Source organism: Streptomyces sp. NPDC048516, from assembly GCF_043199875.1.
GTDB lineage: Bacteria > Actinomycetota > Actinomycetes > Streptomycetales > Streptomycetaceae > Streptomyces.
The window spans coordinates 454,814-536,265 of record NZ_JBICWS010000003.1 but is presented as its reverse complement, the minus strand read 5'-3'; the positions used below and the strand labels follow the sequence as shown (position 1 = coordinate 536,265).

General features: G+C 72.2%; 61 protein-coding genes, 2 rRNA genes and 1 other RNA gene (1 of these 64 cut by a window edge). 38 read left to right on the top strand and 26 right to left on the bottom strand.

Features of this window, described 5'->3' with window-relative positions:
- Both ACGFR7_RS09505 and rrf read left to right on the top strand, forming a co-directional pair.
- Positions 1 to 74 (top strand): 23S ribosomal RNA (locus tag ACGFR7_RS09505); the annotation flags it as partial.
- 74 nt (positions 75 to 148) lie between these two features.
- Positions 149 to 265, top strand: a 5S ribosomal RNA gene (gene rrf / locus ACGFR7_RS09500).
- Between the two features lie 418 nt (positions 266 to 683).
- Here rrf and ACGFR7_RS09495 read toward each other — a convergent pair.
- Genes ACGFR7_RS09495 through ACGFR7_RS09475 form a run of 5 tightly spaced genes read right to left on the bottom strand, consistent with a single transcriptional unit; the run spans position 684 to position 6,504 of the window.
- The gene (locus ACGFR7_RS09495) at positions 684 to 1,994 is read right to left on the bottom strand and encodes a DUF58 domain-containing protein (RefSeq protein ID WP_393315325.1); all 1,311 of its coding nucleotides are present in this window, start codon (positions 1,992 to 1,994) and stop codon (positions 684 to 686) included.
- Positions 1,995 to 2,003: 9 nt separating this feature from the next.
- The gene (locus ACGFR7_RS09490; protein ID WP_393315323.1) at positions 2,004 to 2,969 is read right to left on the bottom strand and encodes an AAA family ATPase; all 966 of its coding nucleotides are present in this window, start codon (positions 2,967 to 2,969) and stop codon (positions 2,004 to 2,006) included.
- Positions 2,950 to 4,179 carry a DUF4350 domain-containing protein gene (locus ACGFR7_RS09485; RefSeq protein ID WP_393315320.1) on the bottom strand — a complete coding sequence of 410 codons (1,230 nt, stop codon included), beginning with the start codon at positions 4,177 to 4,179 and terminating at the stop codon, positions 2,950 to 2,952. The genes ACGFR7_RS09490 and ACGFR7_RS09485 overlap by 20 nt, the downstream gene beginning before the upstream one ends.
- A complete protein-coding gene (locus tag ACGFR7_RS09480) occupies positions 4,176 to 4,847 on the bottom strand; it encodes a DUF4129 domain-containing protein (RefSeq protein WP_393315318.1) in 672 nt (223 codons plus the stop codon). The genes ACGFR7_RS09485 and ACGFR7_RS09480 overlap by 4 nt, the downstream gene beginning before the upstream one ends.
- Before the next feature lie 22 nt (positions 4,848 to 4,869).
- The gene (locus tag ACGFR7_RS09475; protein WP_393315315.1) at positions 4,870 to 6,504 is read right to left on the bottom strand and encodes a hypothetical protein; all 1,635 of its coding nucleotides are present in this window, start codon (positions 6,502 to 6,504) and stop codon (positions 4,870 to 4,872) included.
- A gap of 152 nt (positions 6,505 to 6,656) precedes the next feature.
- On the opposite strand from ACGFR7_RS09475, the gene mtnA reads away from it, so the two are divergent.
- The 7 genes from mtnA to ACGFR7_RS09440 all read left to right on the top strand — a co-directional run bounded on the left by mtnA (position 6,657) and on the right by ACGFR7_RS09440 (position 15,629).
- Positions 6,657 to 7,823: an S-methyl-5-thioribose-1-phosphate isomerase gene (gene mtnA / locus ACGFR7_RS09470; protein ID WP_393315312.1), complete on the top strand. Its 1,167-nt coding sequence runs from the start codon at positions 6,657 to 6,659 to the stop codon at positions 7,821 to 7,823.
- Entirely contained in the window at positions 7,820 to 8,497 is a 678-nt protein-coding gene (gene mtrA / locus ACGFR7_RS09465) for a two-component system response regulator MtrA (RefSeq protein WP_088797934.1), read from the top strand. Before mtnA ends, mtrA begins: the two co-directional genes overlap by 4 nt.
- A 64-nt stretch (positions 8,498 to 8,561) precedes the next feature.
- Positions 8,562 to 10,613 carry an MtrAB system histidine kinase MtrB gene (gene mtrB, locus ACGFR7_RS09460; protein ID WP_393315308.1) on the top strand — a complete coding sequence of 684 codons (2,052 nt, stop codon included), beginning with the start codon at positions 8,562 to 8,564 and terminating at the stop codon, positions 10,611 to 10,613.
- Positions 10,603 to 12,486 carry an LpqB family beta-propeller domain-containing protein gene (locus ACGFR7_RS09455; RefSeq protein WP_393315305.1) on the top strand — a complete coding sequence of 628 codons (1,884 nt, stop codon included), beginning with the start codon at positions 10,603 to 10,605 and terminating at the stop codon, positions 12,484 to 12,486. The genes mtrB and ACGFR7_RS09455 overlap by 11 nt, the downstream gene beginning before the upstream one ends.
- Positions 12,487 to 12,925: 439 nt before the next feature.
- Positions 12,926 to 13,654 (top strand): ComF family protein, encoded by a 729-nt coding sequence (locus tag ACGFR7_RS09450; RefSeq protein WP_393315302.1) that lies wholly within the window; start codon positions 12,926 to 12,928, stop codon positions 13,652 to 13,654.
- Between the two features lie 293 nt (positions 13,655 to 13,947).
- Positions 13,948 to 14,637 carry a ribosome hibernation-promoting factor, HPF/YfiA family gene (hpf, locus tag ACGFR7_RS09445; RefSeq protein ID WP_393315299.1) on the top strand — a complete coding sequence of 230 codons (690 nt, stop codon included), beginning with the start codon at positions 13,948 to 13,950 and terminating at the stop codon, positions 14,635 to 14,637.
- Between the two features lie 230 nt (positions 14,638 to 14,867).
- Positions 14,868 to 15,629: a response regulator gene (locus ACGFR7_RS09440; RefSeq protein WP_393315296.1), complete on the top strand. Its 762-nt coding sequence runs from the start codon at positions 14,868 to 14,870 to the stop codon at positions 15,627 to 15,629.
- Between the two features lie 130 nt (positions 15,630 to 15,759).
- Here ACGFR7_RS09440 and ACGFR7_RS09435 read toward each other — a convergent pair whose 3' ends face one another.
- Positions 15,760 to 16,989 (bottom strand): winged helix-turn-helix domain-containing protein, encoded by a 1,230-nt coding sequence (locus ACGFR7_RS09435; protein ID WP_393315293.1) that lies wholly within the window; start codon positions 16,987 to 16,989, stop codon positions 15,760 to 15,762.
- 169 nt (positions 16,990 to 17,158) lie between these two features.
- Positions 17,159 to 17,818, bottom strand: a complete 660-nt coding sequence (locus ACGFR7_RS09430; RefSeq protein WP_393315290.1) for a GNAT family N-acetyltransferase — start codon at positions 17,816 to 17,818, stop codon at positions 17,159 to 17,161.
- 252 nt (positions 17,819 to 18,070) lie between these two features.
- On the opposite strand from ACGFR7_RS09430, the gene secA reads away from it, so the two are divergent.
- On the top strand, positions 18,071 to 20,896 hold the full coding sequence (gene secA, locus ACGFR7_RS09425; RefSeq protein WP_393315287.1) for a preprotein translocase subunit SecA: 2,826 nt from the start codon (positions 18,071 to 18,073) through the stop codon (positions 20,894 to 20,896).
- A 159-nt stretch (positions 20,897 to 21,055) separates the two neighbouring features.
- Here secA and ACGFR7_RS09420 read toward each other — a convergent pair whose 3' ends face one another.
- Positions 21,056 to 21,469, bottom strand: coding sequence for an Rv3235 family protein (locus tag ACGFR7_RS09420; protein ID WP_393315284.1), 414 nt, complete (start codon positions 21,467 to 21,469; stop codon positions 21,056 to 21,058).
- Between the two features lie 415 nt (positions 21,470 to 21,884).
- Between ACGFR7_RS09420 and ACGFR7_RS09415 the strand changes: the two genes are divergently transcribed.
- The 4 genes from ACGFR7_RS09415 to ACGFR7_RS09400 all read left to right on the top strand — a co-directional run bounded on the left by ACGFR7_RS09415 (position 21,885) and on the right by ACGFR7_RS09400 (position 29,015).
- Entirely contained in the window at positions 21,885 to 22,079 is a 195-nt protein-coding gene (locus tag ACGFR7_RS09415) for a hypothetical protein (protein WP_393315281.1), read from the top strand.
- Between the two features lie 262 nt (positions 22,080 to 22,341).
- Complete coding sequence (locus tag ACGFR7_RS09410) at positions 22,342 to 22,848, top strand: DUF6912 family protein (RefSeq protein ID WP_393315278.1); 507 nt, start codon at positions 22,342 to 22,344, stop codon at positions 22,846 to 22,848.
- 92 nt (positions 22,849 to 22,940) lie between these two features.
- Complete coding sequence (locus ACGFR7_RS09405) at positions 22,941 to 23,603, top strand: HAD family hydrolase (protein WP_393315275.1); 663 nt, start codon at positions 22,941 to 22,943, stop codon at positions 23,601 to 23,603.
- A 456-nt stretch (positions 23,604 to 24,059) separates the two neighbouring features.
- Positions 24,060 to 29,015 (top strand): NAD-glutamate dehydrogenase, encoded by a 4,956-nt coding sequence (locus ACGFR7_RS09400; protein ID WP_393315272.1) that lies wholly within the window; start codon positions 24,060 to 24,062, stop codon positions 29,013 to 29,015.
- A gap of 71 nt (positions 29,016 to 29,086) precedes the next feature.
- Here the strand turns inward: ACGFR7_RS09400 and ACGFR7_RS09395 are convergent, their stop codons facing one another.
- On the bottom strand, positions 29,087 to 29,884 hold the full coding sequence (locus ACGFR7_RS09395) for an ABC transporter ATP-binding protein (protein ID WP_393315269.1): 798 nt from the start codon (positions 29,882 to 29,884) through the stop codon (positions 29,087 to 29,089).
- A gap of 31 nt (positions 29,885 to 29,915) precedes the next feature.
- Complete coding sequence (locus ACGFR7_RS09390) at positions 29,916 to 30,851, bottom strand: ABC transporter permease (RefSeq protein WP_393315266.1); 936 nt, start codon at positions 30,849 to 30,851, stop codon at positions 29,916 to 29,918.
- 146 nt (positions 30,852 to 30,997) lie between these two features.
- Between ACGFR7_RS09390 and ACGFR7_RS09385 the strand changes: the two genes are divergently transcribed.
- Entirely contained in the window at positions 30,998 to 31,621 is a 624-nt protein-coding gene (locus ACGFR7_RS09385) for a TetR/AcrR family transcriptional regulator (protein ID WP_393315263.1), read from the top strand.
- A 310-nt stretch (positions 31,622 to 31,931) separates the two neighbouring features.
- Complete coding sequence (locus tag ACGFR7_RS09380; protein ID WP_393315261.1) at positions 31,932 to 34,136, top strand: PIG-L family deacetylase; 2,205 nt, start codon at positions 31,932 to 31,934, stop codon at positions 34,134 to 34,136.
- On the opposite strand, the gene ACGFR7_RS09375 is transcribed toward ACGFR7_RS09380, so the two are convergent.
- The 3 genes from ACGFR7_RS09375 to ACGFR7_RS09365 are packed head-to-tail and all read right to left on the bottom strand — an operon-like array spanning position 34,094 to position 38,567.
- The gene (locus ACGFR7_RS09375) at positions 34,094 to 34,651 is read right to left on the bottom strand and encodes a GtrA family protein (protein ID WP_393315258.1); all 558 of its coding nucleotides are present in this window, start codon (positions 34,649 to 34,651) and stop codon (positions 34,094 to 34,096) included. The two genes, ACGFR7_RS09380 and ACGFR7_RS09375, sit on opposite strands and share 43 nt — an antisense overlap.
- A complete protein-coding gene (locus ACGFR7_RS09370; protein ID WP_393315255.1) occupies positions 34,651 to 35,730 on the bottom strand; it encodes a glycosyltransferase family 2 protein in 1,080 nt (359 codons plus the stop codon). The genes ACGFR7_RS09375 and ACGFR7_RS09370 overlap by 1 nt, the downstream gene beginning before the upstream one ends.
- 59 nt (positions 35,731 to 35,789) lie before the next feature.
- Positions 35,790 to 38,567: a YfhO family protein gene (locus tag ACGFR7_RS09365; protein ID WP_393315252.1), complete on the bottom strand. Its 2,778-nt coding sequence runs from the start codon at positions 38,565 to 38,567 to the stop codon at positions 35,790 to 35,792.
- A 111-nt stretch (positions 38,568 to 38,678) separates the two neighbouring features.
- Between ACGFR7_RS09365 and ACGFR7_RS09360 the strand changes: the two genes are divergently transcribed.
- The 3 genes from ACGFR7_RS09360 to ACGFR7_RS09350 all read left to right on the top strand — a co-directional run bounded on the left by ACGFR7_RS09360 (position 38,679) and on the right by ACGFR7_RS09350 (position 41,586).
- Positions 38,679 to 40,631, top strand: a complete 1,953-nt coding sequence (locus tag ACGFR7_RS09360; RefSeq protein WP_393315249.1) for a glycosyltransferase family 2 protein — start codon at positions 38,679 to 38,681, stop codon at positions 40,629 to 40,631.
- A gap of 146 nt (positions 40,632 to 40,777) precedes the next feature.
- Positions 40,778 to 41,161, top strand: a complete 384-nt coding sequence (locus ACGFR7_RS09355) for a hypothetical protein (RefSeq protein ID WP_393315246.1) — start codon at positions 40,778 to 40,780, stop codon at positions 41,159 to 41,161.
- 146 nt (positions 41,162 to 41,307) lie between these two features.
- Positions 41,308 to 41,586: a DUF1876 domain-containing protein gene (locus ACGFR7_RS09350; RefSeq protein ID WP_393315243.1), complete on the top strand. Its 279-nt coding sequence runs from the start codon at positions 41,308 to 41,310 to the stop codon at positions 41,584 to 41,586.
- A gap of 66 nt (positions 41,587 to 41,652) precedes the next feature.
- On the opposite strand, the gene galE is transcribed toward ACGFR7_RS09350, so the two are convergent.
- The 3 genes from galE to ACGFR7_RS09335 all read right to left on the bottom strand — a co-directional run bounded on the left by galE (position 41,653) and on the right by ACGFR7_RS09335 (position 48,261).
- Positions 41,653 to 42,630 (bottom strand): UDP-glucose 4-epimerase GalE, encoded by a 978-nt coding sequence (galE, locus tag ACGFR7_RS09345; protein WP_393315240.1) that lies wholly within the window; start codon positions 42,628 to 42,630, stop codon positions 41,653 to 41,655.
- Positions 42,631 to 42,682: 52 nt separating this feature from the next.
- Complete coding sequence (locus tag ACGFR7_RS09340) at positions 42,683 to 44,335, bottom strand: glycosyltransferase family 2 protein (protein ID WP_393315384.1); 1,653 nt, start codon at positions 44,333 to 44,335, stop codon at positions 42,683 to 42,685.
- A gap of 263 nt (positions 44,336 to 44,598) precedes the next feature.
- Entirely contained in the window at positions 44,599 to 48,261 is a 3,663-nt protein-coding gene (locus tag ACGFR7_RS09335; RefSeq protein WP_393315237.1) for a CDP-glycerol glycerophosphotransferase family protein, read from the bottom strand.
- Between the two features lie 270 nt (positions 48,262 to 48,531).
- Here ACGFR7_RS09335 and ACGFR7_RS09330 point away from each other — a divergent pair, with 270 nt between their 5' ends.
- Complete coding sequence (locus ACGFR7_RS09330) at positions 48,532 to 49,218, top strand: class I SAM-dependent methyltransferase (protein WP_393315234.1); 687 nt, start codon at positions 48,532 to 48,534, stop codon at positions 49,216 to 49,218.
- Between the two features lie 142 nt (positions 49,219 to 49,360).
- On the opposite strand, the gene ACGFR7_RS09325 is transcribed toward ACGFR7_RS09330, so the two are convergent.
- The 5 genes from ACGFR7_RS09325 to ACGFR7_RS09305 all read right to left on the bottom strand — a co-directional run bounded on the left by ACGFR7_RS09325 (position 49,361) and on the right by ACGFR7_RS09305 (position 58,735).
- Positions 49,361 to 50,314, bottom strand: a complete 954-nt coding sequence (locus ACGFR7_RS09325; RefSeq protein ID WP_393315231.1) for a class I SAM-dependent methyltransferase — start codon at positions 50,312 to 50,314, stop codon at positions 49,361 to 49,363.
- A gap of 525 nt (positions 50,315 to 50,839) precedes the next feature.
- A complete protein-coding gene (locus ACGFR7_RS09320; RefSeq protein ID WP_393315228.1) occupies positions 50,840 to 51,808 on the bottom strand; it encodes a carbohydrate ABC transporter permease in 969 nt (322 codons plus the stop codon).
- Complete coding sequence (locus ACGFR7_RS09315; protein ID WP_393315381.1) at positions 51,805 to 53,058, bottom strand: carbohydrate ABC transporter permease; 1,254 nt, start codon at positions 53,056 to 53,058, stop codon at positions 51,805 to 51,807. The genes ACGFR7_RS09320 and ACGFR7_RS09315 overlap by 4 nt, the downstream gene beginning before the upstream one ends.
- Before the next feature lie 405 nt (positions 53,059 to 53,463).
- Positions 53,464 to 54,849, bottom strand: a complete 1,386-nt coding sequence (locus ACGFR7_RS09310) for an ABC transporter substrate-binding protein (RefSeq protein WP_393315225.1) — start codon at positions 54,847 to 54,849, stop codon at positions 53,464 to 53,466.
- Positions 54,850 to 55,174: 325 nt separating this feature from the next.
- Complete coding sequence (locus tag ACGFR7_RS09305; protein ID WP_393315378.1) at positions 55,175 to 58,735, bottom strand: FHA domain-containing protein; 3,561 nt, start codon at positions 58,733 to 58,735, stop codon at positions 55,175 to 55,177.
- Positions 58,736 to 59,249: 514 nt separating this feature from the next.
- Here ACGFR7_RS09305 and ACGFR7_RS09300 point away from each other — a divergent pair.
- The 4 genes from ACGFR7_RS09300 (at position 59,250) to ACGFR7_RS09285 (ending at position 65,051) form a co-directional block, all read left to right on the top strand.
- Complete coding sequence (locus tag ACGFR7_RS09300) at positions 59,250 to 60,914, top strand: serine/threonine-protein kinase (RefSeq protein WP_393315222.1); 1,665 nt, start codon at positions 59,250 to 59,252, stop codon at positions 60,912 to 60,914.
- 347 nt (positions 60,915 to 61,261) lie between these two features.
- The gene (locus tag ACGFR7_RS09295; protein WP_393315219.1) at positions 61,262 to 62,569 is read left to right on the top strand and encodes a serine/threonine-protein kinase; all 1,308 of its coding nucleotides are present in this window, start codon (positions 61,262 to 61,264) and stop codon (positions 62,567 to 62,569) included.
- A 213-nt stretch (positions 62,570 to 62,782) separates the two neighbouring features.
- Entirely contained in the window at positions 62,783 to 63,889 is a 1,107-nt protein-coding gene (prfB, locus tag ACGFR7_RS09290; RefSeq protein WP_393315216.1) for a peptide chain release factor 2, read from the top strand.
- 322 nt (positions 63,890 to 64,211) lie between these two features.
- A complete protein-coding gene (locus ACGFR7_RS09285; RefSeq protein ID WP_393315213.1) occupies positions 64,212 to 65,051 on the top strand; it encodes a hypothetical protein in 840 nt (279 codons plus the stop codon).
- Positions 65,052 to 65,189: 138 nt separating this feature from the next.
- Here the strand turns inward: ACGFR7_RS09285 and ACGFR7_RS09280 are convergent, their stop codons facing one another.
- Positions 65,190 to 65,384, bottom strand: coding sequence for a hypothetical protein (locus ACGFR7_RS09280; RefSeq protein ID WP_393315210.1), 195 nt, complete (start codon positions 65,382 to 65,384; stop codon positions 65,190 to 65,192).
- A 249-nt stretch (positions 65,385 to 65,633) separates the two neighbouring features.
- Between ACGFR7_RS09280 and ftsE the strand changes: the two genes are divergently transcribed.
- The 5 genes from ftsE to ssrA all read left to right on the top strand — a co-directional run bounded on the left by ftsE (position 65,634) and on the right by ssrA (position 69,566).
- Positions 65,634 to 66,323 carry a cell division ATP-binding protein FtsE gene (gene ftsE, locus ACGFR7_RS09275; RefSeq protein WP_018091242.1) on the top strand — a complete coding sequence of 230 codons (690 nt, stop codon included), beginning with the start codon at positions 65,634 to 65,636 and terminating at the stop codon, positions 66,321 to 66,323.
- 32 nt (positions 66,324 to 66,355) lie between these two features.
- The gene (ftsX, locus tag ACGFR7_RS09270; protein WP_088797900.1) at positions 66,356 to 67,270 is read left to right on the top strand and encodes a permease-like cell division protein FtsX; all 915 of its coding nucleotides are present in this window, start codon (positions 66,356 to 66,358) and stop codon (positions 67,268 to 67,270) included.
- Positions 67,271 to 67,338: 68 nt separating this feature from the next.
- The gene (locus tag ACGFR7_RS09265; RefSeq protein ID WP_393315207.1) at positions 67,339 to 68,556 is read left to right on the top strand and encodes a S41 family peptidase; all 1,218 of its coding nucleotides are present in this window, start codon (positions 67,339 to 67,341) and stop codon (positions 68,554 to 68,556) included.
- Positions 68,557 to 68,574: 18 nt separating this feature from the next.
- A complete protein-coding gene (smpB, locus tag ACGFR7_RS09260) occupies positions 68,575 to 69,072 on the top strand; it encodes an SsrA-binding protein SmpB (RefSeq protein ID WP_393315204.1) in 498 nt (165 codons plus the stop codon).
- A 124-nt stretch (positions 69,073 to 69,196) separates the two neighbouring features.
- Positions 69,197 to 69,566, top strand: a transfer-messenger RNA (tmRNA) gene (gene ssrA, locus ACGFR7_RS09255).
- Here the strand turns inward: ssrA and ACGFR7_RS09250 are convergent.
- Positions 69,565 to 70,938, bottom strand: coding sequence for an MFS transporter (locus tag ACGFR7_RS09250; RefSeq protein WP_393315201.1), 1,374 nt, complete (start codon positions 70,936 to 70,938; stop codon positions 69,565 to 69,567). The two genes, ssrA and ACGFR7_RS09250, sit on opposite strands and share 2 nt — an antisense overlap.
- A gap of 130 nt (positions 70,939 to 71,068) precedes the next feature.
- On the opposite strand from ACGFR7_RS09250, the gene ACGFR7_RS09245 reads away from it, so the two are divergent.
- Together ACGFR7_RS09245 and ACGFR7_RS09240 are read left to right on the top strand one after the other, a co-directional pair.
- A complete protein-coding gene (locus tag ACGFR7_RS09245) occupies positions 71,069 to 72,043 on the top strand; it encodes a LysR family transcriptional regulator (RefSeq protein ID WP_393315198.1) in 975 nt (324 codons plus the stop codon).
- A 112-nt stretch (positions 72,044 to 72,155) separates the two neighbouring features.
- The gene (locus ACGFR7_RS09240) at positions 72,156 to 72,695 is read left to right on the top strand and encodes a DUF4232 domain-containing protein (protein ID WP_393315195.1); all 540 of its coding nucleotides are present in this window, start codon (positions 72,156 to 72,158) and stop codon (positions 72,693 to 72,695) included.
- A gap of 11 nt (positions 72,696 to 72,706) precedes the next feature.
- Here the strand turns inward: ACGFR7_RS09240 and ACGFR7_RS09235 are convergent, their stop codons facing one another.
- Entirely contained in the window at positions 72,707 to 72,967 is a 261-nt protein-coding gene (locus ACGFR7_RS09235) for a DUF397 domain-containing protein (protein WP_393315192.1), read from the bottom strand.
- Positions 72,964 to 73,749: a helix-turn-helix domain-containing protein gene (locus ACGFR7_RS09230; protein WP_393315189.1), complete on the bottom strand. Its 786-nt coding sequence runs from the start codon at positions 73,747 to 73,749 to the stop codon at positions 72,964 to 72,966. Before ACGFR7_RS09230 ends, ACGFR7_RS09235 begins: the two co-directional genes overlap by 4 nt.
- A 153-nt stretch (positions 73,750 to 73,902) precedes the next feature.
- On the opposite strand from ACGFR7_RS09230, the gene ACGFR7_RS09225 reads away from it, so the two are divergent.
- From ACGFR7_RS09225 to ACGFR7_RS09215, 3 genes are all read left to right on the top strand, one after another.
- Positions 73,903 to 74,307: an ATP-binding protein gene (locus ACGFR7_RS09225; protein WP_393315186.1), complete on the top strand. Its 405-nt coding sequence runs from the start codon at positions 73,903 to 73,905 to the stop codon at positions 74,305 to 74,307.
- A gap of 155 nt (positions 74,308 to 74,462) precedes the next feature.
- On the top strand, positions 74,463 to 75,980 hold the full coding sequence (locus tag ACGFR7_RS09220; RefSeq protein WP_393315183.1) for a nitrate/nitrite transporter: 1,518 nt from the start codon (positions 74,463 to 74,465) through the stop codon (positions 75,978 to 75,980).
- Positions 75,981 to 76,238: 258 nt separating this feature from the next.
- A complete protein-coding gene (locus tag ACGFR7_RS09215) occupies positions 76,239 to 77,429 on the top strand; it encodes a uroporphyrinogen-III synthase (protein WP_393315180.1) in 1,191 nt (396 codons plus the stop codon).
- A 103-nt stretch (positions 77,430 to 77,532) separates the two neighbouring features.
- Here ACGFR7_RS09215 and ACGFR7_RS09210 read toward each other — a convergent pair whose 3' ends face one another.
- Positions 77,533 to 78,309, bottom strand: coding sequence for a class I SAM-dependent DNA methyltransferase (locus ACGFR7_RS09210; RefSeq protein WP_393315177.1), 777 nt, complete (start codon positions 78,307 to 78,309; stop codon positions 77,533 to 77,535).
- Positions 78,310 to 78,562: 253 nt separating this feature from the next.
- Here ACGFR7_RS09210 and ACGFR7_RS09205 point away from each other — a divergent pair, with 253 nt between their 5' ends.
- The 4 genes from ACGFR7_RS09205 to ACGFR7_RS09190 form a co-directional block, all read left to right on the top strand.
- Positions 78,563 to 79,234: a CGNR zinc finger domain-containing protein gene (locus tag ACGFR7_RS09205; protein WP_393315174.1), complete on the top strand. Its 672-nt coding sequence runs from the start codon at positions 78,563 to 78,565 to the stop codon at positions 79,232 to 79,234.
- 101 nt (positions 79,235 to 79,335) lie between these two features.
- Positions 79,336 to 79,875, top strand: a complete 540-nt coding sequence (locus ACGFR7_RS09200; protein WP_088797889.1) for a sigma-70 family RNA polymerase sigma factor — start codon at positions 79,336 to 79,338, stop codon at positions 79,873 to 79,875.
- Entirely contained in the window at positions 79,872 to 80,615 is a 744-nt protein-coding gene (locus tag ACGFR7_RS09195) for an anti-sigma factor family protein (protein ID WP_393315170.1), read from the top strand. Before ACGFR7_RS09200 ends, ACGFR7_RS09195 begins: the two co-directional genes overlap by 4 nt.
- Positions 80,616 to 80,835: 220 nt before the next feature.
- Positions 80,836 to 81,452: the 5' portion of a HelD family protein gene (locus ACGFR7_RS09190; protein ID WP_393315167.1), read on the top strand. 2,035 nt of this gene lie beyond the right edge of the window; 617 of the gene's 2,652 nt are visible here — the first part of the coding sequence; its start codon is at positions 80,836 to 80,838; its stop codon lies beyond the right edge, outside the window.

Genomic DNA, 81,452 nt, shown 5'->3' with positions numbered 1-81,452 from the left:
GGTTGATAGGCCAGATATGGAAGCCCGGTAACGGGTGGAGTTGACTGGTACTAATAGGCCGAGGGCTTGTCCTCAGTTGCTCGCGTCCACTGTGTAGGTTCTGAAGTAACGACCTGTGTCATTGCCGGGTTGGTCAACTTCATAGTGTTTCGGTGGTCATTGCGTTAGGGAAACGCCCGGTTACATTCCGAACCCGGAAGCTAAGCCTTTCAGCGCCGATGGTACTGCAGGGGGGACCCTGTGGGAGAGTAGGACGCCGCCGAACAATCTTTCAGCTCCGGTCCCTGAACCTTCGTGGTTCAGGGACCGGAGCTTTTTTGCGTTGGTGGAATGCCTCATTGTTCAGCCCGGGTTTCGACTTCGAGGGCGGGGCATTTTTGCGTGGGGCGGTGGAGCGTTGGGCTCATGGGGTGTGGTCAGGGGAGAGGGACCGCGGGGTGCGGGGCAAGAAAGCTGAGATGGCTGGGTCTCGGCTTTCTGAGGGGCGTCCTTCAGCTTGCTTGCCAGCGTTCTTGAGCGCCGGGGTTCACCCGGAGATGGTGCAGGTTCTCCGCGTGGAGCTGCTGCTCAGCCCAACTGCCCCAACTGCCGGTAGCCACGTATTCACGTAGCGACGTATTTCGTGGTGTGTGTCGGCTTCTGGCCGGGGCCTGCATTCGGCAGGGGCGCTGGGCTGGATGGCTTTACAGGCGGCCGGTGGACTTCAGGGTGAGGTAGGCGTCGGCCAGGTCGGGGGCCAGGCTGGCCGGGGTGGAGTCGATGACGGTGATGCCGTGGTGGCGGAGGCGGTCCGCGGTGCGGCGTCGGGCGGCGTGGGTCTGTTCCGCTGCTGCGGCGGCGTAGACGGCCTGTGGGGTGTGACGGCCGGCGGCCATTTCCTCGATGCGGGGGTCGGCCACGGCCGCGACGATGAGTTCATTGCGTTGGGTGAGACCAGGGAGGACGGGCAGGAGGGCTTCCTCCACGGGGGCTGCGTCCAGGCCGGTGAAGAGCACGATGAGGGACCGTCGCGGAGTGCGGCGGTGGATGGCGGCGGCAAGGCCGCGGGCATCTGCCTCGACGAGTTCGGATTCGAGGGGCGCCAGGGCATCGGTCAAGGCCGGGAGGAGGTCGCGTGCCGCGCGGCCTTGTACGGAGGCGCGTATGCGGCGGTCGTAGGCGAGCAGGTCCACTCGGTCGCCGGCGCGGGCGGCGAGGGCGCCGAGCAGGAGGGCGGCGTCCATGGAAGCGTCGAGGCGGGGAACGTCACCGACTCGGCCCGCGGAGGTACGGCCGGTCTCCAGGACGAGCAGGATGCGCCGGTCCCGCTCGGGGCGCCAGGTGCGGACCGCGAGGTGGTGCCGGCGGGCGGTGGCGCGCCAGTCGATGGAGCGGGTGTCGTCGCCGGGCGTGTAGTCGCGGAGGCTGTCGAACTCGGTACCTTCGCCGCGGGTGAGGATGCTGGTGCGGCCGTCGAGTTCGCGGAGCCGGGCGAGCTTGGCGGGGAGATGCTTGCGGCTGGTGAAGGGGGGCAGGACGCGCAGCGTCCAGGGGACGTGCCGGCTTCCTTGCCGGGCGGCCAGGCCGAGCGGGCCGTAGGAGCGGACCGTGACGCGGACCGCGTGATGGTCACCGCGGCGGGTGGGGCGGAGCGTCGTGGTGAGGCGGCGGCGTTCGGCGGCGGGGATGCGGATGGTGTGGCGGGACTCGGAGGTGTCCGCGCCGGGGCGGAAGGAACTCGGGGGCCAGGCGTCGCGGATCGTGGCGCGCAGGGTGCGGCGGCTCGGGTTGGTGACGGTGAGGTGCGAGGAGGCTTCGCCCGCCAGTCGAACTGCTGTGTCACCGGTTCGGGTGATATGCAGCTTTCGCACTGGCGCGGCGAGCAGGAGATCGCACAAAATTGCTAGCAGCAAGGCGAGTTGGACGAGGAGGACGCCGAGCCAGCTGGGCAGCACGAAGCCGACGAAGAGCGCTCCGAGTGCGGAGATGAGGGCAGTGCGTCCGGTGAGGGCCACGGTGTCGTCTCAGCGGGGGACGGGGAGATGGGCGAGAACGGCGTTGATCACGGAGTCTGCGGTGACTCCTTCCATCTCCGCTTCGGGGCGGAGGTGGACGCGGTGTCGGAGCGTGGGAAGAGCAAGGGCCTTGACGTCGTCAGGGGTCACATAGTCGCGGCCGGTGAGCCAGGCCCAGGCTCGTGACGTGGAGAGCAGGGCGGTGGCGCCTCGGGGGGAGACGCCGAGAGAGAGCGAGGGGGAGTCGCGGGTGGCACGGCAGATATCGACGATATAAGCGGTGACCTCGGGGGAGACGGCGGTCTTGGCGACCGCGGCCCGGGCGGCGTCGAGGTCGGCGATGGAAGCAACGGGGCGCAGTCCCGCGGCGCCGAGGTCGCGAGGGCTGAAGCCGGCCGCATGCCGGGTGAGGATGTCTATCTCGTCGTGGCGGGCAGGCAGCGGCACCGTCAGCTTCAGGAGGAAGCGGTCGAGCTGAGCCTCGGGGAGCGGGTAGGTGCCCTCGTATTCCACCGGGTTCTGCGTGGCCGCCACCAGGAACGGCTCGGGGAGGGGCCGGGCTGCGCCGTCGACGGTCACCTGCCGCTCTTCCATTGCTTCGAGCAGGGATGCCTGGGTCTTGGGAGGCGTGCGGTTGATCTCGTCGGCGAGCAGGAGGTTGGTGAAGACGGGGCCTGGCTGGAAGGAGAACTCGGAGCTGCGGGCGTCGTAGACCAGTGAGCCGGTGACATCGCTCGGCATCAGGTCAGGCGTGAACTGGACGCGCTTGGTGTCGAGTTCGAGAGCTGCCGACAGGGCGCGTACGAGCAGGGTCTTGGCGACGCCGGGGGCGCCCTCGAGAAGCACATGGCCGCGGCAGAGCAGGGCGACGACCAGCCCGGTGACGGCGGGGTCCTGGCCTACGACGGCCTTGGCTATCTCGGTGCGCAGGTCCTCCAGGGAGGTGCGGGCGCTGTCAGCGGTCGGGGTGCTCACGGGGGGCGTGCCTCTCTTGGGAAACGATCGAGGATTCGAGTGCGTCGAGTTGGTCGGCCAGGTGCACCAAGGCTCTGTCGTCCGCGGGAGCCGGGCCGAAGAGCAGGGCATCGAGGCCTGTTTCGGCGCCGGGGGCGGAGGTCAAGTGGGCGTGGAGAGAGGGCAGGAGGACGTCGGCAGTGTGGGCGTGCGCCGAGGCCACTCCGATGAGGGGGGCGAGCCGGGCGCGGGTTGCGGAGCGCAGCACGGCAGCGGCCCGGTCGCGGGCGTTGGCCTGCTCGTAGAGACGGGCGTGGCCCTCGGTGGTCTCGGCGGCCGGGACGGTGACGGGGAGTCGTTCCGCAACCAGGGGGCCGAGTCGACGGGCGCGCCACAGGGCCGCCGGCACGGCGGCGAAGGCGAGTTGGAGCAGGGCCCAGCGCCAGCCGGAAGGGATGAGGTCGAGGAAACCGCGCTGGTCGTCCTGAGCGGATGACGGGTCGCTCACGGAGGGGAGGTACCAGACCAGATGCTTGCGCGTACCGAGGAGTTGAAGGGCCAGCGAGGCGTTGCCGTGCTCGGCGAGATGGTGGTTGTAGAGGAGATCGGCGGAGCCGAGGAGCACGGTGTCGCGGCCGTTGTCGGGGGCCGGAAGGCGCAGCAGGGTGGCGGTGCCGGCGCCGGGGTAACAGCGATCGGCGCCGCCAGCGGCGGTGGTGTAGCGGAGGCCGCCGAGGAGGGCGCTGCCCGCCCGGTGGGCGGCCGGCAGGGAGCAGGAAGGCCGGCGTACCGAGGTAGGGGCCGGGGGTTCCATCTGGACGCCGGGGGCGAAGGTTTCGAGGGCCGCTGCTCCCGGGGCGAGCAGGACGGTGCGTCCGGGAGTGTGCGCGGTGGCGGTGTGCAGGCCCGTCAGCTGATCTTGTGTCAGCACGTCGGGGTCGGTGATGAGCAGCGTGGTGTCGGGGCCGGCCGCGGCAGCGGCCTCCTCGGAGCTGGTCGCGACCTGGGTGGAGACGCCGTGGGAGGCGAGGAGTTGGGACAGGGCCCGGCTTCCGGTCCGGTCGGCGGAGCGCGGGTCGAGCCGTCCGTGCTGTTCGCCGGACTGCAGGGCCCCGAGGATCACACCGCTGACGACGAGCAGAAGAAGCGCCAGCAGTGGGCCGCGCAACCGGCTCCACAGACCACGAGCGGTGGAAGGCGGTGCGGGGGCGTCGGTGGCGGTCGTGGTCATCCGCTGCTCCTGGTCGGGGTGGTGGCCAGGGCGGGCTTGGCGTGCTGCAGGTCGGTGTCGAGACCGGCCAGCAGGGCGTACGCCGCTTCCGTGCCGGGGCGGCCGCCGTATGTGACGTCGTCGAAGGTGCGGGCCGCGGCGCGGAGTTGGCCGGCGTACTCGGGAAATGCGCGGGCGGCCTCGGTGGCGGCCTCGTCGGCGGTGCGGCCCGGGCCGGGGGTGAGCAGTGCGCGCTCCTCCAGCGCGAGGACGAGGGCGCGCATGCGGTCCTGGACGGCCTGGTTCCAGTGGCCCTCGGCGGCGTGCCGGTCGGCGGCGGACCGGTGTTCGGCGGCAGTGCGGGGTGCTTCGGCGAAGAGTGCGCCGCCCGTGGTCGGAGTGCGGCGCACCGCACCGAGACGCAGCCGGAGGGCGATGATCAGCAGAACGACGCAGGCGGCGATGGCGAGGAGCCCGATCCAGCCGCCCGGTGTGGTGCCGGCGGCCGCGTTGGCGAGTTCGTTGATGCGTGCCCAGAGCCAGTCAAGGGCCTGCTGGATCGGGTTGGGGTCGTGCTGGTGGTACCGGGGGTCGGACAGTTCGCGCTCGGCCGCCTCGCGGGCGGGGACGCGCGGAGTCCTCACCGGTATGTCGTCGGAGCGCGCCATGAGTCGTCCGAGCGCGGCCATGTTCCCCCCTCTGGTCACCGCATCAGCTTCCCGGCGCGGCGTCGTCGGGGCGTTGGCCGGGACCGTCGGCGGGCGTGGTGGTGTCCTTGGCCGGGGCGGCCGGGGGCGTGGCGCTGCCGGTGGCCGTGGTGCCCGCCTCGGGGCTTTCCTCTGGGGCGCCTTGCGCGTGGGCGCCGTCCGGCGTGGAGTTGTCCGGCTTTGCGCCGCCCGCTGGGGTGTCGGCGGAGGCCGGTGCGGCAGTTGCCGGTGTGGTGCCGGCGGTCGTGCTCGGGGCTGCGGGAGCGGGCGTGGCCGGGTGGGCGTGGGGAGCTTCGGTGCCGTAGCCGGGGAGGCCCGCGGCGCGGGCGAGTTCGAGGTCGAGTGCCTCACGGCGGATGCGCTGGTCCATGTACAGGAGCGCGGTGACGCCGGCGGTGATCGGGAAAGTGATGGTGGAGCTGACGACGGCTCCGATGCCCAGCACGATCAGGAAAGGCCAGCTGGTGGTGTTGCTGGTGCCGTTCGCCCAGTCCATGAGGTTCTCGCCGCCGATGACGAAGGCGACGATGGTGGCCGGGATCTGGATGATGAACTCGACGATGCCCACCAGGAGATAAGCGAGGAGCTGCACACCCAGCACGCGCCACCAGGTGCCCCGTACGAGCTTCGCGGAGCGGCGCATGGCGCTGATGACGCCCTGCTTCTCCAGCATCAGGGCGGGCGAGGCGAGGCTGTAGCGGACCCCCAGCCAGATGCTCACGATGCCGGCGGCCAGCCCGCCGAGCAGGGTGAGGAGCAGTCCGGTTTCCAGCGTGCCGGTGGCGGTGACGAGGAGGCCGGGAGCCACGCCGACCGCACATATCGCCGTGATGAGCAGGGGCAGCAGGACAAGCAGGCCGAGCAGGCGCGGGAGTTGGGTCCGCGCATCGCGCCAGGCTTCCCCGGCGGTCACCGAGCGGCCCAGGACGGCACGGCTCACGACCATGGTCAGGAGCCCCGTGACGATGATCGTGGCGAGCAGCCCGATCGCCGCGGTGATGCCGCTGGCGGCAAGCGAATTGACCATCTGCTGCAGGGATTCGCGGAGGGGCGGAACGTTGTCGTTCGTCAGGGAAGGCGCGCGGCGCGAGCTCTGGAACCAGAGGCCGGTGACCACGGTGATGGCGGTCTGTGCGACGACCGCGACGATCAGCGAGATGCCGAGGACCGTGCGCCAGTGGGCGCGCATGGTGGCGACCGCACCGTCGAGGATCTCGCCGACGGCGAGCGGGCGCAGCGGAATGATGCCGGGCTTGGCAGCCTGCGGCCCGGGTGCCCAGGCGCCGCCCCAAGGGGGCTGACTGCCGGGGTGGCTGCCCCAGTGACCGGGGGTGCCGCCCCAGCCGGGGCTGCCCGTGCCAGGGCCTCCCGGGCCGGACGACGAGGCACGGGAGCGCTCGCCGCTCGCGCGGTTACCGCTCCCGTGGGGGCCGCTCTGGCCGCGGATGCCGGTGGGGGCCGACCAGCGGGCGGCGGGGGGCTGTTCCTTGGACCAGTTCGGCGGGGCCGACTGCTCGCCAGGGCCGGACCGTTCCTCCTGCGGGGGCTGCTCTTCCTGAGGCGGCTGCTCCTGAGTGCCGCGGCCCGGCTCGTCGGAGGGAGTGGATCCGGGCGAGGCCCAGCCCGGAGAGTTGTTCATCGTCGCTCCTTCTGGCTGCCCGTCCGCCGGGGCGGCTGGGGTGCGGGGTCCGCGGTGGCAGTCATCGTGTCATGGCCGTCGATGTGGTGTACCGGTGCCCGGAGCGAGAGGGGACCTTCTGTTCGAGGGGCCATCAACGGCAGACTGAACGAATGGGCGATCAGTACGAGGTATCCGAGGCGGGCGCCGCGGCGCTCACCATTCCGTCGTTGCGCTGGGAGGAGCCGCCCGAGGGGCCCGTGGTGGTCCTCCTCGATCAGACCCGGCTGCCGGCGGAGGAGGTCGAGCGGGTCTGCACCGACGTCCCGGCGCTGGTGGAGGCGATCCGGACGCTGGCCGTGCGCGGGGCACCGCTGCTGGGCATCGCGGGTGCCTATGGCGTCGCGCTGGCCGCGGCACGGGGCTTTGACGTGGAGGAGGCGGTGGAGGCGCTGGCGCAGGCCCGGCCGACCGCGGTCAATCTGGGCTACGGCGTCCGGCGGGCGGCTGCCGCGTACCGCGCGGCGGCGGCCGACGGGGCCGATGCCCAGGCGGCCGCGGCGCTGGCCGAGGCGCGGGCCGTGCATGCCGAGGACATCGAGGCCAGCACACGGATGGCGGAACACGGGCTGGCGCTGCTGGGCGAGCTGCTGCCGGGCGGCGGCCACCGGATTCTCACGCACTGCAATGCGGGTGCGCTGGTGTCCGGGGGCGAGGGCACCGCCCTGGCGGTGGCGCTGGCGGCGCACCGTGCCGGTGAGCTGCGCCGGCTATGGGTGGACGAGACGCGGCCGCTGCTGCAGGGAGCGCGGCTGACCGCCTACGAGGCCGCGCGCACGGGTATGGCCTACACGGTGCTCCCGGACGGCGCGGCAGGCTCGCTGTTCGCCGGGGGTGAGGTGGATGCGGTGCTGATCGGCGCGGACCGGATCGCGGCGGACGGTTCGGTGGCCAACAAGATCGGCAGCTATCCACTGGCGGTGCTGGCGCGGTACCACCACGTTCCGTTCGTGGTGGTGGCCCCGACCAGCACGGTGGATCTGGAGACCGAGGAGGGGTCGGACATCGAGGTGGAGCAGCGGCCGGGCCAGGAAGTGACGGAGTTCTCGTTGCCGTACGCACAGGGGCCCGGGGTGGAGGCGGGCTCCGGCATACAGGTCGCGCCGCTGGGCGCACAGGCCTACAACCCGGCCTTCGACGTCACTCCCGCGGAGCTGGTGACGGCGATCGTCACGGAGGCCGGAGTGGTGTCGCCGGTGACCCGGAACGGGCTGGCAGAGGTGTGTTCCACGTCACGATGGAGTAAGTCACGATCAGGTAATGGGATGATGGCCGAATGAAGGGACGCGTCCTGGTCGTCGACGACGACACCGCACTGGCAGAGATGCTTGGCATCGTGCTGCGCGGCGAAGGTTTTGAACCGTCGTTTGTGTCGGACGGTGACAAGGCCCTTGCGGCCTTCCGGGAGACCAAGCCCGATCTCGTGCTGCTCGATCTGATGCTGCCGGGGCGGGACGGTATCGAGGTGTGCCGGCTGATCCGGGCCGAGTCCGGAGTACCGATCGTCATGCTGACCGCCAAGAGCGACACGGTGGATGTGGTGGTCGGGCTCGAATCGGGCGCGGACGACTACATCGTCAAGCCGTTCAAGCCCAAGGAGCTGGTGGCCCGTATCCGGGCGCGGCTGCGGCGTTCGGAGGAGCCGACGCCCGAGCAGCTGGCGATCGGTGACCTGGTCATCGATGTGGCGGGCCACTCGGTGAAGCGCGAGGGGCAGTCGATCGCGCTGACGCCGCTGGAGTTCGATCTGCTGGTGGCGCTGGCACGCAAGCCGTGGCAGGTGTTCACGCGTGAGGTGCTGCTCGAGCAGGTCTGGGGCTATCGGCACGCCGCCGACACCCGGCTGGTCAATGTCCATGTGCAGCGGCTGCGCTCCAAGGTCGAGAAGGACCCGGAGCGGCCGGAGATCGTGGTGACCGTGCGCGGGGTCGGCTACAAGGCCGGGCCCAGCTGAGATGATCCGGGACGGTTCGGCCCCGGAGGGAAAGCGGGGGCGCACCGTCGACCCGGCGGGCGATATGTCCTTTTCGGGGAAGGTGTCTGCCTGGCTGCTCCGCGGGGGGCAGCTGCTGCCCGACGGCGCGGTGAGCGGGCCGGTCCACCCTCTGCTCCGGCTCTTCAGCCGCTGGGTGCGGCGGCCGCTGCTGCCCGCCCTGCGGCTGTGGCGGCGCAATATCCAGCTGCGCGTGGTGGCGACCACGCTCCTGATGTCGCTGGCCGTGGTGCTGCTGCTCGGTGTCGTGGTCGTCGGCCAGGTCCGTAACGGCCTGCTCACGGCCAAGGCGCAGGCCGCGCAGAGTCAGGCCGTGGGCGGCTTCAGCGTCGCCCAGAAGATGGCCGACGGCGCCGACGACACCCGGCCCGACGACACCGCGCGCACCGGAAGCCGCGGCACCCAGGACTCCGCGACCTGGCTGACCGGCCTGGTCGAACAGCTCGCCAGCGGCGGGCAGGGCGTCTTCTCCGTCGTGGCGCTCAGCTCCGATTCCGACGAACCGTTCGGTGACTCCAGCCCCGGTACGCGCGGTCCGCGCGCCTCCGGCGATGTCGATCCCGAGCGGAGCGTGCCCCCCGAGCTGCGGCGGAAGCTGGAGACCAAATCCGGCACGTTCCGCCAGTACACCGAGATCAAGCGCATCGGGTCGGACGACGGCCTGCCGGCGCTGATCATCGGCAAGCGGCTCAACGATGTGAACAGCAACCAGTACCAGCTCTACTACCTCTTCCCGTTCAGCCAGGAGGAGGAGTCGCTCAAGCTGGTGACGGGGACGCTGGCGACGGCCGGGGTGTTCGTCGTGATCCTGCTCGGCGCGATCGCCTGGCTGGTGGTGCGGCAGGTCGTCACGCCCGTACGGATGGCCGCGGGGATCTCCGAGCGGCTGGCCGCCGGTCTCCTCCAGGAGCGGATGAAGGTCACCGGCGAGGACGACATCGCCCGGCTCGGCGAGTCCTTCAACAAGATGGCGCAGAACCTCCAGGTCAAGATCCAGCAGCTGGAGGAGCTGTCGCGGATGCAGCGCCGCTTCGTCTCCGACGTCTCGCACGAGCTGCGTACGCCGCTGACGACCGTACGGATGGCGGCCGATGTCATCCATGACGCGCGGGACGAGTTCGACCCCGCCACCGCGCGCTCCGCCGAGCTGCTGCGCGGCCAGCTCGACCGTTTCGAATCCCTGCTCGCCGAGCTGCTGGAGATCAGCCGGTTCGACGCCGGGGCGGCCGCGCTGGAGGCCGAGCCGATCGATCTGCGCGATGTGGTGCACCGCGTCATCGAGGGGGCCGAACCGCTCGCCGAGCGCAAGGGCACCCGGATAGTGGTGCGCGGCGCCGAGCAGCCGGTGATCGCCGAGGCGGACACCCGCCGGGTGGAACGCATACTGCGCAATCTCGTCGTCAACGCCGTCGAGCACGGCGAGGGCCGCGAGGTGGTGGTGCGGCTGGCGTCCGCGGGCAGCCCGAGCGGTGGCGCGGTGGCCGTCGCGGTGCGTGACTACGGGGTCGGCCTCAAGCCCGGCGAGGCCGCCCGGGTCTTCAACCGTTTCTGGCGTGCGGACCCGGCCCGGGCCCGTACGACCGGCGGGACGGGGCTGGGCCTGTCCATCGCCGTCGAGGACGCCAGGCTGCACGGCGGCTGGCTGCAGGCCTGGGGCGAGCCGGGCGGCGGCTCGCAGTTCCGGCTGACGCTGCCCCGTGCGGCCGGCGAGACGCTGCGCGGGTCCCCGATCCCCCTGGAGCCGGAGGACTCGCGGCGCAACAGCGGTCTGGACGAGGCGGGCCGGCCGCGGGCCGGGGCGGCGCGCAAGACGTCCACGATCCCGGTGCAGACGCGTGCGTCACAAGCGGCTGACACCGCCGTCCCCGCCCCCGAGCCGAAGATGTCCTGGCCGGTGGCCGACCCGACGGCGCTGCCCGGCAACGGTGCCCGTGTGGTGCCGCACAGCGGGGGCGCAGGGAGCGACGAGGCGGCGCACGGCGAGAGTGCGCGCACCGACGAGCCGGTCGATGAGGACCGGGGCGAGCAGGAAGCCGAACGGGGCGTGGATCGGGAAGGCGGGCTGCGTGGACACTGAGCGCGGAGGCGGGCAGGGAGCGGGGACCGGGCCCCGTGAGCGCGCCCGCCGGGGAGCCGGGCCGGCGCGGACATTCCTGCTGCTGGGCTGTGCGGCGGCGCTGCTGGCCGGGTGTGCGTCGATGCCCGACGGCGGGGACGTCACCTCGGTGGACCAGTCGCCGCGCTCCGAAGGTGAGTCGCAGGTGCGGGTCTACGGAGTCCCGCCGCAGGACGGTGCGCAGCCGACCAACATCGTCCGCAGCTTCCTCGATGCCACTACCAGCGACGAGGCGGATTTCCGTACGGCCACCCAGTATCTGGCCAAATCGGCGAAGCGGACCTGGCGGCCGTTCCAGGTCACCAATGTGCTCCAGGAGCGCCCGAAGCCCGAGCCGAAGGCGCTGCCCAACCGGGAGGACTCGAACGGCTACACGGTCACGCTGTCCGGCAGTCAGGTGGCGGCGGTGGACGACAGCCACGCCTACACACCGGAGGAGAAGCCCTACCGCCAGACGATCCACCTCGTCAAGGAGGACGGGCAGTGGCGGATAGACCGGCTGCCCAACGGACTGGTGCTCGGGCTGTCGGACTTCCAGCGCATCTATCGCTCCGTCAACAAGTACTACTTCGCGTCCTACAACTCCGAGTCGGGGGAGCCGAAGGCGAACCGGAACGTGCTCGTCGCGGACCCGGTCTACCTGCGGCAGCGAATAAAGCCGATCACGGCCGGCGTGGAGGCGCTGCTGTCCGGGCCCACCGACTGGCTGAACAACGTGACGACCTCGGCCTTCCCGACCGGCACCCGGCTGGCCGCGCACGACCTGGCGCTGGACGACTCCAATGCGCTGCGGGTCAAGCTCAGCAAGGACGCGGTGAACACCGACAGCACCCAGTGCAAGCAGATGGCGGCTCAGCTCTTCTTCACCGTCCAGGACATGACGCGGGCTTCGAAGATCAGCGAGGTCGAGCTCCAGGACAACAGCGGCAACTCGCTGTGTTCGCTGTCCCAGGAGCAGGCCGAGCAGGACTTCGCCCCGTCCCCGGGCACCGGGCGGTCCGGCAAGGAGTACTTCATCGACGCCGACCACAAGGTCGTCGGCATGTCGGACTCCGCAACCGAACCGACGCCGGTGCGCGGGCCGTTCGGCACCGGCAAGACCCCGCTGCGCTCGGTCGCCATCTCGCGCGGCGAGGACACCGCGGCGGGTGTGTCGGACGACGGCCGGTCGCTGTACGTGGCCCCGATGGAGGACGGTATCGAGCGCGGTGATCCGCTGCTGACCAGCACGGGTTCGGCCAAGAACCCCGATAGGGGGCTGACGGCGCCGAGCTGGGACGGTCTGGGTGATCTGTGGATCGCGGACCGCGATGCGCACGGTTCACGGCTGCTGCGGCTGCGCGAGGGCAAGAGCGCCCCCGAAAAGGTCGCGGTGCCCGGTCTCGGCGACCGCCGGATCAAGGCGATCAAGGTGGCCGCCGACGGCATCCGGATCGCGGTCCTGGTGGAGGACAAGGGCCGTACGACGCTCCAGTTGGGCCGGGTCGAGCGCGACGGGAGTTCGGCGCACCCCGAGCTTTCGGTGCAGGAACTGCGGCCGATCGCACCGCAGTTGGAGGACGTGGTGGCCGCCTCCTGGGCCGGTGGCAGCCGCTTGGTGGTCGTCGGGCGGGAGTCCGGCGGAGTCCAGCAGATGCAGTTCATGGAGACCGACGGTTCGGCGTCCGATGCGCAGACCCTGCCCGGTGTCAACGGCGTCATCGCGGTGGCGGCCTCGGAGGACGAGGCCCGGCCGTTGATCGCCGATGCCGCGGAGGGCATCGTGCGGCTGCCTCAGGACGCGAACTGGAAGACCGTGGCGAAGGACGGGACGGCACCGGTCTATCCCGGGTGAGCGGGGGCGGTGGCTGGTTGGCGGTGGCCGGTGGGCGTGACCCGTGAACCGTGACCTGTGATCGGTGATCGGTGACCGTGATCGGTGTTCGGTGAGGGGTGGCCGGGTGACGCGGATGAGTGGCGTCCGCCCGGTGCCGAGGGCGGGTCCGCTGTGCCCCCGCCCTCGTCCCGGGACGTGCGAGGGGCATGGGCTGCCGCGTCGGCCGGCGCCTGCTCACCCCCACCGGCAGGCCCGCAGGCCCACAGAGCGCAGACCCGCAGAGCGCAGACCCACTGGTCCACAGGCCCCGCAGATTCGGCAGGGCGCAGATCGGCAGGCCGCAGATCCCCTAGATCCTCTAGATCCCGCAGTTCGGCAGCCCCGCGGCCATGGTTATCCAGGGCCACGGTTATCCACAGGGGTGGTGGCCGGGCCTGGACGGCGGGACAGTGGAGTCATGCAGGGGGTGTGGCGCGAACTGGCAGGTCTGGTGCTGCCGGTCGACTGTGCGGGGTGTGGCCGGCCGCGTACGGAGCTGTGTGCGGAGTGTCGCCGGAGGCTTGGGCGGGACGGACGCGGGGCGCAGCGGGTGCGCCCGTGGCCGAGCCCGGCGGGGCTGCCCCGGGTCTGGGCAGGGGCGCCCTACGCCGACGAGGTGCGGGCGGTGCTGCTGGCCCACAAGGAGCGGGGTGCCCTGCGGTTGGCCGGGCCGCTGGGGGCGGTGCTGGCCGGGGCCGTGCGAGGGCTGGGGCCGTTCGGCGGCCCCCAGCTGCTGGTGCCGGTGCCCTCGGCCCGGAGAGCGGTGGCCGGACGGGGCCATGATCCGGTGCGCAGGATGGCGCTGAGGGCGGCCGGGGAGCTGCGGCGGGCGGGCGCGGGGGCCCGGGTGCTCGATGTGCTGCGGCAGCGTCGCGCGGTGTCCGACCAGGCGGGACTGAGCGCCCGCCAGCGGCTGGCGAATGTCGCCGGTGCACTGGAGGTGCCGGTCCCTGCCGCGAGGCTGCTGGCGGGGCGGTCAGTGGTGCTGGTGGACGACCTGGTGACGACGGGGGCCACCCTGGCGGAGGCGGCCAGGGCGGTCAGGGCGGCCGCCGGCCGGGTGACCGGGGCCGCGGTCGTGGCGGCACCCCGCAGTGCGTTCGCCGCCGGTCGTGAAGCGAGGGAGTCGTTACCACGTGGCAGATAGGCGAGGAGGAAAAGTCACCCAAATGGAGCCGAGGGCTCCGAGGGGGTGCCGACATCCGTCCGGGAGAGCTATGTTCGGTTGTGAGGACTTGGCGAGTGTTTTGCCTCGAATGTCGTGATGGATGCGTTCAGGGGTGTTTGCGGCGACCCTGAAAACGGGGGAGTGGAGAGCCGGTCGTCGGGGGAGGAGGAGGTGAAAGTCGCCAAGTCCGAGGCTTCGGCAACCACCGGAGCCTGGTGCAAGAAGGAATTGCTCCGCCTGATGAGCGGAGCGATCCGGGAACGGAGTTCTGCGTGGACATCGTCGTCAAGGGCCGCAAGACAGAGGTGCCCGAGCGGTTCCGCAAGCACGTGGCCGAGAAGCTGAAGCTGGACAAAGTCCAGAAGCTCGACGCCAAGGTGATCAGCCTGGACGTCGAGGTGTCCAAGGAGCCCAACCCGCGGCAGGCCGACCGTTCCGACCGAGTGGAGATCACGCTCCACTCCCGTGGCCCGGTGGTCCGGGCCGAGGCCGCCGCGGCCGATGCGTACGCCGCACTGGATCTGGCCACCGCGAAGCTCGAGGCGCGTCTGCGGAAGCAGCACGACAAGCGCTACTCGCGTCGCGGCAACGGCCGCATCCCGGCGAGCGAGGTCGCTGTCAGCGTGCCGGATGCCGCGAGCCTGAACACCAACGGCGAACTGGCCGCCGCCGAGGCCGACCAGACGGTGCCGACCACGAAGATGGGATGTATCGACGTCCAGGGCGAAGGGCCCCTGGTCGTCCGCGAGAAGACCCATTCGGCCGCGCCGATGCTGCTCGACCAGGCGCTCAACGAAATGGAGTTGGTCGGGCACGACTTCTACCTCTTCGTCGACGCCGACACCAAGCTGCCGAGTGTCGTCTACCGGCGGCACGCCTACGACTACGGAGTCATTCACCTGAACCCCGACTTGTTCGGGGAGGAGGAGCCCGGCGGCGCAGGCGGCGCGCTGGGCGGCTGAACCCCACTCGCTCGGTGCCCCCGGCGCACGCCGGGGGCACCATCGTGCCCGGAGGGGGCAAGAGTTGAAGCCGTATAGTGTTTGTGCCGACCAGGGAGTATGTGGACACGAAACGGCGACGTGCCGGGGAGGCGGTCGTATGACATCGATCGGGCCGGCAGGGGGCTGTTGTCAACCAGCCTTATTTCCAAGCTCTGGCCTCGCGGCCGAGTAGTTGACGGGGAGGACCCATGGGGGACAGTTTCGGGCCTGTGCGCGGCACCGCGGACGATGACCACAGCGGTGCCGGGGGTGACGACGAGGCCGGCCGGGCCGTGAGCATGCCGCGCAAGGAGCCGATCCGGGTTCTGGTCGTGGACGACCATGCACTCTTCCGGCGGGGTCTGGAGATCGTGCTGGCCCAGGAAGAGGACATCCAGGTCGTCGGCGAGGCGGGAGACGGTGCGGAGGCGGTCGACAAGGCCGCGGACCTGCTGCCCGACATCGTGCTGATGGATGTACGGATGCCCAAACGCGGTGGCATCGAGGCGTGCACCTCCCTCAAGGAGGTGGCCCCCAGTGCGAAGATCATCATGCTGACGATCAGCGACGAAGAGGCCGATCTCTACGACGCGATCAAGGCCGGCGCCACCGGCTACCTCCTCAAGGAGATCTCCACCGACGAGGTGGCGACCGCGATCCGCGCCGTGGCGGACGGCCAGTCGCAGATCAGTCCCTCGATGGCGTCCAAGCTCCTGACGGAGTTCAAGTCGATGATCCAGCGTACGGACGAGCGCAGGCTGGTGCCCGCGCCCCGGCTCACCGACCGTGAGCTGGAGGTCCTCAAGCTGGTCGCCACGGGCATGAACAACCGCGATATCGCCAAGGAACTCTTCATCTCCGAGAACACGGTGAAGAACCACGTCCGCAACATCCTGGAGAAGCTGCAGTTGCACTCCCGGATGGAAGCGGTGGTGTACGCGATGCGGGAGAAGATCCTCGAGATCCGGTGAGCCGGTCGGCCCTGAGCCGGTGAGCCGGTGACCTGGTGAGCCGGTCGGCCGTGGCCGCCGGCCCGGTGGGCGCGGTCCTGGCGCGCCGGGTGACCGGGGGCTGACGAGCCCCCGCAGCCCTCGGCCGGTGCTACTGACCACCCGTACGGGTGAGTTCCGTGCGCAGTGCGGTGGCCAGTTTCGGATCGTCGTAGCGCTCCACGCGTACCACATCGCAGCCGACCCAGGTCGCGGCTTCCCGAAGGGCCCGGGCCATCGGGGCGACGGCCTTGGAGCCCCGCATCGAGACCTGGCGGGCGACGAGCGTGGTGCCCTCACGCGCCGGGTCCACCCGGCCCACCAGCCGGCCGCCCGCCAGCAGGGGCATCGCGAAGTAGCCGTGAACCCGCCGGGGGCGCGGGACATACGCCTCCAGCCGGTGCGTGAAGCCGAAGATCCGCTCCGTGCGCGGCCGGTCCCAGATCAGGGAGTCGAAGGGCGAGAGCAGCGTGGTGCGGTGCCGGCCGCGGGGCGGGGCGGCCAGCGCGGCGGGGTCTGCCCAGGCGGGCCTGCCCCAGCCCTCCACCTCGACCGGGACCAGGCCGGAGTCGGCGACCACGGCATCGACCTGCTCGGCCTTCAGACGGTGGTAGTCCGCGAGGTCGGCGCGCGTGGCCACCCCCATGGCGGCCCCGGCCTGGGCCACCAGGCGGCGCAGGCAGGCGGCGTCGTCCAGATCGTCGTGGAGCAGTGTGTCCGGGACGGCGCGCTCGGCGAGGTCGTAGACGCGCTTCCAGGCACGGCGCTGGGTGCAGACCACCTCGCCGGTGTCCAGCAGCCACTCCACCGCGATCTTGGTCTCGGACCAGTCCCACCACTCCCCGCCCTTGCGTCCGCCGCCCAGCTCCGAGGTGGTCAGCGGGCCGTCGGCTTTGAGGCGGTCAAGGACGGCTGCACAGGAGCGCTCGGAGTCCTCCATGACATGCCAGCGGTGGCCCTTGGCACGGCGGGCGCGGCGGCGGAAGGCGAAGTGCGGCCACTCCTCGATGGGCAGGATGCAGGCGGCGTGCGACCAGTATTCGAAGCTGTGGGGCCGTGCCGCGGACGCGTCGGAAGGAGACGCGCTCCAGTAGGCGGCCTCGACGGCGGGGCGGCCGACGGCGCCGAGGCGGGCGTAGGGCACCAGCTCATGGGAGCGGGCCAGCACCGAGATCGTGTCCAGTTGCACGGCGCCCAGCTGCCGCAAGACCCCGCGCGCCCCGGCCCGGCGGTCCGGGGCGCCCAGCAGCCCCTGGGCCCGCAGCGCCATGCGCCGGGCGTCGTCGCGGGACAGAGCGGCCACAGGCTGTGGCAGAGGCGGTGGCTGCGTCACGGCGGTCATGCGGCACAGCGTAGGGGCGGGCACTGACAACGCCCCCGGGCACGGGAGTCGCCGCTGGTGGCGGCGTTGCCACGCCCGCCCGGAGCGGGACCGCCGTGGCGCGGCGGGCCGCCCGGGCCGGGGCACGCAGCTCGTCGCTCGGCCGGGGCAGGGCAGCTGCGGCCGGCCGTCAGCCGGGGTAGGGCAGATACGGGGTCGCGTCCGGGCGGCGGGTGCCGGCGCGGCCGGCCGGTGCGCGCTCCCCGGGCAGGTCGGGCTCCCCGGGCAGGTGGGGCTCCCCGGGCAGGTCGGACGGGAGCAGGGAGCCGATCCAGACGTCCCGGCGGGTGCCCTCGCGCACCGTCTTGGCGCGCAGCGTGCCCTCCATATGGAAGCCGAGCTTGCGGGCCACCGCCCGGGAGCCTTCGTTTCCGGCCTCCGCGTGCCATTCCAGGCGCTCCACTCCCAGGTCGTCAAAGCCCCAGCGCACCACCGTGCGGGCCGCCTCGACGGTGCAGCCCCGGCCGCGGTGCTCCTTGGCGGTCCAGTAGCCCAGCTCGGCCTGCCGCTCGGGGGTGTGCAGCCGGCCGAGGCGTACCAGGCCCATCGCGCCCACCAGGGAGCCGTCCGCCCGGGAGACGACGGCGAAGTGGTACGCGGTGTCGTCGCGCCAGCCCTCGGGGGCGACCGTGCCGACGAAACGCACCGCGTCCTCGATGCCGTACGGTGACGGGACACCCGTCCAGCGCGGAATATCGGGCTCCTGGCACGCGGCATGCACCGCGGGTGCGTCGGAGGGCTCGAAGGGACGCAGCACAAGGCGCTCGGTGGCGAGGGTGACGGGCTTCATGACGTGAGTCTGCAAGGTGGCGCGGAGCGCGGCGAGGGGTTTTCCGCGCGATTCCCGGCACCTGCCCGGCACCTTCTCGCGGCCTCGTGCGTTCACGCTGGGGAGGGGACAGCGGGGTTCGCTGCGGCGGACCTCCCGGCCCGGCAGCGTCCTCCTTTACGATGGCCGTTGCGGCGGGGCCTGCCCCCTTGGAAAAATGCCGCGCCCGCGCACTCGACCGTGCAGGCCCGACCGGCAAGGAGACCAGCCCAAGTGTCCGTCTTGACGAAGATCATGCGTGCAGGCGAAGGAAAGATCCTGCGCAAACTGCACCGCATCGCGGGCCAGGTCAACTCCATCGAGGAGGATTTCGCAGCGCTCTCCGACGCCGAGCTGCGGGCGCTCACGGATGAGTACAAAGAGCGTTACGCCGACGGCGAGAGCCTCGATGACCTGCTGCCCGAGGCGTTCGCCACGGTTCGCGAGGCCGCCCGGCGGGTGCTCGGCCAGCGTCCCTACGACGTCCAGCTGATGGGTGGCGCGGCCCTTCACATGGGGTATGTCGCCGAGATGAAGACCGGTGAGGGCAAGACCCTGGTCGGCACCCTCCCGACGTATCTCAACGCGCTGTCCGGCAAGGGCGTCCACCTGATCACGGTGAACGACTACCTGGCCGAGCGCGACTCGGAGATGATGGGCCGGATCCACAAATTCCTGGGCCTGACGGTCGGTTGCATCCTCGCCGACATGACGCCGGCCCAGCGCCGTGAGCAGTACAACTGCGACATCACCTACGGCACGAACAACGAGTTCGGCTTCGACTACCTGCGTGACAACATGGCCTGGTCGCAGGACGAACTCGTCCAGCGGGGCCATAACTTCGCGGTGGTCGACGAGGTCGACTCGATCCTCGTCGACGAGGCCCGTACGCCGCTGATCATCTCCGGCCCGGCGGACTCGGCCACCAAGTGGTACGGCGACTTCGCCAAGTTGGTGCGCCGCCTGAAGCGGGGCGAGGCCGCCAACCCGCAGCGCGGCATCGAGGAGACCGGCGACTACGACGTCGACGAGAAGAAGCGCACCGTCGGCATCCACGAGTCCGGTGTCAGCAAGGTCGAGGACTGGCTGGGTATCGACAACCTGTACGAGTCGGTGAACACCCCGCTCGTCGGTTACCTCAACAACGCGATCAAGGCCAAGGAGCTCTTCAAGAACGACAAGGACTACGTCGTCATCGACGGCGAAGTCATGATCGTCGACGAGCACACCGGCCGTATCCTCGCCGGCCGCCGCTACAACGAGGGCATGCACCAGGCCATCGAGGCGAAGGAAGGGGTGGAGATCAAGGACGAGAACCAGACGCTCGCCACGATCACCCTGCAGAACTTCTTCCGCCTCTACGACAAGCTCTCCGGCATGACCGGTACGGCCATGACCGAGGCCGCGGAGTTCCACCAGATCTACAAGCTCGGCGTCGTCCCGATCCCGACGAACCGCCCGATGGTCCGTATGGACCAGGCGGACCTGATCTACCGCACGGAGACCGCGAAGTTCGACGCGGTCGTCGAGGACATCGTCGAGAAGCACGGGAAGGGCCAGCCGATCCTGGTCGGCACCACCTCGGTCGAGAAGTCCGAATACCTCTCCCAGCAGCTCAACAAGCGCGGTGTCGCCCACGAGGTGCTCAACGCCAAGCAGCACGACCGTGAGGCGCCGATCATCGCGCAGGCCGGCCGCAAGGGCGCGGTGACGGTCGCCACGAACATGGCCGGCCGTGGTACGGACATCAAGCTCGGCGGCAACCCCGACGACCTGGCCGAGGCGGAGCTGCGCCAGCGCGGCCTGGACCCGGTCGAGCACGTCGAGGAGTGGGCGGCCGCGCTGCCCGCCGCCCTGGAGCGCGCCGAGGCCGCGGTCAAGGCGGAGTTCGAGGAGGTCAAGGAGCTCGGCGGGCTCTACGTCCTGGGCACCGAGCGGCACGAGTCGCGGCGCATCGACAACCAGCTGCGCGGTCGTTCCGGCCGTCAGGGCGACCCGGGCGAGTCGCGGTTCTACCTCTCCCTGGGCGACGACCTGATGCGGCTGTTCAAGGCGCAGATGGTCGAGCGGGTCATGGCGATGGCCAACGTCCCCGACGACGTACCGATCGAGAACAAGATGGTGACGCGGGCGATCGCCTCCGCCCAGTCGCAGGTCGAGCAGCAGAACTTCGAGACGCGGAAGAACGTCCTGAAGTACGACGAGGTGCTCAACCGCCAGCGTGAGGTCATCTACGGCGAGCGCCGCCGCGTCCTGGAGGGTGAGGACCTGCAGGATCAGGTCACGCACTTCATGGAGGACACCATCGACGCCTACATCCAGGCGGAGACGGTCGAGGGCTTCGCCGAGGAGTGGGACCTGGACCGCCTGTGGGGCGCGTTCAAGCAGCTCTACCCGGTCAAGGTGACGGTCGAGGAGCTGGAGGACGAGGCCGGCGACCGTGCGGGCCTCACCGCCGAGTTCATCGGCGACGCCGTCAAGGACGACATCCACGAGCAGTACGCCGCCCGCGAGGAGCAGCTGGGCTCGGACATCATGCGCGAGCTGGAGCGCCGGGTCGTGCTGTCCGTCCTGGACCGCAAGTGGCGTGAGCACCTTTACGAGATGGACTACCTCCAGGAGGGCATCGGCCTGCGGGCGATGGCCCAGAAGGACCCGCTGGTCGAGTACCAGCGCGAGGGCTACGACATGTTCACCGCGATGATGGAGGGCATCAAGGAGGAGTCCGTCGGCTACCTGTTCAACCTGGAGGTCCAGGTCGAGCAGCAGGTCGAGGAGGTCCCGGTGCAGGAGGCGGCGGAGCCGGCCTCGCTGGACAAGCAGGAGGCGGTGCCCGCGGGGGCCGGGCGTCCGGAGATCCACGCCAAGGGCCTGGAGGCGCCGCAGCGTCCGGACCGGCTGCACTTCTCCGCCCCCAAGGTGGACGGCGACGGCAGTGTCATCGAGGGCGACTTCATCAGCGACGAGGAGGCGGTGCCGGCCCGTTCCGAGGCGGACGGTCTGACCCGTGCCGAGCGGCGCAAGGCCCAGAAGAGCGCAGGGCGTCGCCGCAAGAAGTGAGCGAGGAGGCGGCCCGGGCATCTGGTGCCCCGGCCGTGTGAACAAGGGCGCCCCGGCCGGAGAACGGCCGGGGCGCCCTTGTGCTGCCGGGCAGGGCCGGTGCCGGGCAGGGTGTCATCCGCATTGCCGGGCAGGGCGTCAGCTGCGCTGCCGGGCAGGTCAGAAGGCCGGGCCGCGGCCGGCCGGGGACGGGCCGATGTCGAGGGCGGCGCAGCGCCACCGGGAGTCGGCGCCCAGCTCCAGCCGGAAGGCCAGGGCCCGCAGCCGCCCGTCCGCCGCGATCCGGGCGAAGGCCTCGATGACGCCGCGCCGCGGCCGGCACAGCCCGCAGTCGCGCACGGTGGGGGCCTCTCCGCGCCGGCCGGACGCCGTGACCGGCCGCAGCGGCGCCTGCGGGGCGAGCTCGGCCAGCCGGTCGTACGCGGCGGGCAGCGCATGCCCCAGCAGGGCGTGGACGGGGCGCTGTCCGCTGAGCGCGAGCACCAGCTGATGGGCGAACCAGTGATGCGGCCGGCCCTCGTGCGCCCTGCGCCGCGCCCCGGCGGTGGGCAGGGGGACACCGGCCCCGTTCACGGGCGTGGACGGGGCCAAGGCGCCGGACCGCCGGCTCGCGGCGGCGGCCAGGGCGGCGGGGCGGCCGGAGTGCGGGGCGCCGCGGGTGGGGCCGCGGCCGGCGGATCCGGGGCCGCGACGCCCCGGACCGGTCCCCCGGCCGGGGGAGCCGGGGCCGCTCCCGGCGGGGCCGAGGGGACGGCGGTCGGCAGGGGAGCGGCCGGCGGCGGGCGAGCGGCGGGGCCGGGGGGACGTGGGGACGGGGGCGGTGGGAGCAGTGGGGACAGTGGGAGCAGTGGGGGCAGTGGGGGCCGTTTCCGGCGTTCCGGCGGGACGGGTCCGAGGACCGTCGTCGTCGCCAGGGGAGCCGGTGGAGGGCGCGGGCGCGGTGTCGGCAGGGGGCGCGGACGTGGTGCCGGCGGACGGAGCAGGTGCGGTGCCGGCGGACAGAGCGGGTGCGGTGCCGGCGGGAGGCACGGAGCGGGTGGACGGAGCGGCCGGAGCGGGCGGAAGGGGTGCCGTGGGCCGCTCGGTGGGATCGCTGCTGGCCGCTGCGGTGGGTGTGGTGTGCGCCGTGGTGCCGTTCGTGCCGGTCATGCTGCTGATCGCCCCCGTTGTGCCGGGCCCGTGAATTACTGGGCGGTAGCTTTCTTGGTGGGGAACTTCGTATCGGCGCGATCGGGGCGGCAGCAAGGCGCACGGAGACCGGGGCGAAGGGTGCGAAGAGTTCACCCGTCCGTGGCGCGGGCTTGCGGCAAGGCCTCGGAGCGGGGTGGAAGCCGGGCTCCGGGCGGGCGGCCCGGGGGGTGCCGGGGCGGCACGATGGGGGACTCGCGCCCGTATGCTGGCGGGACAATCTTCGGAGTCGAGCGAATCGAGCGGAAGCGGCTGCCATGCGCGTCTATGTCCCCCTGACCCTTTCCGGTCTCGCAGAGGCGCACAAGAACGGCGAACTGGGCCCCGGCCCCCTGGACGCGTACGCCGTCACGCCCGCGCTGCGCGAGTGGTACGTCTCCGACGACATCGAGGAGCTGGAGTACGCCGCGCTGAACCGCGCCGCGCAGGCCTCGCTGCGGCTGCTCGCCGGGCACCCGGACCTCGCGCGCCGGCGCGTGGTGGTGGCCGTGGACGTGGCGGACGGTGCCGCGGTGGCGGATCCGGACCGGGGGCTCGACCAGTCGGCGCTGGGCGAGGTCCGGGTCGCCGGGCCGGTGCCGCTGTCGAAGGCCGCCGCGGTGCATGTGGATGCGGCGGACGCGGAGGCGGACATCGCGGCGGCCGCCGGGGCGCTCGGCGCGGCCGACCAGGGCGATGACGATGCTCAGTTCACGGTGGACGGCGCGGAGGACCACGACCTGATGTGGTTCGGGGTGCAGGAGATCCCGCATCTGATCGGGTGAGACGCGGCCTGTCCGCGGATCCGGCCGCGTTGTCAGTGGCGGCGGGTACTTTTTCTTCAGGGGAAACGCACGGGAACGACGTGGGGGACCACATGGGGAAGCACGCCACACACATCGTCTGGGACTGGAACGGCACCCTGTTCCACGACATCGAGGCCGTCATCGGGGCGACGAACTCCGCCTTCGCGGAGATCGGGCTGGAGCCGATCACCCTCGAAACGTACCGGGACCTGTACTGCGTGCCCATCCCGCGGTTCTACGAGCGGCTGATGGGACGCCTGCCGACGGACGCCGAGTGGCTGGTGATGGACGAGGCGTTCCACCGCCACTACAGCACGCACCGCCTGGGCTGTGAGCTGGCCGAGGGCGTCGACATGCTTCTTGAGGGGTGGCAGACGGCCGGACGCAGCCAGTCGATCCTGAGCATGTACGGGCACGACGAGCTGCTGCCGATCGTGCGCGGCTTCGGGATCGAGTCGCGGTTCGTGCTGGTGGAAGGCAGGACCGGGCCGTCCGGGGGCACCAAGAGCGCGCATATGGTGCGGCATCTGGCGGCGATGGAGGGCGTGGATCCGGCGCGCACGGTGGTCATCGGTGACGCCGTGGACGATGCCGTGGCCGCGCGGGACGCGGGCGCCCATGCGGTGCTCTACACCGGCGGATCGCACAGCCGGGGGAGCCTGGCGGCCGCCGGGGTGCCGGTGGTGGACACGCTTGCCGAGGCGGTCGAGCTGGCGGGCGACATAGCCGTCTAGGGGCCTGTCGGGCCGCCGGGGCGGGAGGGCAGGTGTCCCCGTGCGCCGTTCCTGTGGGGCCGCCGGGCCGTGTGCGGTGCGGCACCACGCATATGTGGCCCCGCCGCGCCGTTGTCCAGAAGGTCTAAGTTCGGGCCGTGGTTTTGTACGCACAAGGCCCATGACGGCACCCGTGTGAGGAGAGATAGCCTTGCACCGTGATCAGCGCGATAACCCGCGGGGGCATCGAGGCCCCTGCCGTGCGCCCGGGGCACCACCGTGACCGGGCGGTCGCTGGTCTTTGCGGCCAACATTCCCCGTCGACTTCGTCAAAAACTGTCGATAACGGCACGGCCCTCTCTCATCGCGGCATAGCGTCGACAGCGACAGGACACCTCGCGTCGCGGCGGCGTTGTGCGGCTTCCATCACGTTCTTCCACAACGTCACGCAACGGCGCGCGACAGGAGCCAGAGGACATGCAGACCAAGCTGGACGAAGCCAAAACCGAGCTGCTCGCCAGGGCCGCCCGGGTCGTAGAGAGCAGCCCGGCCGGGGGTAAGCACCCGGTACGGGGGCTCGACCCGGACACCCTTGCGGGATACCTCCAGCGCTACTACCTGCACACCGCGCCCGAGGACCTGACCGGCCGCGACCCGGTCGACGTCTTCGGCGCCGCACTCTCCCACTACCGCCTCGCGGAGATGCGTCCTCAGGGCACCGCGAACGTCCGGGTGCACACCCCGACGGTCGAGGAGAACGGCTGGACCTGCAGCCACTCCGTCGTCGAGGTCGTCACCGACGACATGCCGTTCCTGGTCGACTCGGTCACCAACGAACTCTCCCGGCAGGGCCGCGGCATCCATGTCGTGATCCACCCGCAGGTGATCGTCCGCCGTGATGTCACCGGCAAGCTCATCGAGGTCTTCGACTCCAGCTGCGACGCGCACAGCAAGAACGGCAAGGGCGCGAAGCTGCCGCACGACGCGGTCACCGAGTCCTGGATCCATGTCGAGATGGACCGCGAGACCGACCGCGAGGACCTGAAGCAGATCACCGCGGATCTGCTGAGGGTGCTGTCCGACGTCCGCGAGGCCGTCGAGGACTGGGAGAAGATGCGCGCCGCCGCCGGCCGTATCGCCGATGCCCTGCCCGCCGAGCCGATCGCCGACGATCTGCGCGGCGAGGACATCGAGGAGGCCCAGGAGCTGCTGCGGTGGCTGTCCGCCGACCACTTCACCTTCCTCGGCTACCGCGAGTACGAGCTGGCGTCGGTGCCCGGTGAGGGCGGCGTCGACGAGGACGTGCTGACCGCCGTGCCCGGCACGGGCCTGGGCATCCTGCGCGCCGACCCGCCGCACCACGAGAGCGCCGACGGCCACCCCGTCTCGCCGTCCTTCAACCGGCTGCCCGCGGACGCCCGCGCCAAGGCCCGTGAGCACAAGCTGCTCATTCTGACCAAGGCCAACAGCCGCGCCACCGTCCACCGCCCCTCCTACCTCGACTACGTCGGCGTCAAGAAGTTCGACGCCGAGGGCAACGTCATCGGTGAGCGGCGCTTCCTGGGCCTGTTCTCCTCGGCCGCGTACACCGAGTCCGTGCGCCGGGTCCCGGTCATCCGCCGCAAGGTCGCCGAGGTGCTGGAGGGCGCCGGGTTCAGCCCCGACAGCCACGACGGCCGCGACCTGCTGCAGATCCTGGAGACCTACCCGCGCGACGAGCTGTTCCAGACGCCCGTCGACGAGCTGCGGTCCATCGCCACCAGCGTCCTCTACCTGCAAGAACGCCGCCGGCTGCGGCTCTACCTCCGCCAGGACGAGTACGGCCGCTACTACTCCGCGCTGGTCTACCTCCCGCGCGACCGCTACACCACCGCGGTGCGGCTGCGCCTGATCGACATCCTCAAGGAAGAGCTCGGCGGCACCAGCGTCGACTTCACCGCCTGGAACACCGAGTCGATCCTCTCCCGGCTGCACTTCGTGATCCGGGTCGAGCCCGGCGCGAGCCTTCCCGAGCTCACCGACGCCGCCGCGGACCGCCTCGAAAGCCGGCTGGTGGAGGCCGCCCGCTCGTGGGCCGACGGCTTCGGCGAGGCGCTGACCGCCGAGGTCGGTGAGGAGCGCGCCGCCGAGCTGCTGCGCCGCTACGGCCACGCCTTCCCCGAGGGCTACAAGGCCGACAACAGCCCGCGCAGCGCCGTCGCCGACCTCCAGCACCTGGAGAAGCTCACCGGCGAGCCCGGCCACGACTTCTCCGTCAGCCTCTACGAGCCCGTCGGCGCGGGCCCCGGCGAGCGCCGCTTCAAGATCTACCGCAGGGGCGAGCCGGTCTCGCTGTCGCGGGTGCTGCCCGGTCTGAACCGTCTGGGCGTCGAGGTCGTCGACGAGCGCCCGCACGAGCTGCGCTGTGCCGACTCCACCATCGCCTGGGTCTACGACTTCGGGCTGCGGATGCCCGAGCACGTCAAGGGTGACGACGCCCGCGAGCGCTTCCAGGACGCGTTCACCGCGGTGTGGACCGGCGCGTCCGAGAGCGACAACTTCAACACGCTGGTGCTGCGGGCGGGCCTCAACTGGCGCCAGGCGATGGTCCTGCGGGCCTACGCCAAGTACCTGCGGCAGGCCGGTGCGACCTTCAGCCAGACGTACATGGAGGACACCCTCTCCAACAACGTCCACACCACCCGGCTGCTGGTCTCCCTCTTCGAGGCGCGGATGTCCCCCGGGCGGCAGCGGGCCGGCACCGAGCTGACCGACGCCCTGCTGGAGGAGCTGGACGCCGCGCTCGACCAGGTCGCCTCCCTGGACGAGGACCGGATCCTGCGCTCCTTCCTCACCGTCATCAAGGCGACGCTGCGCACCAACCACTACCAGAAGGACAGCGAGGGCCGGCCGCACTCCTACCTGTCCATCAAGCTGGACCCGCAGGCCATCCCCGACCTGCCGGCGCCCCGCCCGGCGTACGAGATCTGGGTGTACTCCCCGAAGGTCGAGGGCGTCCACCTCCGGTTCGGCAAGGTCGCGCGCGGTGGTCTGCGCTGGTCGGACCGCCGGGAGGACTTCCGTACGGAGATCCTCGGCCTGGTCAAGGCACAGATGGTCAAGAACACCGTCATCGTGCCGGTCGGCGCCAAGGGCGGCTTCGTCGGCAAGCAGCTGCCGGACCCCTCACAGGACCGGGACGCCTGGCTGGCCGAGGGCATCGCCAGCTACAAGACCTTCATCTCCGGTCTGCTGGACATCACCGACAACCTCGTCGGCGGCGAGGTCGTCCACCCGCAGAACGTCGTCCGGCACGACGAGGACGACACCTACCTGGTCGTCGCCGCCGACAAGGGCACCGCGACGTTCTCCGACATCGCCAACGAGGTCGCCGAGTCCTACGGCTTCTGGCTCGGTGACGCCTTCGCCTCCGGCGGCAGCGCCGGCTACGACCACAAGGGCATGGGCATCACCGCCCGCGGTGCCTGGCAGTCGGTCGAGCGCCACTTCCGCGAGCTGGACCACGACACCCAGACCGAGGACTTCACCGCGGTCGGCGTCGGCGACATGTCCGGTGACGTCTTCGGCAACGGCATGCTGCTCAGCGAGCACATCCGGCTGGTCGCCGCGTTCGACCACCGGCACATCTTCATCGACCCGAACCCGGACGCGGCGACCTCCTACGCCGAACGCCGCCGGCTCTTCGAGCTGCCCCGCTCCTCCTGGGCGGACTACAACACCGAGCTGCTGTCGCAGGGCGGCGGCATCCACCCGCGCTCGGCCAAGTCCATCCAGATCAACGCGCAGGTACGGGCCGCCCTCGGCATCGACGCCGGGGTCAAGAAGATGACGCCCGCCGACCTGATGCAGGCCATCCTCAAGGCGCCGGTCGACCTGCTGTGGAACGGTGGCATCGGGACGTATGTGAAGTCCTCGGCGGAGTCCAACGCCGATGTGGGCGACAAATCCAACGACGCCATCCGGGTCAACGGCGAGGACCTGCGGGTCAAGGTCGTCGGCGAGGGCGGCAACCTGGGCCTGACCCAGCTGGGCCGGATCGAGTTCGCCACGGCCGGCGGCAAGATCAACACCGATGCGATCGACAACAGCGCCGGTGTGGACACCTCCGACCACGAGGTGAACATCAAGATCCTGCTCAACGCCGTGGTCGCGGACGGCGATATGACGGTCAAGCAGCGCAACAAGCTGCTGGCCGAGATGACCGACGAGGTCGGCGCGCTGGTACTGCGCAACAACTACGCGCAGAACACCGCACTGGCACTGGCCCTCGCCCAGTCCTCCAGCATGCTCAACGCCCAGCAGCGCTTCATGCGCCGCCTGGTGCGCGACGGCGACCTCGACCGGGCGCTGGAGTTCCTGCCCACCGACCGGCAGATCCGTGAGCGGCTGAACGCCGGGCGCGGGCTGACCCAGCCCGAGACCGCGGTGCTCCTGGCGTACACCAAGATCACGGTCGCCGAGGCGCTGATCCAGACCGGGCTGCCGGACGACCCCTACCTCCAGCGGCTGCTGCACGCCTACTTCCCCTCGGCGCTCCACGAGCGCTTCGCCGAGCAGGTCGACGGGCATGCGCTGCGCCGCGAGATCGTCACGACGGTGCTGGTCAACGACACCGTCAACACCGGCGGTACGAGCTTCCTGCACCGGATGCGGGAGGAGACCGGGGCCTCCCTCGAAGAGGTCGTGCGGGCGCACACCGCGGCCCGTGCGATCTTCGGGCTGAACCAGGTCTGGGACGACGTCGAAGCGCTCGACAATGTCGTCGCGGCCGATGTCCAGACCCGGATCCGGCTGCACTCGCGGCGGCTGGTCGAGCGCGGCACCCGCTGGCTGCTCAACAACCGCCCGCAGCCGCTGGAGCTGTCCGAGACCATCGGCTTCTTCGCCGAGCGGGTCGCCGGGCTCTGGAAGGAGCTGCCGAACCTGCTGCAGGGCAGCGACCTGGAGTGGTTCCAGACGATCCTGGACGAGCTGACCGCGGCGGGCGTGCCCGAGGCGCTGGCCGTCCAGGTGTCCGGCTTCTCGTCGGTCTTCCCGGCGCTGGACATCGTCGCCGTCGCGGACCGGATGGGCAAGGAGCCGCTGGACGTCGCCGAGGTCTACTACGACCTGGGCGAGCGGCTGCGGATCAACCAGCTCCTCGACCGCATCCTGGAGCTGCCGCGCAACGACCGCTGGCAGTCGATGGCCCGCGCCTCGATCCGCGAGGACCTTTTCGCGGCCCATGCGGCGCTGACCGCGGATGTGCTGTCGGAGGGCAACGGCACCTCGACGCCGGAGCAGCGGTTCAAGGCCTGGGAGCAGGCCAACGCGGCGATCCTCAGCCGTGCGCGGGCGACGCTGGAGGAGATCTACGGGTCGGAGGGGTTCGATCTGGCGAACCTGTCCGTGGCCATGCGGACGATGCGGACGCTGCTGCGCACCCACAGCTGACGCCACCACCACGTCGGACGGCCCCGGAAGCGCAGGCTTCCGGGGCCGTTCCGGTTCACGCGGACACCGCCCTAGCGGTGGGCCTCGTAGGCCTTGATGACCTCGTCCGTCGGGCCGTCCATCAGCAGTTCGCCGTGCTCCAGCCACAGGGTCCGGTCGCAGGTGTCGCGGATGGACTTGTTGTTGTGGCTGACGAGGAAGACCGTGCCCGCTTCCTTGCGCAGTTCGCGGATGCGGGCCTCGGAGCGCTTCTGGAAGCTGCGGTCGCCGGTGGCCAGGGCCTCGTCGATCATCAGCACGTCGTGGTCCTTGGCCGCGGCGATGGAGAACCGCAGCCGGGCCGCCATCCCGGAGGAGTAGGTGCGCATCGGCAGCGAGATGAAGTCGCCCTTCTCGTTGATGCCGGAGAAGTCGACGATGCCGTCGTAGCGCTCGCGGACCTGTTCGCGGCTCATGCCCATGGCCAGCCCGCCCAACAGGACGTTCTTCTCGCCGGTCAGGTCGTTCATCAGGGCCGCGTTCACGCCCAGCAGCGAGGGCTGGCCGTGGGTGTAGACCTTGCCGCGCTCGGCGGGCAGCAGCCCGGCGACCGCCTTGAGCAGCGTCGACTTGCCCGAACCGTTGGAGCCGATCAGGCCGATCGACTCGCCCCGGTAGGCGGTGAACGACACGCCCTTGACCGCGTGCACCTCGCGCACGCCCGAGGAGGGCTTGCGGCGGACGATGCGGTTCAGCGCCGCGGTGGCGCTGCCCCTGCCCGCGCCGGTGCCGTAGACGCGGTAGACGATGTGCAGATCGTCCGCGATCACCGTCGGGACGCGGGCCTCGGCGGCCCGCGCCGGGCGGGTGCCGTGCGTGTGCTCGGCCATGTCCCTGCCGTTCCTCTGTTGCGTCATGACCTCAGCCACGTCCGTACCGCTCCTCTGCCTTCCAGAAGTACACAAAACCCACGACGCCGGCCAGCAGGGCCCACCCGGCCGCGAACGCCCAGACGTGCGGCGGCAGCTGGTCCGCCTTGAAGCTGTCGATCAGGGCGAAGCGCATCAGGTCGATGTAGACCGCGGCGGGGTTGCCGTTCAGCAGCATCACCACGAACTGCGGGAGGTGCTTGCCCTGGATGATCAGGCTGATGCTGAACATCACGCCGGAGGCGTACATCCACGTCCGCATGATGAAGGGCATCAGCTGCGCCAGGTCCGGGGTCTTCGCGCCCAGCCGGGCCATGACCATCGCCAGGCCCGTGTTGAAGACGAACTGCAGCGCCAGTGCCGGCACGACCAGCAGCCACGACCAGGTCGGAACCTGCCCGAAGCAGAGCAGGATGACCACGAGCACGCTCATGGAGTACAGCAGCTGCTGGAGCTGTGCCAGGCAGAAGGAGATCGGCAGACAGGCCCGCGGGAAGTGCAGCGCGCGGACCAGGCCCAGGTTGCCGGAGATCGCCCTCGTACCGGCCATCACCGAGTTCTGCAGGAAGGTGAAGATGAAGACGCCGGTCACCAGGAACGGGACGTAGTCGTGGACGCCCCGCTTGGTGCCGATCAGCACGCCGAAGATCAAGTAGTAGACGGCCGCGTTGAGCAGCGGGGTCAGGACCTGCCAGAGCTGGCCCAGCTTGGCGGTGGTGTACATCGCGGTGAGCTTGGCGCCGGCGAACGAGGTGATGAAGTGCCGCCGGTCCCACAGCTGGCGGGTGTACTCCGGCAGCGAGGGGCGGGCGCCGCTGACCGTGAGGCCGTGGCGTTCGGCCAGTGCGCGCAGCTCGGGATCGGGAGAGGCGCCGGAGGCGGGTGCCGGGGCGGGCGTCGGGGCCGGGGGCGCGAGGGTCTGGGGCATGGAGGAGGCCGCTTTCGCTTGCGTACGGGGGCGGGGGAACGAGAACGGGGCCATACGACGGAACGGGTCCGTATCGTCGCGACGTCGACACTAAAGGGAGCTCACGTCGAAACGCAACCGTAGCGTCGTGACGCTATGCTCAAGGCATGGCACAAGACGGCAGCGGGAACGACTCCGCGGCGGTGCGCCGGACCCCGGCAGGCGCCGCCGTACTACGCGAGGACAAGACCGAGGCGATCCGTGCCGCGGTCTTCGAGGAGCTTGCCGCGGTGGGCTTCGCCCGGATGTCGATAGAGGGCATCGCGCGGCGGGCGGGGGTGGGCAAGACCGCCGTCTACCGGCGGTGGCGCTCCAAGCTGCACCTCGTGCTCGATGTGGTCTCCGCGGTGGCCGCGGCGGGGATGCCGACGCCGGACACCGGCTCGCTGTCCGGCGATGTACGGATGCTGCTGGAGGTCGCGGCCCGGGCGCTGCGGCACCCGATGGCCTCGCAGATCATCCCGGACCTGCTGGCGGAGGCGGCCCGCAGCCCCGAGCTGGCGAGCGCGCTCAAGGCCGCGCTGCACGACAGCCAGGAGGGCGTCGCCGCGGCGATGGTGGCGCGCGCCGTCGAGCGCGGCGAGATCCCGGCCGGAGCGGACGGCCGGCTGGCCCTGGACCTGCTGACCGGGCCGCTGTACTGGCGGCTGCTGGTCGTCCGTGACGAGGTGCCCAAGGGGTATCTCGACGCGCTGGCGGCCTCGGTGGTGGCGGCGCTCGGGGCGGAGTGAGGGCGGGGGCGTCGGCGGGCGGCCGGCGGGCCGGTCGCCGGCGGGCGCGTGGCCGGCGGGCGCGTGGCCGGTTGGTTGTCGGCGGGGGCCTTAGGGCGGGGGCGAACGGATCCCGTAGGGGGTGCGAGGCCCCCTTCGGGCCACAACGGGGCGGGGCGGGGCGGGTATTCCCCGGGGCGGTGCAACCGGGGGATGCGGACGCAGGCGCGGATGCCTGCGTCGTCTGAAAGTTCCGGGGTGCTCGTCATGGATCTGGTCAAGTAGGGAGTTTCGGGGCGAGCGGGTCTCCGGTCGCCCGAATACTGAGTGCGTGTCACCCGCGCACCCGCCCCGTGTATCCCGCCGCCGGCTGCTCCACGCCACCGGCGCCGGTGTGCTCGCCGCGACGGCGGGCGTGGGCGTCTGGGCCCGGCTGTCGGACGACGGCGCCCGTACGGCCGGACCTGATGGCCCCGGACGGCCGCTGACGGACCCGGCGGAGCAGTCCTTCCTGCAGGTCATCGCGCATGCCGACGACGGTCTGTACTTCATGAACCCCGATCTGGAGCAGTCCCTGCGCAGCGGGGCGCGCTCGGTCACCGTCTGCCTCACCGGCGGCGAGGCGGACGGCCGCAACGTCAGCGGGCGCGCCCACCACCCCGCCCGGGTCACCCAGGACCGGGCCGCCTTCGCCCGGGCGCGGGCCAACGGGCTGCGCGCCGCCCATGCCGCGATGGTCACCGGCGACCCGGCCGCCCGCTGGGACGTCGCGGCGCTCTCCCTGCTCCCCGGCTTCGAGGTGGAGATCCAGACGCTGCGCGGCGCCCCGCAGCACCAGCTGATCTTCCTGGGGCTGGTGGAGGCCAGGGCCGTCTGGCAGGCCCGGGCCAGAAGTCTGCGCGGGCTGTGGCTGGGAGCCACCGGCACCCTCCCCACGCTGCGCCCCGCCGGCACCCCCGTGAAGCGGCAGTTCCACTACACCCGCGACCAGGTCATCCAGACCCTGGTGGCGGTGCTCGACCGGGCTGGGCCCACGGTCGTGCGCACCCTGGACCCGAACGCGGCGCACTCCCCGAAGCAGCCGCCGGCCACCGCGGACCGCGACCCCCGCCTGGCCGGGCTGCGCTACTACGACCACCAGGACCACACCGCCTCCGCCCATTTCGCGCAGGCCGCGCTGGCCGCGTACGGGGGCCGCGGCCGTCCGGCGATCGTGGAGAACTACCTCGGCTACGAGGACGGGGCGCTGCCCCACGACCTCGACCTCGCAGCCGCCCGCCGCAAGGCCCGGCTGCTGTCGGTCTACGGCTGGGCCGACCACCGCGCCTGCGGTGACCCGGCGGGCTGCGGGGACCGCAAGGTGGGCCGCTCGGCGCTCAAGGGCGGCTCCCGCAACTGGACCCGCAGCACCCGGCTGCGCGCGCCGGGTTCCAATGCCTGGTTGCGCACGGCCGGGGACGGCCGGCTCACCGCCTTCGCGGTGCTGGGCCAGACGGCGTACTGCTGGGCGGAGACCCGTCCGGGCAGCGGGAGCTTCGGCGTGCCGGTGCCGGTCGGCGGTGCGCTGCTGCAGGGGCAGATCCAGGTGGTGCGCCGCCCCGGCGGATCGCTCCAGCTGTTCGCCTCCCGCACCGTGCTGCCGGGCCGCAACGCCGCCCACCGCCGTGAACTGCTGAGCGCACCGCAGACCGGCACCACCGCGGACGGCGTGCCCGTTTTCGCGCGCTGGGAGTCGCTGGGCGCCCCGGACCCGGACCCGGTCCGGTCTCTGGAGACCGGCTTCCCGGCGGCGGTGGCCACCCCGGACGGCACGGTGCATGTCTTCGTCCGCACCTGGGACGGCAGCGTCGCCCACCGCAGCGGCCCGCACGGCAGGCACTGGTCGCCGTGGCAGCGGCTGGAGGGGCCGGTCAGCACGCTGATGGCCTCACCGCGGATCGTCGACGGGCTCGATGCCTGTGTGGACTCCGAGGGGCTGATCCATCTGGCCGCGCCGACCGTCGGGACCGTGCAGCACTGGGTGTCGAAGGAGCCGGGGCAGATCCCGCGGCCGGCCGCGGCCACCGGGCTGCCGCAGCCGGGCGGCCCGGTCAGTCTCGTCCCGGTGGCCGACGGCGCGGTGCGGGCCGTCTTCCGGCGGTCGGTCACCGCCCAGGTCCTGATCGCCGAGCGGCAGCGGATGATCGGTGCCTGGCGGGTCTCGGCGCGCTGCGCGGCGGTCGGCGGCTACGGGCGGGTGGCGGCGGCGCCGGTCGGCTCCGGCGGCCGGATGGTGCTCGCGGCGCGCGATGACGCGGGCGAGGTACGGATGGCGATGGCCCAGGACGGCGTCGGCCCCTGGCAGCGGGGCCGGGTGGCGCATTCGGCGGCGGCCGGGGTCGCCCAGGACGTGGCGGGGCGGGCGGTGGTGGTCGCGCTGGGTCTCGACGGCAGGCTGTACACGGCGCGCCAGACGTCGGTCGGGCAGTCGGTGCGGTTCGGGGGCTGGCGGGCTCAGGCGGGTCCGCCGGAGCGGGCGGGTGGCGGGCCGGCCTGAGCGGCGGGACCGGCAGGGGTGGCGGGACCGGCAGGGGTGGTGGGGCAGGCCGGAGCGGAGAGGGTGGCCGGGGCGGTGGGGCCGGCCGGGGCGGTGGGGCCGGCCGGAGCGCGGGGCGGGGTCCGGGCCGGCGGGCGCAGGATGCGCCGGGAAAGGAGATAGCTGAACGGGAGCGCGCACAGCGCCGCCACCAGCGGCGCCACCGTGGTGCTCATCCGGCACCAGCCCACCAGCGCCACCAGCCCCGCGCTCTGCACCCCGTAGTTGGCGACCTGGGTCAGCGGGAAGAGCAGAAACTTCGTCCAGGTCGGGCGGGTGCGGTAGGTGACGTAGGTGTGCAGGAAGAACGAGCCGGTCATGCTCGTCACGAAGGCGGCGGTGTAGGCCGCGAAGTACGGCAGCAGGTGGTGCAGCGCCAGATAACAGGCGGAGAACGTCGCGGTGTTGACCCCGCCGACGGCGGCGAAGCGCACGATCCGGCCCCCGGGGCGGCCGGACGCCGGCAGAGCACGCATCAGCGGGCCCGTGCACCGGCGGGGGCGGCGCCCGCCGGGCCGGGAGCGGGTGCCGTGGCGGGAATGGATGGTGTCACGGGGGCGGGTGCCGTGGCGGGGGCCGGTGCTGTGACGGGGGCGGGTGCCGTGGCGGGGACCGGTGCCGTGGCGGGAAGGGTGGCGTTGTGCTCCTCCTTGACCAGGAAGTGCGGCCGCCCTTTGGCCTCGTAGTAGATCCGCCCGATGTACTCGCCGATCAGCCCCAGCATCACCATCTGCAGCCCGCCCAGACCCACGACGATGGCCACCAGCGTCACATAACCCGGCGCGGTGACGCCGCCGACGAGGGCCGCACCGACGATCCACAGGGTGTAGACGGCGGCGAGCGAGGCCAGGCCGAGCCCGGCGTAGAGGGCCCGCCGCAGTGGGCGGCAGTTGAAGGAGAGCATGCCGTCGATGCCGTAGTTGACCAGTGAGCCGAGGCGCCACTTCGTCTCGCCGGCCTCCCGGGCGGCATTGCGGTAGTCGAAGGTGACGGTGTCGAAGCCGATCCAGGAGAACAGGCCCTTGGAGAAGCGGTTGTACTCCGGCAGCGAGAGCAGCGCGTCCACCGCCTTGCGCGACAGCAGCCGGAAGTCGCCCACCCCGTCGGTGAGTTCGACGTCGACCCACTTGTTGACGGCGCGGTAGTAGAGCCTGCTCAGCGCGGTCCGCAGCCGCCGGTCGCCGGTCCGGCTGCGCTTGGCGACGACCTGGTCGTGGCCGAGCTGGTAGAGGTCGAGCATCGTCTCGATGAGCCCGGGCGGATGCTGCAGATCGGCGTCCATGAGGATCACCGCGTCGCCGGTCGCCGCCCGCAGGCCGGCCAGTATGGCGGGCTCCTTGCCGAAGTTGCGGCTGAAGGAGAGGTAGCGGGTGGTGCCGTGGTGCTGCTGGGCCAGGCCGCGCAGCCGGGCCAGGGTGCCGTCGGCGCTGCCGTCATCGACGTAACACAGCTCGTACTCGACGGCGAGCCCGGCGAGGACCGCGCGGACCGTCTCGTCGAAACGGCTCAGGACGGCTTCTTCGTTGTAGCAGGGGACGACGATGGAAAGCTTCATGAGCAGGCCTTTTCGCCGGGGTCAGGGGCGGCTCAGGCGCCGTCCCCCGGAAGGTAATTCTACAAATCTGTTGGTTTGTCATGAGGTGTCCGGCGTGGCGTGGTGAGGCGGAGCCACCGCCGGCCGCGCGTGGTACCCAAAACCGCCACCACGGCAATCGCCAGCGTCGCCGCGCCGCTCGCCGCGAGCCCCGTGTGCAGGCCCGGCGGCAGGTAGGAGCACGACAGCCGGGTGGCGCCCGGGCCCAGCGGGACGGCCAGCAGGCCGCCGAACGAGTGCGGCGCGCGCAGCGGTCCGCCGTCCACCGAACAGCCCCAGCCCGGGACGGCGGGGAGCGCCAGCACCGCGCTGCCCTTGCTGCCCGGGCGCAGCCGGGCCGTCAGCCGATGGCCGCCGGCGGCCAGTTCCAGCGGGCCCCGGGCGCGCAGCGCGTGCACCGCCGCCGCCAGCCGGTGACCGGACAGGCAGCCGATCGCCCGCTCCGGGAGGTGCTGCCGGCCCCGGCCGGTGAAGCGCACCGCCACCGTGCCGTCCGCGGGCACGCGGCCCAGGATCCGCAGCGGATTCGCGGTGACGTCCTGACTGCCGGCCCCCGTGGTACGCAGGCCCAGGCCGCTGACCTCTCCGGAGAACCAGGGGGCGTACCACAGGGCGGTGCTGCCCGGCGTGCACCGCACGGTGAAGGTGGTACCGGCGCCGGTCGCGCCCGCGCCGGTGGCGCCCGCGTCGGTGGCGCCCGCGCCAGTCGCACCCGCGCCGGTCCCGCCCGCGCCCGTGCCGTTCGCGCCCCCGCTGTCCGGGCCCGTGCCGTTCGCGCCCGCGCCGGTCGCGCCCCCGTTCGCCCCCGTGGCCGGCCGCCGCTCGCCGGGCAGCAGCCAGCCGGCACGGTCACGCAGCGGGGCCTCGCCCGCGGTGGGCGTCAGGGCCGGCACCTCGTACACGGCGGCGCCCAGCACCCGTTCCTGGCGGGCGAAGACGGTCTCCTTGCCGGCGGGGCGCGGGAGGGTGTCCCGTACGGTCAGCAGCGGGGCCGGGCGCGCCGGATGCGGGGTGAACCGGGCGCGCTGCTCCGGCACCGGGGACAGGTAGCTGCCGACGCCCATGAGTGCCCGGCCCACCGGGTCCTCGAAACTGAGGGTGTGACGGCCCCGCATGTACCAGCCGGCGCCCAGGCCCCGCAGGGTGCGGGCGGTGACCGCGGGCGCAAAACTGCTGTAGTACGAGCCGCCCTCGCCGCCGATCAGCAGCGGGTCGTTGTTGGCGAACTCGTGCGGGCCCGGGTCGGTGCGGCTGTGCGGCCAGTCGGCGCGGGCCAGCAGCCCGTCCCGGGCGGTCAGCGAGGGGCCGGTGAACGTGATCTTGGGCTGGAACCAGGCGATCGCGCCCCGTGCCGCGGTCACCGACAGCGCCGTGTACGCCGAGCACAGCAGGACCGTGCCGGTCAGCGCGGCGGTGGCGGCGGCCCGGGTGCGGGAGGTGCGCGACATGCCGAGCGCGGCCAGCCCCAGGAGGGCCGGCACACCGCCGCCGGCCACCAGGATCCAGGTGTCGGTACCGACCGCGCCCTGGTCGCGGCTGAGCCAGGCGAGCAGCGCGACCGCCGCCGCGCCCGCGGCCAGCTCGCGCGGGCGCGGACGGTGCGCCAGCGCCAGCCAGGCGATCATCACGAGGATGCCGCTGAGCACGAAGGCGGCGCGGTACGGACTGCCGTTGGGCAGCGCGAAACCGTGCCACAGCAGGATCGTCGGCTCCTGGACGAAGGAGGCGGCGACGCCCGCCGCCAGGGCGCACCAGCCCACGCGCACCCGCAGCGGTACGGCCCGCACGAACGGGAAGGCGGCCACCAGCAGCAGCCCGAGGACCCCGATGGAGATGTTGGGTACCGGTGCCCCGGGGTGGCCGCCGGGCAGTAACTGCGCCCACTGGTCGAGCGGCGCCGGCCGGTCGTCGTAGGACACCGCGGGGGCGGGCTGGGCGGCCCGGCTGGCCTCCAGGGTGACGGTCAGCACGGGCGCGGCGAGCAGGATGCCGGCCGGCGCCATCGAGGCCGCGCGGGCCAGCGCCCGCAGCCTCGCGCGCCACGGCATCGCGGTGGCCGTCAGCAGCCGCACCACCAGCACCAGTGCCATCGCCAGGGTCGCCATCGCGGCCGTGTAGAAGTTGCCCGCCCAGGCGAGGGCGACCAGCAGCGTGCCGGCCACCCAGCGGGTGCGGCGCAGACACCAGTCCGCGGCGATCCCGGTCAGGGGCAGCGCCACCAGGCCCCACATCCACATCGGGTCGGCGAAGCCGTCGTTCAGCACCCAGGCGCACAGCCCGTACCCCACCGACAGCAGCGCCCGCAGCGGACCGGAGCCCTGCCGCAGCCGGCCGAGGAAGACGGTCATCAACGCGGCAGCCAGGCCGATGCTGAACAGGGTGACCAGGAAGACCGGCAGGTCGGCCAGCGCCCGGGGGAAGAGCCCGACGAGCCAGGAGAAGGGGTTCATCAGGTACGTGAAGAAGTCGGCGAGGAACGGTACGCCGTAGCCGCTGCTCCAGTTGAAGAACAGATCGCCGCCGGTGGTGCCGTGCAGCAGGTCCCACAGCCGGGCGTGGAACGGGACGAACTGATTGCCCAGGTCATTGACGGCGCGTGAGCGCGGGCCGAAGGGGTAGCTGCCGTAAAGGGTGAGCGCGAGGCAGTACGCCCCCATGGACAGGGCCGCCGCGAGCCAGGGTGCCGTCCGCTGTCCGGGGGCTGTGCGCGCCGCGGCCGGCCGTTCACTTACGGGAAGAGGCCGGGCAACCTCCAGGGGCCGGACCGCCTCTTGTGGGGTGGCGGGCGTCGGAGCCACCGGCACTCCTCCACGATCGGCGAACGTTCACCCCACGTTATATGTCTTAATCACCCCCTTTGCCTGGCTGGGGCGCCGGGCATTTCGGGGATTGCGGAAAGAGTGGAGGGCATGGTGCCCGTTCCTGACGACCTCGTGGCCGCCGCCGGCGACGGACCGGATGCCACGGCGACGCCGACCGTCTCCGTGATCGTGCCGGTGCACAACACCCGGCGCTACCTCGACCGCAGCCTCGGCTCGGTCTTCGCCCAGACGCTGGACCGGCGCCGGATCGAAGTGATCGCGGTCGATGACGGCTCCACCGACGGCAGCGCCGCATGGCTGGACGAACAGGCCCGCCTGCACCCCCACCTGACCGTGCTGCGCCAGGAGGCCTCGGGCGGCCCGGGCAAGCCCCGCAACGCCGGTCTCGACCGTGCCACCGGCGACTACGTCTTCTTCCTCGACTCCGACGACCGGCTCGGCCCCCAGGCGCTGGACCGTCTCGTGCACACGGCCGAGCGGTGCGGCTCGGACGTCGTCTACGGCCGGATCGTCGGCGCCGAGGGCCGCGCCGCCCCCGTCGACCTGCGCACCACCAGCGACAAGGTCTCCGTCTTCGACTCCCCGGTCTACTGGTCCCTGGCCGCCTTCAAGCTCTTCCGCCGCTCCTTCCTCGAAAAGCACCGGCTGCGTTTCGTCGAGGGCCGGCTGCTGGGCGAGGACCTGCCGTTCGGCATCGCCGCCCTGCTGCGCGCCGAAACCGTCTCCGTCCACGCCGACCAGGACTGCTACTACCTGCACGGCCGCGACGACGACAGCAACGCCAGCCGCCAGGACACCGACTGGTGCGATTACCTCGACTACATCGGCACCGTCCTCGACGGCCTCGCGGCCGAGGTCCCGCCCGGCGAACAGCGCGACAAGCTGATGATCCGGCACTTCCACGGCGAGATACTCATGCCCTTCGGGGCCGCCTACCTCGCCCGCGACGAGGCGGACCGGCAGCGGATGGCCGCGGCCGCCCGCCCGCTCGTCGAGCGCTACCTCACCGACCGGGTCCAGGCCGCCCTGCCGCCCCGGCTCCGGCTGCGCGCCCACTGCCTGCGCGCCGGGCTCGACGAAGCGCTGACCGCCGTCGTCCGGGCCGACACCGAGCGCCGGCCCGACCCGCCGCGCATCGCCGACGGCCGCGTCTACGCCGGATACCCGTACTTCCGCGACCCGCAGCACGCCCTCCCCGACGCCTGCTACGACCTCACCGACCGCGTGGTGCCGCGCCAGCGCCTGATCCGCTGGGGCTGGGTCGGCGGCGTCCTGCACCTGCGCGGCACCGCCGAGCTGCCCCTGCTCGGCGGCGACACCGTCGAGATCCTGCTGCAGCGCAGCGGCGCCGCCCACCGCATCCCGGCGCGGTACACGGACGGCACCTGGCAGGCCGCCGTCGACCCGGCGACCGCCGCGGACGGCGGGCCGATGGCCGACGGCGTCTGGGGCCTCAAGATCGCGGTCACCGCGCACGGCGGAGCGGACGCGACGGGGCCCGCCTTCAGCCGCGAGGCCTGGCTGGCCCCCGAAGGCGGGCCGAACGAGCGGGAGTGCACACCGCGGATCGTCGGCCGGGGCCCGGCGGGCCCGGCCGTCGCCGCGCTCTTCCTCTCCGTACCGCACGGCCATCTCCACCTCGACCTGGACAAGGACGGGGCCCGCCGGCCGCTCGGCGGCGACCTGCGCGGCACGGCGCACCGCACCCGCTCGGGCCGGGCCACCCTCGCCGCGCACCTCACCCTGCCCGGCTGCCCCGTGGACGCCGAACTGCGGCTGGTCCTCCACGACGCGACCCGCACCGTGGCACTGCGCACCACGGTCGAACGGGGCGCCGGCGACCACTACACCGTGCGCTCCGGGCTGCGCGGCGGCCCCCCGGGCACCTGGCGGGTGTCCCTGCGGGTGACCGCGGGCCCGCTCCGCCGTGACCTGCCGGTCCACACGGCCGGCGGCCCGGCAGGCGGGCGGACACCGCTGACCCTCACCGTGCCAGACGCCGCCTTCCCCACGAGGCTGCTGCGCCGCTTGCGCCGCTGACACCGGCGCCGGACCCCTTCGGCCACCGCCGAAAATCCTTGTGCGCGCCGCCCCCGCGGGACGAGGCTGACCCACCATCAGGCACCTGCACAGGTGCACCCGCGACGACCATCTCGCGGGGCCACTTGACCAAGGGGGAACGTCACATGTCCGTATGGAAGCGAGCCGGAATGGCGGCCATGGCCGTCGCGGCGCTGGTCGTCCCGGCGGGCGCGGTCGTCGGGACGGCAGGAACGGCCGCGGCCGCGGCGGGCGGCACCGTCCAGGGCTGCCCCTACGGCGCGGTCTGCATCTATCCGCAGAACGCCGGATGGAACGGCGGCCACCCGTCGCTCTTCTACTACAGCTACGGGGCGCACAACCTCAGCAACCAGGTCGGGACGCACCGCATCTACAACAACCAGTCCGGGGGCGCGACCATGCGGACCTGCACGGGCTACAACGGCACGGGATGCCAGGGCTACCTCTCGCCCGGCTACTACATCGACAAAAACCTCACGCCGATCAACTCGATCACCCTCCAGCCGTAGACGGCCCGTAGCAGGCCGCGGCACGAGCGCGCCCGGGGCGGATCCGGTCGAGGACCGCCCCGGGCGCTGCCGTGCGCCACGGGCACACCGTGCGAGGGCCGCCCGCCGGGCGCACGCTGGAAGCAGGGGCTTCGGAGGTGATCGTGATGCTGCAGACCGTTGTCGGATGGCATGTCGACATGGAATTCGAGGAGGACACCCACCGCACCCGCGCCGCGGCCCTCGTACGGCTTCCCGACGGGAGCGAGGTACGGGCCCACGGCTACGCCAGCCGCCACCCCGTCGACTCCAACCAGCCGAGGGTCGGCGAGGAGGTCGCGGGAGCCAGAGCGCTCAACGAACTGGCGATGCAGTTGCTGAGCAAGGCGCACGACGAGATCGACGAGGCCTCGGGCCGGACCTCGCACCCGCTGACGCCGACCTGACCCGCGGCACTCCGGCCCCGGATCCGTGCACCCCGGCCTTCGCCGGCCGGCGCCCGCGGCCCGCGCTCAGCCCTGCGAACGGTGGTGCCGCCAGCCGGCCCAGGCCGAGGTGATCATGTCGCGCACATCGTGGCGGGCCTTCCAGCCCAGCTCCGCGGTGATCCGGTCGGCGGCCGCGACCACCCGGGCCGGGTCGCCCGCACGACGCGGGGTCACCTCGGCGGTGACCCCCCGGTGCCCGGTGATCTCGGTGATCAGATCCACCATCTCGCGCACCGAAACGCCCTCGCCGCGCCCGATGTTCAGCGTCAGATCACGCACCGGACCCGGCTCGGCGAGCTTGCGGGCGGCCGACACATGGGCCTCGGCGAGATCGGCGACATGGATGTAGTCGCGGATGCAGGTGCCGTCGGGGGTGTCGTAATCATCGCCGAAGATGCGCGGTGCGGCGCCCTCGGTGAGCTTTTCGAAGACCATCGGGACGATGTTGAAGACCCCGGTGTCCGCCAGCTCGGGAGTGGCCGCCCCGGCGACGTTGAAGTAGCGCAGACAGGCCGTGCTGATGCCGTGCGCCTTGCCCGCCGCACGGGCCATCCACTCGCCGACGAGCTTGGTCTCGCCGTACGGGTTGATCGGGGTGCAGGGGGTGTCCTCGGTGACCAGATCGACATCCGGCATGCCGTAGACCGCAGCCGAGGAGGAGAACACCAGCCGGCCGACACCGCCCGCGGCCATCGCCTCCAGCAGCGTCTGCAGACCGAGCACGTTCTCGCGGTAGTAGTGCAGCGGCATCTCGACGGACTCGCCGACCTGCTTCTTGGCGGCCAGGTGCACCACATCGGTGATGCCGTGCTCGGCGAGCGTGGCATCGAGCAGCGCGCGGTTGAGCGTGGAGCCGACGACCAGGGGCACGCCCTCCGGGATCCGGGCGGCCACACCCGTCGTCAGATCATCGAGCACGACGACGCTCTCGCCCGCCTCGCGCAGGGCCCGTACGACATGGGCGCCGATGTAGCCGGCACCACCCGTGATCAAGTAAGACATAGTGCCCATCCTAGGTCGGGGTTGAGGAGTGCGGGAGAACAACCGGGGCGGCTCAGCCGCGCAGCCGCCGGGCGGCGATCCGCCACACGCTGCGCAGGCCCGAGGCGACCCGCAGGGACAGGGCCCCGCCGGTCGTCGCATACGGCTGCACCAGCAGCACGGCATGACGGCGGCTCGGCAGCACCTGGCGGCGCAGCCCCGGGCCCAGGGCCCGCAGCGACGCGCGGAAACCCGCCCCGTCCGCGCAGCGGACCTGCGCCATCAGGTCCCACGGCTCGGGGTCGGCGCAGTGCCGGCCGCCCCGGTCGGCCAGCGCCGCGAGATCCAGTACGACCTCGGCGGTCCAGCACGCCTGGGACCCGCCGGCGGCCGGGGCCGGGGTGAGGGCGGCGGTGTGGACCGGGCCGCGCCGGTCGTCCCGGCGGCGCCGCAGCTCGATGTCGATGCTCTCCGGCCCGGACGCGGCCAGCCGCCCGTACAGATCGTGCACCCGCAGCCGCAGCACACCGGGACCGCCGGGGGACGGTTCGGCATCTATGGTCACCGGCAGCCGGTGCATCGGCTTGGTGCCCATCGCGTCCAGCACGACCTCGGGCAGGTCCGCCGACCACACCGCGCGGCCGCCGGCCTCCGCGTACGGGGGCAGCAGCCGGCCGGGCCGGGCCGCCAGCTGGGTCAGCCGCTCCAGGTCCCGGGGGGCCGGCGAGGCCAGCACCACCCGGGCCAGCCAACGGGCCGGGGCACGCGCCGCGCGCAGATCGGTCTCGTCGAAACCCGCCAGATAGTCACGGGTCAGCCGCCACCACTCGGCGCGGTAGTCCGCGCCGCGGGTGTGCAGCTCGCGGACGTACATCCGCAGATCGTGGTCGAGGAACTTGGTGGCCGCGGCGTGCGCCAGCGCCTTGTGCCCGGCGTCCAGGAAGATCTGCACGCCGGCGCGGTGCGCCGCGATCCGCGCCTGCCAGTTGGCCACGTCGTTGCGGTCCAGCGAGATCGACTGCCGGGCGGCCGAGCGGCGCACATGCCAGATGTAGACCTGGTCGGGGATCGTCACGAGGCGCGGGGCGGCGGCCAGCACCCGCGCCGTGAACACGAAGTCCTCGTAGGTGAAGCGGCCCTCGGGGAAGGTGATGGCGTGCTTGTCGAGGAACGCCCGCTCGTAGAGCTTGTTGACGCACAGCGTGTCCCGGACCAGCTGCGGGGCGGCCTCGGGGGAGCTGTGCACCGCCGTCTCGCGGTAGAGGCCCGGCTGCCAGGGGACATCGCGGTGCGCGGGCAGCTCACGGCGTACGCAGGCGCCGGCCGCGACCGGGGCGTCATGCTCACCAGCGGCGGCCAGCAACGCCCGGGCCGCACCCGGGGGCAGCACATCGTCGCTGTCGAGGAACATCACGAAGCGCCCGGTGGCGGCCCGCAGACCGTCGTTGCGCGGAGTGCCGCAGCCGCCGCTGTTCGTGTCGCGGTGGATCACCCGCAACCGCGGTTCGCCGTGGGCGAGGGCGTCCAGGGCGGCGCCGGTGCCATCGGTGGAGGCGTCGTTCACCGCGATCACTTCGGTGACCGTTTCGCCGGGAGGCCCCTGCGCGAGCGCGGAGCGCACCGCATCGCAGACATGACCGGCATCGTTGAAGGCGATGACGATGATGCTGACCTGAGCGGAAGGCGTGATGGTGGGCCCCGTCAGCGGATCGAGGGCTTCTTTCACAGTCACTGAATCTACATTTCGTGTCGACAGCATCTCTTGGCGCGAGCGGGGTCCGAACCTGTTTCCGATGGTTCAGAGGGCGAATCCCGTCGAGCGGTTGCACCCCCCGCTCCGCTTTTGCCGCCCTCTTGCCGTCTTCTTACGGACGGGAGCCGGGGCCCGGGGGTGTGCAGACCCGTAAGGGCGCCTGCACATGCTGTAACGACGCGAGTGCCGCACGATGTTGATCCGCACGCCATCACCTCGCGACGGACCGGCCCCGGTCACCGCTCCATCAGGTCCGCGACCCGGCCGGCCGCGCCCCCGTCGTCCCGGTGACAGAACGCTTCCCGGAAGTCAGCGTACGCATCCGCCCCCGCGGCGGCGATCTCCTCCAAGTCACCCAGCGCGTCGACCAGTTCACCGGTCGAGCTGAGCAGCGGACCCGGCACCCGGGCCTCGAAGTCGAGGGTGAAGCCGCGCAGGGTGTCGCGGTAGTGCGGCAGATCCGGCGTCAGAAAGAGCATCGGGCGTCCGGTGTTGGCGAAGTCGGCGGCCAGCGACGAGTAGTCGGTGACCAGGACATCCGCGGCCAGCAGCAGTTCCGTGGCGTCCGGGTGCGCGGACACGTCGAGGGCGAACGGCGCGTGGTGGGCGGGCAGCCGGTCGGCGACCAGCGGATGGGAGCGCACCAGCAGCACATGGTCATCCGCCAGCTCCCGCCGCGCCAGGTCCAGATCGAGCGGCAGATGCAGCCGGTGGTGGCCGGCGTCGTAGGCCAGATCGTCGCGCGGGGTCGGCGCGTAAAGCACCACTTTCCGCCCCGGCTCGATGCCCAGGCGCTCGCGGACCGCGGCCGCCCTGAGATCACGGTCGGCGGCGAAGAAGGCATCGGTGCGCGGCAGCCCGGTCTCCAGCAGCCGCCCGGAGTAGCCGAGCGCGGAGCGCAGCACCGGGGTGCTGTGCGCGTTCGGCGACAGCAGCACGCTCCACTGCCGGCTGACCCGCGGCCGCGGCGCCAGATGCGCCAGCCCCGCGCACAGCGTCCCGGCCAGGTCGGCACCGATCCGCTTGAGCGGGGTGCCGTGCCAGGTCTGGATGATGCGCTGCCCGCCGCGCCGGGTGAACCACCGGGGCAGATGCGTGTTGGTGACCACCCAGCGGCTGTGCGCCAGCGCCCCGTGCCACTCGGCGCTGCCCACCAGCACCGCACGGGCCGTCTCCGGCACCGCGGTCTGCGCATCGCGCACCGCCCACAGATGCTCCACGTCCATGCCCCGGCGCACCAGCTCCTCGTGCACCGCCCGCGGGGAATCCCCGTACGCCCGCCCGCCGAAGCTGCTGTAGAGGACGGTGTCGCGCAGCGGACGGGAACGGTGCAGCGCATAGTGCTGCTCGCGCAGCACCCGGCGGCGGTAGGGGCCGCGGTCGGTGGCGGGCAGCGCAGGGCCCGCCACCACGAGCGCTTCGTCGTGCCGGTGCCGGTCGAGGGTGAGCGGCTTGCCGCGGACCGTACGGGCCGCCGGCAGCCCGTCCAGGAGAGACGGCAGAGCGCGGACCGGGGCGTCCAGCGCGGAGCCGGGCGCGCCCTGCTCGCGCAGGTGCAGCGTCCAGCGGCCCTCGCGCAGCGGCAGCGGGCCGGCCAGCGAGGGCAGCGCGCCGAGCGGCAGCGCGGCGTGGAACCGGCCCTCGTCGTGGATGGTGGGGAAGGCCACCTCGGCGGCGTGCGCCCCGTGCTTGAGGACCAGCTCGGTGGCGTGCGGCGCGGCGTCCGGCAGCCCGCCCGCCACCAGCAGGGTGCCGTCCGTACGCCACATCGCCCGGTCCAGGTACGGCTGCGGGGTCCGGTCGTGCAGGACCAGGTTCCCGGCCGGACCGGCCGCCACGACCAGCTCGCGGCCGTGGGGCAGCGGATGGGCGACCGGCGCCAGCCCCGGGTCGCAGGCGATCGGGTCGGTGCCGCCGTCGGGCAGCACCACCTCGGCCGCCCAGCTCTCGGTGTGGGCCGGCGGGATCGCCCGCGGCGCACCGTCCCGCGGGGGCCGGGCGGCGGCCAGGGCGTCGAGACGGATACGGAAGGTGAGGGGCGGGGAGGCGGTGCGGGGTGCGGTGAGGGGCGCGACCCGGGTGGCGGCGCGAGGCGCCTCGTTCGCCTGCCCCGGTCCCGGTCCCGGTCCCGCTTCCGCCGGAGGCTCGGCTTCCACCGGGAACGACACCACCGTGCCGGTGCCCTGGTGGGTCAGCCGCAGGGCGGCGGGCGGCGGGCCCGGTGTGGAGACCGTCAGGTCCAGGGCGCCGGCCGCCGCCGCACGGTGACCGGTCAGCCGACGGGCCGGACGGCCCACCGACAGCCGCAGCCGCCCGTCCGGGTACCAAGGCGTGATCCGCACGGCGCCCGTGCCGTCCCCGGGCAGTTCACGGGCGCACGGGGCGGCGCCGGAGCCGGTCTCGGCGGCGTGCAGCGCCGCGGTCCGCACCACCCCCGCCGACGCCAGCAGCAACCCCACCGACCAGTCGCTCTCCTCCCAGCGCCCGCCCCTGCGCAGCCGGGCCGGATCGAGCCGCAGCTCGAAGCCCGACCAGTCGTAACAGTGCAGCTCCTGGCCGGACTCGGCGGTCGCCTCCGGCATCGCCACCGGCCGGAGCGGCAGCAGGATCCGGCGCCGCCCGCACGACAGCACCGCCGTCCTGAGGTAGCTGTGCCGGGTCGCCGCGTCCAGATTCCGGATATAGGCGTAGCCACGCAGCACCAGCACACCGCCGCGCCACTCCGCCTCCCTGACCCGGGCCCGTACGGGAAAGTCGGCGCGGTCCAGCCGGGTCACCCCCGGCGGCAGCTCCAGCGGCGGGGTCAGCGGCAGCACCGCACGCTTGCGCAGCGGCGGCCCCGCGACGGCGAACCCGGCCGGGTTGCGGGCCTCATGGGTGAGCAGGGTGAGCAGATCGGCCAGCCGCCCGGCGCGGATCAGATACCAGCGCATCCGCAGCCCGACGGGGAGCGAGGGGAACAGCCGCGGATCGACACCGGAGAGGAAGTCACGGGCGCAGTCGAGGAACGCGGTCCGGCACTCCGGCGCGGCCGCCGGCAGCGCATCGACCAGATCGAGCAGCCCGTCGGTGAGCTGCGCACGGTCGTAGTCGCGCTGATAGGCACGCAGCCGGGCGCGGGCCGGGTCGGCGAGGAAGCGCCGGATGCCGGCCACCGCAGCGAACCGGTCCCGTACGCCCCGGGCATCGGGCCTCAGGTGGCGGTCGGGCCCTTCCGGCAGCCGCCAGTAACACACGTGCTCCCGCAGGACGTCGACCGCCTCTGCCAGGAAGAGCGCGGGCAGCGTCACCGCCGCGTCATAGCACAACTCCCCCTCGGGAAAGGAGAATTGATGCTTGTCCCAGAAGGTGCGGCGGAAGACCTTGTTGCGGGCGAAGTCGTCGGACAGCAGGGTCAGGTCGTCGCGGAGGCGGGTGCGCAGTGCGGTGGCGCGGGTGGCCGGATGACGTGCCGACTGGCTGCGGCCGGCCGCACCGAGCCGGTAAACATTGCCGGTCGCCAGGTCCGCGCCGGACCGGTCCAGCAGGCCGACGAGATCCTCGTACGCGCGCGGCAGCAGTACGTCGCCGGCGTCGAGGAAGGCCAGATAGCCGGTGTGCGGATAGGCGTGCCGGGCACCGGCGTTGCGGAGCGCGCCGCAGCCCGGGGCCGGAGGGCCCCCGGGGTGGTGCACGATCCGGAAGCGCGGGTCCCGCTCGGCGAAACGGCGGGCGGGAGCGGCGGGCCCGCCCCGTGCGGCGGCGTCCCCGCCCGCGTCCGCGGGCGGGCCGTCGTCCACCATCACCACATCCAGATCGGTCAGCGTCTGGGCCGCGACCGACTCCAGGCACTCCTCCACATTCCGCTCGGACCCCTCGATGCGATGGACCGGGACGACGACGGTGAGCCGAGGCTTCATACGCGGACCAAGCCTTTCCGGACTGGCGAATGCACAAGACCGGTCCGTTCAACTCGCCCGCGGCGGCACGGTCACCGGATCTGCGCTGAAAGGGTGAGAGACCCCGCCCGGTGTCCGTGTGCGCGGGGCCGCGCGTCCCCGTGCAGGATGACGCGCGGCGCGCGCATTCGGCGCGCCGTAACGCCCGGCCGCGTCCGATGCCGTAGACCCGTTGCACAGCTTCACGGCGTTTTGCGCGCCGTGTTCCCCAGGGAAGGTGACCGCGTCCCGATGCCCGGCAGAACCGACAGCTCCGCCGCCACCGACAGCCCCGACGCCGGGCCGCCCGGCAGCGACACCCGGACCGCCCGGCCCACGCGTCCCACGGGCACCGCCCCGTCCGCCTCCACCGCGCGGCTGCCGGCCGACCGGGGGCGCAGCGGCCCGGCACGGCTGCTGCCCGCCCGGTCCCCGTACCGCAGTCAGCTGCGGCGGATCGGCAGCGGCCGGGTACTGGAGATCGGCTGCGGGCTCGGCGACACGCTCGCCGGCTGCGCGCCCGGCAGCGTCGGAGTGGACCACGATCCGCGGTCCGTGGCGCGCTGCCGCGAACGCGGGCTGACCGCCTATACGGCCGACACCTTCCTGGCGAGCCCGCACGCCCGGCCGGGCGCCTTCGACGCGCTGCTGACCGCGAACGTCCTGGAGCATCTGGACGACGAGCAGGTCGAGGGGCTGCTGCGGGCCTACGTCCGGTACGTACGCCCGGGCGGCGGAGTACTGCTGATCACCGCGCAGGAGGCCGGGCACCGGGCCGGGCCCACCCCGGTGCGCTTCACCGACTTCGCCCTGCTGCGCGCCTTCGCCGAGTCCGCGGGCCTGACCGTACGGCGTACCTACTCCCATCCGCTGCCGCGCCCGGCCGGGATGCTGCTGCGGTCCAATGTGTTCGTGCTGGTGGGGCAGGTGTCCCGGTAGGGGCCCCCGCCAGGGTTTGCCGCCGGCCTGGCGAGGGTCTGTCCCAGGGCCCGTCGGCGCGTACCGGCCCCGTACGTCCTCCGGCACGTACCGGCCCCGTACGCCCGCCGGCGAGTACGGGCCCGGTACCGCGTCCGGGCTCCTAGCGCGTACGGGCCCGCGTGCGGGCCCTCATCAGGGCGCGGGTGATGACCGGCGGCAGCACGTCGAGGGCCACCCGGCGCACCGTGCTGCGTGCCGGACCCGGCCGGCGCGGGGCCGGGCGGGCCGCGGAGGCCTTCGGCGACTGCGTCGCGGGCGGCTGCGCGGCGCGGGCCGCGGACGTGTACCGGGAGGCCGGATGGCCGGGCTCCCTGGCGCCCTTGGCGCTCAGCCGGACCAGCGGGGCACCGTTGACGTACTGCACCTCGTGCCAGATGTCGCCGCGGGACGCGATCCACTCCAGCAGCGCCTTCTGCAGCGGCTCCGGGTCGCCCCAGGTCCCGTAGAACTTGGTGCCGGTGATGCAGACGGGGCGCAGCCCCTCGTTCGCGACGGCCTGCCAGGTGGCGGCGGCCACCCCGGGGCAGTGTTCGGCGCGGTAGTCGTCCATCACCACGATGCCGTGGGCGGTGAGCAGTTTGCGCACCGCGAGGATGTCGCCGTGCACATGCTCGTACAGATGCGAGGCGTCGATATGGGCGAAGCGCACCGAGCCCTCGTCGACGTGGTCGCTGACCAGCGAGCTGAGCCCCTGGACGATGGTGGGCAACTCGTCGTGGAAGGCGAGGTAGTTGGCCTCGAAGGCGCGGCGGGTCAGCGTCGCATAGGACTTCCTCATCTCCTTGGAGTTGGAGGCGTCCTCGGCGGGGGAGTCGAAGAGGTCGCAGACCGTGAAGCGCTCGTCCGGGCGCAGCCGCGCACCGAGGAAGATGGCGCTCTTGCCCATATACGCGCCCAGTTCGAGCAGGTCACCCGGCTCGGAACGGTCCTGCTGGTGCGCCAGGAACCAGTCGAAGAGCAGCTGGTCGGCGGTGAAGAACCAGCCTTTGACCTCGGACAGCCGGGTGGGGCGCGGGAGTTGTTCGGCACTCTGGTCTGCGAGGGGGGCAGTCATGTGCGGTCCGTCTCCAGACGGTCGGGAACGTAGGGCTGAGTACGACACGTGTGTGAGGGAGTGCGTGCGGTATGTACCGGCGCTGTCTGCCGTGGATGTGGCGGTATGGCGGTATGGCGGTATGGCGGTATGTGCGTATAGCGGCGATATGGGCGTATGGCAGCGGTATGGGCGTGTGGCCGTATCGGGTGTAGAGGTGTGCGGAGGTACGTCTGCAGTTGTCCGGACCTGCGCGGTCCATTCGGTTTTGGGCGTGCCCGGCGTCATGGCCGCTGCGCACGGGCGCGGCCTCGCGGGGACCTCAGTGCCCTCGCTCGACACGAGAGACGCGCGGGCGGCACCCGGGCGTCTTCATGGCGGCACCCTGTCGCACCGCCGCACCCTGTCGCGCCGGCACACCACGTGTGACCGCCCGCCATACGCACCGCCGCGCCATGCATGGCACGGCAGCGACGTCATCGTAGGCGCAGGAAAATGAACGGGAGATGGCGTGCGGCCGGGCACCGGCAGGACGTCGTGCGGAGCTCACTTCACCGCGCCGGCCATCACACCGGAGACGAACTGGCGCTGGAAGGCGAAGAAGACGATCAGCGGCACCACCATGGACAGGAACGCGCCGGGCGCCAGCACATCGATGTTGCTGCCGAACTGCCGCACCTCCTGCTGCAGCGCGACCGTGATCGGCGGATGGCCGCTGTCCGCGAAGATCAGGGCGATCAGCATGTCGTTCCACACCCACAGGAACTGGAAGATCCCCAGCGAGGCGATCGCCGGGCCGCCCAGCGGCAGCACCACGCGGGTGAACAGCCGCAGCTCGCCCGCCCCGTCCAGCCGGGCCGCCTCCAGGAGCTCGCGCGGGATCTCGGCAAAGAAGTTCCGCAGCAGGAACACCGCGAACGGCAGCCCGAAGGCCGTGTGGAAGAGGATCACCCCGGCCGTCGTCTCGAACAGCCCGACCGCACCGAACAGCTTGGCCACCGGGATCAGCGCCACCTGCACGGGCACCACCAGCAGCCCGACGACGACCATGAACCAGCCGTCCCGGCCGGGGAAGTCCATCCAGGCGAACGCGTAACCCGCCAGCGAGCCGATGACGACGACCAGCACCGTCGCCGGCACGGTGATCGCCGCCGTGGTCAGCAGCGAACCCATCACCTTGTCATTGGCCAGCAACTGGCTGTAGTTGTCCCAGGTGATCTGGGCCGGCTTGCTGAAGACCTGCCACCAGCCGGACTCGGCGATCCGCTGCGGACTGCGCAGCGAGGACAGCAGCAGCCCCACCGACGGCATCAGCCAGAACAGCGCCACCAGGACCAGGAAGATCCGCATCGCGCCACCGCCGGTCCGCGCCGCGATCCGGGCCACGAGCGGCTGCCCGGCCCGCCCGGCCCGCCCGGCCCGCCCGGCCCGCGCAGCCCGTACGGCACCGGCCGCCCCGGCACCCCCGCCCGGCCCGGCGGCCCCGTCCGGTCCGGCACCGTCCACGGTCGTCATCGGCGACGCTCCTTCCGTATGCGCCGGAGATTGACGTACATCACCGGCAGCACGAGCAGCAGCAGGAAGACGGCGATCGCGCTGCCCAGGCCCTCGTCGACATCCGTACCGAACGAGGACTGGAAGAGCTGGAGCGCCAGGACGTTCGCGGACCGGATGCTGGAGCCCGGGGCGATGATGTACACCAGGTCGAAGATCTTCAGCACATTGATCATGAGGGTGACCAGCACGACGACCAGGACCGGCGCCAGCAGCGGCACCGTGATCCGGCGGAAGACCTGCCACTCGCCCGCGCCGTCCACCCGCGCCGCCTCCAGCAGCTCACGCGGGACACCCGCCAGCCCCGCCGCGATCAGCACCATCGCGAAACCGGCCCACATCCAGACGTACGAGCCGATGACGGCCGGGGTGACCAGCGCCGGGCCGAGCCAGTCGACACCGTGGTAGGCCTCGGCGAAATTGGCCGCGGGCAGCCGGAGCCGGGCGCCCTCGGCACGGTCCGCGGGCAGCGCATAGGTGCCGTCGGCCGCCGTCGTCGCCGAGGCGACCACCCGGCCGCCCTTGACCGCCTCGACCGTCAGCCCGGCCAGCGCCTTCTCGTTGCCGTCGATGACGCCGGGGCGGCCGCCGCCACCGCGGGTGAAGTCCAGCCACACGGTGCCGGTGACCTTGCCGGGACGGGGCCCGGCGGCGGCCGCGGCCCGGGCCCCGCGCAGATCACCCGGCTGGACGGCGACCAGCGGCAGATTCACCGGTGACATCGCCCGCACGGCCGAGCGCGTGGTGAACGCACCGCCCCCGGACGGCGCGAGACCGGACCGCGGCCGCGGTTTGGCGCCGGGGAACGGGGCCGGCTCGGAGAACGTGTCATGGATGCCGACCCACACCGCGTTGGCGACTCCGCGCTCCGGATCCTGGTCGTAGACCAGCCGGAAGATGATGCCCGCCGCCAGCATCGAGATCGCCATCGGCATGAACACGATCAGCTTGAAGGCGGTGCCCCAGCGGATCCGCTCGGTCAGCACCGCAAAGATCAGCCCCAGCACCGTCGAGACCGTCGGCGCCACCACGACCCAGACGACGTTGTTCCGCAGCGCGGTACGGATGCCGTCGTCGGAGAACATCGCGCCGTAGTTGCCCAGCCCCACAAAACCGGTGCCGGACGCGTCGAACAGGCTGCGGTAGACGGAGAAGACGACCGGGTAGACGACCAGCGCACCGAGCAGCAGCAGGGCCGGCAACAGAAACACCGCGGCCGCCCACGGACGGGCCCCCAGAACGCCGCCGCCCGCGCGCTTGCCCCCGCCGCCCGCGCGCTTGCTCCCGCCGCCCGCGCGCTTGCTCCCGCCGCCCGCGCGCTTGCCCCCGCCGCCGGGGCGCTTGCCACCGCTGCGTCGGCCGCTTTCGCCGCTGCCCCGGCCGCCTTCGCCACTGTCACTGGCCTTGCCGGCCTCTACGGCGCTCATCGTGGCGGTCCCCCCGGTCCCGGTCGAGGTGGTCGGTGGTCGGTGCTCGGCGGCCGTCGACAGGCACTCAGCACCCGAACGACACCGCGTGCGGACTCAGTTGCTCTTGCTCGAACGACGTCGCGTACGGACTCAGTGCCCGAACGCCATCGCCTACGTCCCCGGCGTCCGAGCGACGTCGCGTACGGCTCAGCGCCCGAACGACTTCGCGGCGTCCTTCTCCAGCTGAGCCTGGGTGCCCGCGATGTCCTTGGGGCTCTTCAGGAAGTCCTGCAGGTCCTTCCACTCGCCCTGGCCCGGCTTGCCGCCGAAGGAGGCGGGCGCCTGGTCGGACATGTCGAAGCGGAAGTCGTCGCCCGCCGCGATCAGCGCCTCGGCGATCCGGCGCATCACACCGTCGGCGTACGCCGCCTGGTCGAGCTCCTTGTTGGGCGAGATGAACCCGCCCGCCTGCGCCCAGATCTTGGCGGCATCCGTCGACGCCAGGAACGTCAGCAGCGCCTGTGCGGCCTTGCCGTCCTTGAGGGCCACCGCCACATCGCCCCCGGTCACCACCGGTGACTTGGCGCCCACCGCCGGGAACGGGAAGACCTTGGCGTCCGTGCCGACCTTGGCCTTCGTCTGGGTGATGCTGGCGGCGGCGAAGTCGGCCGAGGAGACCATCGCGGCCTTCGGGGTGTCGCCGCTGAAGGTCTGGGTCACCGACGTCGGGAAGTCCGTCTGCAGCGCACCGGAGTTGCCGCCCGCGAGCAGGTCCTTACGGCCGAAGAGCTGTCCGAGCGTGGTCAGCGCCTGCTTGACGGAGGCATCGGTCCACTTGATCTTGTGCTGCGCGAGCTGGTCGTACTTCCCGGGCCCCGCCTGGGAGAGGTAGATGTTCTCGAACCAGTCGGTCAGCGTCCAGCCGTCCGCACCGCCCACCGAGACCGGCTCGACGCCCGACTCGGAGAGGGTCTGCGCCGTCTTGAGGAAGTCCTGCCAGGTCTTCGGCTCCTGGGTGCCCGCGTTGTCGAACGCCTTGGCGTTGTACCAGACCAGCGACTTGTTGCTGGCCTTGAAGTAGACGCCGTACGGCGTGCCCTTGTGCGTGCCGAGATCCTGCCAGCCCTTGCTGTAGTTCTTGGCGAGCTGCGCCTTGGCGGTCGCGCCGAGCGGCTTGAGCCAGCCCTTCCCGGCGAACTCGCCCAGCACGCCGACCTGCTGGAGCATCGCGATGTCCGGCGGTCCGCCACCGGCGATCTTGGAGCCGATGAAGCCGGCCATGTCGTCGCCGCTGGGCACGAAGTCGACCGTGGCGCCGGTGCGCTTTTCGAACTCGTCCAGCACCTTGACGAAGTTCTCCCGCTCGGGACCCGTCCAGACCGCGGTGACCTGCAGCTTCTGGCCCTTGAGCTGAGGAAGTCGCACGGTGGGGGCGGTGCTGCCGCCCTTGCTGCCACCGCTGCCGTTGTCCTTCGTGCCGCCGCCGCTGCCGCTGCCGCACCCGGCCAGCGTCAGGGCGAGCGCCGTGCCCACCGCCACCGCGGTCGTGGCGCGTACAGCCGTGCGGTCGAGTCGTCCGAGTCGTCTGCGCATCCCCGTAGCCCCTTGTCGCCGCGCCTGCCGTGCCGGGTGCAAAGGGAGCCGTGCCCTGCCGTGCCGCGGCGTCCCAACCGTGCCGTTCGCCTCGTGCCGTGCTGGTGCTGGTGCTGGTGCTGGTCGCGCTGCGCCTCGTTGTGCTCTGCGGTATGCCTGGTGCTCTGCAGGTGTACGTCGTGCCGTGCGGTGTGCGACAGTCCTACGCCCTGACCACCGGCTCCGCAATACCGCCTTCCCCGTCAACTGGCCTTTCGTGACGCGGCTGTTATGGGCAGAGCGCGGGGCTCACCACGCTGTCTTCACACCTCTCAGCCCACCCGCTTCACAACAGCGGCGGAGCCGATGCCGCGCCCGAGGACTGGGCGGCCCGCTGCAGTGCGCTGGCCAGCAGGGCCAGGTCCGTCGGGCCGTTGCCCAGCTCGCGCAGCGGGCGCCGGGCCGGCGGGTCGCCCATCCGCTGCCACTCCAGCGGTACGACCGTCGGCCGGAGGGTGGAGGTCCGGGGTATCCGGCCGGTGACCCGGCCCGCCTGGAACGGTGTCGAGGAGCCGTCCGCCGCGCGGTGCAGCCGTCCGCGGCCCGTGGGCACCGGCTCGGACGGATCGCCGGAGGCGCCCAACCGGACCCGCAGACCGGCCCGTTCGCTGGTCGTGGTCTCCGCCGTACGGTCGGGATGGCCGGTGGCGGCTATCAGGTGGACCCCGAGCTCCGCCCCCTCCCGGGCCACCGCCTCCAGGGCACGCACCACGGAGCCGGCGGCCGGGCGGCCGGTGCTGCCCAGCGCCGGGGCCACCAGCGCATCGAAGTCGTCGACGAGCACGAAGAGCCGGGGCATCGGCGCGGCCGCGCCGGTGCCGCCTTCCGTGGCTGCCGGGCCGGGGGCGGGCGGTGTGCTGCGGGCGCGCAGGCGGAGGGTTCCGGTCGTCGACGGGTCCGCCGCTGTGCCGCCGTCCGTTCCTCTCTCATGGCAACGATTACGGAGAGTAGTTAGTTCCTGCTCTCCGTAATCACGGCTCTCGCGGCTGCTCTCGCGACTGCCGCGGCCCTCACGGCTCTCACGGCTCTCGCGCTCAGTGCTGCCGCTTTCGGCCGATCGTCGCGGGGCGACGATCCGGGGGGCCGGCAGATGCTTGGCGCGCCACTCGGCGAACGGGGTGCCGGCCAGTATGTCCGTCCGCCGCTTCAGTTCGGAGGACAGCGCCTGGGCGAACTCCCGCATCCGGACCGGGTCCGAGGCGGCGAGGTAGGTCGTGACATGCGGCAGGTCCGTACAGACCCGCAGCCCCTCACCGCGCTCGCTGCCGCCGCCGTCCACCAGCACCAGCGACAGCAGATCCGGGCGGTCGGCGGCCGCCAGCGAGGCGGCCAGCGAGCGCAGCAGTTCGGTCTTGCCGGTGGCCGCCGCGCCCTCCACGACGAGGTGGGTGCTGTCGGTGGCGAGGTCGGCGCAGAGCGGGCCGTGCGGCCCGGCACCGAGCACCGCGGCGGCGCCGGGGCGGTCGGTGTCCAGCGCGGCGGCCCAACGGGCCATCAGGGACGCCGGGGTGGCGCGGGCCAGCCCCAACTCGTCCAGCAGCCGTGCCGAGTCGGGCAGCGGGACGGCCGCACGAGGCGCCGTCCGGCCGCCGGACGCGGCCGTCGTATCGCTCTCGCGCAGTGGCGCCAGCGCCCGTGCGAACCGCTCGGCCCAGGCGCCGGAGACCGCGTCCACCGTCGCGACCGTGCCGTTGGGCCCGGAGCCGGGCTGGACGACGCGCAGCGCCGTGGCGACATCGCCGCTGAGCACCGCCACCGCCCCGCACTCGCCGAAGGCGGGCGACGCCGCCCGGGCCGCTTCGTACGTCGCGGCCAGCGGAAAGGCGGGGGAGGCGGCCGGGGTCTCGGCCAGGCACAGGAGGTGGATACCGGCCGCCGGGCCGCCCGCGGCGAGCCGGGCGGTGGTCTCGCGCAGCGCGGAGGTGCCGGGGTCGCCGTCGACGACCACGAGGGTGTACGGGCCCGGGTGGCGGGCGGCGGCGGAGGCGGTCTCCGCCCGCTCGGCGTCCGCCCAGCCCCGGCCCAGCGGGCTGTCGTCGAGCCGGCGCACCAGCTCGGACGTACGGGCCGCGGCCTGTTCCTTGTCGTACGCCAGCAGCAGCCGGCAGTCCTGGCCGCGGTCCGGGCGGACCTGCGGCAGCCAGCCGAGCCAGGACCAGTCCGCCACCCGCTCCTCGGCCGGACGCGCCCGGTCCGCGCTGATCAGCACGATTTCCAGGGCGCCGGGGGAGTGCAGGGCCGTGAGCTGGGCGAGGACGCTGCGGGCCAGCCCGGTCAGCCGCGCCCGCGGCCCGGCGAGACCGAGGGAGCCCGCCCGGCGCAGATCGACGGTGACGGGCACGGCGGCCCGGCCGCCGTGCCGGGCGGCGGTCCCCAGCCGGACGGTCAGTGCGTCGGGGTGGTCCGGGCCGCGCTCCCAGAGCCGGGGCCCCGGGCCGAGCGCGGTGAGCAGGACTGCGGCGGCATCCGGCCAGCGCTCGTCGGCGGCCGGCCCGGAGAGCGCTTCCGGCGCCGGGGCGCCCTCGGCGGTGCCCGCGAAGGCCGCCCTGGAGGCGCCGGCCGGTTCGTACTCCGGTGCGAAGGCGTCATCCGGTCGCTCCACGGCGGGCCGGCCGCCCGCCAGCCGCCGCGCCCAGGCGCCGATGCCTCCCCGCCGCCCGCCGCCCTTACGGGATCCCTCATCGGCCCGGCCCCCCGCATCGGCCGGTGCCGAAGACTCCGGCGCCAAAGACTGCCGGCCGCCGTGCGTCCGGTCCTGCGCACCGGCCGGAAAGGCGTCGCCGGCCCGAAAGGCGTCGCCGCGCTCCCGGACGCCGGGGCCGAAGCCGTCCGCCGGTCCTGTACCGGTGGTGCGGTCGTAGACATGGCCCGTGGAGGCGCCCGGGACGGGAGCCGCGGCGACGCCGGACGGGGTGGCGTACCGGGTCGGGGTGCCGCGCAGGGGGGTGTCCCGCCGCCCCGCCGGGTCCGGGGCCGGCGCGGTGGCGGGGGCCGGTACGGGAGCGGCCGCGTCATCGGTCACCCGGGCGTGGGTGCCGGCTCCCGTGTACGCCCCCTCCGCGGCGGACGTGGCTCCTCGCGGGCCCGGTGACGCCCCGTATGCCCCGTACGCCCCGTGGCGCTCCGTCCGGCCCGCCTCTGCCGCTGCCGCTGCCGCGTCCGGGCGCGCACCGGCCGTGCCCGGGGCGATCCGCAGATGCCCCTCGCCGTCCGGGGCGGTCGGCAGGGCGGGGTCCGGGACGCTGGGCGCGGACTGCAGGCGCAGGGCGGATTCCCCGATGCGCAGCAGGGCGCCGGGCGGCAGCGGCGCGGGCCGTTCGCCGAGGTCGGTGCCGTCCACGACGGTGCCGTTCGTGGAGTGCAGATCCGCCACGTACACCGCGCCGTCCGGCTCGACCGTCACGGCGCAGTGCAGCCGGGAGACATCGGGGTCGTCGAGGGGGACGTCGGCGTCGGCCGAGCGGCCGATGCGGATCTGGCCGCCGTGCAGCAGATGCACCCCGCCGGCATCGGGGCCGGAGACGATGCGCAGGCGGGCGGAGCCGTGCGGCAGGCCGTGTGCCGGAGCGGGGCCCGGGCCCTGGAGGGAGAGCACCGCGCCGTCGATCAAGGGCGGCTCGCCGAGCGCCGCGCGCTGTGGATCGAGCCGTTCGGGCCCGGCGTAGAGCACGACGGGACCGCTGCCGCCGCCCGGACCGCCGACATCCGCACCCGAGCCCGCCACGGAGGCCGCGAGCGCGCCCGCCACCGCCGCCAGCGCGGTCCCGGCGGGGGCCGTCACGAGCACGTCGCAGGTCCGTGTGGTGTGGCCGCTGCGCGGCCCGAGGACGGTCAGCCGGATCTGCATCGCCGTCAACGGTCCCTTCTGCCGGGATCCGCCGGGGACCGCTCACTCCCCCCACCGCACCCGGGCACGTCGGCACGTACAAGTCCCAAGTGCACGTCGCGACAAAGACCGCGCGCCCCCACCGCATCGTGCTGGGTGCATCCTCGCACCTGCCGCTGACAACACGCCCGCCGACCGCCATTCAGTGATCTTGATTGGTCTTCTAAGGGCGAAAAAGTGACTGCTTGCGTGCCGTGCCCGGCCGGATTTCGACCGCCGTGGTCAGCTCGGAACACTTCGGAACGGTCCTGGGCGGAATGCCGCGGGCGGTGCCGGGTACCAGCCGCACGCGGCAGGCAACCATCCGTTCCCCCACTGCGTCTTTCCCACAAGCCCGTTCCGGGCCGCCGGACCGAAAAGTTTGTAGGACGGCATTACAGTGGGCCGGACGGGCCGCGCGGAGTGGATCAGCGGAGTTGATCAACTGACCCGGCGGGCCGGGCAAGAGAACCACCACGACCAGGGAGCGCATGACGTGCGGCCGGTAGGCAGCAAGTACCTGCTCGAGGAGCCGCTGGGACGCGGCGCCACGGGCACCGTCTGGCGTGCCCGCCAGCGGGAGACGGCGGGCGCCGAGGCCGCCGTGGCAGGAGAGCCCGGCGAGACGGTCGCGATCAAGGTCCTCAAGGAGGAGCTGGCGCACGACCCGGACGTGGTGATGCGCTTCCTGCGGGAGCGCTCCGTCCTGCTGCGCCTCACCCACCCCAACATCGTCCGCACCCGCGACCTCGTCGTCGAGGGTGATCTGCTCGCCCTGGTCATGGACCTGGTCGACGGCCCCGACCTGCACCGCTATCTGCGCGACAGCGGCCCCTTCAGCCCGGTGGCCGCCGCACTGCTCACCGCCCAGATCGCCGACGCGCTGGCCGCCAGCCACGCCGACGGTGTGGTGCACCGCGACCTCAAGCCCGCCAACGTCCTGCTCGCCGGGTCGGACGGCAGCGGCGAGATGCACCCGATGCTGACCGACTTCGGCATCGCCCGCCTCGCCGACTCCCCGGGCCTGACCCGCACCCACGAATTCGTCGGTACCCCCGCCTATGTGGCGCCGGAGTCCGCCGAGGGCCGCCCGCAGACCTCCGCCGTGGACGTCTACGGCGCCGGCATCCTGCTGTACGAGCTGGTCACCGGCCGCCCGCCGTTCGCCGGGTCGACCGCCCTGGAGGTGCTGCACCGCCACCTCAGCGAGGAGCCGCGCCGCCCCGGCACGCTCCCCGAGCCGCTGTGGACGGTGATCGAGCGCTGTCTGAGCAAGCGCCCCGAGGAGCGGCCCGGCGCCGAGAACCTCGCCCGGGCGCTGCGCACCGTGGCGGACGGGATCGGGGTGCACGCCACCCCGGCCGCCGCCGAGGCCGCACTCGGGGTCGCCGCGCTGCTCGCCCCTGACCCCGCACCCGCGACCGTTCCCGGAACGGGCGCCGACGGCAGCCAGGGTGCCGGAGGCGACGCCGACCCCACCCAGGTGCTCCCCTCCGGTGCCGGTTCGTACGACCCGGCCGCGGCGACCAGCGTGCTCCCGTCCACGGGTGGCCCGGGCGGTCAGGGCCCCGGCGGGCCGGGCGGCGACCCGACCCGCGCCATGCCGCCGATGCCCATGGGCGCACCGGCCGGCGGACCGCAGAACCCCGACAACCCGCATCCCTGGGAATCCCAGATGCGGGCGGCGCGCGACCGCAACGAGCAGACCCAGGTGCAGTATCTGGATCCGGCCGAGGACCCGCTGCGCCGCCGTCCGCAGCGCCAGGCCGCTCCCCAGCAGCAGCCGCCGCAGCGCCCGCAGCAGCCCCAGTACCGTCAGCAGCCGGCTCCGGCGCCGTACGCCCAGCAGCAGCAGCCGCAGGCCGCCCCCCGGCGCCGTCAGGAGCCGCCGCCGCAGCGCTACGAGCCGCAGCGGCCGCCCGAGCCGGAGCCCCGGCCCCGGCGGGAGCCCCGTCAGCGCAGCGCCAACCCGATGAAGATCCCGGGTCTGGGCTGCCTCAAGGGCTGCCTGTTCACGCTGATCCTGCTGTTCGTGGCGGCCTGGCTGGTCTGGGAGCTGACCCCGCTCCAGGAGTGGATCGGCACGACGCGGGGCTTCTTCTCGCAGGTCGGGCACGTCTTCCACAGCGTGCAGCGGTTCGTGCAGAAACTCGGCGGCTGACGCCGTCCGCCCGCGGCCGCACCGCCGCGGGCGCCCCGGACCTGTTCCGGACGGTCAACTACGGGCCCGGCCCCGCCTCTCCACAGGCGGCGCCGGGCCCGCGCCGTCCCTCCGCCTCCGACGCGCCGGACCGCCCTGTGCATCGCGCCGTGCATCGCGCCGTGAACGGTCCCGTCGGCCTGCCCGCGAACCCACCCAGTGGATTTGTCGACTTCTGACGGTCAATTTCGCTCACAGAAGTGAAGGTTGCCACGTTCCGGGGCACGGAACCCCCTGGCGCCCGCGTAGCTTTGACGCCAACCTCAGCCCCCGCAGGACGCTCGGGGGCCCGACACGTCGGAGCAGTCTTGGCACGGAAGATCGGCAGCCGGTACACCGCCCACCAGATCCTGGGGCGCGGCAGTGCCGGCACGGTATGGCTGGGCGAGGGCCCCGAAGGGGCCGTGGCCATCAAGCTGTTGCGTGAGGATCTCGCCTCCGACCAGGAACTCGTCGGCCGCTTCGTACAGGAGCGGGCGGCGCTGCTGAGCCTGGCGGACCCGCATGTCGTCGGCGTCCGTGATCTCGTCGTCGACGGCAACGACCTGGCGCTGGTCATGGACCTCGTCCGGGGCACCGATCTGCGCACCCGTCTGGAGCGCGAGCGCCGGCTGGCCCCGGAGGCCGCCGTCGCGATCGCCGCCGACGTCGCCGACGGGCTCGCCGCGGCGCACGCCGCCCGGATCGTGCACCGCGACGTCAAGCCCGAGAACGTGCTGCTGGACATGCAGGGGCCGCTCGGCCCCGGCGGTGCGCACCCGGCCCTGCTCACCGACTTCGGCATCGCCCGGCTCGTCGACTCGCCGCGCCGCACCCCCCAGCCCCCGGCAGGGGGAAGCTCCGGCTCGCTCCGCTCGTCGGCCAAGGTCATCGGCACCCCCGACTACCTCGCCCCGGAGATCATCGAAGGCCTTCCGCCGCGCGCCTCCGTGGACGTCTATGCGCTGGCGACGGTCCTGTACGAGCTGCTGGCCGGGTTCACGCCGTTCGGCGGCGGGCACCCCGGGGCGGTGCTGCGCCGCCATGTGACCGAGAGCGTGGCGCCGCTGCCCGGCATCCCCGACGAGCTGTGGCAGCTGCTGCTGCAGTGCCTGGCCAAGGCGCCGGCCTCCCGGCTGCGCGCCCCCGAGCTCGCCGCCCGGCTGCGCGAGCTGCTGCCCGGCCTGGCCGGTATCCCGCCGCTGGACATCGACGAGCCGGAGGAGGAGCAGCCGGAGGACGAGCAGGAGAGCGCCGCCTCCCGCGAGGAGCCGTTCCACCCCTCCCCGCACCCGGGGGAGGCCACCCCGCCGCGCGGCGCCGTCCCGCTGGTCCAGGGCGCGGTCCCCGACTCCAACCGGGAGACGCACACCAGCATGCGGGTCCCCGGGCCGGACGAGCTGGCCGGCGGCGCCCACGGCACCGCCCGTGCCCCGCGTGCCGCCGGTGAACGCCGGGCGGGCTCGGCCCGGCACCGCTCGTCGCCGGACGCGGTGCGCCGCCGCCGGATCAGGCTCGGCGCGGCCGCCGCCGCGGTGGTCGTGGCGGCCGGTCTGGGCGGTTGGCTGGCGTCGGGCGACGACACGGCGGGGGACGCCACACCGGGAGTCCAGCAGCCGGACCCCGGCACCCCGTGACGGCCCCGCCGTCCCGCGCACCGGGCCCTGCCGTGCGGCCACCGGGCCCGGCGCACGGCCACCGGGCCTGCGGAGACGGCCGCCCGCCCCCGCCACCGCCCGGTGCGCGGGACGGCGGACGGCACGCCGGGGGACCCGCCCCGCGCGGTTTCCGGCCAGTCCGACCTGCCGGGGCCGGGTCACGCTGACGGCGGCAGCCGTTAGGCTGGGTGCGTGGCAGTCGTCGATGTATCCGAAGAGCTGAAGTCCCTCTCCTCGACCATGGGGTCGATCGAGGCCGTCCTGGACCTCGACAAGATGAGGGCCGATGTCGCCGTGCTCGAGGAGCAGGCCGCGGCGCCGTCCCTGTGGGACGACCCGGAGAACGCACAGAAGATCACCAGTCGGCTGTCCTACCTCCAGGGCCAGCTGCGCAAGGCCGAGGACCTGCGCGGCCGCGTGGACGACGTCGAGGTGCTCTTCGAGCTCGCCGAGGCCGAGGGCGACGAGGACGCCAGGGCCGAGGCCGAGGCCGAGCTGACCGCCGTCCGCAAGGCGGTCGACGAGCTGGAGGTCCGCACCCTCCTGTCCGGCGAGTACGACTCCCGTGAAGCGGTGGTCAACATCCGTGCCGAGGCCGGTGGCGTGGACGCCGCCGATTTCGCCGAGAAGCTGCAGCGCATGTATCTGCGCTGGGCCGAGCGGCACGGCTACAAGACCGAGCTCTACGAGACCTCGTACGCGGAAGAGGCCGGCATCAAGTCGACCACCTTCGCCGTCCAGGTCCCGTACGCCTACGGCACGCTCTCCGTCGAGCAGGGCACGCACCGCCTGGTGCGCATCTCGCCGTTCGACAACCAGGGCCGCCGCCAGACGTCGTTCGCCGGCGTCGAGGTGCTGCCCGTCGTCGAGCAGACCGACCACATCGAGATCGACGAGTCCGAGCTGCGGGTGGACGTCTACCGCTCCTCCGGTCCCGGCGGTCAGGGCGTCAACACCACCGACTCCGCGGTCCGGCTGACGCACATCCCCACCGGCATCGTCGTCTCCTGCCAGAACGAGCGCTCGCAGATCCAGAACAAGGCGACCGCGATGAACGTCCTCCAGGCCAAGCTCCTGGAGCGCCGCCGCCAGGAGGAGCAGGCCAAGATGGACGCGCTCAAGGGCGACGGCGGCAACTCCTGGGGCAACCAGATGCGTTCCTACGTCCTGCACCCGTACCAGATGGTCAAGGACCTGCGGACCGAGTTCGAGGTCGGCAACCCCACCGGGGTGCTCGACGGCGACATCGACGGCTTCCTGGAGGCCGGAATCCGCTGGCGCAAGCAGCAGGAGAAGTAGCGGAACCCCCGCACTCCGTACGTAAAACAACTGCCTCCTTCAGGGAGGCAGTTGTTTTTGCTGTGGCGGTTTGGTCACAGTCGTATGTCCATGTACCGCCCACTGCTTGTCAATTCGGGCATCGGGACTTTATTCGGCCTTGACGATGATGGCCGAACTGGGAAGGCTGAGCGCGGCATGCGTATGTCTGGGGCGCGTGTAGGAACGGGGAATTGAGCGGTCTGCCGCAGGGCGGGACCGAAGCTCGTGCACCCCGACATCGGCTCGTCGCCCCGCGCAACGGTGCACCCATGACGAGTTCAGCTACTGGGGGTAGCAGTACATGACGAAGAAGACGCGGCTGCGCGTAGCGCGCATTGCGGCCGGCGCAGTGATTGCGGCCGGTGCGTCGCTCACCGCGGCCGGCGCCGCTTCCGCAGCCAGCCCGGGTGAGGCCCCGGGCCAGGACGGCGGCATCATCGGCGGCATTATCGGCGGGATCATCGGCGGCGGCGACTCCGGTGGTGACTCCTCCGGTGGTGACTCCTCGACCGGCGGCGACTCCAGCGGTCAGGTCGGCGGCGAGATCGGTGGCGACGACAGCACCGGCGGTATCGGTGGCGACGACAGCACCGGCGGTATCGGCGGCGACGACAGCACCGGTGGCACCGGCGGCGATGAGACCACCGGCGGTCAGTCCGGCAGCACGACGGGCGGCGACGAGACCACCGGTGGCCAGTCCGGCAGCACGACCGGTGGCGATGAGACCACCGGCGGTCAGTCCGGCAGCACGACGGGCGGTGACGAGACCACCGGTGGCCAGTCCGGCAGCACGACCGGTGGTGACGAGACCACCGGCGGTCAGTCCGGCAGCACGACCGGTGGCGACGAGACCACCGGTGGTACCGGCGGTCCCAGCACCGGTGGCAACTCCAGCACCGGCACCGGCACCGACAACGAGGGCACCAAGCCGATCGAGCAGCCCGGCCAGGGCAAGGAGCAGATCGCTGACACGCCCGGCCAGGCAAAGCAGCAGGCCAAGGGCGGTGAGCTGGCGGAGACCGGTTCCTCCGGCACCACCTTCCTGCTGATCGGCGCCGCCACGATGATCGCGGGCGGTGTCGGCTTCCGTATGCTGCCCCGTCTGATCAACAAGAACGGCGGCGGCGCCGCGGCGGCCTGACGCTGACGCGGTACAGCTGGAGGGGCCCGGGGCGCATGATGCGCTCCGGGCCCCTCGGCGTTTGCGTGACGGCCGTAAGAAAGCCCCGTACGGGTGGTCGGCGGGAAAGCCCCGTACGGGTGGTCGGGCGGCCCGGTCTCAGACGGCCTGGTGGAGCAGTACACCCAGCGCGATCAGCACGATCATCAGCGCCACCAGCATCACCGGGCTGAGCTGGGCGAAGATACCGCCCGCTTGCTGCTGAAGGCGTTCTCTGCTGGCCCGGCACACGGGGCAGCGGCCCTCGTTCACAGGGGCCGCGCAGTTGGCGCACACCAGTCGGTCGTACGTCATGCGACCTCCTTCTCCACTGCACCAACGCACCGGAAGGCGCATTGGTTCCCTCTCCCACTGTGCCAGCTCATGGCCCAAACGGCGCGCCCCGCAGAATTGTGCGCCTTTTGTCCCCTAGGCGCCGTGAATAAGCGCACCAACCGCCTACACCGACTGGGCCGCCCTGCGAGGTTCGCGTATGGTCACGCACACCGACGGGAGCCGCAACTCGGCAACCGTGCCCCTATTCAGGTCGACCGTGGTGCATCAGTGATCCGATTCGACAACGTCTCCAAGACTTACCCGAAGCAGAACCGCCCTGCACTCAGGGACGTCTCGCTCGAGATCGAGCGCGGCGAGTTCGTCTTCCTGGTGGGCTCCTCGGGCTCCGGTAAGTCCACCTTCCTGAGGCTGCTGCTGCGCGAGGAGCGCGCCAGCCACGGCCATGTGCACGTCCTCGGCAAGGACCTCGGGAAGCTCTCCAACTGGAAGGTCCCGCAGATGCGGCGCCAGGTGGGCACGGTCTTCCAGGACTTCCGGCTGCTCCCCAACAAGACCGTGGGGGAGAATGTCGCCTTTGCCCTCGAGGTGATCGGCAAGCCGCGCGGCCAGATCCGCAAGACGGTTCCCGAGGTCCTCGAACTCGTCGGGCTCGGCGGCAAAGAGGACCGTATGCCCGGCGAGCTCTCCGGTGGTGAGCAGCAGCGCGTCGCCATCGCCCGGGCCTTCGTCAACCGCCCGATGCTGCTCATCGCGGACGAGCCCACCGGCAACCTCGACCCGCAGACCTCGGTCGGCATCATGAAGCTGCTGGACCGGATCAACCGGACCGGTACGACGGTGGTCATGGCCACCCACGACCAGCAGATCGTCGACCAGATGCGCAAGCGGGTCATGGAACTCGAAAAGGGCCGGCTCGTACGCGACCAGTCGCGCGGCGTGTACGGCTACCAGCACTAAGCGTGTACGGCCCCCAGTACTGAAAGGACGCCATGCGCGCCCAGTTCGTCCTGTCGGAGATCGGCGTCGGTCTCCGCCGAAACCTCACGATGACCTTCGCCGTCATCGTCTCCGTAGCCCTCTCGCTGGGCCTGTTCGGCGCCTCGCTGCTGATGCGCGACCAGGTCAGCACGATGAAGGGCTACTGGTACGACAAGGTCAACGTCTCCATCTTCTTCTGCAACAAGAACGATGCCGACACCGGCACCAACTGCGCCAAGGGTGCGGCCACCCAGCAGCAGAAGAACGACATCAAGGCCGAGCTCGACCGGCTGCCGATCGTGCAGAAGCCGGTGGTGTACGAGTCCAGCGACCAGGCCTACAAGCACTACAAGGAGCAGTTCGGCGATACGCCCGTGGCGGGCGTGGTGACGCCCGACCAGCTTCCTGAGTCCTTCCGCGTCAAGCTCAAGGACCCGACGAAGTACGCCGTCATCAAGTCGGCGTTCTCCGAACGGCCCGGCGTCCAGGAAGTGCAGGACCAACGGGACACCGTCGAGCCGCTGTTCAACCTCCTCAACGGCATGAACATCGCCGCGATAGTCGTCATGGCGCTGATGCTCGTCGTTGCGCTGATGCTGATCGTCAACACCGTCCGGGTGTCGGCGTTCAGCCGTCGGCGGGAGACCGGGATCATGCGGCTGGTGGGGGCGTCCAGCTTCTATATCCAGATGCCGTTCATCCTGGAGGCCGCCATCGCGGGGCTGCTGGGCGCGGCCTTCGCCTGTGTGCTGCTGGTCGGCGGCAAGTACGCCCTCATCAACAACTGGCTGGCGAAGAAGATCCAGGTGGTCAACTTCATCGGCTGGGACTCGGTGGCTGCGGTCCTCCCGCTGGTCCTCCTGATCGGGCTGCTGATGCCCGCGCTCGCCGCGTTCTTCGCGTTGCGCAAGTACCTCAAGGTGTGAGCTTTGCCAAGGGGCGCCGTACGGTCAACTTGCCGTACGGCGCCCTTTTGTCCCCTAGACTCACCGGCATGCCGGGCCCGTGTTCGTACGACCGGCCCCGCCGCATTCGCCGCGGGGCGGCCCTGACGTTGTTCCTCGCCGGCGTGCTCGCGACCGGCGCGGCGACCGGCACATGGAGCGACCGTGCCCAGGGCGCGGCCGGGCGGCCCGCACCGGCCCGCGCGGCATCCGGCGCGCGGGTTCCCGAGGCCGCCATCGCGGACCGCGCGGCCGTCGAGCGCGCCGCTTCCGAGGCCGTCGAGGACGGCAAGTCCGGTGCGCAGGCCGCCGCGGACGTCGTCAGCCGCAGCGGCGACCGCTGGTCGACGATCTACAGCGCGGGCGAGTTCAAGGATTTCCAGGCGCAGTTGGACGGCGGCTATGTCGGCGTCGGGCTCTGGGTGCGGCAGGCGCCCGACGGCCGGATCGAGGTGTCCCGGGTCCAGCCCGGCGGCCCCGCCGCGCGCGCCGGTATCGCCGCGGGCGACCGGCTGCGTGCCGTCGACGGCCGCCCGTCCCGGGGCGCGCCGGTCACCGAGGTCGTCGCCCGGCTGCGCGGGGCCGCCACCGGCGGCTCCGGTCACCCCGCCGCTGCCGGCACCCCCGTGCGGCTGGACCTGCAGCGCGGCACCCGCCGTTGGTCGGCCGGCTTGCACCGCACCCGGCTCAGATCCCGAAACGTCGTCATCGACCGTCCTGCCGGTGCGCACGGCCCGACCCGCGTCAAGATCGCCGCCTTCGGCAAGGGCACCGGTGCGGTGGTCCGCCGGGCGGTGCGCCGCGCCTCCCCGCAGGGCGGCATGCTGCTCGATCTGCGCGGCAACACCGGCGGCCTGGTCACCGAGGCGGTGGCCACCGCCTCCGCCTTCCTCGACGGCGGTCTGGTCGCGACGTATGACGTGCGCGGCAGCCAGCGCGCGCTGTACGCCAGGCGCGGCGGCAACACCCGTATCCCCCTGGTCGTCCTCGTCGACGGCGGCACGATGAGCGCCGCCGAGCTGCTGTCCGGCGCGCTCCAGGACCGGGGGCGGGCGCTCGTGGTGGGTTCTCGGACCTTCGGCAAGGGCTCGGTGCAGATGCCCAGCACGCTGGCGGACGGTTCGGTCGCCGAGCTGACCGTCGGCCACTACCGCACGCCGTCCGGCCGGAACGTCGACGGCGACGGCCTCACCCCCGACGTCACGGTGGGATCAGGGGCGGAGAAACGGGCCCGCACAGTATTGAGTGGCCTCGGGGGCGGTGTGTAGTGCGAAAATGGCCGCACTATGGCTAAGGACAAGGGCAAGGACAAGACCCCCGGGCGCAAGCTCGTGGCGCAGCACAAGAAGGCGCGGCACGACTACCTCATCCTGGACACCTATGAGTGCGGCCTGGTGCTGACCGGCACCGAGGTGAAGTCGCTGCGGCAGGGCCGGGCGTCGCTGGTGGACGGTTTCATCCAGATCGACCGGGGTGAGGCCTGGCTGCACAACGTGCACATCCCCGAATACGCCCAGGGCACCTGGACGAACCACAGTGCGCGGCGCAAGCGGAAGCTGCTGATGCACCGCATGGAGATCGACAAGCTGGAGGCCAAGAGCCAGGAGTCGGGGCACACGATCGTGCCGCTGGCCCTGTATTTCAAGGACGGCCGGGCCAAGGTCGAGATCGCCCTGGCCAAGGGCAAGAAGGAGTACGACAAGCGGCAGACGCTCCGCGAGCAGCAGGACCGCCGCGAGACGGACCGCGCCATCTCGGCGGCCCGGCGGCGGCAGCGGGCCTGATCTGCCCGTACGGGCCCGTTCCGCCCGGTCCGCCGGGGAATGCGCTGGCAACGGCACGCGTTGTTCCCGTACGATGGGTGCACACCCCACGAGGGGTGCGGGTACCACCTTGATAAATCAACATGGGGATGATCGGTTTCGACAGCGGATGTCGAAGCAGGGGAAGCGAGTCGAGGAAGCGGCAATGATCTCGTTAACCATATGTCGCAACCAATAATCGCCAATACCAAGCGCGATTCCTTCGCCCTCGCTGCCTAAGTAGCGACTTGCGAAGTGTCAGCCCGGGGGTGTTCCCGACCCGGATCCTGGCATCAGCTAGGGAACTAAACTTCTAGACCCGGTCACGGGGTTTAGGAGGAAATCAAACAGTGGCTGAGCCCGTCGGAGACTTGTTCGCGTGATCTCCGGGGCCGAGAAAATCGCAGCGAACTGCACTCGGAGAAGCCCTGTTTCCGCACCGTTGGACGCGGGTTCGATTCCCGCCATCTCCACTCATCCCATGTGAGGCCGAGGCCCCGCCGTCCCAGGACGGCGGGGCCTCGGTCGTTGGTGTGCCGCGAGCAGGGTGACGGCCGCCGCGAGGGCGGCCGCCGCCGCGGGTACTCCGTAGGCCGCGCCCGCCCCGGCCAGGTGCTCGACCGCCCAGCCGCCGCCGGCCGATCCGGCCGCGATCCCGCCCAGCAGCGCGGTCACGGCGAGCGTCATGCCCTCGTTGAGTTGACCGGTTGGCGTCAGCGACTGGACGAGTCCCATGCCGGTGACCATGGTCGGCGCCGTCGCCATACCGGCCAGGAGGAGCGCGACGGCCAGCGCCGCCGGGCCCCCCGCCGAGGCCGCGAGCGGCGGGAGCAGCATCAGGGCCGCCATCGCCGCGGTGCAGCCGAGGAAGCGGTGGCCGGCGGTCCCCCGAGCGCTTGAGGAGCCGGGAGGGGCCCCCGTCGCCGGGCGGAGCAGGCCGTGGAGCAGCCCGGCCGCGCAGGAGCCCGCGGCCTGCAGGGCGAGCAGTCCGCCCGCCGCGGACCGTATGCCGTGCGCGTCGGCGAAGGCGATCGTCACGACCTCCAGGGAGCCGAAGACCGCGCCGGTGGCGAGGAAGGTGGCCAGGAGCGGCGGCAGCCCCGGCAGGCGCAGGGGGGAGCGGGGCCGACCCGTGGCCGGTGCCGGCGCCACGGGTGGTTCGGTGCGGCGCTGGGCCGCGAACAGCAGCACCCCGGTCAGCAGCAGCGCCGCGGCCACCGCCGTGCCGGCCTCCGGGGTGAGCGTGGTGCACAGCAGCGTGGCGAGCACCGGCCCCAGCATGAAGCACAGCTCGTCGGCGGCCTGTTCGAAGGAGTTGGCGGTGTGCCGGGCGGCCGGGCCGTCGCGGAAGAGGTGCGCCCAGCGGGCCCGGGACATCCCGCCGGTGTTGGGGGTGGTGGCGGTGGCCGCGTAGCAGGCGAAGAGGGTCCAGTCGGGCGCGCCGCAGTGGACGCACAGGAGGAGGGCGAGCGAGCCGAGGACGGCGAGCGCGGTGGCCGGGACCGCGATCCGGGCCTGGCCGTGACGGTCGACCAGGCGGGCGGTCCACGGCCCGGCCAGCGCCGTCGCCGCCAGCCCGGTCGCGGTGACCGCTCCGGCCAGCGCGTAGGAACCGCGCGAGCCGGCGATCATCAGCACCGCGCTGACGCTGAGCATCCCCATGGGCAGCCGGGCCGGCAGATTGGCGGCCGTGAAGGCCCGGGTACCGGGGACGGCGAAGATCCGGCGGTAGGGGGCGAGGGGACGGAAGCGGAAGCGGGAGCGGAAGCGAGTGCGGAGGCGGGGACGCCGCGGGGCCGGGCGTACGGGCGGGGCCGTGACCGGGCGGGCGGCGAGGAAGAGGATCATGCCTCTACGGTCGCCGTCGCGCATGCCGCCCGTCCAACACCTGGTCAGCGCCCATTCACGCACCTGTGATGTCAATGTGTGCGAGCCCTCGGCGCACGTCGGCGGGGAACGCTGCTGCCAGGATGACCCGATGCCGTACGACATCGATCCGCGTCTGCTCCGTGCCTTCCTCGCCGTCGCGGAGGAGCTGCACTTCACCCGCGCCGCCGCCCGGCTCTACGTCGCCCAGCAGGCGCTGAGCCGCGACATCCGGCGCCTGGAGCGGGAGCTGGGCGCCGCGCTGTTCGTACGGACCACCCGCCAGGTCTCCCTGACGGCGGACGGGACACGGCTGCTGCCGCTCGCCCGGCGGGTGCTGACCGCGCACGACGAGCTGGCCGGCGCGTTCCGGGCCACCCCCGAGCGGCCGCTGCTGGTGGATGTGGGGGTGCCGATCGGTACCGCCCACGGGGTGCTGGAGGCGGCCAGGGAGCGGGTACCGGACAGCTGTGAGCTGGTCGCCCGCTTCCACAGCGGGCTGACCGGCGCGGCGGCCGAGGTGGCGGCCGGCCGCCTCGATGTCTCGTTCGGCCGGATCGCGGCGCTGCCGCCCGCCGTACGGGCCGGTCTCGACCATCAGCCGGTCCGGCTGGAGCCGATGGCGGTCCTGCTGCGCGAGGACCATCCCCTGGCCGCACGGCCCGCTGTCGCCCTCGACGAACTGGCCGGCGAGACGCTGTACGCGGCCGCCGGAAATCCGCGGACCGCGGAGTGGACGGACCTGGCCGAGCGGCTGTTCGCGGGCCGCGGCATAGCGGCCGCCGAGCCGTTCCCGGAGATCGAGGGGTCGCAGGAGTTCGTCCGGGTGGTGCGCAAGCGGGGGTGGTCGGTGCTGGCGAGCGTGGAGTTCATCGAGGTGCCGGGCATGGTGCTGCGGCCGCTCGTCGATCCCGTACCGCTCTCACCGGTCTCGATGGTGTGGCGGCGGGGCCTGCGGCATCCGGGTCTGGACGCGTTGCGGACGGCGGTCCGCGAACTGGCCGGACAGTACGGCTGGTTGACGCCGCCGGTGAGTGCGTGGTGGCTCCCGGAGGCGGATGCGCGGGTGATGGGTGTACGGGGGTGACGGCCTGGCGTATGCGGCGTCCGGAAGAAGATGCGGCCGCAGAGGCAACCCCGGGCGCGTGAATTCTTTCCTTAACGGCGAGGAATTCTGTCCGGAACGAACAGGGGGAGCCGTGCGACGGCCTACACATCTCGCGGTGGTGGCGGCCGCGCTGACCTTGACCGCCACGGCGGGCCTGGCCCTGACCGGCTGCGGCTCGGCGCGGATGGCGGCGCTGCACGCCCACTGCACGACCAAGGGCCTGCGCTGGACGCTCACCGTCCTGAAGCGGAAGCCGCACACCGAACAGCGCGAGGCCCGGCTGTCGATCGTCAACAAGGGCGCGGGCCCCTGTGCGTTCCACGGCTTCCCGGCCTTCGAGGTGCATCTCGGCAAGGGGCCCGAGTCGGACGCCCACGGCCATGGCAAGACCCTGCCGATAGACCTGCCGCGCGGCGGGACCATCACGGCCCCCCTGCGCTACCGGGACTGCCCTGCCGGAACCCCGCCGAACGCCGCCATGGTCACCAACGACCTCGCCGTGGTGTCCGCGCCGCGCGACTATCCCGGCCGCCAGACTGTCGTGGCACGGGACGAGAAGGGCAAGCGCCTGCGGATGACCCTCTGCGCGGACCGGATATGGATGGGCCCGCCGCGGGAGGCGGCCGAGTAGCCCCGGCTCGGTTACGGGGCGGTTGTGGCGGCAGCGGTACGCGCGGCGTACGAGGTGAACGAGGCCCAGGCACCCGGCGAGAAGCCGAGGTGCGGGCCCTCGGGGTCCTTGGAGTCGCGGACGTGGATGGTGGCGGGGTGGGCGGCGACCTCAACGCAGTTGCCGCCTTCGTCGCCGCTGTGGCTGGACTTGCGCCAGGTGTAGGCGACTTCCAGGCAGTTGCCGCCTTCGCTGCCGCTGTAGCTGGACTTGAACCACGTCAGATGGGTCATCGCTCTCCTAGCAGCCGGTCCAGCAGGCCCACGGTTTCCTCTGCGTTGAGAGCCTGCATTCGCAGCATTCCATATTTCTGAGCGAGGATGCTGACCTCATCAGGGTCCGAAGTCAGCTGGCTGCTGCGTTGCGCCTCGGTATAGGCGAGGTGTTGGTGGTCGGCGGTTTCCAGCAGTACGAACGGTCCGTCGAGCCCAGCGTGATGCTCTCGTTTCAACGGCAGGACCTGAATGGAAACCCCAGTGAGTTCCGCGCACTGGCGCAGATGGAAAATCTGGCCCCGCATGACTTCCCGGCCTCCGATGTTGCCGAGTACGACGGCCTCGGAGATGACGAAGCTGGCGCTGATGGGGTTCTGCTTGTGCAGGATCAGTTGACGATCGAGCCGGTCCGTGACGCTCTGCTCGACCTTCTCCTCGCTGAGGTGCGGGATTTTGCTGCGGAAGGTGGCGCCTGCGTAGCCCTCGGTCTGGAGCAGTCCAGGGACGACACCGTTCTCGTAGCCGCAGAGCGAGATTGCCTCCCGCTCATGGGCGATGAAGTCCTCCGCCCAGATCGGATACTTGTCCTTCGGCGGCAGCTTCGCCACCCCCGCCGCCAGTGCTCCGCAGGTCTTCAGGAGCTGGTCGAACTCGGTGGCCAGATGCGGCATCAGGGCCCGCCTGCCCTGTTCGATGGAGGCGATGGTCTCCTCGGAGGCGCTGGACCGCTCGCTGAGGCTGTGCTGAGTGAGGCCGGCGTTGATGCGGAACAGTGCCAGTTGGGCGCCGATGACTTCCATGGCTGCGGAGTGTCGGTTCTTGGGCTTGCTTCGCGGCTTCATGGCATTCCACTCCCCGTACGTCGGTGCCGGTGACCGTCCGTGCGCCCGTACTCACCGTGAGTACGGGTCCGCGTACTGGGCAGCGTAGTTACTCACTGCGACCGTCATCGTATGAACGGAGAGATTCAACTCACCTGGCCACGTGAGCGGTTCTACCGGCGGGAGCGGCGGTCGGTGCCGCTCGCGCGGGAGTTCGTGCGGGCTGCGCTCGCGGAGTGGGGCGTCGGGGAGCCGGCGGACGCGATGTTGCTGTGTGTGAGTGAGCTGGCGACGAACGCGCTGCGCCACGGGGTGCCGCCGGGGCGCGGATTCCGGCTGTATGTGTGGCCGCCCGCGGGCGGGGTGCTGCGGCTGGAGGTGCACGACAGCGGGGACGGATGGCCGCGGGTGCGGACGGGCACCGGGCCGGTGGAGGAGGGCGGGCGCGGGCTGCTGCTGGTGGAGGCGCTGGCGGACAAGTGGGGCGTCGGGGAGCGGATGCCCGGCAAGGTCGTCTGGTGTGAGTTCGCCGTGTGACGGCGGGCCGGTGCGGGCCGCCGTCCCACCTGTCCCTCACCGCCCGCCGCCGTCTCGCGTGAGTGCAAGGTTGCGTCCGCGTCACCGGGCGGCACGGTACGGAAATCCGTCGTCCCTAGCGTCGGGGAGCAGGACCCGACCCCCTGGGAGGCGCGATGACGGCCGCGGCAGCAGAGACCGGTAGCAAGAAGCCTGACGACACCCCTGCCGGTGGCCCTACCGGCGGTCCCGAGGGCCGTACCGGGGGGCGTGCGAGGAGGGGTGGGCGGTGGATCGAGCACTGGGACCCCGAGGACGAGGGGTTCTGGCGGGAGACGGGGGAGCGGGTCGCGCGGCGGAACCTTGCCTTCTCGGTGCTCTCCGAGCACATCGGGTTCTCCGTCTGGAGCCTGTGGTCGGTGATGGTGCTGTTCATGGGGCCGGAGTACGGGATCGAACCGGCCGAAAAGTTCTTCCTGGTGGCGGTGCCGACGCTGGTGGGCGGGGTGCTGCGGGTCCCGTACACCTTCGCGGTGGCGCGGTTCGGCGGGCGCAACTGGACGGTGCTCAGCGCGACGATGCTGCTGGTGCCGACCGCCATGGCGGCGGTGGTGATGGAGCCGGGCACGTCGTACGGCACGTTCTTGCTGGTCGCGGCGCTGGCCGGGGTCGGGGGCGGGAACTTCGCCTCCTCGATGACCAACATCAACTCCTTCTATCCGCTGCGGAAGAAGGGGTGGGCGCTGGGGCTGAACGCCGGTGGCGGCAACATCGGGGTGCCGGTGATCCAGTTGCTGGGGCTGCTGGTGATCGGGACGGCGGGGGCCGCGCATCCGAGGATCGTGCTGGCCGTCTATGTGCCGCTGATCGTCCTCGCGGCGGTGCTCGCGGCGCTGTTCATGGACAACCTGGCCCCGGTGACGAACGACACCGGGGCGGCGCTCGACGCCGCCAGGGAGCCGCACACCTGGGTGATGTCGCTGCTGTACATCGGCACGTTCGGGTCGTTCATCGGCTACAGCTTCGCCTTCGGGCTGGTGCTGCAGAACCAGTTCGCGCGTACGCCCCTGCAGGCCGCCTCGCTGACGTTCCTCGGGCCGCTGCTGGGCTCGCTGATCCGGCCGGTCGGCGGGCGGCTGGCGGACCGGTTCGGCGGCGCCCGGATCACCCTGGGCAACTTCGCGGCGATGGGCCTGGCCACGGGCGTGGTGATCTACGCGTCGGCGGAGCGGTCGCTGCCGGTGTTCCTGGCCGGGTTCATCGCGCTGTTCGTGCTGACGGGGCTCGGCAACGGCTCCACGTACAAGATGATTCCGGGGATCTTCCAGGCCCAGGCGCTGCGTCGCGGGCTGGCGGGGGAGGAGGCCGCGGTATACGGACGGCGGCTCTCGGGGGCGGCGATGGGGCTGATCGGGGCGGTGGGCGCGCTCGGCGGGCTGGCCATCAACCTGGCCTTCCGGCAGTCGTTCCTGGTGGCCGGTTCGGGCACCCCGGCGTTCGTGTCGTTCCTGGCCTGCTACGTGGTGTGCGGGGCGGTGACCTGGGGCGTCTACCTGCGTCCCGCGGTGCGCGGGCGGCGTACGGGGCAGAAGGCGCAGGCGGCGGACGGGTCGGACGGGGTCGACGGGGCGGACGGGTCGGATGCGGCGGCCGCGGCGGACGGGGAGCAGGGGCCGGTGTACGCGGAGGTGTGAGCGGCGGGGCAGGCATGCGGGCGGGCGGTCGGGTGAGGGGATCCGGCCGCCGCGCCCGTCCCTTCCGGGCCGCTGCCCGTAGGTGTACCGGGCGTACGGGCTAGCCGGGGGCGCTCCGCCGTAACCGCGGGGAAATACTGGAGGACCGGGACCGTCATGTGCCGTTGGCACCGTGGGCACCTGGCACTCCGTGCCGCCCGAGCCGCGGCGGCACGGCAGCAGACGGCAGTACACCACTCTGGGCGGAGCGGGACGACCATGCACGATCAGCAGCAGGAGCAGGACGAGCGGGAGCACTCGGCGCCGGAACCGGAGGCGGCCGTCCGGCCGTTGGACGGGTTCACCGTCGGGGTGACCGCGGCCCGGCGGGCGGAGGAGCTGGGCGCCCTGCTGGAGAGGCGCGGCGCACAGGTCATGCATGCGCCCGCGCTGCGCATCGTCCCGCTGCCGGACGACACCGAGCTGATGGCGGTGACCCGGGACCTCATCGACCGGGCGCCCGATGTCGTCGTGGCCACCACCGCCATCGGCTTCCGCGGCTGGGTCGAGGCCGCGGAGGGCTGGGGCCTCGGCGAGGCGCTGCTGGACCGGCTGACCGGGGTGGAGCTGCTGGCGCGCGGGCCCAAGGTGCGCGGTGCGATCCGGGCGGCCGGGCTGACCGAGAAGTGGTCGCCGGCCTCCGAGTCGATGGCCGAGGTGCTGGACCGGCTGCTGGAGGAGGGCGTCGCCGGGCGCCGGGTGGCCCTGCAGCTGCACGGGGAGCCCCTGCCGGGCTTCGTGGAGGCGCTGCGGGCCGGTGGTGCGGAGGTGGTCGGCGTCCCCGTGTACCGGTGGATGCCGCCGGAGGACATCGGTCCGGTCGACCGGCTGCTGGACGCGGTGCTGTCGGGGACCCTGAACGCGGTGACCTTCACCAGCGCGCCGGCCGCCGCGTCGCTGCTGCGCCGGGCCGGCGAGCGGGGGATCCGCGAGGAGGTGCTGGCGGCGCTGCGGCATGAGGTGCTGCCGGTGTGCGTGGGGCCGGTGACCGCGCTGCCGCTCCAGGCGGAGGACGTCCCCACGCTGCAGCCGGAGCGCTTCCGGCTCGGGCCGCTGGTGCAACTGCTGTGCCGTGAACTCCCGGGACGGGTGAAGCCGTTGCCGGTGGCCGGGCGGTCGCTGGAGATCCGCGGGCACGCCGTCGTGGTGGACGGTGCGCTGCGGCCGGTGCCGCCGGCCGGGATGGCGCTGCTGCGTGCGCTGGCGCGCCGCCCTGGCTGGGTGGTCTCCCGTGCGGATCTGCTGCGTGCGCTGCCGGGGACGGGCCGGGACGAGCATGCGGTGGAGACCGCGATGGCCCGGCTGCGGGGGGCGCTGGGCGCGCCCAAGCTGATCCAGACGGTCGTCAAGCGCGGCTACCGGCTGTCGCTCGACCCGCATGCGGACACGGACAAGTACGGCGGGGAATAGCACGGACACGTGCGGCGGGGAGCGGCACGGACACGTGCGGCGGGACACCTGCGGCGGGGAGCGGCGGGGACACGTGCGGCGGGGAGCGGCGGGGAGGCGCCCTCTACGCCGGGTTGTTCACCCGGATCTTGGACTGGCCGTGCGGCCGCTTCTCCCAGTCCTCCATGAAGCGCGCCTCCAGACCGTGCTTGCGGGCCAGGTCCAGCAGGGTCTCGGTCCGGTAGTAGAAGTCCTCGCGCAGCACCTGGTGTTCGGCGCCCTCGGTACGGTCGAAGGTGAAGTCGAAGAAGCCGCCGGGGGCCAGGATCCGGCCGACATGGGCGAGGCATTCGTCGATGACGCCGAGCGGTGAGTGCGAGAAGACGCTGTGCGCGTGGACGACGTCGAAGTGGGCGGACGGCAGGAAGTCCAGCGTCAGATTCTGGGTGATCGTCAGGTGCGGCAGCTTGGCCTGGAGCTCGTAGGTGGTCAGGGTCCGCTTCGCGGAGATCAGGATGTCCGGCGAGATGTCGATGCCGTAGTAGTGGCCGGCGTCCAGGTGGGCGATGAAGCGCCGGCCGGCGCGCAGATTGCCGCAGCCGATGTCCAGCATCCGGTGGCCGGGCTTCAGACCGTGTCCGGCCAGGTAGTCGAACTGCATCTCGCCCAGCGCCAGCCAGCGTTCATGGCTGCGGCTGCCGACCGCGGCCTCCGGGTTGCGGCCGGTGTCGGAGGCCATCACCGCCCGGTAGTACGCGACATGGCCGGGGTGCCTCAGGCGGAGCCAGGTGTCGCGGGCGGTGCGCTTGACGTACGGAGTGATCCGGGCCGGGTGGCGGACCGCGTAACCGATCTTGTGGGTCAGGCTGGCGCGGTTCGTGAGCAGGGACGTGCGCGGCATGGAGACCTTCCTCCTGGAGGGCGAGGAGCGCTACGGCAGGCGCCGTGGCAGGCACTACGGCATGCGGCGGGCCGGGACGCGACCCGCGAACCCCCGCGCCGCGAACTATACACAAGGCGTATACACCTAGCGTCTACTTGTCGTGTTCACGCGTCACGCCTCCGTGGAGTGGCCTCCTCCGGAGGGTTCCGGCGGGCTCGTGGGCCGGGCACTCTGGAAGCACACACGTTTGGGCCTAAGGAGTGACAGGAACATGGCGGCGCCTTGCGACCTGCGGTTCGACTGCGGGCGGATCTGCCTGGACCTGGCGGCCACGGCCGGCGGCGCCCCCGCCGAACGGCTCACCGGCGAACGGCCCACCGCCGAACGGCTCACCGGCCCGGACCAGTTGCGGGCCTGGCTGGTCGGAGCGGGGCTGGTGCCGCGTGGCACCCCCCTGGACGGCGTAGACGGCAGCTGGGTCGCCCGCTTCCGCGCGCTGCGCGAGCTGCTGGGCCGGGTGGTGCACGACGAGCTGCGGGGCCGGGCGGACGAGGCCGATCTGGCGCTGCTCAACTCCGCGGCCGCGTCCGGGCAGCCGCCCGCCGCGCATGCGGTGCGCACCGCCGACGGCTCCCTGGCCCGTGCCCTGGCCGGCCCGCCCGACTGTGCCGGGCTGCTGGCCGCGGTGGCCCGGGACGCGATCGGGCTGCTGACCGATGCGGTGGCCCGGCAGCAACTGCGGCAGTGCGAGGGCGAGAGCTGCACCCTGGTGTATCTGGACACCTCGCGCGGCCGTCGCCGCCGCTGGTGTTCCAGCGAGGTGTGCGGCAACCGGGAGCGGGTGGCGCGGCACCGGCGGCGGACGACGGTGCGCAGGGAGGAGAACGGAAGTGCTGGTCAGGGCGTCGTGACCGGCGCGGAAAAATTTTCCGCCGAACTCTGAGTAACCCGCCCGTCCCGTCCGTACTCCTCACCGCAAGTCCGATTCATGGCAGGGTCCCCCGGCGATCTTGGGCGATCTGGGCTATCGACCCGGGAGTTGGAGTGCGTAAGGATGCCGTCGTGGCAGACAGGACGACACCTGACGAGGAGCTCATGCGAGCCCTCTATGACGATCACGCGGGCCCGCTTCTCGCCTTCGTCCTGCGATTGGTGGCCGGCGACCGGCACCGCGCGGAGGACGTGGTGCAGGAGACGCTGGTGCGCGCCTGGCGCAACGCCGACCAGTTGCAACGGGCGACCGGCTCGATACGGCCCTGGCTGGTGACCGTCGCACGGCGGATCGTGATCGACGGGCACCGCAGTCGCAAGGCACGGCCCCAAGAGGTCGATCCGACCCCTCTGGAGACGATGCCGGCCGCGGATGTCATCGACCGCGCGCTGCGCATGATGACGATCTCCGAGGCGCTGAGCGACCTGAGCCAGGCCCATCGAGAGGCCCTCGTCGAGACGTATTTCAAGGAACGTACCGTCAACGAGGCAGCGGAGGTGCTGCGCGTACCGGCCGGGACCGTGCGGTCCCGGGTGTTCTACGCGCTGCGCTCCCTGAGACTCTCGCTAGAGGAACGAGGAGTAACGGAGTGAACCCGCCCACGCAGCCGGACCGGCACACTGACGTCGGCGCCTATGCGCTGGGTGTCCTGGACGGTGCCGACGCCGACCGGTTCGAGGCGCATCTCGTCGGCTGCCACCGGTGCGCGGCCGAACTCGAAGAACTCATGGGCCTGACGCCGGTACTGGCCGAGTTCAAACAGTCCGCCCCTACCCCGCAGACGATCACGGCCGTCCCCGGCCCGGCACTGCTGAACGGGCTGATGGACGAGGTCGCCGCCACCCGGCGCGGCCGTGCCCGGCGCCGGCTGTTCCTGGTCGCCGCCGCCGTCGTGCTGATCGTCGGCGGGCCACTCGCCGCGCTGAAGCTGGGCCCCCAGGACTCCGGCGAGAAGCCGGCGCCGCCGCTGGCGAACGCCGTGCGGGCCCAGTACGCGGCGGGCGAGAAGGTGAGCTCCGTCGACCCGGACACCAAGGTCTCGGCGGGCGTCTCGATGGCCGCCCGGCCATGGGGCACCCAGGTGGTCCTGGAACTCGCCAACGTCAAGGGTCCGCTCACCTGCGGTCTGGTCGCCGTCGGCAAGGACGGCAAGCGGCAGACCGTGACCACCTGGGCGGTCCCCAAGGGGGGCTACGGCATCCCGGGCGGCACCGCGAAGTGGAACCGCGAGCCCCTGTACGCGGCGGGCGGCGCGGGCTTCAACCGCGGCGACATCGATCACTTCGAGGTCACCACCACGGAGGGCAAGCGGCTGGCCGAGGTGAACGTCTGAGCGGCGCGGTCCGGCGCCCCGGGCCGGGTACGGCACGGGGCGCCCGTCAAGGACCGCCATGCCTTCGACCGGCAATCCCCTCGACCGGGTCCGCCCGACGTAGAGGCTTGAGTCAACATCCGACCAAAATCGCCCGGCTTTGTCCCTTTCACCAGGTGCGCGCGGTGCCTGGTTCGCGTACGGTTGACGGCTGCCCTACGCACAGGAGAAGGGGGCCTGGGTGGCCGCGCACAACGCCACGCACGCACCGGATCACGCTTCGGATTCCGTTCGCGACCGCGAGATCGAAGCCGAGCAGACGCATCTGGACCGTGTCTACCGGCGCCTTGAGGAGAAGATTCACGAGGCAGAGTTCCTGATGGACGACGCCGCCAAGCGCGGCCAGGTCGGCACGCCCGGCGCGCTCGCCGAGCGCGACGCCCAGGTCTTCCAGGCCGGCGTCCATCTCCACCGCCTGAATTCGGAGTACGAGGACTTCCTCTTCGGCCGGATCGACCTGCTCCTCGGCAAGGACGGCAAGAAGGGGCCGGACGGCGCCTTCACCTCCGTCGAGCCCGCCGACGGCGCGATCGAGGACCACCGCGCCGCGATCGCCGAGACGCTGCACATCGGCCGCCTCGGCGTGCTCGACGCGGACTACTCCCCGCTGGTCATCGACTGGCGGGCGCCGGCCGCCGCGCCCTTCTACCGGGCCACCCCGGTCGCCCCGGGCCGGGTCGTCCGCAGGCGGGTGATCCGCTCCAAGGGGCGCCGGGTCCTGGGCGTCGAGGACGACCTGATGCGCCCCGAGGTCACCGCGACGCTGGACGGCGAGGAGCTGCCCGCGATCGGTGACGG

Excerpts from the sequence above, each read along its gene's own strand:
- ACGFR7_RS09440 (WP_393315296.1), top strand. The coding sequence starts at position 14,868 with ATGGGGGACAGTTTCGGGCCTGTGCGCGGCACCGCGGACGATGACCAC.
- ACGFR7_RS09310 (WP_393315225.1), bottom strand. The coding sequence starts at position 54,849 with ATGCGCAGACGACTCGGACGACTCGACCGCACGGCTGTACGCGCCACG.
- ACGFR7_RS09430 (WP_393315290.1), bottom strand. The coding sequence starts at position 17,818 with ATGAAGCCCGTCACCCTCGCCACCGAGCGCCTTGTGCTGCGTCCCTTC.
- ACGFR7_RS09395 (WP_393315269.1), bottom strand. The coding sequence starts at position 29,884 with ATGGCCGAGCACACGCACGGCACCCGCCCGGCGCGGGCCGCCGAGGCC.
- galE (WP_393315240.1), bottom strand. The coding sequence starts at position 42,630 with ATGTCTTACTTGATCACGGGTGGTGCCGGCTACATCGGCGCCCATGTC.
- ACGFR7_RS09370 (WP_393315255.1), bottom strand. The coding sequence starts at position 35,730 with ATGAAGCTTTCCATCGTCGTCCCCTGCTACAACGAAGAAGCCGTCCTG.
- ACGFR7_RS09285 (WP_393315213.1), top strand. The coding sequence starts at position 64,212 with ATGACGAAGAAGACGCGGCTGCGCGTAGCGCGCATTGCGGCCGGCGCA.
- ACGFR7_RS09390 (WP_393315266.1), bottom strand. The coding sequence starts at position 30,851 with ATGCCCCAGACCCTCGCGCCCCCGGCCCCGACGCCCGCCCCGGCACCC.
- ACGFR7_RS09220 (WP_393315183.1), top strand. The coding sequence starts at position 74,463 with ATGACGGCCGCGGCAGCAGAGACCGGTAGCAAGAAGCCTGACGACACC.
- ftsX (WP_088797900.1), top strand. The coding sequence starts at position 66,356 with ATGCGCGCCCAGTTCGTCCTGTCGGAGATCGGCGTCGGTCTCCGCCGA.
- ACGFR7_RS09250 (WP_393315201.1), bottom strand. The coding sequence starts at position 70,938 with ATGATCCTCTTCCTCGCCGCCCGCCCGGTCACGGCCCCGCCCGTACGC.
- ACGFR7_RS09335 (WP_393315237.1), bottom strand. The coding sequence starts at position 48,261 with ATGAAGCCTCGGCTCACCGTCGTCGTCCCGGTCCATCGCATCGAGGGG.
- ACGFR7_RS09410 (WP_393315278.1), top strand. The coding sequence starts at position 22,342 with ATGCGCGTCTATGTCCCCCTGACCCTTTCCGGTCTCGCAGAGGCGCAC.
- ACGFR7_RS09405 (WP_393315275.1), top strand. The coding sequence starts at position 22,941 with ATGGGGAAGCACGCCACACACATCGTCTGGGACTGGAACGGCACCCTG.
- ACGFR7_RS09225 (WP_393315186.1), top strand. The coding sequence starts at position 73,903 with ATGAACGGAGAGATTCAACTCACCTGGCCACGTGAGCGGTTCTACCGG.
- ACGFR7_RS09475 (WP_393315315.1), bottom strand. The coding sequence starts at position 6,504 with ATGAACAACTCTCCGGGCTGGGCCTCGCCCGGATCCACTCCCTCCGAC.
- ACGFR7_RS09205 (WP_393315174.1), top strand. The coding sequence starts at position 78,563 with ATGGCGGCGCCTTGCGACCTGCGGTTCGACTGCGGGCGGATCTGCCTG.
- ACGFR7_RS09210 (WP_393315177.1), bottom strand. The coding sequence starts at position 78,309 with ATGCCGCGCACGTCCCTGCTCACGAACCGCGCCAGCCTGACCCACAAG.
- ACGFR7_RS09230 (WP_393315189.1), bottom strand. The coding sequence starts at position 73,749 with ATGGAAGTCATCGGCGCCCAACTGGCACTGTTCCGCATCAACGCCGGC.
- mtrB (WP_393315308.1), top strand. The coding sequence starts at position 8,562 with ATGTCCTTTTCGGGGAAGGTGTCTGCCTGGCTGCTCCGCGGGGGGCAG.
- ACGFR7_RS09360 (WP_393315249.1), top strand. The coding sequence starts at position 38,679 with ATGGTGCCCGTTCCTGACGACCTCGTGGCCGCCGCCGGCGACGGACCG.
- ACGFR7_RS09355 (WP_393315246.1), top strand. The coding sequence starts at position 40,778 with ATGTCCGTATGGAAGCGAGCCGGAATGGCGGCCATGGCCGTCGCGGCG.
- ACGFR7_RS09325 (WP_393315231.1), bottom strand. The coding sequence starts at position 50,314 with ATGACTGCCCCCCTCGCAGACCAGAGTGCCGAACAACTCCCGCGCCCC.
- ACGFR7_RS09245 (WP_393315198.1), top strand. The coding sequence starts at position 71,069 with ATGCCGTACGACATCGATCCGCGTCTGCTCCGTGCCTTCCTCGCCGTC.
- ACGFR7_RS09280 (WP_393315210.1), bottom strand. The coding sequence starts at position 65,384 with ATGACGTACGACCGACTGGTGTGCGCCAACTGCGCGGCCCCTGTGAAC.
- mtrA (WP_088797934.1), top strand. The coding sequence starts at position 7,820 with ATGAAGGGACGCGTCCTGGTCGTCGACGACGACACCGCACTGGCAGAG.
- ACGFR7_RS09215 (WP_393315180.1), top strand. The coding sequence starts at position 76,239 with ATGCACGATCAGCAGCAGGAGCAGGACGAGCGGGAGCACTCGGCGCCG.
- smpB (WP_393315204.1), top strand. The coding sequence starts at position 68,575 with ATGGCTAAGGACAAGGGCAAGGACAAGACCCCCGGGCGCAAGCTCGTG.
- ACGFR7_RS09375 (WP_393315258.1), bottom strand. The coding sequence starts at position 34,651 with ATGCGTGCTCTGCCGGCGTCCGGCCGCCCCGGGGGCCGGATCGTGCGC.
- ACGFR7_RS09320 (WP_393315228.1), bottom strand. The coding sequence starts at position 51,808 with ATGACGACCGTGGACGGTGCCGGACCGGACGGGGCCGCCGGGCCGGGC.
- ACGFR7_RS09435 (WP_393315293.1), bottom strand. The coding sequence starts at position 16,989 with ATGACCGCCGTGACGCAGCCACCGCCTCTGCCACAGCCTGTGGCCGCT.
- ACGFR7_RS09350 (WP_393315243.1), top strand. The coding sequence starts at position 41,308 with ATGCTGCAGACCGTTGTCGGATGGCATGTCGACATGGAATTCGAGGAG.
- ACGFR7_RS09450 (WP_393315302.1), top strand. The coding sequence starts at position 12,926 with ATGCAGGGGGTGTGGCGCGAACTGGCAGGTCTGGTGCTGCCGGTCGAC.
- ACGFR7_RS09385 (WP_393315263.1), top strand. The coding sequence starts at position 30,998 with ATGGCACAAGACGGCAGCGGGAACGACTCCGCGGCGGTGCGCCGGACC.
- ACGFR7_RS09235 (WP_393315192.1), bottom strand. The coding sequence starts at position 72,967 with ATGACCCATCTGACGTGGTTCAAGTCCAGCTACAGCGGCAGCGAAGGC.
- ACGFR7_RS09400 (WP_393315272.1), top strand. The coding sequence starts at position 24,060 with ATGCAGACCAAGCTGGACGAAGCCAAAACCGAGCTGCTCGCCAGGGCC.
- ACGFR7_RS09305 (WP_393315378.1), bottom strand. The coding sequence starts at position 58,735 with ATGCAGATCCGGCTGACCGTCCTCGGGCCGCGCAGCGGCCACACCACA.
- ACGFR7_RS09265 (WP_393315207.1), top strand. The coding sequence starts at position 67,339 with ATGCCGGGCCCGTGTTCGTACGACCGGCCCCGCCGCATTCGCCGCGGG.
- ACGFR7_RS09480 (WP_393315318.1), bottom strand. The coding sequence starts at position 4,847 with ATGGCCGCGCTCGGACGACTCATGGCGCGCTCCGACGACATACCGGTG.
- ACGFR7_RS09485 (WP_393315320.1), bottom strand. The coding sequence starts at position 4,179 with ATGACCACGACCGCCACCGACGCCCCCGCACCGCCTTCCACCGCTCGT.
- ACGFR7_RS09330 (WP_393315234.1), top strand. The coding sequence starts at position 48,532 with ATGCCCGGCAGAACCGACAGCTCCGCCGCCACCGACAGCCCCGACGCC.
- mtnA (WP_393315312.1), top strand. The coding sequence starts at position 6,657 with ATGGGCGATCAGTACGAGGTATCCGAGGCGGGCGCCGCGGCGCTCACC.